This is a genomic window from Micromonospora sp. NPDC005298, assembly GCF_040607375.1.
GTDB lineage: Bacteria > Actinomycetota > Actinomycetes > Mycobacteriales > Micromonosporaceae > Micromonospora.
This window is the reverse complement of record NZ_JBEXGP010000002.1, coordinates 683,613-794,919: the sequence shown is the minus strand read 5'-3', so window position 1 is coordinate 794,919 and position 111,307 is coordinate 683,613. Positions and strand designations below refer to the sequence as shown.

General features: G+C 72.6%; 110 protein-coding genes and 2 riboswitches (2 of these 112 only partly in view). Of the genes, 58 read left to right on the top strand and 52 right to left on the bottom strand.

The features are described from left to right. On the top strand, positions 1-1,338 hold the 3' portion of the coding sequence (gene thrS, locus ABZS77_RS08420; RefSeq protein WP_354819216.1) for a threonine--tRNA ligase. Its footprint begins 672 nt before the window's first position; 1,338 of the gene's 2,010 nt are visible here — the last part of the coding sequence; the start codon falls outside the window, past its left edge; it ends in the stop codon at positions 1,336-1,338. A gap of 147 nt (positions 1,339-1,485) precedes the next feature. Here the strand turns inward: thrS and ABZS77_RS08415 are convergent, their stop codons facing one another. After that, positions 1,486-2,214 (bottom strand): D-Ala-D-Ala carboxypeptidase family metallohydrolase, encoded by a 729-nt coding sequence (locus ABZS77_RS08415; RefSeq protein WP_354819213.1) that lies wholly within the window; start codon positions 2,212-2,214, stop codon positions 1,486-1,488. A gap of 177 nt (positions 2,215-2,391) precedes the next feature. Between ABZS77_RS08415 and ABZS77_RS08410 the strand changes: the two genes are divergently transcribed. After that, positions 2,392-2,904 carry an HIT domain-containing protein gene (locus tag ABZS77_RS08410; RefSeq protein WP_354819590.1) on the top strand — a complete coding sequence of 171 codons (513 nt, stop codon included), beginning with the start codon at positions 2,392-2,394 and terminating at the stop codon, positions 2,902-2,904. Between the two features lie 40 nt (positions 2,905-2,944). Here the strand turns inward: ABZS77_RS08410 and ABZS77_RS08405 are convergent, their stop codons facing one another. Next, the gene (locus ABZS77_RS08405) at positions 2,945-3,427 is read right to left on the bottom strand and encodes a hypothetical protein (RefSeq protein ID WP_354819210.1); all 483 of its coding nucleotides are present in this window, start codon (positions 3,425-3,427) and stop codon (positions 2,945-2,947) included. A gap of 98 nt (positions 3,428-3,525) precedes the next feature. On the opposite strand from ABZS77_RS08405, the gene ABZS77_RS08400 reads away from it, so the two are divergent. Next, positions 3,526-4,584 (top strand): aldo/keto reductase, encoded by a 1,059-nt coding sequence (locus ABZS77_RS08400; RefSeq protein WP_354819207.1) that lies wholly within the window; start codon positions 3,526-3,528, stop codon positions 4,582-4,584. A gap of 82 nt (positions 4,585-4,666) precedes the next feature. Here ABZS77_RS08400 and ABZS77_RS08395 read toward each other — a convergent pair whose 3' ends face one another. Then, positions 4,667-6,823, bottom strand: a complete 2,157-nt coding sequence (locus ABZS77_RS08395; protein WP_354819204.1) for an elongation factor G-like protein EF-G2 — start codon at positions 6,821-6,823, stop codon at positions 4,667-4,669. A gap of 250 nt (positions 6,824-7,073) precedes the next feature. Between ABZS77_RS08395 and pgsA the strand changes: the two genes are divergently transcribed. The 6 genes from pgsA (at position 7,074) to pdxT (ending at position 12,225) form a co-directional block, all read left to right on the top strand. After that, a complete protein-coding gene (gene pgsA / locus ABZS77_RS08390; protein WP_354819202.1) occupies positions 7,074-7,703 on the top strand; it encodes a phosphatidylinositol phosphate synthase in 630 nt (209 codons plus the stop codon). A gap of 46 nt (positions 7,704-7,749) precedes the next feature. Further along, the gene (locus ABZS77_RS08385) at positions 7,750-8,685 is read left to right on the top strand and encodes a phosphatidylinositol mannoside acyltransferase (RefSeq protein WP_354819199.1); all 936 of its coding nucleotides are present in this window, start codon (positions 7,750-7,752) and stop codon (positions 8,683-8,685) included. A 55-nt stretch (positions 8,686-8,740) separates the two neighbouring features. After that, positions 8,741-9,901 carry a glycosyltransferase family 4 protein gene (locus ABZS77_RS08380; protein ID WP_354819196.1) on the top strand — a complete coding sequence of 387 codons (1,161 nt, stop codon included), beginning with the start codon at positions 8,741-8,743 and terminating at the stop codon, positions 9,899-9,901. A gap of 83 nt (positions 9,902-9,984) precedes the next feature. Beyond that, on the top strand, positions 9,985-10,488 hold the full coding sequence (locus ABZS77_RS08375) for a hypothetical protein (RefSeq protein WP_354819193.1): 504 nt from the start codon (positions 9,985-9,987) through the stop codon (positions 10,486-10,488). 126 nt (positions 10,489-10,614) lie between these two features. Beyond that, a complete protein-coding gene (gene pdxS, locus ABZS77_RS08370; RefSeq protein ID WP_354819190.1) occupies positions 10,615-11,532 on the top strand; it encodes a pyridoxal 5'-phosphate synthase lyase subunit PdxS in 918 nt (305 codons plus the stop codon). Between the two features lie 87 nt (positions 11,533-11,619). Beyond that, positions 11,620-12,225: a pyridoxal 5'-phosphate synthase glutaminase subunit PdxT gene (gene pdxT, locus ABZS77_RS08365; protein ID WP_354819187.1), complete on the top strand. Its 606-nt coding sequence runs from the start codon at positions 11,620-11,622 to the stop codon at positions 12,223-12,225. A gap of 17 nt (positions 12,226-12,242) precedes the next feature. Here pdxT and ABZS77_RS08360 read toward each other — a convergent pair whose 3' ends face one another. Then, positions 12,243-13,094 carry a helix-turn-helix transcriptional regulator gene (locus ABZS77_RS08360; protein WP_354819587.1) on the bottom strand — a complete coding sequence of 284 codons (852 nt, stop codon included), beginning with the start codon at positions 13,092-13,094 and terminating at the stop codon, positions 12,243-12,245. Positions 13,095-13,198: 104 nt separating this feature from the next. Here ABZS77_RS08360 and ABZS77_RS08355 point away from each other — a divergent pair, with 104 nt between their 5' ends. The 3 genes from ABZS77_RS08355 to ABZS77_RS08345 all read left to right on the top strand — a co-directional run bounded on the left by ABZS77_RS08355 (position 13,199) and on the right by ABZS77_RS08345 (position 15,447). Beyond that, entirely contained in the window at positions 13,199-13,837 is a 639-nt protein-coding gene (locus ABZS77_RS08355; RefSeq protein WP_354819184.1) for an NAD(P)H-dependent oxidoreductase, read from the top strand. Positions 13,838-14,068: 231 nt separating this feature from the next. Beyond that, positions 14,069-14,821, top strand: a complete 753-nt coding sequence (locus ABZS77_RS08350) for a YebC/PmpR family DNA-binding transcriptional regulator (protein WP_354819181.1) — start codon at positions 14,069-14,071, stop codon at positions 14,819-14,821. Between the two features lie 8 nt (positions 14,822-14,829). Continuing rightward, on the top strand, positions 14,830-15,447 hold the full coding sequence (locus tag ABZS77_RS08345) for a DUF402 domain-containing protein (RefSeq protein ID WP_354819178.1): 618 nt from the start codon (positions 14,830-14,832) through the stop codon (positions 15,445-15,447). Between the two features lie 8 nt (positions 15,448-15,455). Here the strand turns inward: ABZS77_RS08345 and ABZS77_RS08340 are convergent, their stop codons facing one another. The 6 genes from ABZS77_RS08340 to ABZS77_RS08315 form a co-directional block, all read right to left on the bottom strand. After that, positions 15,456-16,517 (bottom strand): ABC transporter permease, encoded by a 1,062-nt coding sequence (locus ABZS77_RS08340; protein ID WP_354819175.1) that lies wholly within the window; start codon positions 16,515-16,517, stop codon positions 15,456-15,458. Next, positions 16,514-17,407 (bottom strand): ATP-binding cassette domain-containing protein, encoded by an 894-nt coding sequence (locus ABZS77_RS08335; RefSeq protein WP_354819172.1) that lies wholly within the window; start codon positions 17,405-17,407, stop codon positions 16,514-16,516. The genes ABZS77_RS08340 and ABZS77_RS08335 overlap by 4 nt, the downstream gene beginning before the upstream one ends. Before the next feature lie 80 nt (positions 17,408-17,487). Continuing rightward, entirely contained in the window at positions 17,488-18,186 is a 699-nt protein-coding gene (locus ABZS77_RS08330) for a response regulator transcription factor (protein ID WP_354819169.1), read from the bottom strand. Beyond that, positions 18,183-19,511 carry a sensor histidine kinase gene (locus tag ABZS77_RS08325; RefSeq protein ID WP_354819166.1) on the bottom strand — a complete coding sequence of 443 codons (1,329 nt, stop codon included), beginning with the start codon at positions 19,509-19,511 and terminating at the stop codon, positions 18,183-18,185. Before ABZS77_RS08325 ends, ABZS77_RS08330 begins: the two co-directional genes overlap by 4 nt. Before the next feature lie 272 nt (positions 19,512-19,783). Continuing rightward, positions 19,784-20,806 (bottom strand): polysaccharide deacetylase family protein, encoded by a 1,023-nt coding sequence (locus ABZS77_RS08320; RefSeq protein WP_354819163.1) that lies wholly within the window; start codon positions 20,804-20,806, stop codon positions 19,784-19,786. A 399-nt stretch (positions 20,807-21,205) separates the two neighbouring features. Further along, on the bottom strand, positions 21,206-21,811 hold the full coding sequence (locus ABZS77_RS08315; protein ID WP_354819160.1) for a hypothetical protein: 606 nt from the start codon (positions 21,809-21,811) through the stop codon (positions 21,206-21,208). 242 nt (positions 21,812-22,053) lie between these two features. Between ABZS77_RS08315 and ABZS77_RS08310 the strand changes: the two genes are divergently transcribed. Beyond that, positions 22,054-27,642, top strand: a complete 5,589-nt coding sequence (locus ABZS77_RS08310) for a GH92 family glycosyl hydrolase (protein WP_354819157.1) — start codon at positions 22,054-22,056, stop codon at positions 27,640-27,642. 93 nt (positions 27,643-27,735) lie between these two features. Here ABZS77_RS08310 and ABZS77_RS08305 read toward each other — a convergent pair whose 3' ends face one another. From ABZS77_RS08305 to ABZS77_RS08295, 3 genes are read right to left on the bottom strand one after another with little or no spacing between them, the layout of a single operon-like run. Continuing rightward, on the bottom strand, positions 27,736-28,317 hold the full coding sequence (locus tag ABZS77_RS08305; protein WP_354819154.1) for a histidine phosphatase family protein: 582 nt from the start codon (positions 28,315-28,317) through the stop codon (positions 27,736-27,738). Continuing rightward, positions 28,314-29,081, bottom strand: a complete 768-nt coding sequence (locus tag ABZS77_RS08300; RefSeq protein ID WP_354819151.1) for a CbtA family protein — start codon at positions 29,079-29,081, stop codon at positions 28,314-28,316. The genes ABZS77_RS08305 and ABZS77_RS08300 overlap by 4 nt, the downstream gene beginning before the upstream one ends. Continuing rightward, positions 29,072-29,275 carry a CbtB domain-containing protein gene (locus tag ABZS77_RS08295; RefSeq protein WP_354819148.1) on the bottom strand — a complete coding sequence of 68 codons (204 nt, stop codon included), beginning with the start codon at positions 29,273-29,275 and terminating at the stop codon, positions 29,072-29,074. The genes ABZS77_RS08300 and ABZS77_RS08295 overlap by 10 nt, the downstream gene beginning before the upstream one ends. Positions 29,276-29,333: 58 nt before the next feature. Next, positions 29,334-29,413: riboswitch (cobalamin riboswitch) on the bottom strand. A 239-nt stretch (positions 29,414-29,652) separates the two neighbouring features. Here ABZS77_RS08295 and ABZS77_RS08290 point away from each other — a divergent pair. From ABZS77_RS08290 to ABZS77_RS08270, 5 genes are all read left to right on the top strand, one after another. Further along, positions 29,653-30,555, top strand: coding sequence for an amidohydrolase family protein (locus ABZS77_RS08290; RefSeq protein WP_354819145.1), 903 nt, complete (start codon positions 29,653-29,655; stop codon positions 30,553-30,555). A gap of 427 nt (positions 30,556-30,982) precedes the next feature. Then, complete coding sequence (locus ABZS77_RS08285) at positions 30,983-31,990, top strand: ABC transporter permease (RefSeq protein ID WP_354819142.1); 1,008 nt, start codon at positions 30,983-30,985, stop codon at positions 31,988-31,990. Positions 31,991-32,030: 40 nt separating this feature from the next. After that, complete coding sequence (locus ABZS77_RS08280; RefSeq protein WP_354819139.1) at positions 32,031-33,083, top strand: ABC transporter substrate-binding protein; 1,053 nt, start codon at positions 32,031-32,033, stop codon at positions 33,081-33,083. After that, a complete protein-coding gene (locus ABZS77_RS08275) occupies positions 33,083-33,901 on the top strand; it encodes an ATP-binding cassette domain-containing protein (protein ID WP_354819136.1) in 819 nt (272 codons plus the stop codon). The genes ABZS77_RS08280 and ABZS77_RS08275 overlap by 1 nt, the downstream gene beginning before the upstream one ends. Further along, positions 33,898-34,896: an aldo/keto reductase gene (locus ABZS77_RS08270; protein ID WP_354819133.1), complete on the top strand. Its 999-nt coding sequence runs from the start codon at positions 33,898-33,900 to the stop codon at positions 34,894-34,896. The genes ABZS77_RS08275 and ABZS77_RS08270 overlap by 4 nt, the downstream gene beginning before the upstream one ends. 4 nt (positions 34,897-34,900) lie before the next feature. Here ABZS77_RS08270 and ABZS77_RS08265 read toward each other — a convergent pair whose 3' ends face one another. From ABZS77_RS08265 to ABZS77_RS08255, 3 genes are all read right to left on the bottom strand, one after another. Continuing rightward, entirely contained in the window at positions 34,901-35,623 is a 723-nt protein-coding gene (locus ABZS77_RS08265; protein WP_354819130.1) for a FadR/GntR family transcriptional regulator, read from the bottom strand. A gap of 13 nt (positions 35,624-35,636) precedes the next feature. Continuing rightward, positions 35,637-37,031 (bottom strand): enolase C-terminal domain-like protein, encoded by a 1,395-nt coding sequence (locus ABZS77_RS08260; RefSeq protein ID WP_354819127.1) that lies wholly within the window; start codon positions 37,029-37,031, stop codon positions 35,637-35,639. A gap of 291 nt (positions 37,032-37,322) precedes the next feature. Further along, positions 37,323-38,423, bottom strand: coding sequence for an ROK family protein (locus ABZS77_RS08255; protein ID WP_354819124.1), 1,101 nt, complete (start codon positions 38,421-38,423; stop codon positions 37,323-37,325). A gap of 41 nt (positions 38,424-38,464) precedes the next feature. Here ABZS77_RS08255 and ABZS77_RS08250 point away from each other — a divergent pair, with 41 nt between their 5' ends. From ABZS77_RS08250 to ABZS77_RS08230, 5 genes are all read left to right on the top strand, one after another. Beyond that, on the top strand, positions 38,465-39,691 hold the full coding sequence (locus ABZS77_RS08250; RefSeq protein WP_354819121.1) for an MFS transporter: 1,227 nt from the start codon (positions 38,465-38,467) through the stop codon (positions 39,689-39,691). A gap of 73 nt (positions 39,692-39,764) precedes the next feature. Then, positions 39,765-39,982, top strand: a riboswitch (cobalamin riboswitch). A 193-nt stretch (positions 39,983-40,175) separates the two neighbouring features. Next, the gene (locus ABZS77_RS08245; RefSeq protein WP_354819584.1) at positions 40,176-42,512 is read left to right on the top strand and encodes a ribonucleoside-diphosphate reductase subunit alpha; all 2,337 of its coding nucleotides are present in this window, start codon (positions 40,176-40,178) and stop codon (positions 42,510-42,512) included. 53 nt (positions 42,513-42,565) lie between these two features. After that, the gene (locus tag ABZS77_RS08240) at positions 42,566-43,561 is read left to right on the top strand and encodes a ribonucleotide-diphosphate reductase subunit beta (RefSeq protein ID WP_354819581.1); all 996 of its coding nucleotides are present in this window, start codon (positions 42,566-42,568) and stop codon (positions 43,559-43,561) included. 502 nt (positions 43,562-44,063) lie between these two features. Then, the gene (locus ABZS77_RS08235) at positions 44,064-44,654 is read left to right on the top strand and encodes a DUF1345 domain-containing protein (RefSeq protein ID WP_354819118.1); all 591 of its coding nucleotides are present in this window, start codon (positions 44,064-44,066) and stop codon (positions 44,652-44,654) included. Positions 44,655-44,888: 234 nt separating this feature from the next. After that, positions 44,889-45,485, top strand: a complete 597-nt coding sequence (locus ABZS77_RS08230; protein ID WP_354819115.1) for a hypothetical protein — start codon at positions 44,889-44,891, stop codon at positions 45,483-45,485. A 53-nt stretch (positions 45,486-45,538) separates the two neighbouring features. On the opposite strand, the gene ABZS77_RS08225 is transcribed toward ABZS77_RS08230, so the two are convergent. The 5 genes from ABZS77_RS08225 to ABZS77_RS08205 all read right to left on the bottom strand — a co-directional run bounded on the left by ABZS77_RS08225 (position 45,539) and on the right by ABZS77_RS08205 (position 51,638). Further along, complete coding sequence (locus tag ABZS77_RS08225) at positions 45,539-46,237, bottom strand: cellulose binding domain-containing protein (protein WP_354819112.1); 699 nt, start codon at positions 46,235-46,237, stop codon at positions 45,539-45,541. Between the two features lie 89 nt (positions 46,238-46,326). Further along, positions 46,327-46,707, bottom strand: coding sequence for a DUF742 domain-containing protein (locus ABZS77_RS08220; RefSeq protein WP_354819109.1), 381 nt, complete (start codon positions 46,705-46,707; stop codon positions 46,327-46,329). After that, positions 46,685-47,794 carry a nitrate- and nitrite sensing domain-containing protein gene (locus tag ABZS77_RS08215; RefSeq protein ID WP_354819107.1) on the bottom strand — a complete coding sequence of 370 codons (1,110 nt, stop codon included), beginning with the start codon at positions 47,792-47,794 and terminating at the stop codon, positions 46,685-46,687. Before ABZS77_RS08215 ends, ABZS77_RS08220 begins: the two co-directional genes overlap by 23 nt. Beyond that, on the bottom strand, positions 47,791-50,364 hold the full coding sequence (locus ABZS77_RS08210; protein WP_354819104.1) for a LuxR C-terminal-related transcriptional regulator: 2,574 nt from the start codon (positions 50,362-50,364) through the stop codon (positions 47,791-47,793). Before ABZS77_RS08210 ends, ABZS77_RS08215 begins: the two co-directional genes overlap by 4 nt. A gap of 5 nt (positions 50,365-50,369) precedes the next feature. Then, a complete protein-coding gene (locus tag ABZS77_RS08205; protein ID WP_354819101.1) occupies positions 50,370-51,638 on the bottom strand; it encodes an Hsp70 family protein in 1,269 nt (422 codons plus the stop codon). 290 nt (positions 51,639-51,928) lie between these two features. Between ABZS77_RS08205 and ABZS77_RS08200 the strand changes: the two genes are divergently transcribed. From ABZS77_RS08200 to ABZS77_RS08170, 7 genes are all read left to right on the top strand, one after another. Next, on the top strand, positions 51,929-52,807 hold the full coding sequence (locus ABZS77_RS08200; protein WP_354819098.1) for an IniB N-terminal domain-containing protein: 879 nt from the start codon (positions 51,929-51,931) through the stop codon (positions 52,805-52,807). Between the two features lie 115 nt (positions 52,808-52,922). After that, positions 52,923-54,770 carry a dynamin family protein gene (locus ABZS77_RS08195; RefSeq protein ID WP_354819578.1) on the top strand — a complete coding sequence of 616 codons (1,848 nt, stop codon included), beginning with the start codon at positions 52,923-52,925 and terminating at the stop codon, positions 54,768-54,770. Then, entirely contained in the window at positions 54,767-56,227 is a 1,461-nt protein-coding gene (locus tag ABZS77_RS08190; protein WP_354819095.1) for a hypothetical protein, read from the top strand. Before ABZS77_RS08195 ends, ABZS77_RS08190 begins: the two co-directional genes overlap by 4 nt. A gap of 84 nt (positions 56,228-56,311) precedes the next feature. After that, positions 56,312-56,581, top strand: a complete 270-nt coding sequence (locus tag ABZS77_RS08185) for a metal-sensitive transcriptional regulator (protein WP_354819092.1) — start codon at positions 56,312-56,314, stop codon at positions 56,579-56,581. Positions 56,582-56,727: 146 nt separating this feature from the next. Continuing rightward, positions 56,728-58,128 (top strand): MBL fold metallo-hydrolase, encoded by a 1,401-nt coding sequence (locus tag ABZS77_RS08180; protein ID WP_354819089.1) that lies wholly within the window; start codon positions 56,728-56,730, stop codon positions 58,126-58,128. Between the two features lie 15 nt (positions 58,129-58,143). Next, the gene (locus ABZS77_RS08175; RefSeq protein ID WP_354819086.1) at positions 58,144-58,740 is read left to right on the top strand and encodes a rhodanese-like domain-containing protein; all 597 of its coding nucleotides are present in this window, start codon (positions 58,144-58,146) and stop codon (positions 58,738-58,740) included. After that, entirely contained in the window at positions 58,737-59,507 is a 771-nt protein-coding gene (locus tag ABZS77_RS08170; RefSeq protein WP_354819083.1) for a sulfite exporter TauE/SafE family protein, read from the top strand. Before ABZS77_RS08175 ends, ABZS77_RS08170 begins: the two co-directional genes overlap by 4 nt. A gap of 5 nt (positions 59,508-59,512) precedes the next feature. On the opposite strand, the gene ABZS77_RS08165 is transcribed toward ABZS77_RS08170, so the two are convergent. From ABZS77_RS08165 to ABZS77_RS08155, 3 genes are read right to left on the bottom strand one after another with little or no spacing between them, the layout of a single operon-like run. Further along, complete coding sequence (locus tag ABZS77_RS08165; RefSeq protein ID WP_354819080.1) at positions 59,513-60,106, bottom strand: STAS domain-containing protein; 594 nt, start codon at positions 60,104-60,106, stop codon at positions 59,513-59,515. Positions 60,107-60,120: 14 nt separating this feature from the next. Further along, the gene (locus tag ABZS77_RS08160; protein ID WP_354819077.1) at positions 60,121-60,411 is read right to left on the bottom strand and encodes a GlsB/YeaQ/YmgE family stress response membrane protein; all 291 of its coding nucleotides are present in this window, start codon (positions 60,409-60,411) and stop codon (positions 60,121-60,123) included. Next, complete coding sequence (locus ABZS77_RS08155) at positions 60,408-60,857, bottom strand: STAS domain-containing protein (RefSeq protein ID WP_354819074.1); 450 nt, start codon at positions 60,855-60,857, stop codon at positions 60,408-60,410. Before ABZS77_RS08155 ends, ABZS77_RS08160 begins: the two co-directional genes overlap by 4 nt. 156 nt (positions 60,858-61,013) lie before the next feature. Between ABZS77_RS08155 and ABZS77_RS08150 the strand changes: the two genes are divergently transcribed. The 3 genes from ABZS77_RS08150 to ABZS77_RS08140 are packed head-to-tail and all read left to right on the top strand — an operon-like array spanning position 61,014 to position 63,606. Beyond that, the gene (locus tag ABZS77_RS08150) at positions 61,014-61,694 is read left to right on the top strand and encodes a response regulator transcription factor (RefSeq protein ID WP_354819071.1); all 681 of its coding nucleotides are present in this window, start codon (positions 61,014-61,016) and stop codon (positions 61,692-61,694) included. Further along, a complete protein-coding gene (locus tag ABZS77_RS08145) occupies positions 61,691-63,046 on the top strand; it encodes a HAMP domain-containing sensor histidine kinase (RefSeq protein ID WP_354819068.1) in 1,356 nt (451 codons plus the stop codon). Before ABZS77_RS08150 ends, ABZS77_RS08145 begins: the two co-directional genes overlap by 4 nt. Continuing rightward, on the top strand, positions 63,034-63,606 hold the full coding sequence (locus tag ABZS77_RS08140) for a GerMN domain-containing protein (RefSeq protein WP_354819065.1): 573 nt from the start codon (positions 63,034-63,036) through the stop codon (positions 63,604-63,606). The genes ABZS77_RS08145 and ABZS77_RS08140 overlap by 13 nt, the downstream gene beginning before the upstream one ends. On the opposite strand, the gene ABZS77_RS08135 is transcribed toward ABZS77_RS08140, so the two are convergent. Genes ABZS77_RS08135 through ABZS77_RS08125 form a run of 3 tightly spaced genes read right to left on the bottom strand, consistent with a single transcriptional unit; the run spans position 63,603 to position 65,446 of the window. Continuing rightward, complete coding sequence (locus ABZS77_RS08135; RefSeq protein WP_354819062.1) at positions 63,603-64,004, bottom strand: arsenate reductase ArsC; 402 nt, start codon at positions 64,002-64,004, stop codon at positions 63,603-63,605. The genes ABZS77_RS08140 and ABZS77_RS08135 overlap by 4 nt on opposite strands. Before the next feature lie 15 nt (positions 64,005-64,019). After that, positions 64,020-65,102 (bottom strand): ACR3 family arsenite efflux transporter, encoded by a 1,083-nt coding sequence (gene arsB, locus ABZS77_RS08130; RefSeq protein ID WP_354819059.1) that lies wholly within the window; start codon positions 65,100-65,102, stop codon positions 64,020-64,022. After that, positions 65,099-65,446: a metalloregulator ArsR/SmtB family transcription factor gene (locus ABZS77_RS08125; protein WP_354819056.1), complete on the bottom strand. Its 348-nt coding sequence runs from the start codon at positions 65,444-65,446 to the stop codon at positions 65,099-65,101. Before ABZS77_RS08125 ends, arsB begins: the two co-directional genes overlap by 4 nt. A 98-nt stretch (positions 65,447-65,544) precedes the next feature. Between ABZS77_RS08125 and ABZS77_RS08120 the strand changes: the two genes are divergently transcribed. After that, a complete protein-coding gene (locus ABZS77_RS08120) occupies positions 65,545-66,039 on the top strand; it encodes an N-acetyltransferase family protein (protein ID WP_354819053.1) in 495 nt (164 codons plus the stop codon). Positions 66,040-66,053: 14 nt separating this feature from the next. Next, positions 66,054-67,451 (top strand): FAD-dependent oxidoreductase, encoded by a 1,398-nt coding sequence (locus tag ABZS77_RS08115; RefSeq protein WP_354819050.1) that lies wholly within the window; start codon positions 66,054-66,056, stop codon positions 67,449-67,451. A gap of 21 nt (positions 67,452-67,472) precedes the next feature. Here the strand turns inward: ABZS77_RS08115 and ABZS77_RS08110 are convergent, their stop codons facing one another. From ABZS77_RS08110 to ABZS77_RS08100, 3 genes are read right to left on the bottom strand one after another with little or no spacing between them, the layout of a single operon-like run. Continuing rightward, on the bottom strand, positions 67,473-67,826 hold the full coding sequence (locus ABZS77_RS08110) for a TraR/DksA C4-type zinc finger protein (RefSeq protein ID WP_354819047.1): 354 nt from the start codon (positions 67,824-67,826) through the stop codon (positions 67,473-67,475). A 37-nt stretch (positions 67,827-67,863) separates the two neighbouring features. Beyond that, positions 67,864-68,769 (bottom strand): ion transporter, encoded by a 906-nt coding sequence (locus tag ABZS77_RS08105; RefSeq protein ID WP_354819044.1) that lies wholly within the window; start codon positions 68,767-68,769, stop codon positions 67,864-67,866. A gap of 49 nt (positions 68,770-68,818) precedes the next feature. Further along, positions 68,819-69,658, bottom strand: coding sequence for an alpha/beta fold hydrolase (locus ABZS77_RS08100; RefSeq protein ID WP_354819041.1), 840 nt, complete (start codon positions 69,656-69,658; stop codon positions 68,819-68,821). Between the two features lie 59 nt (positions 69,659-69,717). Between ABZS77_RS08100 and ABZS77_RS08095 the strand changes: the two genes are divergently transcribed. Beyond that, positions 69,718-70,419, top strand: a complete 702-nt coding sequence (locus ABZS77_RS08095) for a TetR/AcrR family transcriptional regulator (RefSeq protein WP_354819038.1) — start codon at positions 69,718-69,720, stop codon at positions 70,417-70,419. Positions 70,420-70,515: 96 nt separating this feature from the next. On the opposite strand, the gene ABZS77_RS08090 is transcribed toward ABZS77_RS08095, so the two are convergent. After that, the gene (locus tag ABZS77_RS08090) at positions 70,516-71,463 is read right to left on the bottom strand and encodes a DMT family transporter (RefSeq protein WP_354819035.1); all 948 of its coding nucleotides are present in this window, start codon (positions 71,461-71,463) and stop codon (positions 70,516-70,518) included. Between ABZS77_RS08090 and ABZS77_RS08085 the strand changes: the two genes are divergently transcribed. Then, positions 71,462-72,862: a PLP-dependent aminotransferase family protein gene (locus ABZS77_RS08085; protein ID WP_354819032.1), complete on the top strand. Its 1,401-nt coding sequence runs from the start codon at positions 71,462-71,464 to the stop codon at positions 72,860-72,862. The two genes, ABZS77_RS08090 and ABZS77_RS08085, sit on opposite strands and share 2 nt — an antisense overlap. Here ABZS77_RS08085 and ABZS77_RS08080 read toward each other — a convergent pair. From ABZS77_RS08080 to ABZS77_RS08065, 4 genes are all read right to left on the bottom strand, one after another. Continuing rightward, positions 72,859-73,500 carry a DUF6624 domain-containing protein gene (locus ABZS77_RS08080; RefSeq protein ID WP_354819029.1) on the bottom strand — a complete coding sequence of 214 codons (642 nt, stop codon included), beginning with the start codon at positions 73,498-73,500 and terminating at the stop codon, positions 72,859-72,861. The two genes, ABZS77_RS08085 and ABZS77_RS08080, sit on opposite strands and share 4 nt — an antisense overlap. 48 nt (positions 73,501-73,548) lie before the next feature. Continuing rightward, positions 73,549-74,511: a helix-turn-helix transcriptional regulator gene (locus ABZS77_RS08075; RefSeq protein WP_354819026.1), complete on the bottom strand. Its 963-nt coding sequence runs from the start codon at positions 74,509-74,511 to the stop codon at positions 73,549-73,551. 487 nt (positions 74,512-74,998) lie between these two features. Next, a complete protein-coding gene (locus tag ABZS77_RS08070) occupies positions 74,999-75,724 on the bottom strand; it encodes a hypothetical protein (protein ID WP_354819023.1) in 726 nt (241 codons plus the stop codon). Positions 75,725-75,755: 31 nt separating this feature from the next. Next, positions 75,756-77,996, bottom strand: a complete 2,241-nt coding sequence (locus ABZS77_RS08065) for a fibronectin type III domain-containing protein (protein ID WP_354819020.1) — start codon at positions 77,994-77,996, stop codon at positions 75,756-75,758. Positions 77,997-78,559: 563 nt separating this feature from the next. Between ABZS77_RS08065 and ABZS77_RS08060 the strand changes: the two genes are divergently transcribed. The 3 genes from ABZS77_RS08060 to ABZS77_RS08050 all read left to right on the top strand — a co-directional run bounded on the left by ABZS77_RS08060 (position 78,560) and on the right by ABZS77_RS08050 (position 82,828). Continuing rightward, complete coding sequence (locus ABZS77_RS08060; protein WP_354819017.1) at positions 78,560-79,162, top strand: hypothetical protein; 603 nt, start codon at positions 78,560-78,562, stop codon at positions 79,160-79,162. 86 nt (positions 79,163-79,248) lie between these two features. Further along, positions 79,249-81,216 (top strand): Xaa-Pro dipeptidyl-peptidase, encoded by a 1,968-nt coding sequence (locus ABZS77_RS08055; RefSeq protein WP_354819014.1) that lies wholly within the window; start codon positions 79,249-79,251, stop codon positions 81,214-81,216. Between the two features lie 103 nt (positions 81,217-81,319). Further along, complete coding sequence (locus ABZS77_RS08050) at positions 81,320-82,828, top strand: phosphoesterase (RefSeq protein WP_354819011.1); 1,509 nt, start codon at positions 81,320-81,322, stop codon at positions 82,826-82,828. A 90-nt stretch (positions 82,829-82,918) separates the two neighbouring features. Here ABZS77_RS08050 and ABZS77_RS08045 read toward each other — a convergent pair whose 3' ends face one another. After that, positions 82,919-83,473, bottom strand: a complete 555-nt coding sequence (locus ABZS77_RS08045) for a MarR family winged helix-turn-helix transcriptional regulator (protein ID WP_354819008.1) — start codon at positions 83,471-83,473, stop codon at positions 82,919-82,921. Between the two features lie 102 nt (positions 83,474-83,575). Between ABZS77_RS08045 and ABZS77_RS08040 the strand changes: the two genes are divergently transcribed. From ABZS77_RS08040 to ABZS77_RS08030, 3 genes are read left to right on the top strand one after another with little or no spacing between them, the layout of a single operon-like run. Next, a complete protein-coding gene (locus ABZS77_RS08040) occupies positions 83,576-85,141 on the top strand; it encodes an LLM class flavin-dependent oxidoreductase (protein WP_354819005.1) in 1,566 nt (521 codons plus the stop codon). 51 nt (positions 85,142-85,192) lie between these two features. Continuing rightward, on the top strand, positions 85,193-85,789 hold the full coding sequence (locus tag ABZS77_RS08035; RefSeq protein ID WP_354819002.1) for a helix-turn-helix domain-containing protein: 597 nt from the start codon (positions 85,193-85,195) through the stop codon (positions 85,787-85,789). Further along, on the top strand, positions 85,786-87,045 hold the full coding sequence (locus ABZS77_RS08030; RefSeq protein WP_354819000.1) for an MFS transporter: 1,260 nt from the start codon (positions 85,786-85,788) through the stop codon (positions 87,043-87,045). The genes ABZS77_RS08035 and ABZS77_RS08030 overlap by 4 nt, the downstream gene beginning before the upstream one ends. A gap of 7 nt (positions 87,046-87,052) precedes the next feature. Here ABZS77_RS08030 and ABZS77_RS08025 read toward each other — a convergent pair whose 3' ends face one another. From ABZS77_RS08025 to ABZS77_RS08010, 4 genes are all read right to left on the bottom strand, one after another. Continuing rightward, positions 87,053-87,748, bottom strand: coding sequence for an alpha/beta hydrolase (locus tag ABZS77_RS08025; protein ID WP_354818997.1), 696 nt, complete (start codon positions 87,746-87,748; stop codon positions 87,053-87,055). Between the two features lie 39 nt (positions 87,749-87,787). Next, on the bottom strand, positions 87,788-88,168 hold the full coding sequence (locus ABZS77_RS08020) for a VOC family protein (RefSeq protein WP_354818994.1): 381 nt from the start codon (positions 88,166-88,168) through the stop codon (positions 87,788-87,790). Between the two features lie 38 nt (positions 88,169-88,206). After that, positions 88,207-89,244 carry an L-dopachrome tautomerase-related protein gene (locus tag ABZS77_RS08015; protein WP_354818991.1) on the bottom strand — a complete coding sequence of 346 codons (1,038 nt, stop codon included), beginning with the start codon at positions 89,242-89,244 and terminating at the stop codon, positions 88,207-88,209. 112 nt (positions 89,245-89,356) lie between these two features. Further along, a complete protein-coding gene (locus ABZS77_RS08010) occupies positions 89,357-89,767 on the bottom strand; it encodes an MmcQ/YjbR family DNA-binding protein (protein ID WP_354818988.1) in 411 nt (136 codons plus the stop codon). A 141-nt stretch (positions 89,768-89,908) separates the two neighbouring features. Between ABZS77_RS08010 and ABZS77_RS08005 the strand changes: the two genes are divergently transcribed. Continuing rightward, positions 89,909-91,705, top strand: coding sequence for an acyl-CoA dehydrogenase (locus ABZS77_RS08005; RefSeq protein WP_354818985.1), 1,797 nt, complete (start codon positions 89,909-89,911; stop codon positions 91,703-91,705). A 13-nt stretch (positions 91,706-91,718) separates the two neighbouring features. Here ABZS77_RS08005 and ABZS77_RS08000 read toward each other — a convergent pair whose 3' ends face one another. Both ABZS77_RS08000 and ABZS77_RS07995 read right to left on the bottom strand, forming a co-directional pair. Beyond that, the gene (locus ABZS77_RS08000) at positions 91,719-91,895 is read right to left on the bottom strand and encodes a hypothetical protein (protein ID WP_354818982.1); all 177 of its coding nucleotides are present in this window, start codon (positions 91,893-91,895) and stop codon (positions 91,719-91,721) included. 179 nt (positions 91,896-92,074) lie between these two features. Continuing rightward, complete coding sequence (locus ABZS77_RS07995; protein ID WP_354818979.1) at positions 92,075-92,788, bottom strand: spermidine synthase; 714 nt, start codon at positions 92,786-92,788, stop codon at positions 92,075-92,077. 127 nt (positions 92,789-92,915) lie between these two features. Here ABZS77_RS07995 and eccB point away from each other — a divergent pair, with 127 nt between their 5' ends. Further along, the gene (eccB, locus tag ABZS77_RS07990; protein WP_354818976.1) at positions 92,916-94,301 is read left to right on the top strand and encodes a type VII secretion protein EccB; all 1,386 of its coding nucleotides are present in this window, start codon (positions 92,916-92,918) and stop codon (positions 94,299-94,301) included. A 12-nt stretch (positions 94,302-94,313) separates the two neighbouring features. On the opposite strand, the gene ABZS77_RS07985 is transcribed toward eccB, so the two are convergent. The 4 genes from ABZS77_RS07985 to ABZS77_RS07970 form a co-directional block, all read right to left on the bottom strand. Then, positions 94,314-94,919, bottom strand: coding sequence for a class I SAM-dependent methyltransferase (locus ABZS77_RS07985; RefSeq protein WP_354818973.1), 606 nt, complete (start codon positions 94,917-94,919; stop codon positions 94,314-94,316). Between the two features lie 73 nt (positions 94,920-94,992). After that, positions 94,993-95,859 (bottom strand): carbohydrate ABC transporter permease, encoded by an 867-nt coding sequence (locus tag ABZS77_RS07980; RefSeq protein WP_354818970.1) that lies wholly within the window; start codon positions 95,857-95,859, stop codon positions 94,993-94,995. Continuing rightward, positions 95,859-96,815 (bottom strand): sugar ABC transporter permease, encoded by a 957-nt coding sequence (locus ABZS77_RS07975; protein WP_354818967.1) that lies wholly within the window; start codon positions 96,813-96,815, stop codon positions 95,859-95,861. Before ABZS77_RS07975 ends, ABZS77_RS07980 begins: the two co-directional genes overlap by 1 nt. After that, the gene (locus ABZS77_RS07970; protein WP_354818964.1) at positions 96,812-98,206 is read right to left on the bottom strand and encodes an extracellular solute-binding protein; all 1,395 of its coding nucleotides are present in this window, start codon (positions 98,204-98,206) and stop codon (positions 96,812-96,814) included. The genes ABZS77_RS07975 and ABZS77_RS07970 overlap by 4 nt, the downstream gene beginning before the upstream one ends. Positions 98,207-98,321: 115 nt before the next feature. Between ABZS77_RS07970 and ABZS77_RS07965 the strand changes: the two genes are divergently transcribed. The 5 genes from ABZS77_RS07965 (at position 98,322) to ABZS77_RS07945 (ending at position 102,477) form a co-directional block, all read left to right on the top strand. Beyond that, a complete protein-coding gene (locus ABZS77_RS07965; protein WP_354818961.1) occupies positions 98,322-99,359 on the top strand; it encodes a zinc-binding alcohol dehydrogenase in 1,038 nt (345 codons plus the stop codon). Next, on the top strand, positions 99,360-100,181 hold the full coding sequence (locus tag ABZS77_RS07960; protein WP_354818958.1) for a sugar phosphate isomerase/epimerase family protein: 822 nt from the start codon (positions 99,360-99,362) through the stop codon (positions 100,179-100,181). Then, positions 100,178-101,554: a hypothetical protein gene (locus ABZS77_RS07955; RefSeq protein ID WP_354818955.1), complete on the top strand. Its 1,377-nt coding sequence runs from the start codon at positions 100,178-100,180 to the stop codon at positions 101,552-101,554. The genes ABZS77_RS07960 and ABZS77_RS07955 overlap by 4 nt, the downstream gene beginning before the upstream one ends. Positions 101,555-101,609: 55 nt before the next feature. Next, a complete protein-coding gene (locus ABZS77_RS07950) occupies positions 101,610-102,008 on the top strand; it encodes an NUDIX domain-containing protein (protein WP_354818952.1) in 399 nt (132 codons plus the stop codon). 61 nt (positions 102,009-102,069) lie between these two features. After that, the gene (locus ABZS77_RS07945; protein ID WP_354818949.1) at positions 102,070-102,477 is read left to right on the top strand and encodes a DUF2267 domain-containing protein; all 408 of its coding nucleotides are present in this window, start codon (positions 102,070-102,072) and stop codon (positions 102,475-102,477) included. Positions 102,478-102,513: 36 nt separating this feature from the next. Here the strand turns inward: ABZS77_RS07945 and ABZS77_RS07940 are convergent, their stop codons facing one another. Then, positions 102,514-102,759 (bottom strand): flavin reductase, encoded by a 246-nt coding sequence (locus tag ABZS77_RS07940; protein ID WP_354818946.1) that lies wholly within the window; start codon positions 102,757-102,759, stop codon positions 102,514-102,516. Next, the gene (locus ABZS77_RS07935) at positions 102,756-103,088 is read right to left on the bottom strand and encodes a hypothetical protein (RefSeq protein ID WP_354818943.1); all 333 of its coding nucleotides are present in this window, start codon (positions 103,086-103,088) and stop codon (positions 102,756-102,758) included. The genes ABZS77_RS07940 and ABZS77_RS07935 overlap by 4 nt, the downstream gene beginning before the upstream one ends. Before the next feature lie 212 nt (positions 103,089-103,300). Here ABZS77_RS07935 and ABZS77_RS07930 point away from each other — a divergent pair, with 212 nt between their 5' ends. Genes ABZS77_RS07930 through ABZS77_RS07920 form a run of 3 tightly spaced genes read left to right on the top strand, consistent with a single transcriptional unit; the run spans position 103,301 to position 104,687 of the window. Continuing rightward, positions 103,301-104,068 (top strand): DUF5753 domain-containing protein, encoded by a 768-nt coding sequence (locus ABZS77_RS07930; protein WP_354818941.1) that lies wholly within the window; start codon positions 103,301-103,303, stop codon positions 104,066-104,068. Continuing rightward, a complete protein-coding gene (locus ABZS77_RS07925) occupies positions 104,059-104,250 on the top strand; it encodes a DUF397 domain-containing protein (RefSeq protein ID WP_354818938.1) in 192 nt (63 codons plus the stop codon). The genes ABZS77_RS07930 and ABZS77_RS07925 overlap by 10 nt, the downstream gene beginning before the upstream one ends. A 20-nt stretch (positions 104,251-104,270) precedes the next feature. Beyond that, the gene (locus tag ABZS77_RS07920; protein WP_354818935.1) at positions 104,271-104,687 is read left to right on the top strand and encodes an NUDIX domain-containing protein; all 417 of its coding nucleotides are present in this window, start codon (positions 104,271-104,273) and stop codon (positions 104,685-104,687) included. A gap of 64 nt (positions 104,688-104,751) precedes the next feature. On the opposite strand, the gene ABZS77_RS07915 is transcribed toward ABZS77_RS07920, so the two are convergent. Together ABZS77_RS07915 and ABZS77_RS07910 are read right to left on the bottom strand one after the other, a co-directional pair. After that, positions 104,752-105,990, bottom strand: a complete 1,239-nt coding sequence (locus ABZS77_RS07915; protein WP_354818932.1) for a hypothetical protein — start codon at positions 105,988-105,990, stop codon at positions 104,752-104,754. Positions 105,991-106,016: 26 nt separating this feature from the next. Next, on the bottom strand, positions 106,017-106,532 hold the full coding sequence (locus ABZS77_RS07910) for an NUDIX domain-containing protein (protein ID WP_354818929.1): 516 nt from the start codon (positions 106,530-106,532) through the stop codon (positions 106,017-106,019). A gap of 63 nt (positions 106,533-106,595) precedes the next feature. On the opposite strand from ABZS77_RS07910, the gene ABZS77_RS07905 reads away from it, so the two are divergent. Next, entirely contained in the window at positions 106,596-107,087 is a 492-nt protein-coding gene (locus tag ABZS77_RS07905; protein ID WP_354818926.1) for a type II toxin-antitoxin system PemK/MazF family toxin, read from the top strand. A 7-nt stretch (positions 107,088-107,094) separates the two neighbouring features. On the opposite strand, the gene ABZS77_RS07900 is transcribed toward ABZS77_RS07905, so the two are convergent. After that, the gene (locus ABZS77_RS07900) at positions 107,095-107,745 is read right to left on the bottom strand and encodes an NAD(P)H-dependent oxidoreductase (RefSeq protein ID WP_354818923.1); all 651 of its coding nucleotides are present in this window, start codon (positions 107,743-107,745) and stop codon (positions 107,095-107,097) included. A gap of 196 nt (positions 107,746-107,941) precedes the next feature. Between ABZS77_RS07900 and ABZS77_RS07895 the strand changes: the two genes are divergently transcribed. Next, on the top strand, positions 107,942-108,931 hold the full coding sequence (locus ABZS77_RS07895) for a phosphotransferase (RefSeq protein ID WP_354818920.1): 990 nt from the start codon (positions 107,942-107,944) through the stop codon (positions 108,929-108,931). Positions 108,932-108,949: 18 nt separating this feature from the next. Here the strand turns inward: ABZS77_RS07895 and ABZS77_RS07890 are convergent, their stop codons facing one another. Then, the gene (locus tag ABZS77_RS07890) at positions 108,950-109,600 is read right to left on the bottom strand and encodes a GGDEF domain-containing protein (RefSeq protein ID WP_354818917.1); all 651 of its coding nucleotides are present in this window, start codon (positions 109,598-109,600) and stop codon (positions 108,950-108,952) included. 264 nt (positions 109,601-109,864) lie between these two features. Between ABZS77_RS07890 and ABZS77_RS07885 the strand changes: the two genes are divergently transcribed. The 3 genes from ABZS77_RS07885 to ABZS77_RS07875 all read left to right on the top strand — a co-directional run. After that, the gene (locus tag ABZS77_RS07885; protein WP_139584525.1) at positions 109,865-110,104 is read left to right on the top strand and encodes a DUF397 domain-containing protein; all 240 of its coding nucleotides are present in this window, start codon (positions 109,865-109,867) and stop codon (positions 110,102-110,104) included. A 125-nt stretch (positions 110,105-110,229) separates the two neighbouring features. After that, complete coding sequence (locus ABZS77_RS07880) at positions 110,230-111,117, top strand: helix-turn-helix transcriptional regulator (protein ID WP_354818914.1); 888 nt, start codon at positions 110,230-110,232, stop codon at positions 111,115-111,117. A 129-nt stretch (positions 111,118-111,246) separates the two neighbouring features. Continuing rightward, positions 111,247-111,307: the beginning of a substrate-binding domain-containing protein gene (locus ABZS77_RS07875; protein ID WP_354818911.1), read on the top strand. It continues 983 nt past the right edge of the window; only the first 61 of its 1,044 coding nucleotides appear in the window; it begins with the start codon at positions 111,247-111,249; the stop codon falls past the right edge of the window.

Sequence of the window (111,307 nt, the reverse complement as noted above, 5' to 3'; positions counted from 1 at the left end):
TACTGGCGGGGGTCGGAGAAGAACCCCCAACTGCAGCGGGTGTACGGCACCGCGTGGCCGACCCGCGACGAGCTCAAGGCGTACCTGAAGCTGTTGGAGGAGGCCGCCCGGCGCGACCACCGCAAGCTCGGCGCGGACCTGGACCTGTTCAGCTTCCCCGACGAGATCGGCTCGGGCCTCGCGGTCTTCCACCCCAAGGGCGGCATCATCCGCCGCGAGATGGAGCACTACTCGCGGCGCCGGCACGAGGAGGCGGGGTACGAGTTCGTCAACACTCCGCACATCTCCAAGGCGCAGCTGTTCCACACCTCCGGGCACCTGCCGTACTACGCGGACACCATGTTCCCGCCCATGCAGCTGGAGGGCGCGGACTACTACCTCAAGGCCATGAACTGCCCCATGCACAACCTGATCTTCAGGTCGCGTGGGCGGTCCTACCGTGAGCTGCCGCTGCGCATGTTCGAGTTCGGCACGGTCTACCGGTACGAGAAGTCCGGCGTCGTGCACGGCCTGACCCGGGTGCGTGGCCTCACCCAGGACGACTCGCACATCTACTGCACCCGCGAGCAGATGGTCGGCGAACTGTCCACGCTGCTCAGCTTCGTGCTCGACCTGCTGCGCGACTACGGCCTGGACGACTTCTACCTGGAGCTGTCCACCCGGGACGACTCGCCCAAGTTCATCGGCGCGGCCGAGGACTGGGCGGAGGCGACCGAGGCGCTGCGGACCGCCGCCGAGACCTCCGGCCTGGAGCTGGTGCCCGACCCGGGCGGCGCGGCGTTCTACGGGCCGAAGATCTCCGTGCAGGCGCGGGACGCGATCGGCCGGACGTGGCAGATGTCCACCATCCAGGTCGACTTCAACCAGCCGGAGCGGTTCGGGTTGGAGTACCAGGCCGCCGACGGCAGCCGGCAGCGGCCCGTGATGATCCACCGTGCGTTGTTCGGGTCGATCGAGCGGTTCTTCGGGGTGCTCACCGAGCACTACGCGGGCGCGTTCCCGGCCTGGCTGGCGCCGGTGCAGGTGGTGGGCATCCCGATCCGCGAGGACCACACCGACTACCTGCACGGTTTCGTCGCGGCGCTGCGCGCCGAGGGCATCCGGGCGCAGGTGGACGCGGGTGACGACCGGATGCAGAAGAAGATCCGTACGGCCCAGCAGCAGAAGATCCCGTTCATGGTGATCGCCGGTGACGACGACGTGGCCGCCGGCACGGTCTCCTTCCGCTACCGGGACGGCTCGCAGCGCAACGGGGTGCCGGTCGCCGAGGCGGTCACCCACGTCCTGGACGTGGTCAGCTCGCGTACCAACGTCGGCCCCTCGGCCGCCGCGGAGTAGCGCCGCACGCGCCCCGCGCGGCCCACCTGCGGCACGATCGCGCTCGATCCAGGAAGTAGTGGCCTCCCCACGCCGGGGAGGCCACTACTTCCGTGTTCGGGCGTGATCACCGCCCGGGGGTGTCGACGCCAGGGGTCGGCGTCGGGGTCAGATGCCGCAGTTGGGTGCCGACCAGCCGCCGACCGCCGCCACGTGCGTGTGGTCGTTGTGGTCCGGGTAGCCGGGGCCGAGGATCTGCCCGAAACCGTGGTTACGGGCCTGCTGGGCCAGCCGGCAGAACGACGGGGACCCGACCAGGTCGACGCCGTCGCCGTAGAGGTGTCGACTGTTCGACGCCCCGCCGACGGCGCTGTTGCAGGCGTAGCTGCGGAAGCTGCTGCTGATCGCGATGGAGACGTCGCCGAGGGCGTGCCGCATGGCCTGGAGCTTCCACATCGAGACCAGCGCGTTGAACCGCGCGGTGCTCGCGGAGACCGCGCCACCGGACCAGTCGCTGTTGCAGTTGTTCAACTCGGCGTAGCTGAAGTTGGCAGGTGTGCAGTCGTCGTCCTGGAGGGCGTAGAGCCGGTTGAAGGTCTGCGGGCCGGCGACGCCGTCCGCGGACAGCCCGTACGCCTGCTGGAACCGGATCACCGCCGAGCGGGTGGCCGGCCCGTACGAGCCGTCGAGGGTGAGCGCGGCACCGTAGCCGGGGTAGCCGGCGACCCGGATCTGGAGTTGCCGGACGTCCTCGCCGGTCATCCCCTGGGAGAGGGCGCGACCCCAGGTGTAGCAGCCGTCCGCCTGTGCGGCGCTGGCGGTGAGGGTGACGCCGGTCACTGTGGTGGCGGCAGTCAGGGCGAGTGCCGCGAGGAGCCGGCCGAGCCGTCGGATCATGAAGCCCTCCATCAATCCATGGAAATTCTTGGATGCATGGAATCTTCAGGTTTCGGCATTGATCCGTCAAGAACTTGCAGCGTCGAGTTTTCCCGACGGTGGGAGTCGCCGCCCGCCCGGGCGGCTCCGTAGGATCGGCTCGTGACTGGGGCACAAGAAGACACGGACAGCGGAGGCATGGCCGACGGGCTGGAGCGGCTCTGGACGCCGCACCGGATGACCTACATCTCCGGGGAGGACCGGCCCGAGGGCGGCTACGAGAAACCCGCAGGCTGCCCCTTCTGTCTCGCTCCGGGCCTGCCCACCGAGGAGAGCCTCGTGGTGGCCCGCGGCGAGCACGTGTTCGTGGTCCTCAACCTCTACCCGTACAACCCGGGCCACCTGCTGGTCTGCCCGTACCGCCACGTGGCCGACTACACCGACCTGGACGTGCCGGAGACCACCGAGCTGGCCTCGTACACCCAGACCGCCATGCGGGTGATCCGCAAGGTGAGCAACGCGCACGGCTTCAACCTGGGCATGAACCAGGGCGGGGTCGCCGGCGCCGGCATCGCCGCGCACCTGCACCAGCACGTCGTGCCCCGCTGGGGCGGCGACGCGAACTTCATGCCGGTGATCGGACGTACCAAGGTCCTGCCGCAGGTGCTGCACGACACCCGCGACCTGCTCGCCCGCGCCTGGCCGTCCTGACCCGCGAGGTCCGACCGCGCGGCGTCCGCGCCGGTCGGCGTCAGACGGCGCGCAGCAGCGCGGTCAGCTCCGGCCAGCTCTCCACCCGGTGTACGCGCGGCAGCAGCGCGGCGTTCGCGGCGACCTCTGCCGGGCGCGGTCGGAACAGGTAGCGGTGCGGCACCGCGTCGAGGTAGCCGAGCACCTCCAGTCTGTCGTCCACGAAGTGGGTCAACCCGAGCCGCTCGGCGATCGGCGCCTTGTCCGGTCGGTTCCGGCAGAAGTGCACCCGCTCGAACGGGATGCCGGTGCGCGCCGGGAAGTCGTGGTGGGTGAGCCACTCCCTGGTCCGCCGTTCGGTGGACTCCCCACACTTGGACACCAGGTGCACCTCGTCGAACGCCGGGCCGAGCGTGGCGAGGGCGTCGAACGCCCCGTCCACCGCTGGCGTGCGCAGATAGTGCGCGCCGAAGAAGGACGTGTCCGCGTCGTCGTCGGCCGGCTCGATGATCACGCCGCCGATGTCCACCCCCAGTCGTCGCATGGCGACGATCATGCCGCATCGTGACCGTCGGCGCGCACCTCGTGTCCGCGCCCCGGGAGTTGCTACGCGCCGCCCGACCCAGGTGGCACGATCGGCCGATGGCAGTGACGACACGGACGTTGGGACGCAGCGGCATCGAGGTCAGCGCCCTCGGCATGGGGTGCTGGGCGATCGGTGGCCCCTGGGCGGAGGGAATCCAGCCGCTGGGCTGGGGCGCGGTCGACGACGACGAGTCGGTCCGGGCCGTACGCCGCGCGCTCGAGGAGGGCGTGACCCTGTTCGACACCGCCGACACGTACGGGGCCGGGCACAGCGAACGGGTGCTCGGTCGTGCGCTCGCCGGCCACCGCGACGAGGCGGTGATCGCCACCAAGTGGGGCTACACGTTCGACGAGGCGAGCCGGCAGGCGACCGGTGAGGACGCGTCACCGGCGTACCTGCGTCGTGCGGTCACCGCCTCGCTGCGCCGGCTGGACACCGGCCACATCGACCTCTACCAGCTGCACCTGGCCGACCTGTCGGTGCCCCGGGCGGAGGCGCTCATCGGCACCTGCGAGGACCTGGTGGCCGAGGGACTGATCCGGGCGTACGGGTGGAGCACCGACCGCCCCGACCGGGCCGCCGCGTTCGGCCACGCGGCAGCGGGCGCCACCGCCGTGCAGCACGCCCTGTCGGTGCTGCGCGACGCCCCCGAACTGCTGGCGGTCTGCGACAAGTACGACCTGGCCAGCATCAACCAGGGGCCGCTCGGGATGGGCCTGCTCACCGGCAAGTACACGGCCGCGTCGACGCTGCCCCGCGACGACGTGCGGGGGCTCGCGCCGGGCTGGCTGGAGTGGTTCCGTGGTGGCCGGCCGGCGCCCGAGTGGCTGCGCCGCGTCGGCGCGGTCCGTGCCGCGCTCACCGCCGACGGGCGCACCCTCGCCCAGGGCGCGCTGGGCTGGATCTGGGCCCGCAGCGGGCGCACCATCCCGATCCCGGGCTGCCGTACGGTCGCCCAGGTCGAGGAGAACGCCGCCGCGCTGCGCCGGGGCCCGCTGCCGGCGGACCAGTTCGTCGAGGTGGAACGGCAGCTCGCCGCCCTGCGCACCGCCGCCCTGCGCGACGCCGACCGCCCCCACTGGCCCCGCCCCACCCACCCCACAGTCCACCCGTAACCCGACCCCTGGCCGATCCTGCACACCTGTCCCCGCGACAGCCACATAAGGACGACAGAAAGTGCAAGATCGGCGGGCCGGGTCAGGGGGTTTGTTCTTTGCGGGTCTGGTCGGCCAGGTGCGGGGGCATGGGGTCGTGGCGGACGAAGTGGCGGCGGAACGTGCCGGTGCCGGCCGTCATCGAGCGCAGCTCCACCGCGTACCGGAGAAGTTCGGTGGCCGGCACCTCGGCGCGGACGAGGGTGCGGCCCTCGGTGTCCGGGTCCGGTTCGGTGCCGAGCACCCGGCCGCGCCGGCCGGACAGGTCACCCATCACGGTGCCGACCGAGCCGTCCGGGATGCGGATGGTGACCTCGTCGATGGGCTCCAGCAGCGCCGGCTGGCCGCGTTCGGCGGCGTCCCGCAGGGCCAGCGCGCCGGCGGTCTGGAAGGCCGCGTCGGAGGAGTCGACGCTGTGCGCCTTGCCGTCGACGAGGGTGACCCGCAGGTCCACCACCGGGTGGCCGGCGACCAGGCCCCGGTCGAGTTGGGCGCGGACGCCCTTCTCCACGGACGGGATGTAGTTGTGCGGAACGGCACCGCCGACGATCCGGTCGACGAACTCGAAGCCGCTGCCCCGGGGCAGCGGCTCGACCTCGATGTCGCAGACCGCGTACTGGCCGTGGCCGCCGGACTGCTTGACGTGCCGGCCGTGCCCGGTGCTGGGCACGGTGAGGGTTTCGCGCAGCGACACCCTGACCGGTTCGGTGTCCAGTTCGACGCCGCCGGCGCGGAGCCGGTCGAGCACCACGTCGGCGTGGGCCTCGCCCATGCACCAGAGCACCAGCTGGTGGGTCTCCGGGTTGCGTTCGAGTCGCAGGGTGGGATCGCCGGCGACGAGTCGGGCCAGGTTGCGGGCGAGGGCGTCCTCGTCGGCGCGGCTGCGGGCGACGATGGCCACCGGCAGCAGCGGCTCGGGCATCTCCCAGGGTGCGATCAGCAGCGGGTCGTCCTTGGCCGAGATGGTGTCGCCGGTCTCGGCGCTGCCCGACTTGGTGATCGCGCAGATGTCGCCGGCCACGCAGTGCGACACCTCCCGCAGGGTCGCCCCCAGCGGGGTGTAGATGTGCCCGACGCGCTCGTCGGCGTCGTGGTCGGGGTGCCCGCGTTCGGCCATGCCGTGCCCGGAGACGTGCATGCTCTGGTCGGGGCGCAGCGTGCCGGAGAAGACCCGGACCAGTGAGACCCGGCCGACGTGCCGGTCGACGGTGGTCTTGACCACCTCGGCGACGAGCGGCCCGTCCGGGTCGCAGGTCAGCGGCGGACGGGGGGAGCCGTCCACGCCGGCGACCGCCGGCAGTTCGTGTTCCAGGGGCGACGGGAACGCGGCGGTGAGGACCTCCAGCAGCGCGTCCAGGCCGACGCCGGTCTCGGCGCAGACCGGCACCACCGGGTAGAAGTGGCCCCGGGCGACCGCCTTCTCCAGGTCGTCGATGAGCACGTCGTCGCCGATCTCCTCGCCGTCGAGGTAGCGGTCCATGAGGGTCTCGTCCTCGCTCTCGGCGATGATCCCCTCGATCAGCTCGTCGCGGGACTCGTCGATGGCCCGCTGGTGCTCCGGGTCGGGATCGCGGACGTCGGCGGGAAGCCCGGCGGAGTAGTCGAAGACCCGGCGGGTGATCAGGCCGAGCAGACCCTCGGTGGACACGCCGTCGTCGCCGAGCATCGGCAGGTACAGCGGCATCACGTTGTCGCCGAAGAGGCGCTGGCAGAGCGCCACCGTCTCGTCGACGTCGGCGCGCGGCTGGTCCAGTCGGGCCACCGCGACCGCGCGGGGCATGTCGACGGCCGCGCACTCCTCCCACAGCGCGACGGTGGCGGCGTCCATGCCACCGGCAGCGGAGACGACGAAGAGCGCGGCGTCGGCGGCCCGCAGACCGGCGCGCAGCTCACCGACGAAGTCCGCGTACCCGGGCGTGTCCAGCAGGTTGACCTTGATGCCGTTGTGCAGCAGCGGCGCGCAGGACAGGCTCACCGAGCGCTGCTGGCGTACGGCCGCCGGGTCGTGGTCGCCGACGGTGGTGCCGTCGACGACGCTGCCGGCCCGCCCGATGGTGCCGGTGGCGGCGAGCAGCGCCTCGACCAGGGTGGTCTTGCCCGCGCCGGAGTGCCCGACGAGCACCACGTTGCGAACCCGGTCGGGCTCGGTCACCACCGGCGTGCCGCCGGTGGACCCCTTCTCGTGACTTCTCTGCGCCATGGGGCGCACCTCCCTCAGCCGGTGGTGGGTGGCGACCGCCGCGCGACGGGAAGCGGCCCGGGGCGAGTGCGCGGCGATATCCTCCGGTGGTCTGCTGCACAGCGGGAACGGGACGGGTGGACGGGTGAGCTGGCTCACCTCCCGGCTCGATCTCACACCCCCCGGTCGGGTGGGCACAAGCCTGCCCCGGCGGGTCGGCGGGACCGGCCGTATCGGCGGAGCTGGGGGGACCGTTATCGTGGGGACCGCCATGGCGAAGATCTTCCAAGTGTCGGCCCGCGCGGGGATGACCCGCGTCGTCGAGCCGATTGCCCGTGCCCTCCTGCGCGCGGGCGTCACCCCCAATGCCGTCACCGTCGCGGGCACCGTTGGTGTGCTCGTCGGCGCGCTCGGCCTCGGTGCCCGCGGCCATCTGGTCGCGGGCGCGTTGATCGTCACCCTGTTCGCGCTCACCGACCTGCTCGACGGGACGATGGCCCGGATGAGCGGTGGCTCCACCCGGTTCGGCGCGTTCCTCGACTCGAGCATGGACCGGGTCGCCGACAGCGCCGTCTTCGGCGCCGTCGCGTACTGGCTGGCCACCCAGGGCAACCACTCCGGGGTGGCCGCCGCGCTGGTCTGCCTGGCCGCCGGCGGCCTGGTCTCCTACGTGAAGGCGCGCGCCGAAGGGCTCGGCATGACCTGCAACGTGGGCATCGCCGAGCGCACCGAGCGGCTGCTGATCGTCGGGGTCGGCGGCATCCTCACCGGCGTCGGCGTGAAGCCGGCCCTGGAGATCGCGCTGTGGCTCCTCGCCGCGGTGTCGATCTTCACGGTGGGGCAGCGGATGGCGCACGTCTACCGGCAGGCCCAGCAGCTCCAACCGGACGGCCAGGCGTGAGCGCCGCGCCGCCCACCCCGCGCCGGACGACCGGCGGCCGGGCCGCGTGAACCTCACCGAGCTGGGCTACGTCGCCGGCTGGCGGGTCGTCCGCGCGCTACCCCGGCCGTTGGTCGCGGCGGCGTTCCGGGCGGGCGCGGACCGCGCCCACCGCCGCTCGGGCGGGAGTACGGAGCGACTGCGCGCGAACCTGCGCCGGGTGGTCGGCCCCGAGCTGCCCGAGGCCGAGCTGGACGATCTGGTCAGGCGCGGGTTGCGCTCGTACGCCCGGTACTGGATGGAGGCGTTCCGGCTGCCCGCTTTGAGCCGGTCGCAGATCCTGTCCGGTTTCCGGCTCGACGGCGCCGAGCTGCTCGCCGCCGACGTGGCCGCCGGCCGGGGCGCGGTGGTGGCGCTGCCGCACGCCGGCAACTGGGACGCCGCCGGCGCCTGGGTGGCGGCCACCGGTTGGCCGATCACCACGGTCATGGAACGGCTCAAACCGGAGGGCGTGTACCGGCGTTTCACGGCCGTCCGGGAGGGTCTGGGGATGGAGATCCTGCCGACCCACGGCGGGCCGCGTCCGGCGTTCGACGTGTTGCTGGACCGGCTCCGCGCCGGTGCGGTGGTGCCGCTGCTGGCCGACCGTGACCTCTCCGCCCGGGGGGTGGAGGTGGACTTCTTCGGCGCGAAGACCCGGATGCCCGCCGGGCCGGCCCTGCTGGCGCTGCACACCGGCGCGCCGCTCTACGTGGCCTCGATGTGGTACGAGGCGGACGCCGCCTGTGCGTCGCTCGTCGGCCCGCTGCCGGTGCCGGGGCCCGAGGTGGGGCCTCTGGACCAGCGTGTCCGGTCCGTGACGCAGCTGATCGCCGACCGTCTGGCGGCGGGTATCGCCCGGCATCCGGAAGACTGGCACATGTTGCAGCGGATGTGGCTGGACCAGCGGGGGTCGGGGGGCAGCACCGCGCCGCCGCCGTCGTCGTCCGCCGGTCGGTCCTGAGGGGGTGGGCACGGTGGGGTGGTGTCCCGTGGTCGCGGACGGGGGGCGCTGACACATGCGGATCGGCATCGTGTGCCCGTACTCCTTCGACGTGCCCGGCGGGGTGCAGAACCACGTGATGGACCTCGCCGAGGCGCTGATCGCGCTGGGCCACGAGGTGAGCGTGCTGGCCCCGGCCGACGAGGATTCCCCGCTGCCGGCGTACGTGGTGTCGGCCGGCCGGGCGGTGCCGCTGCCGTACAACGGGTCGGTGGCCCGGATCGCGTTCGGGCCGGTGTCGACCGCCCGGGTACGGCGGTGGATCACCAACGGCGACTTCGACGTGCTGCACGTGCACGAGCCGCTGACGTTGAGCCTGTCGCTGCTGGCCGTGCTCTCCGCGCGGGGGCCGGTGGTGGCCACGTTCCACACCGCGATGACCCGGTCGCGGGTGCTGGCGGCCGCCCAGGGCGTGCTCCAGATCGTGCTGGAGCGGATCACCGCCCGCATCGCGGTGAGCGCGCTGGCCCGCAAGGTGCAGGTCGAGCACATGGACGGCGGCGCCGTGGAGATCCCCAACGGGGTGGCGGTGGCGAAGTTCGCCGACGCGGAGCCGTTGCCGGACTGGCCGGGGGAGTGCCGCACGGGCGCCGGCGGCACGCTCGGCTTCCTGGGTCGGTTCACCGAGGCGCGCAAGGGTTTCCCGGTGCTGCGGGACGCCTTTGTGGCGCTTGCCGACACCCGACCCGGGCTGCGGCTGCTGGTCGCCGGCCCGGGTGACGCCGACGACCTGTACGACCAGTTCCCGCGCGAGCTGCACGAGCGGGTGACCTTCCTCGGTCTGGTCACCGAACCGGACAAGGCGCGGATGCTGCGCAGCGTGCACCTCTACGTGGCGCCGAACACCGGCGGCGAGTCGTTCGGCATGATCCTCACCGAGGCGTTGGCGGCCGGTACGACCGTGGTCGCCAGCGACCTGGACGCGTTCCGGCGGGTGCTCGACGGCGGGCGGGCCGGGCGGCTCTTCCCGACCGGTGACCCGGTGGGGCTGCGCACCGCGGTGGCCGAGTTGTTGGACGATCCGGCCGGCCGGGCGGCCCTGAGTGCCTGCGGCGATCAGGTGGTGGCGAATTTCGACTGGCCGGTGGTTGCCCGCCGTGTTCTGGAGGTATACGCAGCGGCGATCGAGGCGACCGACGGGCGGGTCATCGACCAGGAGTGGGTGGGGCTGGGCTGAGCCGATGTGACGGATGGTGCGATCGTGACCGGTGCGAACCGGGGTGAGCGCGCCCAATCGGAGGCGAACGGAGCAGCACTACGATGCCGCACATGTGGTGGGTGGTGGCCGGGAGCGTGGTCGTGGGGCTGGTCGCGGCGTACCTCATCTGGACCGCCGGTCGGGTCGAACGACTGCAGGGCCGCGCGGAGCTGGCGGCCCGGGCTCTCGACGCCCACCTGTTGCGCCGCGCGGCGGCGGCGGCCGTGCTGGCGGAGCGCCGCTTCGGCGTCGAGTTGTACGCGGCGGCGCGGATCGCGCTCGACGCGCAGCCCGAGGAGCGGGAGGCGGCGGAGAACGACCTGACCCGGCAGTTGCGGTCGGTGCGGTTGGACCCGGCCGATCCGGACTGCGGCTCGGTCATCGCCGCGAGTCGCCGGCTGGCGCTGTCCCGGCAGGTGCACACCGACCTGGTGCGGGACGCCCGTTCGGCGCGGAGCCGTCCGCTGGTGCGGTTGTTGCGGATGGGGCGGGGTCGGGAGTGGCCGCGGTACTTCGACATCGACGACCCGACCCTGACGGTCCCGGCGGACGTCCCCGCGAGCTGACCCGGGTGCGGTGAGCGGTGCCACACCGCAGGCCACCGGGGGGTTGATTGGCTGTCGGTGTGGCGTTGGGCCGTCCGTAGCATTTTCTCCGCCACCCCCACCGCGCGTCCCGAGGAGCGATGAGCCGTGTCTGACACCACTGCCCCGACCACCGGCACCACCCCCGTCGTCGGCACCGCTCGCGTGAAGCGGGGCATGGCCGAGATGCTCAAGGGTGGCGTGATCATGGATGTGGTCAACGCCGAGCAGGCCAAGATCGCCGAGGACGCTGGAGCGGTGGCGGTGATGGCCCTGGAGCGCGTGCCCGCCGACATCCGCGCGCAGGGCGGGGTGTCCCGGATGAGCGACCCGGACATGATCGACGGGATCATCGCGGCGGTCTCCATCCCGGTGATGGCCAAGGCCCGCATCGGGCACTTCGTGGAGGCGCGGATCCTCCAGTCGCTCGGCGTGGACTACGTGGACGAGTCCGAGGTGCTGACTCCGGCCGACTACGCCAACCACATCGACAAGTGGGCCTTCACGGTCCCGTTCGTCTGCGGTGCGACCAACCTGGGCGAGGCGCTGCGCCGGATCACCGAGGGCGCGGCCATGATCCGCTCCAAGGGTGAGGCCGGCACCGGCGACGTCTCCAACGCCACCACCCACATGCGCAGGATCCGCCAGGAGATCGCCCGGCTGTCCTCGCTGCCGGCCGACGAGCTGTACGTCGCGGCCAAGGAGCTCCAGGCCCCGTACGAGCTGGTCAAGGAGGTCGCCGAGAGCGGCAAGCTGCCGGTGGTGCTGTTCACCGCCGGCGGCATCGCCACCCCGGCGGACGCGGCGATGATGATGCAGCTCGGCGCGGAGGGCGTCTTCGTCGGCTCGGGCATCTTCAAGGCCGGCAACCCGGCCCAGCGGGCCGCCGCGATCGTCAAGGCCACCACCTTCCACGACGACCCGGACGTGCTGGCGAAGGTGTCCCGGGGCCTCGGCGAGGCGATGGTCGGCATCAACGTGGACGAGATCCCGCAGCCGCACCGCCTGGCCGACCGCGGCTGGTGAGTAAGGAAGGGCACCTTGTTAACGCCTGGTGTATAGGAAGGGCACCTTCCTTACAACTCGAACGGCAACGAGAGGAACGGTGCGACGGTGGCCGTACCCGTGATCGGTGTGCTCGCACTCCAGGGGGACGTCCGCGAGCATGTCGCGGCTCTGACGGCGACCGGCGCGGACGCCCGCCCGGTCCGCCGTCCGACGGAGTTGGACGCGGTCGACGGGCTGGTCATCCCCGGGGGTGAGTCCACCACCATCAGCAAGCTCGTCGACATCTTCGAGATGCGCGAGCCGATCGACAAGCGGATCGCCGACGGCATGCCGGTGTACGGATCCTGCGCGGGCATGATCATGCTGGCGGCTGTGGTGCTGGACGGCCGAGCGGACCAGCGGGGCTTCGCCGGCATCGACATGACCGTGCGGCGCAACGCGTTCGGCCGGCAGGTCGACTCGTTCGAGGCACCGGTGGAGATCACCGGGGTGCCGGGGGAGCCGTTCCACGCGGTGTTCATCCGGGCGCCCTGGGTCGAGCGGGTCGGTGCCGGCGTCCAGGTGATCGGGTCGGTGACCGACGGCCCGGCCGCCGACCGGATCGTGGCGGTCCGGCAGGGCAACCTGTTGGCCACGTCGTTCCACCCGGAGTTGACCGGTGACCTGCGCGTGCACGCGTACTTCGTGGACCTGGTGCGCGCCGTCGCCTGACGGCGCGACCCGTTCGTTCAGCCGGCGACCGCGCGCAGGTGACCCGGTCGGCGGCCGGCCAGTTGGTCGAGCGCGACGGCCGTGGCGGCGTCGGCGGGCAACTGCACCACCAGGCGCTGCGGGTCGGCCTCGGCCAGCTCCAGGGTCTCGACGTTGAGGCGCAACAGCCCGGCCGCCGGGTGGCGCACCGTCAGCGGGCCGGTACGCGCGCCGACGACCGGTCGCCGCCGCCAACGGTCGACGAACGGCGCGCCCACCGTACGGGCCAGCTGCTCGGCGAAGGCGTCGCTGGCCGGGTCGCCTCGGCGCAGCAGGTGCAGCTCAGCGACCTGCTGGTCGGCCAGCGCCGACCACTGCGGATAGTGCGTACGGGACCGCTCGTCGGCCAGTACGAACCAGACCAGGTTCGGTCGGGACCCGTCCAGCAGGCCGAGCGGGCGGGCGAGCACGTCGAACGGCTCGTTCCAGGCCAGTACGTCGCCGAGCCGGTTGAGCACGTACGCCGGGGTGTCGCGCAGCGCGTCGAGCATCGCGCGGACGGTGGGCCGGACGGTGCGGGACACCGTCGGCCGGTCGCCTGAGCAGAGCTGTCGGGCGTGCTGGGCCGAGGCGAGGTGCCGCAGGTGTTCCCGGTCGGCGCTGTCCAGGCGTAGCGCGTCGGCGAGCGCGGCGAGGATCTCCGGTGACGGTCGGGTGTCGCGGCCCTGTTCCAGTCGGGTCAGGTATTCCACGCTGACCTGCGCCAACGTCGCCAGCTCGGCTCGGCGCAGCCCGGGGGTGCGCCGGCGGGGGCCCTCGGGGAGGCCGACCTCGGCCGGCCGCCGTGCCTCGCGGCGACTGCGCAGGAAGGCGCCCAGCTCTCCGTCCATCACCGGGCCAGTCTGGCAGTCGGCGTGGGCCGGTGGGTGGCCCTGGCGGGGCCATCCTCGCGGCGGTCTCCCCCCACCACCGGGTGGCTCGCAGGGTCGGTGGCATGAGAAACGCACAGAGCACAGGACCGCTGCGGATCGGTGTGATCGTGGGCAGCACCCGTCCGGGCCGGCGCGGCGCGGCGGTCGCCCGGTGGGTCATGGAGGTGGCCGAGCGGCACGAGGCGGTACGCGCCGGGGACGCCGTCTTCGCGCTGGTGGACCTCGTCGAGCAGGCGTTACCACTGTTGGACGAGCCGGTGCCGGCGCTGTTCGGCGACTACCGGCATCCGCACACCCGGCGGTGGGCGGGGGTGGTGGACGGCTGCGACGCCTTCGTGTTCGTCACACCGGACTACAACCGTTCGATACCGGCGGCGCTCAAGAACGGCATCGACTTCCTGTACGCGGAGTGGGCCGGCAAGGTGGCCGGGGTGCTGAGCTACGGCGTGCAGGGTGGCACCCGGGCCGCCGATCACCTGCGGGCGATCCTGACCGAGGTGCGGACGGTGGTGGTGCCGACCGGAGTGGCGCTGTCGATCTTCACGGACTTCGACTTCACCGGGGCCGACCCTGCTGACCGGACCGCCGGCCGCTTCGCGCCGGGTGATGGCCGGGAGGCGGAGCTGTCCACGATGCTCGCCGAGGTCGCGACCTGGTCGCGGGTGCTTCGTCCGGCGGATCGGACATTGTTGGGGTCGTAACCCATCGCGGATTTCGTCCCGTCTGCCCCGGTACGGGCGGGCGGGGCGGGGTCGGCGCGCGCGGTGCATGACAGCGACCCGGGGGACGTCGGTAGGATTGCGGAGATTCGGCAGGGCCATCTGCCCGCCACGGCTTCCGCCAGAGCTGACCGGCACCTCCGCGTGCGCCGGCGGGAGTGGGGCGTGAGCGGTGCGGTCGATGCAGACGGCGGGTAGCAACGGAGGTAGAAGATGTCCGGCCACTCAAAGTGGGCGACGACCAAGCACAAGAAGGCCGTCATCGACGCCAAGCGCGGCAAGATGTTCGCCAAGCTGATCAAGAACGTCGAGGTGGCCGCGCGGATCGGCGGCGGCGACCCCACCGGCAACCCGACGCTCTACGACGCCATCCAGAAGGCGAAGAAGAGCTCGGTGCCGAACGACAACATCGACCGCGCCGTGAAGCGCGGCTCCGGCCTGGAGGCCGGCGGCGCCGACTGGCAGACGATCATGTACGAGGGCTACGGCCCGAACGGCGTGGCCATGCTCATCGAGTGCCTCACCGACAACCGCAACCGCGCGGCGACCGAGGTGCGCACGGCGCTCACCCGCAACGGCGGGTCCCTGGCCGACGCCGGCTCGGTGTCGTACATGTTCTCCCGCAAGGGCGTGGTGATCGTCCCCAAGGAGGGCACCACCGAGGACGACGTGATGATGGCCGTCCTGGACGCCGGCGCCGAGGAGGTCAACGACCTCGGTGAGGCGTACGAGGTGGTCTCCGAGCCGACCGACCTGATCGGCGTGCGGACCGCGTTGCAGGACGCCGGCATCGAGTACGAGTCGGCCGAGTCCTCCCTCATCCCCAGCATGAACGTGCCGCTGGACGAGGAGGGCGCCCGCAAGATCTTCAAGCTGATCGACGTCCTGGAGGACTGCGACGACGTGCAGAACGTCTACGCGAACTTCGACGTCAGCGACGACGTGATGGCGGCGGTGGACGCCTGAGGATGGGCGTGGAGGGACGGTTCGCGCCGGGCGACGTGGTCGTCCGGCGCGAGATTCTGCGGGGCGAGGTGTGGTTCGGCTGCCCGACGATCTGCGTCGAGGACTCGGCCGACCTGCTGGCCCTCTACCTTCCGCCGGGCGCCGAGTTCGGTTTCCCGCGGGCCGGTGTCTTTCCGTGTGGGCGGCACCCGTGGGAGACCGCGGGGCACCGGGAGTGGTCGGGGCACGGCAAGCTGATGCTGCACCGCCCCGGTGAGGCGCACTCGGTCGACGTGTTCTGGACAGGGCCCGAGCGCGACTTCGCCGGCTGGTACTTCAATCTCCAGGACCCGCTGCGGCGTACGCCGATAGGGGTGGACACCCTCGACCACGAGCTGGACCTGTGGTGGGCCGCGGACGCCGACGGGTACGTCTGGAAGGACGTGGAGATGTTCGCCCAGCGTCTCGTCGAGGGGCGTTACCCGGGCATGGCGGACGCCATCCGGGCCGAGGGGGACCGGGTCGCCGCACTGCTCGACGCCGGTGAGCGCTGGTGGGACCCGGCGTGGGCGCGGTGGCGGCCCGACCCGGCCTGGACGGCGCCCTCGCTGCCCGCCGGCTGGGACACGGTGCCACCGGCCCGCTGACCGTCGGCTCAGCCGATGGTCTCCCGCTCCCGCCACGCCGTCCGCAGCGACGTGCGGCCGTTGGTCCGCAGCAGCGACCCCTCGTAGATCCGCGCGCCACCCACGAGGAACGCTCCGGCGGCGACCAGCAGAACGGCGAGCGAGACGAACGGCTCCCAGCCCGCCGCGTCCCCGTTGAACAGCCGCAGCGGCATCGCCGTGGGTGACGAGAACGGCAGGTAGGACAGCAACCGCATGGCCCCGGCGTTGTCGTTCAGGAAGATCACCGCGAAGAACGGCAGCATCACCGCGAGCTGCACGGGGGTGGACACCGCGGCGATGTCCTCCTGCCGGTTGATCAGTGCCCCGGCGGCCGCCCACATCGCGGCCAGGAGCACGAAGCCGAGCAGGAAGAACGGCACGAACCAGCCGATCGCCGGGGCGAGCAGGGTGAGCAGCCCGCCGCTGTCGCCGATCTGCATGCCGAGCACCGTGACCACCGCGATGAGCGCGATCTGTCCCAGCGCCAGCAGCGCCCCCGCCACCACCTTGCCGGCCAGCAGCGCCCGCACGGGCACGGCCGCCACCAGGATCTCCACGATCCGGGTCTGCTTCTCCTCGGTGACGCTCTGCGCGATCTGCATGCCGAACGTCTGCGAGGTGATGAAGAAGACGAACGCGAAGATGAACGGCACCAGGAACGCCACCACCGGCTCGACCGCGCCGGGGTCGAGCAGTTGCACCGGCGGCGCGCTGCTCAACGCCCGGACCACGTCGTTCGGGGTCTCGTCCATGGCGAGCACCTTCGGGCCGGACACCACCGCGGCGTCCACGTCACCGTCACGGACGGCCTGTTCGGCGGCCCGGTCGTCGGCCACCACGCGGACGTCGAGGCCAGCGTCCCGCAGCGGGCCGGCGGCCTCCTGGGTGACCGCCACGCTCTCCGGTCCACCGGAGAGCAGCGGCGGCAGGACCGTGCCCGCCGCGGCGATCAGCAGGAAGAAGAGTGTGCCGAACAGGAAGGTCCGGTCGCGCAGCTTGACCCGGATCTCGCGTTCGGCGACCAGCCGGGTGGCCTGGGTGACGTTCACTGGGTGACCTCTCGGAAGATCTCGGTGAGCGAGGGGCTGACCGGGCGGAAGGCGCGGACCGGGCCGCGGGCCAGGGCGGCGTGCAGCACGGACTGTTCGTCGGCGCCGGCCGGCAGGTCGAACACCGCCCGCGCACCGTCCAGCTCGACCAGGGTCACGCCGGGCTCGTCGCGGACCCAGCCGGCGTCGGTCGCCACGACCAGCTCGAAGCGGGGCACGGTGTACGTGTCGCGTAGCCGCTGCCGGCTGCCGGCGGCCCGGATCACCCCGTCCGCGATGATGACCAGGTCGTCGCAGATCCGCTCGACGACGTCGAGTTGGTGGCTGGAGAAGAGCACCGGCGCGCCGGCGGCGGCGCGTTCCCGCAGGACGGCGACGACCGTGTCGACGGCCAGTGGGTCCAGCCCGGAGAACGGCTCGTCGAGCACCAGCACCTCCGGATCGTGCACCAGGGCGGCGGCGATCTGGGCGCGCTGCTGGTTGCCGAGCGACAGCGTCTCCAGCAGGTCGTCGCCCCGCTCGGCGAGACCGACCCGTTCCAGCAGGGCGTCCGTGGCACGTCGCGCGGCGGCGGCGTCCAGTCCGTGCAGCCGACCCAGGTAGGCCACCTGCTCCCGTGGGGTCATCTTGGGGTAGAGGCCCCGCTCCTCCGGCATGTAGCCGAAGCGCCGCCGGTCCTGCCGGGTCAGCTTCGTGCCGCCCCAGCTCACCTCGCCGGTGTCCGGGGCGAGCACGCCCAGGATGATGCGCATGGTGGTGGTCTTGCCGGCGCCGTTGGCGCCGACGAAGCCGGTCATCCGGCCGGCGGCCACCTCGAAGGACACGTTCCTGAGTACCTGCCGGTCGCCGAAGCTGCGGTCGACGCCGTCCAGGCGCAGCGTGCTGGTCACGCGTCCACGCTAGGTCGGGTACGTCCGCGCGCCGTCCGCCCGGCGACTGAGTCGCGGGTCCGTCCCGCGACGGATGCCGGTCAGCCGCCGGGGCGTACGACACCGTTCTCGTACGCGAAGACCACCGCCTGTACCCGGTCGCGCAGGCCGAGTTTGGTCAGCACCCGGCTCACGTGGGTCTTGACCGTCGCCTCACCCAGGTGCATCTCGACGGCGATCTCCGCGTTGCTCGCCCCGGCGGCGAGCAGCACCAGCACCTCGGACTCGCGCGGGGTCAGCTCGCGCAGCGCGGCGTCGGCGTCCGGCCCCCGGTGGGCGGTGCCGGTCGGGTCGCCGGGGCGGGCGAAGGCGGAGATGACGCGGCGGGTGATCTCCGGGGCGAGCAGTCCGTCGCCCCGGGCGAGCACCTGGATCGCCTCGACCAGTTCCTCAGGTGTGCCGTTCTTGAGCAGGAAGCCACTGGCCCCGGCGCGCAGGGCGGCGAACAGGTAGTCGTCCCGGTCGAACGTGGTGAGGATCAGCACCGCGGGGGCGCCGGGCCCGTCGTCGGTGATCAGCCGGGTGGCCTCCAGCCCGTTCATCCCGGGCATCTCGACGTCCATCAGCACCACGTCCGGTCGGGTGGCGCGGGCCATGGTGACGGCACGCTCGCCGTCGGCGGCCTCGCCGACCACCTCGATGTCGTCCTCCACCTCGAGGATGACCCGGAAGCCGGTGCGTACCAGGTGCTGGTCGTCGACGAGCAGCACCCGGATCGGCGTACCCGGTGCGGCGCTCACGCCGACCGCCCCGCGGCGGACGTCGCGGACCGCTCGTCGCCGCCCTCGGGTTGCCCGCCCGTCGGCCGGTCCGCGAGCGGGAAGCGGGCGCGGACCCGCCAACCGCCGCCGGCGCGGGGGCCTGCCTCGAGCTCGCCGTCGTGCGCGGTGACCCGCTCGCGCATGCCGATCAGACCGAGCCCGGCGGCGTCGGGCCGCCCGGCCCGCCCGTCGTCGGTCACGTCGACCTCCACCTGGCGGGCGAGGTACCGGACCCGTACGTCCAGCAGGTCGGCGTCCGCGTGTTTGAGGGTGTTGGTGACCGCCTCCTGCGTCACGCGGTAGGCCGCCTGCGACACCGACCCGGGCAGCGCGACGGGGGTGCCGTACACCCCGAGGGTGGCCGTCAGGCCCGCAGCCCGGGCCCGCTCGACCAGCTCGCCGATCCGTTCCACGTCGCCGGCGGTGGGCCGTTCGACGTCGGCGCCGCCGGAGGCGCGCAGCACGCCCAGCATCCGGCGCAGCTCGTCGACGGCCGTGCGGGCGCTCTGCTCGATGGCGGTCAACGCGGTGCGGGCCTTGCCCGGGTCACGGTCGAACACCCGCCGGCAGGCGGACGCCTGCACCCCCATCACCGACACGTGGTGGGCGACCACGTCGTGCAGCTCCCGGGCGATCCGGACCCGTTCGCCGAGCACGGCCCGTTCCCGGGCCTCGCCCTGGGAGCGGCGCAGCTCGTCGGCCTGCTCGCGCAGTTCGTGCTCGCGTCGCGCGGCCACCCAGGCGGTTTCGCCGAAGAAGTACGCGAACCCGAAGACCAGCACGTTGGCCAGGGCGCCGGTGACCATCGCGGCGAGCACCGGCGGCACCGGCCCGACCGCGTCGGCGAACGCGTCGGGCGGGATGTGGTCGATCGTCACCGCGTAGTAGATCCCCAGCCAGGCGAACATCGTGGCGATCACGCCGATCCGCAGTCGGCGGGCCACCTGATGGTCCGGCCCCCAGGCGCCGAGTGTGTAGAGGGCGCAGAACAGCGCCCAGGACGAGAACTGGGTCTCCGGGGCCGACCGTGCCTGCGCGGCGATGAACGCCACCGAGACGACGAGCAGGGTGGCGGCCGGCCACCGGCGCCGCCAGATGAGCGGCAGGGTCACCGCGACGGTCCAGAACAGCTGCTCGGGCCCGGACGGGGGCGGACCCAGCAGGAACGCCCCGGTGCTGCGGGCCAGGGTGAGGCTGACCAGCGCCAGCCCGGTCACCGCCAGCCCGAGCCACAGGTCGTTGCGGCGCTGCTGGGGCGTCGGCCCGGGGCGGCGCCATTCCTCTCGCGGTGCGACGATCCCCATCCCGGAACGATGCCACGTCACCCGCCGTATTGGCAGACCGGAGGGGCCGGTGCGGCCCGGGTCACGTCCACGGCCGGGGGGGGGGGGGGCGGGGGGGCCGCGCGCGCCGCGGGGGGGGGGGGGGGGGCGGGCGCTCTTTGTGGGGTGGGTGCGCTCCCCCCGCCGGGCGTGCGGCCCCCCCCGCGGCGGGGCGGTGGGGGGGGTGTGGGGGGGGGGGGCGGCGGGCCGGCCACCCCGGCCCCCCCCCCCACGGCCGTTGGAGCCGTCGGCGTTCAGCCGGCGGTACAGGAACGGATCTGCGGTCGGGCGCCGCTGTTGCCGTTGAACATCGTGGTGAAGCCGAAGGTGTTGCCGCTGCCGTTGGACCGCATGGTCATGTTGCCGCTGCCGTCCCAGGAGGCGGTGCCGTTCCAGGTGGTGGAGACCTGCTGGGGTGCGGGGATCGCCACGACCACGGTCCAGGTGCCGGCGCCGCTGACAGTCACCGAGGTGTTGTACCGGTCACCCCAGACGTTCGTGGTCGTCGCCGTCGCGGTGCAGCTGCCGCTCGGGGGTGGGGTGGTGGGGCCGCCGGTCGGCGGGGTGGTGCCGTCGGGCGCGACGGCGCGTCCGGTGGACGGGGAGATCATCCCGGGGCACAGGTTGCGGCTGGTGAGGTTGGCCATGATCTGCCCAATGGCGTCCCGGGTGTTCTGGATCCCGTCGTGCATGAGGATGACCTGACCGCTCTGCAGCCGGCCGGCGTTCGACACGATCTGGCTGACGCTGGCGCCGTTCCAGTCCTGGGAGTCCACGTCCCAGATCACCTGACGCATCCCGAGTGACGAGGCGACGGACTGCAGGGTGCCGTTGGTCTCCCCGTACGGCGGGCGGAACAACTGCGGCCGGCTGCCGGTGGCCGACTGGATCGCCGAGCTCGTCTGGGACAGGTCGGACTGCATCTGCGACTGGCTCATCGAGGTCATGTGCGAGTGGTTCCAGCTGTGGTTGCCGACCCACATGCCGGCGGCGACCTGCGCCTGCGCCGCCGACCTGTTGTTCTGCACGTTCTGCCCGACGTTGAACATCGTGGCCCGGACGCCGTTGGCGCGCAGCACGTTCAGCAGCGCGCTGGTGCTGCCGGTCGGCCCGTCGTCGAAGGTCAGGCCGACGTACCCGTTGCAGGTGGCGGCGCTCGACGGGGTGGCGGTGGCGGCGATGACGACGCCGCAGGTCGCGACGGCGGTGGCGAGGACGGCGAGCGCCGTGCGAAGCCGCTTCGGTCCTCCGACCGTGCCGGCGGAGACTCTGCTCATCTGGTGTCCCTTCGGCCATGCCCGGGCGTGCCTGGACGTGCGGCGGCGCGCGGCGGACAGGTGGGTATGGGTGGGACGGTCGACCGACACCCGACGAGGCCCATCGCATCGACCTGAATGAATCGGAGTATTGCAGCGGGATTTCCGGCGCGTCAACAATTTCCGGAAGTGCTCCGGAAGCGTCTGTGTGGGTGCCGGGATCGATCGACCGGGCGTTCCGCAGTGGTCAGATCATGCTGTGCGGACCAGAGGATCATGCACTGACGCACTCATTCGTCAGATGATCCGGAACGCTGTCGAAACTTTCGACGGCTCCCGCAAGCGCGAGTGGCGCGATGGCCGTCGGCCATCGCGCCACAGTGTGTTCCGGGTCCGTCGGGACCGTCCCGACCCGGTCGGTCACCTGAGCCAGGGCAGGCGCCGCACGATGGGGAGTCGGGCCCACACCGTGCCGAGGCCGAGGGTGTCGCCGGCGCCGGTCAGGGCGAGGACGGCGAGGACGGCGGCGTAGATCAGGTGGTCGTCCATGAAGGGGTTGTTCTCCGGAGGCAGCACGGCGGTGAACATGAGGACCAGCAGCAGTCCGCCGGCGACGGCGGCGATCCGCATGCCGATGCCGAGGATCAGAGCCGTGCCGATCGCGGCGAGGCCGGTCATGAAGAGCCAGTCCGCCCAGGCGGCGCCCGCGAAGCTCCGGTAGACGTCGGCGAACGGGCCGGCGACGGCGTTGCCGAGGAAGCCCTTGGTGGGGCTGCCGCCGTCGATCCAGCCGTTCCCGGCCTTGGTGGCGAGGCCGAGCCCGAAGACCTTGTCGATGAACGCCCAGAGGAAGATCCAGCCCAGCGCGATCCGCAGGCCGGCGAGGGTGTACCGGGCAGCCGTGCGGGCCGGGGTCTCGGTGGTGGCGAGGACGCTCGCGGGTGCGTCCACCGGGGTCCCGTTGCGTCCGGTGGTGGTGTGTCGCTGCGCGGTCCGGGGGAGCTGGGTGGCGGTCATGGCGTCCACGTCCTTTCTCGTTCGTCGATGTCGTCCTCATTCCACAGTCCACGGGGGCCGGCGAGCAGTGCCGCCGTACCCGGAGTCGGGGGGACCTTCGGCCCCTGTCCATCGTCGAGATGTTTCGCGGCGGTCACCCCGTTGACACCGCCGTGCTCCGCCCGGAAGCATCAGCGGCAGTCCACCGCCCCCGCCCCTCATCGTCACCCGTTCCATGACAACGATGTCAGGCCAACTCCAAAGGAGAGCGCATGCCCCCTGCGCCCCGACTGGTCGCCGCGACAACCGCGCTCCTGCTGCCCGTGGGAGTCCTCGTCGCCGCGCCGATGGCCAGTGCCGCACCCCCTCCGCCCGGCGCCTTCAGCTCCTCGTTCGAGTCGACCGACCCGCGCCCCGCCGCGAGCACGGTGGAGGTCGGCCGGAACGGAAAACCCGTCCAGGGCAACCTGAGTGGCACCCCCACCACCCTGCCCGGCAGCCTGCTCGACCAGGTCAGCGTGGTGACCGCCAGTGGCGAGAACGCGCCGAACGAGGTCGCCGCCAACCTCGCCGACGACGACTCGTCGACCAAGTGGCTGGTGTTCGACGAGACCGGCTGGGTGACCTACCGGCTGGCGACGCCGGCGACGGTGCTGCGGTACTCGCTGACCTCCGCGAACGACGCCCCCGGCCGGGACCCCCGCGACTTCGTCGTACAGGGGTCGAACGACGGCAGCACCTGGACCGACCTGGACCGGCGTACCGGCCAGACGTTCGGCGGACGCTTCGCCACCAGGGTCTACAGCTTCACCAACCCCACCGCGTACGGCTTCTACCGCCTGAACGTCACCGCGAACTCCGGTGACACGCTCGTGCAGCTCGCCGACTGGAACATCAGCGACGGCTCGGACGTCCGGCCGCCGGCCACCCCGATGGTCACCGAGGTCGGTGCCGGCCCGGAGGGCGGCTACACCACCAGGCCGGGCGTCGGGTTCACCGGCCTGGCCGCGCTGCGCTACGCCGGCGGCGCGGAGGGCGACGGCCGCTCGTACGCCACCAACCAGCTGTTCGACGTGGACATCCCGGTCGGCCCGAAGACCCGACTGTCGTACAAGATCTTCCCCGAGTTCACCAACGGCGACGCCCGGTACCCGTCCACGTACGCCGCCCTCGACCTGCGCTTCACCGACGGCAGCTACCTGAGCCAGCTCGCGGCCGTCGACCAGCACGGCTACCCGCTGACCGCCACCGGGCAGGGCGCCTCGAAGGTGCTCTACGCCGACCAGTGGAACGCGGTGCAGGCCGACCTGGGCGCGGTCGCGCGCGGCAGGACGATCGACCGCATCCTGCTCGCGTACGACAACCCGCAGGCCGCCGGGGTCACCCGCTTCCAGGGGTGGCTCGACGACATCGCGGTGACCCCCTCGCCGGCGCCCATCGACGGCTCGCGGCTGACCAACTACGTCGACACCCGGCGCGGCACCAACTCCACAGGCGGGTTCTCGCGCGGCAACAACCTGCCGATCACCGCGGTGCCCAACGGCTTCAACTTCCTCACCCCGGTCACCGACGCCACCTCCGACTCGTGGGAGTACGAGTACCACCGGATCAACAACGCGGAGAACCTGCCCATGTTGCAGGGCCTCGCGATCTCCCACGAGCCCAGCCCGTGGATGGGTGACCGGAACCAGATGTCGGTGATGCCCGTCGCCGGCGACCGCCCGCTCACCGGTGCGCCGTCCAGCCGGGCCGTCGCCTTCAGCCACGACGACGAGACGGCGCGGCCCGACCTGTACCGGGTCGCGCTGCGCAACGGCCTGACCGCCGAGATGGTCCCCACCGACCACGCCGGCATCATGCGGTTCACGTTCCCGTCCGGGCAGCAGACCGGCAGCCTGGTCTTCCACAACGGGACGTTCACCATCGGCGCGGACGGCACGGTCACCGGCTGGGTCGACAACGGCAGCGGCCTGTCCGCCGGTCGCAGTCGCATGTTCGTGTCCGGCGCGTTCGACCGGGCGCTGACGGCGACGTCCGCGACGTCCGCCACCTTCGACGTCACCACCGAGCGTCAGGTGACGATGCGGATCGCCACGTCGTTCCTCTCCGTCGACCAGGCGCACCGCAACCGCGACCTGGAGGTCACCGGTCGCGGCTTCGAGCAGGTCCAGGCCGCCGCCACGGCGGCGTGGAAGGACCGGCTCGGCCGGGTCGAGGTACGCGGCGCCACCGAGACGCAGCTGGTCACGATGTACTCCAACCTGTACCGGCTGAACCTGTACCCGAACTCGCAGTCGGAGAACACCGGCACCGCCGCCGCGCCCCGCTGGCAGTACGCGAGCCCGGTGTCGGCGCCGACCGGCACGTCCACCGCCACCCGGACCGGCGCGAAGATCGTCGATGGGCAGATCTACGTCAACAACGGTTTCTGGGACACCTACCGGACCGTGTGGCCCGCGTACGCGCTGCTCTATCCGGACGTGGCGGCCCGGATCGCCGACGGGTTCGTCCAGCACTACCGCGACGGCGGCTGGATCGCCAGGTGGTCGTCCCCCGGCTACGCCGACCTGATGACCGGCACCAGCGCGAACGTGGCGCTCGCCCAGGCGTACCTCACCGGGGTCAAGCTGCCCGACCCGCTCGCGGCGTACGACGCGGCGGTGAAGGACGCGACGGTCGCGTCCGGACGCTCCGCGGTCGGCCGTAAGGGCATCGAGACGTCGCTGTTCCTCGGCTACACGCCGACCTCCACCGGAGAGTCGGTGTCGTGGGCGCTGGAGGGCTACATCAACGACTACGGAATCGGCAACATGGCCGCCGCGCTGGCCAAGGACCCGGCCACGCCGAAGTCGGAACGGCGGCGGCTCACCGAGGAGTCCCGGTACTTCCTGGAGCGGGCCCGCAACTACGTGCACCTGTTCGACCCGAAGACGAAGCTCTTCCAGGGCCGCGACGCCGCCGGCACGTTCCTCGCCGGTGACCCGCTGGACTGGGGTGGCGTCTACACCGAGACCAACGGGTGGAACTTCGCCTTCACCGCCCAGCAGGACCCCCGGGGTCTGGCAAACCTGTACGGCGGTCAGAAGGCGCTGCGGGCCAAGCTCGACACGTTCTTCGCCACGCCCGAGAACGCCGACCGCCCCGGCGGGTACGGCGGGATCATCCACGAGATGCTCGAGGCGCGGGCCGTACGGATGGGTCAGCTCGGTATGAGCAACCAGCCGTCGCACCACATCCCGTACATGTACGACGTCGCCGGCGCCCCGGCGAAGACCCAGTCGATCGTGCGGGAGCTGCTGCGCCGCCTCTACGTGGGCAGCGAGATCGGCCAGGGCTACCTGGGCGACGAGGACAACGGCGAGATGTCGGCGTGGTACGTCCTGAGCTCGTTGGGCATCTACCCGTTGCAGGCCGGGTCGTCGCAGTGGGCCATCGGCTCGCCGCAGTTCACCAGGATGACAGTCCACCGCGCGGCCGGTGACATCGTGGTCAACGCGCCGAACAACAGCACCAGGAACGTGTACGTGCAGGGCGTGAGCGTCAACGGCAAGAAGCAGCGCGGCGTGTCGGTGGACGTGTCCACCCTCGCCCGGGGCGGCACCATCGACTTCCAGATGGGCCCCAACCCGTCGTCCTGGGGCAGCGGCAGGAACGACGCCCCTCCCTCGCTGACCAGGGGCGACGACGCGCCGAAGCCGTTGCAGGACACCACCGGCCCGGGTCTCGGCACCGCGACCGCGACCGGTGGGCAGGACGCCGCGACGCTGTTCGACGACTCGTCGACCACGCAGCTGACCTTCGCCTCCGCGACCCCGCAGATCGGCTGGACCTTCCGGGGCGGCAGGCAGCGGCCGAGCTACTACACCGTCACCTCCGGTGCGGCCGCGGGCGATCCGTCGGACTGGCGGTTGCAGGGTTCCAACGACGGCATCACCTGGACCACCGTCGACTCCCGCAAGGACCAGGTGTTCCGCTGGCGCAACCAGACCCGTCCGTTCACCATCGACAGGCCGGGGCGGTTCGCGCAGTTCCGGCTCGCCGTGACGAAGACCGTCGGCGGCGCGCAGACGAACCTCGCCGAGATCGAACTGCTCGCCGGGGGAGACCTCGACCTGTCCGGCGGCGATGTCACGGTCACCGCCGCGGACGCGGTGCGCGCGACGTCCGGCGTACCCGTCTCGGCGCCGCTGGCGACCGTCACCGGCGGCACCGCCAGCGGCTACCGGGCCACCATCGACTGGGGTGACGGCACGCCGGTCACCGAGGGCACGGTGACGCCCAGCTCGCGGGCCGTCTACCGGATCGGCGGTTCGCACACCTACGCCACGCCGGGCTACCACCAGGCGAGCGTCACGGTGACCGACGGCACCAGTCAGAGTTCCGCGACGGTCGGCGTCGACGTGGCGTACGTCCCGAGTTCCGGTCTGGCCGCCGCGTTCGACAACGTCTGCGTCGGCGACGAGGGGGTCCTCGCGGCGGACTGCGACGCCAAGTCGTGGGCGTACTCGCGGGCCGCCCTGGCCGCGGCCGGCGTGACCCAGGGTGAGCGGCGGCAGGTGCCGGGTACGGCGCTGGGGTTCGCGCTGCCGGTGATCCCGCCGGGGCAGCCCGACAACGCCACCGGCAACGGCGCGACGATCGCCCTCGACCTGCCGGCCGACGCCCGGAACATCTCGTTCATCGGCGCCGGCACGCAGGGCAACCAGAGCACCACGGGCACGGCGACGTTCAGCGACGGCAGCACCGCCAGCATTCCGATCCAGATGAGCGACTGGACGTTGGGTGGCAACCCCAACGGCACCCCGTCGTACGGCAACATCGTCGTGGCCAGGTCGGCGTACCGGCTCAGCGGCACGAGTCGGGACGGTGCCCAGCCGTTCCTGTTCGCCACCGCGCCGTACCAGATCCCGCAGGGCAGGACGCTGGTCTCGGTGACCCTGCCGACGCAGACCGGCGACCCGCGCTCGGCGGGCCGGATCCACGTGTTCGCCGTCGCCGACGACGGCACGCCGGCCGCCGCCCTGGCGACCGTCGCGCCGAACGACCAGAGCGCCACCGCCGGGCAGGCCTTCGCGGCGAAGCTCGGTTCGGTGACCGGCGGCGTTCCCGGCGCCACCGGCTACCGGGCCCGGGTCCAGTGGGGTGACGGCACGGTTCCGGACGACGTGACGGTCGGGGCGTCCGGTGCGATGACCGGTCAGCACACCTACGGGCGCGAGGGCACCTACACGGTGCGCGTCACGGCGTGGGACACGCGGTCGAGCAGCACCGGCAGCTTCACGGTGACCGTGACACGGGGCGGGGTCCGGCCGGCGATCGCGCTGGCGGCGTCCGCGACCGTCGGCACCGGGGACGCGATCACCGTCGACGGCAGCGGATTCGCCGCCGGCGAGCGGGTGACCGTCGACGTCGGGACCGACCCGGGGCGGAGCACGACCGTCGCGGCCTCCGCGAAGGGGACGGTGCGGGTCTCGGTGCCGACGTCGGGTGACGCCGCGCCGGGTCGCTACGCGGTGACGGCCACCGGCGCGTCCTCGCGGACACCGGCGACGGCGACCGTCCAGGTCACCGGGGACGAGCAGGCGCCGACCCACCGGCCGCGGGTCGCGTTGCTGAGCACGTCCGGCCCGCGTGGCGCGTCGATCACCCTCGACGGTTCCGGGTTCGCGCCGAACGAGGCGGTCACCGTCACGTTCGGCGACGGCCTCGCGGTCAGCACCGTACGCGCCAACGCCGACGGTGTGCTCGCCGGTGCGGCGTTCAGCGTCCCGGGTGCCGCGACGGCGGGCGCGACAGGTGTGACGCTCACCGGTGCCACGTCGGCGACGACGGTGACCCGACCGTTCACGGTCACTCGGTGAGCCGGAGGTAGTGCAGCCGCGTCGGGCGGGCCGTGACCACGGCCCGCCCGACGCGTTCGTGCCGCCAACCCCCGTCGGATCGGGCGGCCAGGGTCAGGCGGAGCCCGCGGCCAGTCTCAGGTGCCAGCGGGAGCCGTGGTCGGTGAGCCGGACGATCGCCAACGGCTCGACGTCCACCTGCCGGTACGTCGCCAACGGCAGTCCCAGGGCGTGCACGACCGCGACCCGGATGACGAGCGGGTGGGTGACGGCGGTGATCCGCCGTCCGCGTCCGCGCTGGCCGTCCAGCCAGTGGCCGACCCGGCTCCGCAGCGCGGCGACGGACTCGCCACCGTGGGGTGCCGCGTCCGGCGCCGACAGCCACTCGCGCAGTGCCCGGGGCTCCTCGGCGGCGATCTCGTCGAGGGACCGCCCGGTCCAGTGGCCGTGGTCGCAGTCGGAGAGCGCGACCTCGACGGTGGGCGCCAGGCCGAGCGCCTCGGCGGTCTGGAGGGCCGCGAGGGCCGGACTGGACACGCAGACCCGGGTGCGCCCCCGTCGGCCCTCGGCTGGGGCCTGGGCGAGGGCGGCCCGCAGGCCACCCTCGTCCAGGCCGTCGTCCGTGCCGCCGAAGCGGGCCCGCCGCTGGGCGGCGGTGTGACCGTGTGCGACCAGCCGCAGGCTGGTGGCGGTCACCCGGCCGGCGCCGCGGCCGTGGCCCGGCGGTGGCGGTGCTGCATCAGGGCCGCGAACAGCAGGCCGGTCCCGGTCCAGAGCACCACCTGGGTGCCGAGCGAGGCCAGCCGGAAGTCCCACAGCAGGGTCGCGGGGAAGTCGGCCGGCACCTCCTGGAAGGACGGCATGACCACATAGGACACCACAGTCACCAGCAGGAACCCGCCGACTGCCGCCGCGGCGCGCAGCCCCGACGGCGCCCCGGCGTCCACCGCCCGGTAGCCCAGCGAGCCCGCCCAGACCGCCACCAGGCCGAGCACCACCATCAGCAGGTAGGTGACCGTGCGCTGGTTGATGGTCGCCGGGTCGCCGACCGCGGGCGGGTTCGCCGGATACTTGAGGAACGGCACGACGACCGCGCCGAGCAGCGCCGCGCCGGCCAGCGGCAGCCCCGAGCGGCCGTCGTCGTAGGCGCGTCGCCGGCGGGCCAGCAGGACGTACGCGGTGGCCAGCAGGCCACCCATCGCGGCGCCGAACAGGCCGGTGGCGAGGAACAGGCCGCCGCGTTGGACGTCCCGGCCGACCAGGGCGTCCTCGTGGTCGTGCCCGCCGGCCGCCGGCTCGGCGTGCGCCGTCTCCTCGATCGCGATGGCCGCCTCGACGTGGGGTTCGCCGACGGCGTACGCGAACACTCCCGCGAGCAGGCCGGCCACCAGCCCGGCGAGCAGGCCGCGGACGAGGACGGTGACGAAGGCGGGAGCGGTGGGGGTGGCGGTCAGTGGCACGGAACGCCCAGCAGGTGCCGGCCGTCGTGCATGAGTTCGTGCAGGTACATGCCGCTGCGCGAGACCGCGCCCTGGTCGAAGGCGACGAGGTAGGCCAGCAGGGTGAGCGCGGCGACGGTCACCAGGACCATCCACAGCAGACGCGCGGTGCCAGCGGGAGAGACCAACGGCTGGCTGGACGTGGAACTGGACATGAATACACGAACCTCCCCGGGGATGACGCGTCCCCATCGCAAGGCTGCGGACGACCGAGCGTCCTGGCTCGCGGCCTCCGGATGAAGCTGGAGGACCGCTCACAGTGGCGCGACCGCGCCGGATTCACACCGGCTTCCCTCGCGTCGCCGCAGATAGTGGGTCGACGGTAGCGGTGCCGCCCCGGACGGTCAACCCGACCTGGATCGGTGTCCCGTCGACGCCGATGATCGGACGATATTCGTCCTACCAACAGCCGGGACCGCACGGTGTCAGGTGGACGGTCAGGCCCGTCTATGGGGCGTAAAGATATGATGCTTGCCGGGCGTCTGCCACTGGTGACAGGGGCCAAACCGAGCGAGCGAGGTCTGGGTTGAACGTGAGCGCGCCAGGGCGGGAGCCGACGACGCCGGACGAGCCGGCCGAGCGGCCGGGCATCGTCGACGCGCACCACCACCTCTGGGTCCGGGCGCGGCACCCGCAGCCCTGGATCGACCCGGACACCATGGCCGCGATCGACGCCGACTTCACCCCGGTGGACCTCGCCCCGGTCGCGCGCGCCGCCGGAGTCACCCAGACCATCGTCGTGCAGTCCGTCGCCACCCGGACCGAGACGCCCGAGTTGCTGGGGATCGCGGCCGACGATCCCCTCATCACCGGGGTCGTCGGCTGGATCGACCTCACCGCCGTCGACGTCGCGGACCGTCTCGACCGGCTCCGGGCGGGCCGTGGCGGGGAACGCCTCGTCGGGATCCGCCACCTCGTGCAGTCCGAACCCGACCCGGCGTACCTCGACCGTCCGGACGTCCGGGGGGGCGTCGCGGCCGTGGGCGCCGCCGGCCTCACCTTCGACCTGCTGGTACGCGACCACCAGCTGCCGGCGGCCACCCGACTCGTACGGGACCTGCCCGGGACGCGGTTCGTCCTGGACCATCTCGGCAAGCCCACGCTGGGGCGGGCCGATCTGGGCGACTGGCCCCGCGACCTGCGCGCGCTCGCCGCTGAGCCGAACACGACGGCGAAGCTCTCCGGCCTGGTGACCGAGGTGGACGGGCCGACGTGGACGACTGCCGACCTGCGACCCGCCGTCGAGCACGCGCTCGACGTGTTCGGGCCGGACCGGCTGATGTTCGGCTCGGACTGGCCGGTGTGCCTGCTCGCCTCCTCGTACCAGCGCTGGGTCGACGCCCTCGCCGACCTGCTGGCGCCGCTCGGCGACGACGAGCGTGCGGCGATCTGGCGGAGGACCGCCCGCCGCGCGTACCGGCTGCCGGTGTCGTGACACGGCGGATCTCGCGGACGACGGCGAGATGCGCCGACCCTTCGGCGGTCGCGTCACGCTGACGCGCGTCAGGCGATCCCGGCCGTCCACGCCGCGCCGACGCATAGCGATTTGTCGATAGCATGCTCTGGCAGGCGGTGGTCCCGTCGTGGACCTCGGCCGTCGCGGCATGCGCCGGTTTGATCGGACGTATGCGGCTCGTGGCTCGGGTAACGATGCCAAAACATGGCGGCAAGACCTTGGCAACATACGTGAATGCATGGCATGGTAACGCCTGATCGATGGAAACATCCGACCTATCTCGACGGTGATCGGGCTGCCGGTCATGGTCCCCGTGCGGGGTGGCTCGGTTTCTGACAAGCGCCCCGCTCACCGGCGGTGATCCGTCGGGGTGCCGGCGCCACGCTTGGGGAGGTCGGATCCGACGATGAGTACCGTCGAGGCAACCGCCGGCAGGCAGCGTGGCGAGCTCAGCGACTGGTTCCGGGAACGGATCTCGCACGCCGTCTCCGAGTTCACCGCCGCCACCGCGCTCGTCGTCCTGTTCATCGCGCTGAGCTTCGCCAGCCCGTACTTCCTGACCGCCGACAACCTGTTCAACATCGGGGCGCAGACGGCGGTGATCGCCATCATCGCCGCGGCGCAGACGATGGTCATCATCACCAAGGGCATCGACCTGTCCGTGGGGTCGGTCGCCGCGCTCGCCGGCGTCGTCGGGGCGATGGTCGTGCGTGACCTCGGCTTCCCACTCTGGGCGGCGACGGCGGTCGCGCTCGGCGTCGGCGCGCTGGCCGGGTTGGTGAACGGACTGCTGATCACCGTGGCCCGGATCCCGCCGTTCATCGCGACGCTCGGCTCGATGTCGGTCGGTCGCGGCCTGGTCTTCATCATCACCGGCGCGGTCGGCGTGTACGGGCTGCCCCGATCCTTCCAGCTGCTCGGCAACGGCGAGATCATCGGCATCCCGTTCGCCGTGGTGATCACCGCCCTCGTGGCGGTCGGGGTCGCCTTCCTGCTCTCCCAGACCCGCTTCGGCCAGTACACGTACGCGATGGGTTCCAACCTGGAGGCGGCCCGCCGCTCGGGCATCCGGGTGGGCCGGCACCTGACCGGGGTGTACGTGCTGGCGGGCGTGCTGGTCGGGCTCGGCGGCATGATCGCCGCCTCCCGCGTCAACTCCGGTCAGCCCAACTACGGCATCTCCCTGGAACTCGACGTCATCGCCGCAGCCGTCATCGGAGGCGCCAGCCTGTTCGGCGGGCAGGGCCGGATCGTCGGGACGATCATCGGCGCGTTCCTCATCGCCCTGGTCCGCAACGGCGCCGTCCTGCTCGACATCAGCATCCACTACCAGCAGGTGATCGTCGGCCTGATCATCTGGGCCGCCGTCTACTTCGACCAGTACCGCCGCCGGCGGCTGGAATCACGGGGTTGACATGCCATTTCGAGAGTCCGATCGAGGAAGGACACACACCATGGCGCACACCACCACCAGCCGGCGTACCCGAGGTCGCCTCCTGCGTACCCGGGCCGTGCTGGCCGCCGTCGCCGCGACCGCCCTGCTCAGCGCCTGCGGCGGTGTCGAGGTCCGCGACGGGGGCGACGGCGCGACCAAGGACGCGAGTGGGCCACTGAAGCTCGCCGTGGTGCCCAAGGCCGTCGGGGCCGACTACTGGAACACCGTCAAGGCGGGCGCCGAGTGCGCCGCCCAGCGTGCCGGCGACGTCACCGTCCAGTGGGACGGGGTGACCACCGAGACCGACGTCGAGGGGCAGGTCAACCTGATCCAGAACTTCGTCACCAAGAAGGTCGACGGGATCGTCTACGCGGCCACCGACTCCCGCGCGTTGGCGCCGGCCACCGACCAGGCGCTCGGCGCCGACATCCCGGTCGCGATGATCGACTCCGGCACCAGCCCGCAACCGGCGAACGTGCCGCTCTTCGCCACCGACAACAAGGCGTCGGCCGTCGAGGCCGCGAAGTTGCTCGCCACCGAACTCGGCCCCGGCAACCACGACGTGGCGCTTGTCGAGTTCCAGCCCGGGTCACAGACCAACACCGAGCGGGTCGACGGCTTCAAGGCCGGCCTGGCCCAGTACCCCAACCTGAAGCTGGTCGGCCAGCAGCCCAGCCGCAGCGACGTCAACGAGGCGCGGCGCGTCACCGAGAACATCCTCACCGCCAACCCCAAACTCGCCGGCATCTTCGCCGCCAACGAGCCGAGTGTGCTCGGCGCGGCGCAGGCGATCCAGGCCGCGGGCAAGTCCGGCAAGGTCGTCATCATCGGGTGGGACGCCGCTCCCGACGAGATCGCCGGAGTGCGCAACGGCCAGATCTCGGCGCTGGTCGTGCAGAACCCGTTCAAGATGGGCTACTTCGGCGTCGACAAGATGGTCAAGCACCTGCGGGACAAGGCGCCGCTGGCGTCGGCCGACACCGGCGTCACGTTCGTCACCAAGAAGAACATCGACTCGGCGGAGATCAAGGCGGTGCTCGAGCCCAGCTGCGCGAACCCCCCGGTGCAGTGATGGCCACGACTCCCACGGCCAGCGCCGACGTCGACGCGCGGCCACCGGCCGGTGAGCCGCCGGTCCTCGAGGCCCGCGGCATCGTCAAACGGTTCGGGCACGTCGAGGCGCTGCGCGGCGCCGACTTCACAGTCCACCGGGGCGAGGTCGTCGCGCTGATCGGTGACAACGGCGCCGGCAAGAGCACCCTGATCAAGACGCTGTCCGGCGTGCACCCACCCGACGAGGGCGAGATCCGGGTTGGTGGCCGTCAGGTGCGGTTCTCGACCCCCGTCGACGCCAGGCGCGCGGGGGTGGAGACCGTCTACCAGGATCTCGCCGTCGCCGACGACCTGAGCGTCGCCGCCAACCTCTACCTGGGACGGGAGATCCTGCGCTCCGGGCCACTCGGGCGGCTCGGTCTGCTCGACAAGCGGGCCATGCGGCAGGGCGCCGCGGCGGCCCTGGACGAATTGGGCGTACGGATTCCCCGGGTCACCACACCGATCGCCATGCTGTCCGGCGGGCAGCGGCAGTGTGTGGCGGTGGCCCGGGCGATCATCTGGGCGACGAACGTGGTCATCCTCGACGAGCCCACCGCGGCGCTCGGAGTCGTCCAGACCGCACGGGTGCTCGACGTCGTCCGGCGGGCCCGCGACGCCGGCATGTCGGTCGTCCTGGTGAGCCACAACATGCCGCAGGTGCTGGAGATCGCCGACCGGATCGAGGTGCTGCGGTTGGGCCGGCGGGCCGCCCGCCTGCGTGCCGGCGAGGTCACCACCGACGACCTGGTCGCGGCGATGACCGGGAGCACCGGCCCGGAACGGGAGGATCGGTGACGGCGGTCGTGGACGACGGCGGGTCCGGGTCGGCGACGGGGCGTACGCCGCACCTCACCGCCCTGGGGTTCGGCGCCGCGCAGGGGGGCAACCTCTACCGGGCGACGTCCGAGGAGGACTTCGCCGCAGCGGTGGACACCGCGTGGGACGGCGGCATCCGGTACTTCGACACGGCGCCGCACTACGGCCTCGGTCTGTCCGAGCGACGCCTGGGCGCGGCTCTGCGCTCCCGGCCGCGCGACGAGTACGTGGTGTCGACGAAGGTCGGCCGGCTGCTGGTGCCCTCGCCGGAGACCGCGCACCTGCCGGATCCGGAGGGGTTCGCGGTCCCGGCCGACCATCGGCGGGTCTGGGACTTCAGCCGCGACGGCGTACACCGGTCGTTGGAGGCGAGCCTTCGGCGTACCGGCCTGGATCGGATCGACATCGTGTATCTGCACGACCCGGACGAGCACTGGGAGCAGGCCGCGTACGAGGCGGTGCCGGCGCTGGTGGAGCTGCGGGAACAGGGGGTGGTCGGTGCGATCGGCGCCGGGATGAACCAGTCCGCCATGCTGGCCCGGTTCGTGACGGAGACCGACGTCGACGTGGTCATGTGCGCCGGCCGGTTCACCCTGCTGGAGCAGGGCGCGCTTGTCGACCTGCTCCCCGCCGCGCGGGCCCGCCGGGTCGGCGTGGTGATCGCCGGGGTCTACAACTCCGGACTGCTGGCCCAGGAGACCCCGCCGGCGGACGCGGTCTACAACTACCAGCAGGCCCCGGCGGAGGTCATCGAGCAGGCCCGGCGGACGGCGCGGGTGTGTCAGCGGTACGGCGTCACCCTGCCCCAGGCGGCGTTGGCGTTCGTCCGCCGTCATCCGGCCGTGGTCTCGACCGTGGTCGGCATGCGCGACGAGGCGCAGGTGACCGAGACGCTGCGCCGCTCGGCAGCCGAGGTGCCCGATCAGCTCTGGGCGGCGCTGTACGAGGAGGGGCTGCTCGACGCGGGGGCGTGAGCGGTCACGCCCCGCCGTTCTCGCCGTTGGTGTCGGTGTCGTCGGGCAGCTCCTGCAACGACTCCTCCACCCCGATCAGGTGGTTGGCCATCCGGGTGCGGGCCCGCTCGGGATCGCGCGCCACGAGGGCCCTGAGGATCGCGACGTGCTCGTCGTGGGTACGCCGGTCGGCGCCCTCCTCGTGCAGGCTCCGCCACAGCCGCCCGCGCAGGGTGCGCCCGGCGAACGCCTCGATCAGGCCGACGAGCACCGGATTGTCGGCGTGCACCGCGATGATCCGGTGGAAGGCGATGTCGATTTCCATGATGCGTTCGTGGTCCTGCGGTGACCGGCCCGCGATCCGGGCCGCCTCGTCGAGCAGGTCGCCGGCCTGGGCGAGGGCCTCGTCGGTGATCCTGGTCGCCGCCAGCCGGGCGGCCTCGCACTCCAGCAGGCGCCGGACGGTGTGGATGTGCCGGGCGTCGCCCTGGCCCTGGAAGTCCACGACGAAGCCCATCGGCGCCAGCAACTGCGGCGCGTCCAGGTTGGTGATGTAGGTGCCGTCACCCTGGCGGATGTTGACGATGCCGAGGATCGACAGGGCCGACATCCCCTCGCGCAAGGAGCCCCGCGAGACGCCGAGCGACTCGGCGAGGTCCTTCTCGATGGGCAGCCGGTCCCCGGGCTTGAACGTCCCCTCGAGGATCATCCGCTTGATGCCGTTCACCACTTCGTCGGTGCGGGACACGACGCGACTCCCCCTAGCGGCCGGCGGGGGTGGCCGTCCCACCCGCGATGACGTACGGCTGCGGAGATGCCACGGTAGCCGGGTCCGCCGCCGCCCAGTAGTGGCCGTCGGGGAACCGGTACAGCCCGATCGACTCCTGACGCATCCGGGTGGAGTAGCCGGGCTGCTCGGGCAGGACGTAGCCGCTGCCCGAACCGGTGTCCCGTACGACGCAGGGGTCGGTGAAGTGCTCGTGCAGGTGGTCGACGAACTCGGTGACGCGGCCGGTGAGGTCCCCGGAGACCGCGACGTAGTCGAGCACCGAGATGTGCTGGACCATCTCGCACAGCCCGACGCCGCCGGCGTGCGGACACACGGGGACGTCGAACTTCGCGGCGAGCAGCAGCACGGCGACGATCTCGTTGACGCTGGCGAGCCGGCCGGTGTCCAGTTGGCAGAAGTCGATGGCCCCGGCCTGGAACAGCTGCTTGAACATCACCCGGTTGTGGCAGTGCTCGCCCGTGGCGACCCCGATGGGCGCCACGGCGCGACGGACGGCCGCGTGGCCGAGGATGTCGTCGGGGCTGGTCGGCTCCTCGATCCACAGTGGTGTGAACCGGGCGAGGGCGCTGACCCACTCGATGGCCTGACCGACGTCCCACACCTGGTTCGCGTCGATCATCAGGTGGCGGTGCGGGCCGAGGATCTCCCTGGCGATGGTGCACCGCCGGATGTCGTCGTCGAGGTTGGCGCCCACCTTGAGCTTGACGTACCCGTAGCCGGTGTCCACGGCCTCCTGGCACAGCCGGCGCAGCTTGTCGTCGTCGTAGCCGAGCCAGCCGGCCGAGGTGGTGTAGGCGGGGTAGCCGGTGCGGTGCAGCTCGGCGAGGCGGTCGGCCTTGGTGCTCTCCCTGGCGCGCAGGATCGCGAGCGCCTCGTCGCGGGTCAGCGCGTCGGACAGGTAGCGCAGGTCGGCGATGTCGACGAGCTGCTCGGGGGACATGTCGACGAGCAGCCGCCACAGCGGTTTGGCGGCGAGCCGGGCCACCAGGTCCCACGAGGCGTTCAACACGGCCGCCAGGGAGAGGTGGACGACGCCCTTCTCCGGGCCGAGCCACCGCAGCTGCGAGTCGGAGGTGAGCAGGCGGTAGACCGCCCCCATGTCCGCCGCCATCGTCGCCACGTCCAGGCCGACCAGGCGGTGTGCCTGGTGGACCGCCGCGGCGACGACGATGTCGTTGCCGCGCCCGATGGTGAAGGTCAGGCCGTGACCGGCGAGCGGCGCTCCCGCGCTGTCCACGCCGTCGGTGTGCAGGACGACGTAGGCCGCCGAGTAGTCACCGTCCTTGTTCATGGCGTCCGAGCCGTCAGCGGTGAGGGAGGTGGGGAAGCGGACGTCCTCGACGGTGACGGCAGTGATCTGCGGCATGCGCTCCTCGCCCGGCTCGGGGAAAGATCAGATGATGACTGGGAGTGTACGGATGGTCGATCGAGGCCGTCAACGACGTCGATCGACGTCCGGACCCATACATCCGATGTTTCCGGTCGTCACCAGAGGCCGGCGGCGCGGCTCCGTCGCACGTCGGGGAGCTGCGCCGACCGCCCGACGTCGGTCTTCTGTCAGCAGGAAGATTGGATGTTCGCACCGGACGGTCGTGGAGGTGGCCTCGCCTGCGCGGCACCTGCCGCATCCTTCGACCTGATACATCGAATCTATTTGTCAGCTCCGGCCTGGGGCGAGGCCCGGGACGCCGTACTGCCGGTCCAGGACCTGCATGGCGGCGCCCGCCGCGATCACGTCCGCGCCGAGGCTGGACAGGGCGACGTCGGTGACCAGCCAGTCCGCCCGCGGCACCTCGGTGTGCACGGCCTCCCGGACCGCCGCGAGGTAGGCCCGCCGATGCCGCAGCAGGTCGGCGCCCGCCAGCACGACGTGGGCGAGGTCGAGGGTCTGGAGCAGGTTGACCACGCCGACGGCCAGGACCCGGGCGGCCCGTGCGACGTCGCCGGCCTCGACCGCCCGGTTGTGCACGATCTCCAGGCATCCGTTGCGTCCACACACGCAGCGCGGGCCGTCGAGGTCCACGACGGTGTGGCCGAACTCGCCGGCGTTCGTGTGCGCGCCCCGGTGGGCCGCGCCACCCAGCCAGAAGCCGCCGCCGATGCCGGACTCGACCATGATCAGGGCCGCGTCGCCGAAGGTCCCGCCGTGCCGCCACGCCTCGGCCGTGACCCCCGCGGTGACGTCCTTGTCCAGGTGGACCGGCAGGCCCAGGTGCGCCTCGGCGAGCTCGCGCAGCGGTACGTCGTGCCAGTGCCGCAGACCGTGGGCGTCCCGGACCAGGCCGTTCTCGTGATCCAGCGGGCCGATCATGCCGATACCGACCCCGGTGAGCCGACCCCGCAGCTCGTGGCCTGCGGTGATCGCGTCGACGCCGGTGCGCAGGGCGTGCAGCAGATGGTCCGGGGTGAAGTCGCGGGGGAGCGGGCTGACCGCCGAGTGGTGCACCGCGCCGGCCAGGTCGACGAGCACCAGCCGCAGTGTGCGCCGGGCGACGTGCGCGCCGACGGCGTACCGGCTGTCGGGGACCAACTCGTAGATGACGGCGGGTTTGCCGATCCCCGGACGGCGGACGCCGGCGGACCGGATCAGGCCGTCGGCGGTCAGCCGGGCGATGACCTTGGAGACCGCCTGCGGGGTCAGGCCGGTCGCGGTGACGACGGTGGACCGCTCGAACGTCGGCAGGGTACGCCCCACCGCCATCACCAGCGCCTGGTTGTAGCCGCGCAGGAACGTCACGTCGGCTGTGGTGCGCGTCATCTCGACACCCTATTACGCAACGCTGTTGCTAAATTCTTCCGGTGGATGGACTGAGCAGAAATCGACGCCTCGCGGCGGTGGCCGCCCTGGCCCTGGGCGGGGTGGCGGTCGGCCTGACCGAGTTCGTGGCGATGGGCCTGCTGCCCGACATGGCGCGAGGCCTGCTCCCGCGGGAGTACGCGCTGTCGCCGTCCGACGCGGTCGCCCGGGCCGGCTGGATGATCACCGCGTACGCGCTCGGCGTGGTCGTGGGCGCTCCGCTGATCGCCGCGCTGAGCGCACGACTGCCCCGCAAGAAGCTGGTGCTCGGGCTGCTCGTCCTGTTCGCCGTCGGCACCGTCGCGTCGGCGACCGCTCCGACGTTCGACCTGGTGCTTGTCGCGCGGTTCGTCGCCGCGCTGCCGCACGGCGCGTACTTCGGGGCGGCGGGTCTGCTCGCGGCGGCCCTGCTGGGCCCCGGCAACGAGGCCCGTGGCTTCGCCGCCGTGCTCAGCGGGCTGACCGTGAGCAACGTGGTCGGCGTACCCCTGATCACCCGGCTCGGGCAGTCGGTCGGCTGGCGTACCGCGTACCTGGTCATCGCGGGGGTCTTCCTGCTCACCCTGCTCGCGGTCCTGGCGGTCGTCCCGGAGGTCGCCGCGGCCGTGGAGAGCTCGCCGGCCGCCGAGCTGCGGGCCCTGCGGACCCGGCAGGTGTGGCTCGTCGCGGCGACCGGGGCGGTCGGGTTCGCCGGCTTCTTCGCGGTCAACACGTACATCGCTCCGGTCACCACCGACGTCGCCGGCCTCGCCGCCGCGACGGTGCCGTGGGCGCTCGTCGCGGTGGGCCTGGGCATGACCGTCGGCAACGCGCTCGGCGGCTGGCTCGCGGACCGGGACCTGCGCCGCAGCATGATCGTCGGCTTCGTCGCGATGATCGTGAGCATCACCGTCTTCGGTCTCGTCGCGGCGAACCCCGTCGGCCTGTTCGTGGGGGCGTTCCTGGTCGGCGCGACGAGCCTGTACCTCGGGCCGGTCCTTCAGGCACGCCTCATCACCGTCGCCCCGGGCGCCCAGCTCATGGGCGCCGCCATGAACCAGTCGGCGATGAACATCGCGAACAGTCTCGGCGCGGCCCTGGGCAGTGTCGCCATCGCCGCCGGCTTCGGCTACCTCGCGCCGGCCTGGGTCGGTGTGCTCCTGGCCGTGCTCGGGTTGGGCCTGGCCGGTGTCAGCTTCACCGTCGAGCGCCGCTCGCGCACCCCCGAGCCGGTCCCCGTCGCAGGCTGAACCGCCCGTGACGGCCGTCACCGACACGCCCGACACCGAGATGTGGGGTGTGACAACTCTGCTGTCCCTATATATGGTGTCGAGCGCAGCTGGTTCGGCCGCTCATCCACAGTGGTCGAGGCAAGAGGGAACCCGGTGGGAATCCGGGACTGTCCCGCAGCGGTGAGTGGGAACGACCGCCGTCATCAGCACTGGGCCGCGACGCGGCCTGGGAAGCGACGGCCAGTAGGGGACCGGCGAGACCGGTCACGCCCGCGAGTCCGAAGACCTGCCAGCGCGCCGTACGCCCGCACCCGGGCGCACGGCGGTCCGAGGCCGCGTGGGACGGCCGACGCCACCTGACCCGCGCCGTGCCGGCGTGGTGTCCGCCGGTGTCTGCCCCCTCGCGTCCGGACCAACAGGTCTCGAACTCTCCGAGGAGCGAGTGGTGACAGTCACCGAGGTAGTCCCGTCCGCCGGCGACACGGCACCGCGCCGGACGCAGATGCGGGTCCGCAAGCGCGACGGCGCCACCGAACCGGTGGACGTCAACAGGATCGTCCGGGCGGTCGAGCGCTGGTCCGACGACCTCACCGACGTCGACCCGCTGCGGGTCGCGACCCGCACGATCAGCGGCCTGTACGACGGCGCGACCACCGCCGAACTGGACCGGCTGTCCATCCAGACCGCCGCCGAGATGATCGGCGAGGAGCCGCAGTACTCGCGCCTGGCCGCCCGACTGCTGTCCGGGTACGTCGACAAGGAGGTCCGCCGGCAGGGCGTCACCTCGTTCAGCGCGGCCATCCGCACCGGTCACGCCGAAGGACTGATCGGTGACGACACCGCCGCGTTCGTGGCCGCGCACGCAGCGACGCTCGACGCCGCCGTCGACCCGGACGGCGACCGGCGGTTCGAGTACTTCGGCCTGCGCACGGTGTACGACAGGTACCTGCTGCGGCACCCCAGCACCCGGCTGGTGCTGGAGACCCCGCAGTTCTGGCTGCTGCGGGTGGCCTGCGGCCTGTCCAGCACACCCGACGAGGCCGTCGACTTCTACCGGCTGATGTCCAGCCTGGCCTACCTGCCCAGCTCGCCGACGCTGTTCAACTCCGGCACCCGGCACACCCAGATGTCCTCCTGCTACCTGGTCGACTCGCCGCGCGACGAGTTGGACTCGATCTACCAGCGGTACGCCCAGGTCGCCAACCTGTCCAAGTTCGCCGGCGGCATCGGCATCGCGTACTCCCGGGTCCGGTCCCGGGGCGCGCTGATCCGCGGCACCAACGGCCAGTCCAACGGGATCGTGCCGTGGCTGCGGACCCTCGACGCGAGCGTCGCCGCCGTCAACCAGGGCGGCCGGCGCAAGGGCGCGGCCTGCGTCTACCTGGAGCCGTGGCACCCGGACATCGAGGAGTTCCTGCACCTGCGGGACAACACCGGCGAGGACGCCCGGCGCACCCACAACCTCAACCTGGCCAACTGGATCCCGGACGAGTTCATGCGCCGGGTCGAGGCCGACGGGATGTGGTCGCTCTTCGACCCGCACGAGGTGCCGGAGCTGCCCGACCTGTGGGGCGAGCGGTTCGACGCCGCGTACCGGGCCGCCGAGGCGCAGGGCCGCTTCGTGCGGCAGGTCCCGGCGCGGGAGCTGTACGCGACGATGATGCGCACCCTCGCCCAGACCGGCAACGGGTGGATGACCTTCAAGGACGCCGCGAACCGGCTGTGCAACCAGACCGCCGACGACGGCAACGTGGTGCACCTGTCCAACCTGTGCACCGAGATCATCGAGGTGTCCAGCGACGCCGAGACCGCCGTGTGCAACCTCGGCTCGGTCAACCTCGCCGCCCACCTCGCCGACGGTGACCTGGACTGGGAACGGCTGCGCGCCACCGTACGCACCGCCGTGACGTTCCTCGACCGGGTCATCGACATCAACTACTACCCGACCCCGCAGGCGGCGGCGAGCAACCCGCGCTGGCGCCCCGTCGGGCTCGGGCTGATGGGCCTTCAGGACGTGTTCTTCGCGCTGCGGCTGCCGTTCGACTCCCCGGCCGCGCGGGAACTGTCCACCCGGATCAGCGAAGAGCTGTACCTGACCGCGCTGGAGACCTCCGCCGACCTGGCCCGCCAGTTCGGCGCGCACCCGGCGTACGCGCAGACCCGCGCCGCGCGCGGCCAGCTCCAACCCGACCTGTGGGGCGTCGAGGGTACGCAGACCGCCCGCTGGGCGGCGCTGCGCGAGCGGGTCGAGGCGTACGGGCTGCGCAACTCGCTGCTGGTGGCGGTCGCCCCGACGGCGACAATCGCGTCGATCGCCGGCTGCTACGAGTGCGTCGAGCCGCAGGTGTCCAACCTGTTCAAGCGCGAGACCCTGTCCGGGGAGTTCCTCCAGGTCAACACCGCCCTGGTCCGCGAGTTGAAGGCCCGTGGCCTGTGGACCGAACCGATCCGCTCGGCGATCAAGCGCGCCGAGGGCTCGGTGCAGGACATCGCGCAACTGCCGGCCGGCGTCCGGGAGCTGTTCCGCACCGCCTGGGAGCTGCCGCAGCGGGCGTTGATCGACCTGGCCGCCGGCCGCGCGCCGTTCATCGACCAGTCCCAGTCGCTGAACCTGTTCCTGGCCTCACCCACCATCGGCAAGCTCTCCTCGATGTACCTGTACGCCTGGAAGGCCGGCCTGAAGACCACGTACTACCTGCGGTCGCGCCCCGCGACCCGCATCCAGCAGGCGACCGTGGCCGTCGTCGCGCCCGTCGCGTCCCTGGCCGTCGGCACGGCCGACGCCGAGGCGCTGGCCTGCTCGCTGGAGAACCCCGAGTCGTGCGAGGCCTGCCAGTGACCGCCACCGACGCCACCACCGACCCCGGCACCAGAGACACGAGGACCACGCACATGCTGCTCGACCCCGGGATGGACCTCACCCTGCGCCCGATGCGCTACCCGCACTTCTTCGACCGGTTCCGCGACGCCATCCGCAACACCTGGACCGTCGAGGAGGTCGACCTGCACGCCGACCTCGCCGACCTGGACAAGCTGTCACCGGCCGAACGGCACCTGGTGAGCCGTCTGGTGGCGTTCTTCGCCACCGGCGACACGATCGTCGCCAACAACCTGGTGCTCAACCTCTACCAGCACGTCAACAGCCCCGAGGGTCGCCTCTACCTGTCCCGGCAACTGTTCGAGGAGGCCGTGCACGTCCAGTTCTACCTCAACCTGCTGGACACGTACGTGCCCGACGAGACCGAGCGGTTCGCGGCCTTCGCGGCCATCGAGAACATCCCCTCCATCCGCCGCAAGGCCGAGTTCTGCTTCCGCTGGATCGACTCCCTGAACGATCTGCGGGAGCTGCGGACCCGCGAGGACCGGCGGACGTTCCTGCTCAACCTGATCTGCTTCGCCGCCTGCATCGAGGGGCTGTTCTTCTACGGCGCGTTCGCGTACGTCTACTTCCTGCGCTCCCGGGGCCTCCTGCACGGGCTGGCGTCCGGCACCAACTGGGTGTTCCGCGACGAGTCCATGCACATGGCGTTCGCGTTCGACGTCGTCGACACGGTACGCGCCGAGGAACCCGACCTGTTCGACGACGACCTCGCCCACCAGGTCCGCCTGATGCTCACCGAGGCCGTCGAGTGCGAGGTCCAGTTCGCCGAGGACCTGGTCGGCCAGGGCGTACCCGGTCTGACCCTCACCGACATGCGGGAGTACCTCCAGCACGTCGCCGACCGGCGCCTCGCCCAGCTCGGCATCGACGCGCACTACGGGTCGGCGAACCCGTTCGCCTTCATGGAGTTGCAGGACGTGCAGGAGCTGTCGAACTTCTTCGAGCGGCGGGTGTCCGCGTACCAGGTGGGGGTGAGCGGCACGGTCGCGTTCGACGACGACTTCTGACAGCCGCCGGTCCTTGATCACTTGACGCTGAGCAGTCGTCGACGAGCTGATCTGACTACCGAGCATCAAGTGATCGAGGAGCCGGCATGAGCACGGGCGGCAGGTCCCGGCGAAAGCCGGTGGCCGCGATCTGCCGCGGCCCTGCCCCAGCGACCTTCCGGCCTTCCGCGCCACGATGGTCGAGGAGTTCGCCGAGGGTGAACACGTCCGCCGGAGGGCGACCGCCTGACCGGATGGGGCTCAGGGCCGGGAGGATCAGCCCAGCCCTGAGGGGCCACGGCCGAGCATCGGTCGTCGGCGACTTGTCGCCTCGACGCAGCCCGATCTGGTGATTGCCCGGGGTTTACCCCGCGTGACCCGGTCGAGCCGGACCGCATGACGGGTGGAGCAGCGATCGGGACGACCGGCGCGGGGACGGGTGCTGTCCGTCAGGCGTGCCCTGTGGTCGCTGGCCGTCGGTGTCGTCGCCGGGACGGTCAGCGCGCTGATCGGGGCACCGGAGTTGACGCCGCTGGTGATCTGGACGATCGCGGCGGGCACGATCCTCGTCTGGGTGTGGCGGGCCTGCTGGTCGGCGAGCCCGGGGCGTACCGAGCAGCTTGCCGAGGCGGAGCAGCACTCCCGTTCCACCGATGCGGCGATCCTGATCGCGTCCGTCATCAGCCTCGTCGCCGTGGCCGAGGCGCTCATCCGCGCCTCGAACAAGCAGGACATGGTGGCTGTCACGCTGGTGATCCTCGGCGTCGTCGCGGTGGTCCTGTCGTGGGCGCTGGTGAACACGGTATTCGGGCTGAAGTATGCCCGGCTGTACTACCTCGACGATGGCGGCATCGACTTCAAGCGGGATGATCCACCGGCGTACGCCGACTTCGCGTACGCCGCCTTCACAATCGGCATGTCCTACGCCCCGAGCGAGAACGAACCGAGCAGCACTCGCGTGCGCCGGGTCGCGCTCGGGCACGCGCTGCTCTCGTACACCTTCGGAACCGGCATTCCACCCGCGCCTGCGGGCCGCGATGCACGCCTGTCTGGGGCTGGGGGTCGGCGTCGGCTGGCTCGTCAGGGACGTCTTCCCGCCCCACTCCACGGGTGACACCGTGCTCGGCGCCGTGGTCAGGGGCGTGCTGGCGGCCGGTCTCGTCACCGCACTGCTTGTCGCCTTCCGGTACGTGCGACCCGTCCGCGACGAGGCCGCCCGCTAAGGGGCGACGGCCGTCGCGGGCGGCATTCAGGGGTGGCTCGGTGGAAGACCTGACACCAGGATCAGGGGTCGGACCGGGGCATCGCCGGAGGTCTGGTGGCCGCCGGTGGCCAGATGATGGCGGGCATGAGACACGCTGCGCTCTCCGTGGTCGCCGGGCCGGCCGGCATCATCGCCTATGGGCTCATCCGCCTGTGGGGGCGGTCCGACGACGTGTACGGCCCCGGGCTCGACTGGCAGGCCGCGCACCTGGCCGGCCTCGCCGGCATGGTGTTCTTCGTGCCGGCCGTCCTCGCGCTGTCCCGCCTGCTGCCCCGCAGCCGGTGGCGCAGCGCCGTGGTGGGGCTGACGCTGGTCGGGCTCGGTGCCACGATGGTGCAGTTCGGGGCCGACATCGTGGAAGGGCTGCTGGCCGAGGACCGGGCGGAGATGTCGGCGCTGAGCAGGGACTTCAAGGACATCCCCGGAGTCGGGATCGCCTTCTACGACGTCGTACCCCAGATGTTCTTCCTCGGGCTGCTCGTCCTGACCGGCATGCTGGCGGCCCGGCGGCTGGTGCCGTGGTGGAGCGTCCCGCTGCTGCTGGCGGGCATCGTGCTGCCCGTGGTCACCCTCGACCTGCTGCCGGTCGGCGGCCTGCTCATGCTGGCGGCGTTCGCGCCGGCGCTGCCGGCCCTGCGACGCGCGGCGGCACACCAGGAGCCGTCCCCGACCGTCCGCTGAGGACCACCGGGTCCAGCCTGCCGGTCGGCGGGGTGGTCGAGCGGGCATCGCTCTCAGTCCGGCATGCCGGCGCACGTCGTCCCGTCGATGGTGCAGGCCGTGGGGGAGGCGCCGACCGTGGCGCCGTTCACCCGGAACGTCACCCGCACCGACGCGCCGGCGGGCACCTGCCCGGCGTCGTCGTCCGGCACGAACGTCCACACCGCACCGTCCTGCACGGCCCGCGCACCCTCGACCTGACTGACCCGCAGCGACTCCCGGGGCAGGGTGACCGCCAGCGTCCAGCGCGGCACCGGAACCCGGCCCGGGTTGCTGATCGTCACGCTGGCGCCGTAGCTGAGCAGCGCCGTGTCCGCGATGGCGAACTCCGCGCCCAGCGCCGCTGGTACAGGAGCCGTCGTCGAGGCGGACGGGGTCGGGCCGCCGGTGGACGGACCGGCGGTCGGCGGCGCGGTGGGTGTGCCCGACGGTGCCGGAGGCGCGGTGGTGACCGCCGGGATGGCGTGCGCCCGGGGCGTGCCGGCCGGCGGCGTCCCGACCTGGTCGACCGGCGGCGGCGGGTTGAGGGTCACCGGCGCCAGCTTCTCCGGCGTCCGCAGCACCACGATCACCGAGACCGTCGTCGCGACCAGCACCCCGAGTGCCGAGACCACCGCGACCCAGGTGGCCCGCGAGACGTCGCTGCGACCGGTGAGCACCCGCCGTGTGGCCGATGCGACGGCCACGACCCGGTCCAGCACAATGATCGCCACGGTACGACGTGGCTGCGGCGGTGGTGCCGGCACTGCCCTTCTCCCCCTCACATCGTCACCGGGCGCGCGGACGCGGTCCGCCCGGTCGCTCACAGAGCGCGGAGCCCGACGAGTATCGACTCGAGCAGCTCCGCGGACGGCAGCTCCGACAGCGTCGGCGGCTCGTGCGTCTCGATCAGGCCCGCCGCGAGCAGGTCACCGAGGAGCACCCGGACGGTCCCCAACGGCAGGTCCAGTTCGGCGGCGACCTCGGCCACCGACACTGGATGGTGGCACAACCCGACGATCCTCGCCTGTTCGGGGAAGAGGGGTGTCCGCCCGGTGGCCGCCCGCCGGGCGACGACAAGCGAGATGAGGTCGAACTGGCCGCGATCGGGCGCCGTACGCCCGCCGGTCATCGTGTACGGCCGCGCCACCGGCCCGGCGTCGTCGTCGTACCACGCCTCGTCAGCGGAGCCGTTGGTGGACACCAGCGTCCCCGCTCCGCACCGAGGAGGCCGGTTCCAGGCTGATCGGCAGGTGCCGTTCGGCCTGCCCGACGAAGAGCGCCACCTCGTACGCCATGTCGCCGACCTCGGCGTCGTCCCCGGCGATCCGCACGGTGAGGATGGTCCCGTTGCGGATGGTGGCGACGAACAGGAACGCCCGCGACATCTGCACCACGATCTGACGCAGCTGGCCCGCGTCGCAGGTGCGGGTGGCGGCCAGCCCCAACGCCAGCAGACCGGCGACGACACCGGAGATCTGCTCGGCCAGCTTCGCGCCGACGTGGCGGGAACCGCCCAGGGGCAGGCCGTCGGCGGTGTCCGCCTGCGACAGCGCCACCTCCAGGGCGAGCAGGTCCGTGAAGGCGGGGCCGGCCGCCAGCCGCTGCTGCCCGACCGGCAGGGCCGCGACCGCCTCGCCGAGCGCGTACCGCCGGTTGATCACCAGCGCGAGCAGTCGACGCCGCTCGTCGCGGTCGAACCGCGCGCCGGCGAGCGCCGCGCTGACCAGCGTGTCCTCCCTGGCGAGCAGTTCGCGGGCGCGGGCCAGCGCGATCACCGTACGGGTGTCGGCGGCCAGGTCGCTCTCGTACGCGCCCCACTCGGGGCCGTACACCGCGAAGGCGGCGTCGACGAGCTGGTCGTACCCGTCGACGACTCCGGCACGGTCGAGCCGCCCGGCGTCCACCTGGGAACGGACGGTGCCCAGGCCGTTCAGCCGCCGGACCAGCTCGTCGGCCCGGTCCCGGACGGCGCCTGCGGTGAGCAGTCGGAGGTCGTGGCCCACGGTGAAGGCGCGGACCTCGGCCGCCGCCCGGTCGGTCCCCCCGCGTGCCGCCGTCAGCGCGGGATCCGCCGACCCGGGCCGGGCGATCGTCTCGACGGTCAACCGGCGTTCGGTCTGCACACTCAGGACCAGCCGGTCGATGGGCTGGCCGAGCGTTTCGGCCAGGGCCCGCACCCGCAGCAGGTCGGCCGCGTCCTGACCGGTCAGGTAGGCCGCGTACGACCAGAGCGTGAGCAGCACGGCGGCCAACGCGACGAGTCTGGCCCGGATCCCTGGTCGGGTCATCGGGTCGACCGGCGTGGCCACGGCTGCCCGGCCGTGTGGCTGGCCCGGTCGGCGACGACGGTCCGCAGCAGCGCGAGCAGTTCCGCGCGGTTGGCGCAGTTGAGCCGGCTGCGCATCCGGGCCACGTGGTGCTCGACCGTCTTGGCCGAGATGAAGAGCCGGTCGCCGATCTCCCGGTAGGTCAGGCCGGCCAGGACCAGTTCGGCGACCTCGTACTCGCGGTCGCTGAGTCCCGGTCGGGTCGGCCCGGCGATGGCGTCGGCGACGTGCGCGGCGCCCTCGCCGGCTGCCGGCCGCTGCCCGGCGTCGACGCCGGCCGGGCGGCCCTGCAACGCCCGCGCGCATTCCAGCAGCGTGGTCATGGCCCTGCGGTCGGCGGTACGGATCGCGGCCTGCCCGGCGAGTCGGGCGCCGTCCCACCACAGGCCGGTGTCGTGCAGCCCGCGGGCGGCGGCCTCCACCCGCACCGGGTCGACCGCGCCGCGCAGCACGTCGACCCAGCTCTCGGCCGCCGCCGCGACGACGGCGGCGTACCGGCTGTGGCCGGCGGCGGCGAGCAGCGCGGCGACCCGGTCGTCGGCGACGGCCGGCTCGTCGGCCAGGATCGCCGCGTGCAGGTCGCTCCAGTGCAGCGGCACACTCCACAGTGGCGGGTCGCCCAGCCGGTCGAGCAGGGAGCGGCCCTCGCGCAGGTACGGCTCCAGGCGGGCCAGGTCACCGAGCCGCGCACCGGCGATGGCGAGTTCACCAAGTGGCAGCAGCGTGAACAGGTCCACCGGGTGCCGCACCACCGCCTCCAGGGCCTGCCCCCAGCCGCTCTTGAGCGCGCCGAGGTCGCTGTTGCGCCGGGCGATGCCCATCCGCAGCGCGGCGGCGAAGAGCAGATCGCGGGACTCCAGCGCCCGCCCGTCGGCCGTGGTGGCGGCGAGACGGTCCGCGGCGGCGGCCGTCTGACCTCGGACCATCAGGATCCACGCCTGCAACAGGCGGTGCCGGCGGGTCATCAACGGGCCGCCGACACCGGCCGCCAGCGCCCGGTGCAGGACCCGTTCGGCGATCTCCAACTCACCGCAGTGCACCGCGGTCAGGGCAGCCAGCGCCGCCGGGCTGTCCGGCAGGAGCGCCGCCCGGCCGTCCGGCTCCAGCAGGGCGGCGGCCTGCACGAGCGCGGAGAGCGCGGCGGTCGGGGGGCCGGTGACGCTCTCGCGTACCCCGTCGGCCATCAGCCGGGCCGCGCTGGCCCGCAGGGTGGGGGGTTCGCCGGCCGGGTCGTCGGCCGGCGCCTCGCCGGCGGCGGCCAGGTCACCACCGGCCAGCCCGCCGACGGTGGCGAACGCGACCGACGAGGCGTCGCCCGACCACCGGTACAGCTCCACGCTGCGACCGACGTGCCCCCGGTGCGCCAGCGCCGTCGCGGCCACCACGGCCGCCTCGGCGCGTTCGGCCGGCGGGGCGGTGGCCAGCAGCCGGTCGGCCAGGCGCAGCGCGTCGTCGAGGTTCCCGGCGAGGGCCGTGGCGAGCGCCTGCCGGGCGCTCGCCGGCGCGCCGGCCGCCGTGGCCGCCGCGAACAGCTCGGCGGCGAACGCCGGCTCGTCGGCCAGCGCCTCCGTGGCGGCGGCCGTCAGGGTCGTGGCCGGACAGTCGGCGAGCGCGCCGACCGCCCGCAGGGAACGGACCAGCGGCAGGACGGCGCCGCCGCGGGCGAGTTGCAACTCGGTGAGCCGGCGCCACACGGCGGCGCGGTCGGTGGCCGGGCTGAGCGCCGTGACGACCCGCCGGACGAGCGGCGCGAGTCGGCCGTCGGCACCGATCAGCCCCGCCGCGCGGGTGGCGGCGATCAGCTCGTCCACGGCCTCCGGTTCCTGGTCGAGCAGGGGGCCGAGCATGCTCACCGGCAGGGGGACGCCCGCCGCGACCGCGAGCAGCAGGCGCCGCACGGCGGTGGGCTGGGCGTCCAGGTCCGGACCGAACTCCAGCAGGACCGGCCGGGGTGGCTCCACCGGAGTGCTGGTCGGGGCGTCCCCGCCGGCCAGCCCACGGGCCAGCCGCTCCACGTCCCGGGGCACCCCGGCGGTCTGCGTGTGCACGAAGTCCACCAGGTCGCCGCGGCCACCCAGCTCCGGCACCGTGGCGAGGTAGGCCGCGGTCAGCTCCCGGGTGAACGGGCCGAGCAGCACCGCCTGCCCGTCCCGACGCAGGACGTCGGCCAGGTCGGTGAGCGCCGCCGAGCGGGGCCACGGACGGTACGCCACCACGAGCCGGTGCCGGCGGCCGGTCACCAGGCGCAGCAGCGCGTCCAGGCGTGCGTCGTCGAGCAGGTGCGCGTCGTCGATGAGCAGCAGCGCGTCCGGATCGACGGTCTCACCCGGCGCGGGGGCGCTGGTGCGGACGGTCACCCCGGCCCGCTGGTGCGCGCGGGCCACCTCGGCCAGCAGCGCGGTCTTGCCGTGCCCGCCCGGCCCGGTCACCCCGACGGCGAGCGGACCCCGGGGGTCCCGCCCGACGAGGTCCAGGAGGGAGCCGGCGCCCCCGCCGAGCAGTCGGGACTCGGCGACGTCGTTCATGATCATTGCGGTCATCCTTCGCGTCCCCGGCTGAGGCTCAACGCCAGACGAGACGCCTTCGGCAGGTCCAGTGGGAGGATCCGGACCGGCGGACGGGGAGGCGGGTCGGCCGGGACCGGGGTGTCGTGGTGCGCGCGGCGTGGCACCGGGAGGGTGGCCCGCGCGGAAGCCGCCTGCCCGCGTACCGGAGCCGGGCCGCCCACCGGAGCGGGCCGGCGCGGCGACACCACCTGGCAGGCGGCCATCGCCGCCCCGGTCGCGGCGGTCACCTGCGAATCCGGCTGCACCTCCACGGGCACCGACAGGGCCGCCCCGATCAGCTCCGCGACGAGCGGGATACGGGCGGAGCCGCCGGCCAGCAGGACGGCGTCGAGCTGCGCCGGCCGCCGGTCGGCGCCGTGCACCGTCCGGAGCAGGAGGTCGACGGTGGCCTGCACGGTCGGTCGGATCATCTCCTCGAACTGTGCCCGGGTCACCGGAATCCGCGCGGGGCCGCCCGGCAGGCTCACCACCACGTCCGCCGACAGGTCGACGGTCAGCTCGCGCTTGACCCTGGCGCACTCCGTCCGCAGGGCGCGCAGGGCGGCCTGGGTGCCCCGGCGCGCGCCGGCCGCCAACTCCCGGGCCAGCACGGTACGCACGTGCGTGGCCAGCGCCTCGTCGAAGTCCGCGCCGCCGATCGGGTCGAGACCCTGCGGGGTGCCGAAGCCCTCGTACGTGCCGCGCGAGGTCCGGCGCACCAGCGCCGCCTCGAAGCTGTTGCCGCCCAGGGCGTAGACCGCCGCCGTCGTACCGGCGAACCCACGGGCCGCGTGGCTCTCGGCGACCGTCACCGTGCGGGGCAGGAGCGTCACGTGCCGCAGGCCGAGGTCGGACAACGCCCGGTGCAGCAGATCCCGCCGGTACGGGCGCCAGGCGGCCGGGTGACTGAGAACGATCGCCTCGGCCGGCGCCCCCTCCAGGGCGTGGACCCGGTCCACCACCCACCCCGCCAGCTCGGCGGTGAGTGTCTGCGGCGCACACGCCTCACCGCCGAGCAGCAGGGGCACGTCGTCGCCGACCCGCCGGACGAAGTCCCGGGTGGTGCGGCTGCCGTCGTCGGTCGGCGGCTCCCCGACCCGCAGCGAGCCGTCCTCCGACAGGTACAGCACCGACGGTACGAGGTGCGAGTCGGCGCCCAGCCCGACGGGCTCCGGACGCGTCCAGGTCGTGCCGTTACGCCGTGCGACGGCGGCAGCCGTGTTGGTGCTTCCGATGTCGATCCCCAGGACGTACCGCATCCGTCTCTTCTCTCCCCGTGAGGTGGCCGGTCGGTGGGCGCTGGCGCCGACGACCACCCCCGGCGAACCCCCGTGGGCTCCTACGTTCGTACCAGAGATCGCGCCCTGGTCGGGACCCTAATCTGGCCGGGACGGCTTCCCCCTGTCCCCCTAACGTACGAAGCGGTGAAGCCCCTAGTTCAGCCCGACCGGATGCGGGCCGAGCCCCGATGTCCGGGGATGCCCCCGGCCGTAGCGTTCCTGTCGACGCAAGACGGACGCCGACGCCACATCCGAGGAGAACCGCCACAATGGACTCGCAACAGACCCTCCACGACTTCGTGCTCGACCTGCTGACCAACCCCGACGCGCGGTCGGCGTTCGACCTCGATCCGGAGGGTGCGTTGCACTCCGCGGGGCTCACCGACATCACCGCCGCCGACGTGCAGGACGTCGTCCCGCTGGTGGTCGACTACGCGCCGGGGCAGGGTCTCGCGCCGCTCGCCCCGGTCGTCGGTCAGCTGGGCCTGGACCCGCTGGTGACCGACACCACCGACGTCGTCGGTCAGTTGCAGAGCGTGGCCCAGCAGATCAGCGTCACCAGCTCGCCCAGCGGCCTGGACGTCAAGGCGGGCGTGCTGGGCGCCATCGCGGTCGACCCGAGCGCCGTCGCGGCCGGCGTCACCGTCCTGCCGGGGATCGGCCTGGGCGTCGGCCCGAGCGGCCTGGACACCGACCTGACCGGCGTGAACGACGTGGCGCACACCCTCGACGCCGACGTGGTGCAGCCGGTGGACGGCATCGCCGACCCGGTGCTCGGCGACGTCACCGGCACCGTCGGCGACACGGGTGGTCTGCTGGACACCAGCGATCACGGCCTGCTCGGCGGCGACCTGGCCGGTACGCAGGGTCACCTCGGCGGTGTCGTCGGCTCGCTCGGCGTCGGCGACACGCTCGGCGGGTTGGGCCTGACCGACGGTGGCGGCGTCGGCGGCGTCCTCCCGCCGCTCGACGTACCGTCCACTGTGGGCGGTGTGACGCACCAGGTGGAGGGTCTCCTGCCCGGGGTCACCGGCACGGTCGGTGACGTGACCGGCGGGGTGACCCACGGTGTGCTCGGCGACACGCACGACGAGGGGCCCGCCTCGTCGGATCACGGTCTGCTGGGCATCACCGGGGGCCTGCTCTGACGGGGTCTCCCACCTGGAGCGGGAGGCCGGACCGTCTCGGGCGGTCCGGCCTTCTCCGGTTCCCCAACCGGTCCCTCTTGATAATTGAGCCGAAATCCGCACACTTGGTGCGGTGATGGCGGGGATCTGGTTGGACGTTCTGGACGAGATCGCCCGTACGTGCAGCGCGCACGGGCGAGACGACCTGCTCCAGACGGTGCGGCAGAAGCGTGCACAACTGCTCGACCCGAAGCTGCGCGTCCTGGTCATCGGCGAGCCCAACCAGGGCAAGAGCCAGCTGATCAACGCGATCATCAACGCGCCCGCCTGCCCGGTCGGCGACGGACGCACCACGGTCCTACCGACCGTGGTGCAGCACGCCGACGCCGCGTACGCCGCGGTGGCCCAGACGCCGGCGCCGGGTCGAGGCGGCGGCACGGCCGTGGCCGCCGTCGAGCGGACCCCGGTGGCGCTCGACCAGGTGGCGGCGGGCGTCGCGGGCACCGTCGGGCGGCGGTCCGGCGGCGGTCCGGCGTACGTCGAGATCGGGGTGCCCCGCGCGCTGCTCGGCGCGGGGATGGTGCTGGTGGACACTCCCGGCACCGACGAGGTCGCCGCCGTCGGCGGCGCGGGTCCGGTGGCCTCGCCCGGTCGCGCGGACACGGTGCTGCTGGTCTCCGACTCCACCCGGGAGCTGTCGGTCACCGAACTGGACATGCTGCTGCACGTCATGCGCTCGCACCCGAACGTGGTGGTGGTGCAGAGCAAGACCGATCTCGTGGCGGACTGGCGCGCGGTGGCCGAACGCAACAGGCAGCACCTGGCCGACGCCGGCATCCCCGCGCCGGTGATCCCGGTCTCGGCGACGCTGCGGCTGCGCGCGGCCACCGCCGACGACCGGGACCTCAACGCCGAGTCCGGCTTCCCCCCGCTGATCGCCCGGCTGCGGCGGGACATGTCCGGCAAGGCCGACAAGCTGGCCCGGGGCGCGGTGCAGGCGGTGGCCCGGACGGTGGTGGAGCAGTTGGCGGCGCCGCTGCGGGCCGAGCTGGCGACGCGGGAGGCCGAGGAGCAGTCCGGGCCGATCTCCCGTCTGCACGCGGCGCAGCGCGAGGTCGACGAGTTGCGCCGCTGCTCCACCCGGTGGCAGAACGCGCTGAACGACGAGGTGGCGGACCTGCTCTCCGACATCGAGTACGACCTGCGGGACCGGACCCGGCAGATCCTTCGCGCGGTGGACGACGCGTTTGACACGGCCGACCCGTTGGTCGCCTGGGACACCTTCCAGGAATGGCTGGAGCGCAGCCTGGTGGAGGCGGCGGAGGCGAACCGCGAGTGGTTGATCCAGCGCTGCGACTGGATCGCCCGTCGGGTGGCCGCCAACTTCGCCAGGTACGGCTACGACGTGCTGCCCCCGTGGTCGATGACGATGCCCGACGACATCGGCGAGCGGTTGCCGGAGATGGAGCGGCCCAGGATCGACCGGTTCACCACCGGGCAGAAGCTCTTCACCGGCATGAAGGGGTCGTACGGCGGGATGCTGATGTTCGGTCTGGCGACGACGCTCGCCGGCATGCCGATGATCAACCCGGTCTCGGTCGGCATCGGTGCGCTCTTCGGCGGCAAGAGCATCCGCGACGAGAGCAGGCAGCTGCTGCGTCGTCGCCAGGCGACCGTGAAGGCGGCCATCCAGCGGCACGTGGACGACTTCTTCGTCCGGGTCGTCAGGGACTGCCGCGATGCCGCCCGGCAGGTGCAGCGGATGCTGCGGGATCACTTCACGGGGCTCACCGAGGAGCTTCAGGAGGCCATCGTGCAGTCGTTCCGTAGCGCGAAGCAGGAGGCCGACACCGATGCGGCCCAGCGTGAGCAGCGCCAACGTGAGATCCGGTTGAAGATGACCCGGCTGGCCGCCGTCTACGAGCAGGCCCAGCAGCTCAGCGGCACCAGTGCCACCCCGGGCCTGTTGGAGCACCGGGCGTGACCGTCGGCGTGCGTCTGGACGAGGCGGCGTGGGGGTTGCTGCACCAGGCGCTCGACCTCTACCGGGCCAATTCGCGGGCCGTCGGGCAGTTGCGGCACCAGGTGGCCCGGCTGGAGGAGCCGCTGCGGATCGCGGTCGCCGGTCCCTGGCGCTCGGGCAAGTCGACGGTGCTGAACGCGCTGATGGGTGAGGAGGTCGCGCCGGTGCAGGGGGCCGACGGCGCCTTCACCTGGTACGAGGACGGCGCCGCGCCGGGCGCCACCGCCTACCCGGCCGGCCAGCCGGCGCAGGAGTTGACGGTGGTCAAGTCGGCGACCGGGATGCGTGTGGATCTGGGCTGGGGCGCGGGGGAGGTGCGTGACGTCGTGGTGCGGTGGCCGACGCGGGCACTGCGACAGGTCACGTTGATCGACACCCCGGCGGTGAGCGGCGCCGGTGAGCGGGGTCGTGTGTCCGTCATGGATCGGGTGCTGCGCGACGCGGACGCGGTGCTGTTCCTGACCCGCGACGGACGCGACAGTGATCTGCGGGTGCTGGAGTCCGGCCGGGAGAGTGCCGTCGGTCAGGCCGCCCCGGTGAACGTGATCATGGTGTTGTCCCGCGCGGACGAGACCGGCGGGGGCCGGATCGACGGGTTGCTCACCGCCCGCCAGCTGGCCCGACGGCACTACCGCGATCCCCGGGTCGGCGCGCTGGCCGTGAACGTGGTGGCGTGCAGTGGGTCGATCGGACTGGCCGGTCGGATGCTCGGCGAGTCGGACTTCGCGGCGCTCGCCAAGCTGGCCGGGGTCGCCCGGGTGGAGTTGGAGCCCCACCTGCTCTCCGCCGACCGGTTCCGCCGTGGTGACCTGCCGGTACCGATGGACCCGGAGTCGCGCGCCGCCCTGCTGGACCGGTTCGGTCTCTTCGGGATCCGCTTGGCGACCACGCTGGTCCGTTCCGGCTTCGACAACCGGGTGAAGCTGTCCGCCGAACTCATCCGCCGTAGCGGCCTCACCGAGCTGCGCGAGGCGGTGACGCGCTGCTTCATCGACCGCCGCGACGCGCTCAAGGCGCGGTCGGCGCTGGCCGCCGTGGAGGCTCTGCTGCGGGCCGAACCCGTCCGGGGGTCCGCCGAGCTGGTCGCCACGATCGAGCAGATCCTCGCCGGCGCCCACGAGTTCCGGGAGCTGCGCCTGCTGGTGGCGCTGCGCCACGCCCGGCCCGGGTTCGACGCCGAGCTGGCCGCCGAGGCGCAGCGGTTGATCGGCGGCGACGGGGTGGGGCTCGCCGCCCGGCTCGGTGTGGAGCACGGGGCGACCGTGCAGCGGCTCTGGGAGGTCGCCGCCGACGCGCAGTGGCGGTGGCGGGACCGGGCGGAGGATCCGGCGCTGCCGCTGGCCCAGCGCCGCGGCGCTGAGGTGGTCGTGCGCAGCTGCGAGGGGATGCTCGCGGAGCTGGCCGCGGGTGGGCGCTGAGGTGCGCCGACGGGTGGAATCCGTCACTGTGGGTGGCCGCGCTTATACCCCCGGGGGTATCGTTCGATGCAGGAGGTGGCGAGCATGAAGCTTCGACCCGAGATGACCGGCGAGGCGCTGACCCGGCTCAAGCGGGCCCGTGGGCAGCTGAACGCGGTGATCGAGATGATGGAGGAGGGTCAGGACTGCCGGGAGGCGCTGACCCAGCTCGCCGCCGTGTCGAAGGCCATCGACCGGGCCGGCTACAAGATCATCGCTTCGGGGATGCGGCACTGCGCCAACGCGCGCGATCGGGGCGATCAGCCCGAGATGACCGAAGAGGAGTTGGAGAAGCTGTTCCTCGCCCTGGCCTGAGAGGTCGGGCCTGAGGAGCCTTCTGGCGGGTGACCGCCTGCCCGCGTCGCGTGATCCCGGTGTGGGCGGGTAGGCGTCGTGCACTCGCGGACGTCTGCCTTCCCTATACCCCCGGGGGTATTCGAGCCTGAAGAAGGAGTACACACATGACAGTCCAGGTGTCAGTCATCGCGACCTCGTCACTGGGCGACCGCAGCTACCTGGCCACCGACGGCCAGCGGGCCGTGGTCGTCGACCCGCAGCGCGACGTCGACCGGGTGCTGGCGCTGGCCGGCAAGCTCGGGGTACGCGTCACGCACGTGCTCGAGACGCACCTGCACAACGACTACGTCTCCGGCGGGCTGGACCTCGCCCGGCTCACCGGCGCCGAGTACCTGGTGTGCGCCGACGACGAGCTGGCCTTCGACCGTCGACCGGTGGCCGACGGGGACGTCGTCACCGTGTCCGAGACACTGCGGATCCGCGTCGCCGCCACACCCGGACACACCTTCCACCACCTGTCGTACGTCCTCGACGACGCCACCGACGGCGATTGGGCACCGGTCGGCGTGTTCACCGGCGGGTCGCTGCTGTTCGGCACCACCGGCCGCACCGACCTGCTCGGCCAGCAGCACGCCCACACCCTCGCCCACCAGCAGTACGCCTCCGCCCGGCGGCTCGCCGACCTGCTGCCCGACGGCGCGCAGGTCTGGCCCACCCACGGCTTCGGCAGCTTCTGCTCCGCCAGCCAGGCCGATGCCCCCGAGTCGACCATCGGTCGGGAGAAGCAGGCCAACCCGGTCCTGCGGCTGGCCGCCGACGAATTCGTCACCGACACCCTCGCCGGACTCGACGCCTACCCCGCCTACTACGCCCACATGGGTGTCGCCAACGCGGCCGGCCCGGCGCCTGTCGACCTCAACCCCGTGGCGCGGGCCGACGCCGCCGAACTGCGGCACCGGATGGACGCGGGGGAGTGGGTGGTCGACCTGCGGCACCGCAGGGCGTACGCCGCCTCGCACCTCGCCGGGACGGTCAGCCTGGGCCTCGACGGACCGATGTCGACCTGGCTGGGCTGGCTGATCGACTGGGGCGTCCCGGTCACCCTCCTCGCCGAGACACCCGAGCAGGTGGCCGACGCCCAACGCGAGCTCGTCCGGATCGGCATCGACCGGCCCGCCGCGCGCGCCACAGGCGCACCGCAGGAGTGGGCCACCAGCCGGGACGACCTGCGCGAGCTGACAGTCGCCGACTTCGACGCGCTGGCCGCCGCGCAGGTCGGGAACACCCCGGCCGGGCTGCCCGACCCGCAGGTCGTCCTCGACGTGCGGATGACCAACGAGTGGCGGGCCGGGCATGTGGCCCACGCCGTCCACGTCCCGCTGCCCGACCTGCCCGGACGCCTGGCGGAGGTGCCCGCCGGAACGGTCTGGGTGCACTGCGGCTCCGGATACCGGGCAGCGGCCGCCGCGTCCCTGCTGGCCAACGCCGGACGCGACGTCGTCCTGATCGACGACATGTTCGGCCGGGCCGAAGAGGCCGGCGTCGAGATGACCACGAATTCCTGAACCGAACGAGGAGACATGAACCCTTCCCACCCGAACAGCCTGGACGCGACCACCCTGCGCGACCTTCTCGACTCGGGCGATGCGCCCCGGGTGCTGGACGTGCGTACGCCTGCCGAGTTCGAGTCCGCGCACATCCCCGGCTCCTACAACGTCCCCCTCGACCTGCTCCGGGAGCACCGTGACGAGCTGCGCCGGCACCTCGACGAGGACGTGGTGCTGGTGTGCCGCTCCGGGGCCCGGGCCGCGCAGGCCGGACAGGCCCTCGCCAGGGCCGGCCTGCCGAACCTGAAGGTCCTCACCGGCGGCATCCTGGCCTGGCAGGCCACGAACGCGCCGGTCAACCAGGGCCGGGCCCGCTGGGACCTGGAACGTCAGGTACGCCTCGTCGCCGGCTCCATCGTGCTGCTCAGCGTCCTCGCGTCGGTGGTGCTGCCGGGTGCCAAGTGGGTCGCCGCGTTCATCGGCGCCGGCCTGACCTTCGCCGCGATCAGTAACACCTGCGCGATGGGCATGCTGCTGAGCAAGCTCCCCTACAACCGGGGTGCGCGCTGCGACCTGGACACCGTTGTCGATCACCTGCGCGACCGGAGCCCGGCCGCGAGCAGGTCGTGACCTCTCTGGTCCTGACCCTCGCGCTCGCCGTGGTCATCGGCGTCAGCCTCGGCCTGCTCGGCGGCGGCGGATCCATCCTCGCCGTGCCGCTGCTGATCTACGTCACCGGCCTGCCGGTCGACGAGGCCATCGCCACCTCGCTGTTCGTCGTCGGCGTCACCAGCGCGGTGGTCCTCGTGCCGTACGCGTGGGCCCGCCGGGTCCGTTGGCGTACCGGCCTGCTCCTCGGCCTGGCGGGGATGGCCGGCGCGTACGGGGGCGGGCGCCTCGCGGCTGTCGTTCCGGGCACGGTGCTGGTGATCATGTTCGCGCTGATGATGCTCGCCACCGCCGTCGGCATGATCCGTGGTCGCCGCGCCGGTGCCGCCGAACCCGGCGATGCCGGACGGGGGCTGGCGCCGGCGCGGGCCGTCGCCGTCGGCGCGATGGTCGGCGTCGTCGCCGGTCTCGTCGGCGCCGGCGGCGGGTTCCTCGTCGTGCCCGCGCTGACTCTGCTCGGCGGTCTGCCGATGGCCGTGGCCGTCGGCACCTCCCTGGCGGTCATCGCGATGCAGAGCCTCGCCGGGTTCGCCGGTCACCTCGCCGCCGTCGCGGTCGACTGGACGCTCACCGCCGCGCTCACCGGCGCCGCGGTCGCCGGCAGCCTCGTGGGGAGCCGGCTCTCCCGCCGCGTTCCGGAGCGTCGCCTGCGTCCGGCGTTCGGCTGGTTCGTCCTGGCGGTGGGCACTCTCGTCCTGGGCCAGCAGGTGACGGCCCTGGCGGCGTAGGACGCTCAGGATCGCGCGAGCGTTCTGCTCTCCCGGTGGGTCACGTGGGCGACGGCGTCGTCGCGGCTGTCGAAGACCGGAAAGAGGCCGTCCAGGCGCATGGTGTGCAGGACGGTCCGGATGAACCGCGACGGCGCGGCGAGGCAGAGCGTGGCTCCACGGTCGCGGGCGTCGCGGTGGGCGCGGACGAGCAGACCGAGACCTGTCGAGTCGATGACGTGGACCTGACTCAGGTCGACGACCACGTGCCCGCCCATCTCCGCCGCGTGCCGGAGCGCGGCACGGAGGGTGTCACCGGTGTCGAGGTCCAGGTCGCCGGCGGCGGCGACGACCGTCACGTCGTCGAGGTGGTCGATGCCGAGGATGCCGCCGGGACCGTGCTCGTCGCAGGGCGCGTGCCCGCCACCGACCGGCGGAAGCAGGCTGCAGTGGGGGCACCGGTGCGGTCCGGTGGCGAACGCCGAGCCGCTCCAGCCCTGCTCCGACACGAGCGTCCAGACGACCTCGGCGTCGGGCAGCACACACGCGGTGGCCGTGACGCTGTCGCCGCAGCTGTCGCAGATCAGTGTCATCAGGTGGTCGTCCGGGACGACGGTCATCCTGCTGGTCCTTCCTACCTTCGGGTCCGGGCGGGCGGTGTGACGGATCGGTGCCGGCCCGACGTCACCACGACGAGCACCACGGCGACGCCGGACGCGCAGACCTGGACGAGCGTCTCGCGGAAGTCCAGAGGGCCGGCGTCACCCGCGAGCCGGACGGTGAGGCTGCCGAGCAGCGCGGCCACGACGCCGACGGCAGCGGTGACCCAGCGCGGGACGGTCTGCCGGCCCGGAACCACCAGCCGGCCGAGCGCACCCACGGCGAGACCGACGGCCAGCGCGCTGAGCAGAGCGCCGACGGTCACGGCTCGTCCCGGTCGACGGTGTCCGCCGTACGCCGCGGGCCGACGGTCACTGACGCCCGGCCGTACGCGCCTCCCGGCCGGGTCGGGACCGGCGCTGGTCCGGGCGTGCCCACCGCCGGTCGGGGCGGCGGTCGGTCCGTGACGATCGACAGCACCCGGTCCAGGTGGGTGATCTTCAGGATGCGCCGGATGCGGGGATTCGGGTTGGCGAGGGTGAGGACGGCGTCGGCACGGCTCAACCGCCGGTGCAGGTCGAGGAGCAGCCCGACGGCGGCGGCGTCGATGTGCCGGCACGCGGACAGGTCGAGCACGACCTGCCGGGGTTGCAGGGCCAGCAGTCGGTCGAAGACCGTACCGGCCTCCGGGAGGCAGGCCAGGTCGAGCTCGCTGACGGAGACCTTGACCAGCGGCAGGGTGCACCGCACGGGTGTCAGTGGCCCGGTCATCTGTCGTACCCCCTGCCTCGCGCACGTCGGGTGAGCCACCACCGTGCCGCGCGGGCTTGGCGGTCTCCGCGCGGATCTATGACAGTTGCGTGACAAATCCGCGGTCTGACGGTCACGGTTGGCCGCTCGACGGCCGGCCCGGTCATGATTCCGGGCATGACGGCCGTACTGGTGATCGAGGACGACGACCGCATCCGCCGGGCGCTGCTGCTCGCTCTCGAGGACGAGGGGTACGACGTCCTCGGCGCCGCCACCGCCGAGGAGGGCCTGCGCGTCCAGCGCCGTGAGCCCGCCGACTACGTGCTGGTGGACCTGATGCTGCCCGGCCTCGACGGCTTCGAGTGCATCCGGCAGGTGCGCCGCGACGACGACGTGCCGATCGTGGTGGTCAGTGCCCGCGACGACACCCACGACATCGTGGCCGCCCTGGAGGCGGGCGCGGACGACTACGTCGTCAAGCCGGTGGCGATCAAGGAGCTGACGGCCCGGCTGCGGGCGCTTCGCCGCCGGGCCCGTTCCGTCGCCGCTCCGGACGTCGTCGCCGTGTTCGCCTTCGGCGATCTGGAGATCAGCCCCGACGCGGGGGAGGTACGCCGGGTCGGCCAGCCGGTGCCGGTCACCCGTACCGAGTTCCGGCTGCTGTGCGAGCTGGCCGAACACGCCGGTCGGGTGCTGTCCCGCCAGCAGTTGCTGCAACGGGTCTGGGGCTACGACAGCGGCGACGAGCGCCTCGTCGACGTGCACGTCGGGCGGCTGCGGCAGAAGATCGAACCGGATCCGGCGAACCCGCGGCACCTGGTGACCCTGCGGGGCCTGGGCTACAAGTTGCAGCGATGAGACGCCTCGGACTGCGGACCCGGGTCACCGCCGCGTTCGCCGTCGGCGCGCTCCTGCTCGCGGCGTCGATGGCCCTGGTCTCCTACGAGCTGACCCGCCGGAGCCTGATCGACGAGCGGGAACGCACCGCGCTGCGCGCCGCCTACTTCGACGCCGCCGTCGTGCGGGCCGGGCTCGACACGGACACTCCCGACGTGGTGGAGGTGCTCCGTTCGCTGGACACCGGCGGCAGCCGGCGGCCGGTGCTGCACCTCAACGGCCAGTGGTACGCGCGCGCCGCCGACCCGGGCACCACCGCCGCGATACCCGCCGGCCTGCGCCGGGTCGTCACCGGCGGTGCTCCGGCGGTGCAGCGCGTCCGCATCGACGGCCACCCGGCCCTGGTGGTGGGGGTGCCGCTGTCCGCCTCGGCGACCTACTTCGAGGTCAACTCGCTGCGGGAGCTGGAGCAGACGTTCCAGGTCCTCGCGCTCGCGCTGACCACCGTCGCGATCATGGTCGCCGGGTCCGGGGCGGCGCTGGGCTGGTACGCCACCCGGCACGGGCTGCGCCCGCTGACGGCCGTCGCCGACGCCGCCGAGAAGATCGCCGCCGGTGACTTCACCGCCCGCCTCGACCCCGCCACCGACCCCGACCTGACCCGCCTCTCCTCGTCGTTCAACCAGATGGTCGACCAGTTGGCCCACCGCATCGAGCGGGACCGGCGCTTCGCCGCCGACGTCAGTCACGAACTGCGGTCGCCCCTGCAGACCCTCGCGGCGGCGGCCAGCGTCCTGGCCCGCCGGCGGGAGCACCAGGACGAGCGCACGGCCACGGCGGCGGGGCTGGTCGCCGACGAGATCGACCGGTTCCAACGGCTCGTCAACGATCTGATCGACCTGGCCCGCAGCGACCAGCCCGCGCACCGCGCCCCGGTCGACGTGGCGGCGGTGGCCCGGGACGCCTGCCAGGCCCACGACCTGCCGGTCAACCTCTTACGACTCGCGCCGGAGACGGTCGAGGTGTGGCACGTGGAGCGTCGCCGTATCGCGCAGATCCTCGCCAACCTGCTGGACAACGCCGTCAGCCACGGCGGTGGCGCCGTCGCCGTGCGTCTGGGCCGGGACGGCGACGCCGGGGTGATCGAGGTCGACGACGACGGCCCCGGCGTACCGGTCGAGGACCGCGAGGCGATCTTCGGGCGCTTCGTACGGGGACGTGCCGCCCACACGCGTGGCGCCGGTGACGGCACCGGCCTCGGTCTCGCGCTCGTCGCCCAACACGCGGCGGCGCACGGCGGGCGGGTCGGCGTCACCGACCGTCCCGGCGGAGGGGCTCGCTTCCGCGTCACGCTGCCGGGATGCCTGCCGTGAACGGCCGCCGGCTCGCCGCGTTCGCCCTGGTCGCGCTGCTGTCGGGCTGCGGCGTGCCCACCGAGGGCGCGCCACGGACGGTCGAGCCACCGTCGGGGCCGTTCCCCGCTGCGGTCCCCACCGACGCCACCGCCCCGGCGGGGCGGTTCGACGAGACGCTCTGCCTCGTGCGCGACAACCACATCGTCCCGGTCCTGCGACGGGTCGACCGCCCGTCCGGGGCCGACGAGCACCTGCGGCACCTGCTGGCCGGGCCCACCGCGGGCGAACGCGACGACGACCTGGCCAGCGCCCTGCCGGGTGCCGTCAACGCCGCCGGGGTGACCGTGACCGGTACGCAGGCCCACGTCGTCGTCGACGTGCCGGGCGCCGACGCCGGACGCAGTGACGAGGTCCTCGCCTTCGGGCAGATCGTCTGCACCCTGACCGGCCGCGACGACGTCACCACGGTGGTGTTCCTGCGCGACGGCCGGCCGCTCGGTGTGCCCCGGGCCGACGGTTTCCTGTCGACCAGGCCGCTCACCCGCGCCGACTACGCGCCGCTGATCAGCGCGTCCTAGCGGCGCAACTCGGCGAGCAGCTTCTCCACCCGGGTGCGGATCTCGTCGCGGATCGGGCGTACCGACTCCACGCCCCTACCGGCGGGGTCGTCGAGCTTCCAGTCCTCGTAGCGCTTGCCGGGGAAGATCGGGCATGCGTCGCCGCAGCCCATCGTCACGATGACGTCGGAGGACTCCGCGGTGGCGTACTCCAGGAGCCTCGGGGTCTGATCGGTGATGTCGATGCCGACCTCCCGCATGGCCTGCACGGCGGCGGGGTTGACGGTGTCGGCCGGCGCGGAGCCGGCCGAGCGGACCTCGACCGTGTCGCCGGCGAGGTGCCGCAGCCAGCCGGCGGCCATCTGGGAACGGCCGGCGTTGTGGACGCAGACGAACAGGACGCTGGGCTTGTCGCTCATGGTGGTGTCTCTCGATCAGGGGGTCGTGAAGAAACGGCGGCGCGCCCAGAGCGAGACGTAGACGAGTCCGACCAGGACGGGCACCTCGATCAGCGGGCCGACGACCCCGGCGAGGGCCTGACCGGAGGCGACGCCGAAGGTGCCGATCGCGACCGCGATGGCGAGTTCGAAGTTGTTGCCGGCCGCCGTGAAGGCCAGGGTGGTGGTGCGTTCGTAGCCGAGGCCGATGGCCCGGCCGAGGGCGTATGCGCCGGCAAAGAGCAGCGCGAAGTACACAAGCAGCGGTACGGCGATGCGGGCGACGTCCAGGGGCCGGCTGGTGACGGCGTCGCCCTGGAGGGCGAACAGGATCACGATGGTGAACAGCAGTCCGTACAGGGCGGCGGGGCCGATCCTGGGCAGGAAGCGCGTCTCGTACCAGGTGCGGCCCTTGGCCCGTTCGCCGAGGCGGCGGGTGAGGTAGCCGGCCAGCAGCGGGATGCCGAGGAAGATGAGCACGTTGCCGGCGATGTCGCCCGCCGAGATGGTCAGCTCGGCGCCGGGCAGCCCCAGCCAGCCGGGCAGGACGGACAGGTAGAACCAGCCGAGCAGGCCGAAGGCGAGGACCTGGAACACCGAGTTGAGCGCGACCAGGACGGCGGCGGCCTCCCGGTCGCCGCAGGCGAGGTCGTTCCAGATGATGACCATGGCGATGCAGCGGGCCAGACCGACGATGATCAGGCCGGTCCGGTACGCGGGCTGGTCGGCCAGGAAGATCCAGGCCAGGGCGAACATCACGGCGGGACCGACGAGCCAGTTGAGGACGAGCGAGGAGATCAACAGTCGTCGGTCGCCGGTGACGGTGTCGAGTCGGTCGTAGCGGACCTTCGCCAGCACCGGGTACATCATGATCAGCAGGCCGACCGCGATCGGCAGCGAGATGCCGCCGATCGTCACCGAGTCGAGCGCGCGGTCGAGGCCCGGAACGAGGCGACCGAGGAGCAGCCCGCCGACCATGGCCAGGCCGATCCAGACCGGCAGCAGCCGGTCGAGTCGGGAGAGGCGCCCGACCACCGTGCTGTCGGCGCTGGCCCTCCGGGGGACCGCCGCGGTGCTCACCGGCCCTCCGGGACCGTGAGCAGGGCGGCGAGCTGGCGCAGCATCGTCGGGCGGGCACGGTAGTAGACCCAGGTGCCCCGTCGCTCGGCGTCGACGAGCCCCGCCGCGCGCAGCGTCCGGAGGTGGTGCGAGATGGTCGGGCCGGTGAGGTCGAAGGCGGGGGTCAGGTCGCAGACGCAGATCTCCCCGCCCTCGGCGGAGGCGATCATCGACATCAGCTGAAGGCGGACCGGGTCCCCGAGTGCCTTGAACGCGGGGGAGAGCGCGGCGGCGGCCTCGGTCGGTAGGTGCCGTTCGGCCAGGGACGGGCAGCAGGACACGTCCGTGGCCGCTTGTTTCGACATGTGTCTAGGTTGACAGCTATCTAATCAGCGTGCAACTGTCTGATTCGACAGGCGTCGAGACAGCGCCCCGGAAACGCCCACCCGGAACGGAGCCCGCGATGGCCGACCTCACCGTACGTCCGATGGACGTCCGCGACGCCGACCGCGTCCTGGCGGTCTACCAGGCCGGCCTCGACGGTGGTGACGCCAGCTTCGAGGTCGTCGCGCCGACCTGGGCGGCGTTCGACGCCGGTCGCCTGCCCGCGCACCGATTCGTGGCCCTGGACGGCGACACCATCCTCGGCTGGGTCGCCGTCTCGCCGACGTCGACCCGGCAGGTCTACGCCGGAGTGGTCGAGCACTCCGTCTACGTCGACCCCGCAGCCCAGGGGCGCGGAGTCGGCCGGCTGTTGCTCGACACCCTGATCGCCTCGACCGAAGCCGCGGGCATCTGGACGATCCAGTCCGGGATCTTCCCGGAGAACGCCGCCAGCCTCGCCCTGCACCAACGGGCCGGGTTCCGCGTGATCGGCGTCCGCGAGCGGATCGGCCGCCACCACGACCGCTGGCGCGACGTCGTCCTGCTGGAGCGACGCAGTCCCACCATCACCTGACGAGGAGTCACCCGATGCACGCCCTGGACACCCTGCCCGTCGTCGTGATCGGCGCCGGCCCGACCGGTCTGGCCGCCGCCGCCCACCTGCACGAACGCGGTCTGCCCCTCGTCGTCCTGGAGGCCGGCGACACCCCCGGCGCCGCCGTACGGCAGTGGGGGCACGTGCGGGTCTTCTCGCCCTGGCGTCACAACGTCGACCCGGCCGCCCGCCGGCTCCTCGACGAGGCCGGTTGGGTCGCCCCCGACCCGCAGGCCCTGCCCACCGGCGCGGAGCTGGTCGGCGACTACCTCCAACCGCTCGCGGAGCTGCCCCAGCTCAAGCCGCACGTACGCTACGGCGCCCGGGTCGGGGCGATCAGCCGCCTCGGCCTGGACCGGCTGCGCAGCGCCGGACGCGACAGCACCCCGTTCCTGGTCCGCCTGACCGACGGCACCGAGCTGCTGGCCCGTGCCGTCATCGACGCCTCCGGCACCTGGGACACCCCCAACGTCCTCGGCGCGTCCGGCCTGCCCGCCCGGGGTGAGGCCGACGTCGCCGCGTACCTCGAACACGCGCTGCCGGACGTCCTCGGCGCCGGCCGGGACCGCTTCGCCGGCCGGCACACCCTCGTCGTCGGCGCCGGTCACTCCGCGGCGAACACCCTGCTGTCGCTGGCGCAGCTCGCCGCCGCCGAGCCCGGCACCGAGGTGACCTGGGCGATCCGCGCCACCTCGCCAGCGCGGACGTACGGCGGCGGTGACGCCGACGCCCTGCCGGCGCGCGGTGCCCTCGGGTCGCGGTTGCGCGAACATGTCGACGCCGGCCGGGTCCGCCTGCTCACCGGTTTCTCGGTGCACGCCCTCGCGCCGGTCGACGGCCGGGTGGCCGTGGTGGTGCGGCACGCCGACGGTGGTGAGGAGTCGGTCGTCGTGGACCGTGTCGTCGCCGCCACCGGCTTTCGTCCCGACCACTCCATCGCCTCCGAGCTGCGCCTGGACCTCGACCCGGTCATGGGCGCCACCCGCGCCCTCGCCCCGCTGATCGACCCGAACGAGCATTCCTGCGGCACGGTTCCTCCGCACGGCGTGGACGAACTCGCCCACCCGGAGCGGGACTACTACGCGGTCGGCATGAAGTCCTACGGCCGTGCGCCGACGTTCCTCATGGCCACCGGCTACGAGCAGGTCCGATCGGTCGTCGCGGCCCTCGCCGGGGACTGGACCGCCGCCCGCGACGTCCAACTCGACCTGCCCGAGACCGGCGTGTGCAACAGCAACGCCGCCGACGCGACGACCGGCGACGGCTGCTGCGGGCCGGCGGCGACGCCCGAGCCGGTCGGCCGTGGCCTGGCCACCGGTGTCTCCGGTGGGCTGCTCAGTCTCGTCGCCGTGAACGCCGAGGACCAGGCCGGCGGCTGCTGCGCCAGCTGACCTCCGCCCCGGGCGGCGCGGTCACCGTCGGCCGGCGCACGCCACGCAGGTCCGTGCCGACGGGCGGGCGGCGAGCCGTTCGGCGGGAATGGGCCGGGAACACCGTTCGCACACGCCGTAGCTGCCCGCGTCGACCCGGCTCAGCGCCACGTCCAACTCCGCAAGGCGGCGACGCGTCGCGTCGAGGACGGCGCTGAGCTGGGCCCGTTCGAACGCGATCGTGCTGCCCTCGGGATCGTGCTCGTCGTCGGCGTTGGACGACCGGGACGCCTCGAAGAGGCTCCGCAGGTCGCCCTCCAGCGCAGCGGCCTGGGCCGCCGTCTCGTCGCGCCGCCGGAGCAGACCCGCCCGGATCGCGCTGGATTCGCTGTCCATGGCGCTCCACGGTACGCCGGGCAGGCCGGCCCCCGCGTCAGCGTCGGACGCGGGAGTCCTCGCGGTGTGGTCGGCCGTGCCCGTCCTCACGGTCGATCCGCAGTTCCCGTTCCAACTCGGCGATGACCGCCCGCAGGTCGTCCAGCCGTTGGGTGAGCGCGATGCGGTCCACCTCGTCGGGGACGCCGTCGCCGTCCTCGTCGTAGCCGGGGGCCAGCCGTTCGGTCATCTCCAGCCGGCGTGCCTCCTCCATCGAGTTGACGATGACCGCGATGAGGATGTTGAGCAGCAGGTTGACCGTGATGATCACGTAGCTGACGTAGTAGAGCAGCGTCCACGGCGACATGGCCAGGCCCTGCTCGATGAGGTCGGGCAGGGTCTCCAGCGACAGCAGAACGAACAGCGTCAGCAGGGAACGGCCGATGTCGCCGTACTCGTCGGGATAGCGGTCGCCGAAGATCAGCCAGCCGGCCATCCCGTACACGTAGAGCGTCACCACGGCCAGGGCGAGGAATCCGGCGACGCCCGGCAGGCTGCGCCACAGGGCGGACACGATGGTCCGCAGGCCCGGCGAGAACCGCACCAGCCGCACCATCCGGGCGACCCGGACCACGCGCAGCAGCGCCGAGTCGCCGTGCAGGCCCGGAACGAAGATGGCCGCGATCACGAGGAAATCGAAGACGTTCCAGCCGTGCTTGAAGAAGTCCTGCGGACGGCGACCGTAGGCCGCCAGCCGGATGGCGATCTCCAGGACGAAGACCGCGCGGAAGAGCCATTCCAGCCCGTGCAGGGCCGCGTTCGCGGGGATCAGGCCGTCGTACGTCTCCAGGCCGAGAACGACGCCGTTGGCGAGGATGGCGACGACGATGACGATCTCGAAGGGGCGCGACCGGGCGAGCCGCGCGCAGGCGTCGGCCAGCGCGGGCCGGCGGTGCGGGGGCATGGCGAGCAGCCTATCCAAGATCAAGCTCGCCCGGCGACCGCGCGACCGATCAGGAACGGCCCGCCTGGTCCGGCGTCACGGGTGCGGCGAAGAAGTCGACCAGCGGATCGACGATCCTCGGATGTGCACGGTTGATGGCGTCGTGGCCGCTGCGGGGGATCGTCAGCGCCCGCGCGCGCGGCAGTGCGCGGGCCAACGCCTCGTTCGTGTCGACGTAGTAGGGCGGGCCGTCGGCGCCGCAGGCCAGCAGCACCTCCGCGGTCACCCCGGCCCACTGTGTGGCGGGGCCGTCGTGCGCCAGGATCAGGGCCGTCTCGTCCAACGTCATCGGCAGCAGATCGCCCATCATGCGGCCGATCGGGGTCCGCAGGAACGCACGGATGATCGCCACCCGGACGGCGAGCGGAAGCCTCGCCGCCGCCATCTGCGGGTTGATTCCGGCAGTCGTGATGGCGAGACCCCTGGCGATGTCGCCATCGCGTGCCGCCGCGTGGGCCCCTTCGAGCCACGCGAAGGGCATGCCGCCGTCGACGGAGATGGCGGCGTCGTAGAGGGCGAGTCGGTCGATCGGCAGGTGACGTGCGCCCTCGAGTGCGATGAACCCGCCGGCACTGTGGCCGATGACGTTGGTGGCTCCGGTGTGCTCCAGCACCGTGGCGAGGTCGTCGATCTCCTGCTCGACGGTGTAGGGCTCGGATCTGGGGGGCGCGTCGGCCCGTCCCCGCCGGTTGTACAGGTGCACGGTGAACTCGTCGGCGAGGGCGGCGGTCAGTCGGCGGTAGACGTCGATGGTGACGCCGCCGCCGTGTACGACGACGATCCCCGGGCCGTTGCCCGTGGAGTGCAACGCCACGGTCTGCCCGTCGCGTGCCCTGATCCGCTCCGTCATCGGTCCGCCCCTCCGTGTCAACCAAACTGCGAACGACGTTTGCAGTTTACAGTGGATCGGTGACCGACGCACCCAGGAAAACCGGCGATCCAGCCCCCGACGGTCGGCAGTCGATCTGGGCGCGTCCCGAGAGGGGCAGCCGTGGACCGGCGCCGGCCCACAGCCGGGACGCCATCGTCGTGGCGGCCATCGCCCTGGCCGACGCGGAAGGGCTCGCCGCGGTGTCGATGCGTGCCGTCGCCACCGCACTAGGCACCGGTGCGGGATCGCTCTACCGCTACCTGTCGTCCCGCGACGATCTGCTGGACCTGATGACCGACCGCGTCGTGGGGGAGATGCGACCGTACCCGCGGGATCGGGACGACTGGCTGGACACGATGATGCTGCTGGCCCGTCGGCAGTTGGCGCTGCACCGCGCCCACCCGTGGCTGCTGGACGTGATCCATCGCGGCTCCGGTGTCGGCCCTGAGGGCCTGGCCTGGTTCGACAACTGCATCCGGATCCTGGAGCCGGTGCCCTGTGCCGTCTCGGCCAAGTTCGAAGCCATCGCGATGATGACCGGCGTGGTGACCCTGTTCGCCCGTAGCGAGGCCGCCTCCGGGGCGGTCGGTTTCGCGGGCATCGACCTCGCGGCGTACCCGCATCTGGTCGCGGCGCTCCGCCAACCTCCCGCGCCGCCGCCCTCGGGCGACCTCTTCGAGCGGACGCTTCGCAGCGTGCTGAGCGGCCTGCTCACCGACCCGGCAGGCGAGGTGGCATGACGTGGGCCGGCGCCCGCTGACACCCACCGCCACCAACCTGCCCGGGTCTCGTGCGGCAATGCGCAGCCGTGGACCTGCTGGACGCCCGTGAGCGGCCTAACGCGTGCCAGCCCTGTCCCGTCGCACCACCGGTGCCGAGCGCCGGGTGCGCTGGATCAGCACGACGCACGCCAGCACCACCACGGCCGCCACGATCGAGGCCGGGGTGACGGTCTCGCCGAGCAGCAGCGCCGACCAGCCGAGGGTGAGCACCGGCTGCGCGAGCTGGACCTGACCGACCTGCGCGATGCCGCCCCGGGCCAGGCCGGCGTACCAGGCGAAGAAGCCCAGGAACATCGAGACGACGGTGAGGTAGCCGAACGCCGACCAGCCGAGGGCGTCGGCGCTTGGCCGGTCGGCGACCGCGGCGACGACCGTGACGGGCACGGTGACCGGCAACGACAGCAGCAGCGCCCAGCAGATCGTCCGGGCGCCGCCCAGCTCGCGGGCGAGCGCGCCGCCCTCGGCGTACCCGAGGCCGCAGAGCACGATCGCCGCGAGCAGGAACACGTCGGGCACGGTGATGGTGCCGCGTACCGCGCCGCTGGCGGCGAGGAAGGCCAGCACCGCGAGCAGGCCGCCGGCGCTCGCCACCCAGAACAGCGGCGGCGGGCGTTCACCCGCGCGCAGCACCGCGAACACGGCGGTCATCGCGGGCAGCGCGGCGATGACGACCGCGCCGTGCGCGGAGGTCTGGGTGAGCAGGGCCAGCGAGGTGAACAGCGGGAAGCCGACGACGACGCCCAGGGCGACGACCGAGAGCCGTCGCCACTGGCCGCGCGAGGGCCGGGGTGCGCCGGTGAGCCGCAGGTACGCCCAGGCCAGCAGTCCCGCGCCGACCGCCCGTCCGAACGCGACGAACCACGGATCGAGTTGCTGGACAGCCAGCCGGGTCGCGGGGAGCGAGAAGCTGAACGCGAGCACCCCCAGCGCGCCGAGGGCGAGGCCACCGGCCCGGATCGTTGTTACCGTGCTGGCAGCGGTAGCGCTACTATCGGCCTTCATGGAGAACGGTAACGCAGCGGACCGTGTTATCCAAGATCTCCGCGCGCTGGTCGCCGCCGCCGGTCCCGGCGCCCGGCTGCCGTCGGTCCGGGAGCTGACCGCCCGGCACCAGGCCTCACCGGTCACCGTCGCCGAGGCCGTCCGGCGGTTGGTGGCCGAGGGGCTGATCGAGGCGCGGCCCGGCCGGGGCACCTTCGTGGCCGCCGCGCCGGACGAGCGACGCGTACCCGACCTGTCCTGGCAGACCGTCGCCCTGGGCCCCCGCCCGTCCGGCGAGAGCGAGATGCAGGCGCTGCTGGCGCTGCCGCAGGCCGGCGCGATCGCGCTGTCCGGCGGCTACCTGGACGCGGACCTCCAGCCGGCCACCGCCCTGGGCGCCGCACTGGGCCGCGCCGCCCGCCAACCCGCGACCTGGCAGTGGGGCCCGGTCGAGGGGCGCGAGGACCTGCGCGCCTGGTTCGCCCGCGAGGCCGGGTCCGGGCTGCGGCCCGAGGACATGGTGATCTGCCCCGGCGGGCAGGCCGCGCTGTCCTGCGCGGTGCGGGCCCTCGCCGCTCCCGGTGACGCCCTGCTCGTCGAGTCCCCGACCTACCTGGGCGCGCTGGCCGTGGCCCGGGCCGCCGGGCTCCGGGTGGTGCCGGTGCCGGCGGACGCCGACGGGGTACGCCCCGACCACCTCGCCGCCGCGTTCGCCCGTACCGGCGCGCGGCTGTTCTACTGCCAGCCCCTGCACGCCAACCCGCACGGCGCGACGTTGGCCGCCCACCGCCGGGCGCAGGTCGCCGAGGCGGTACGCGACGCCGGGGCGTTCCTGATCGAGGACGACTACGCCCGCGACCTCACCATCGACGGTTCGGCCCCACCGCCGCTGGCCGCCGACGATCCCCACGGGCACGTCGTGTACCTGCGCTCGTTGACCAAGTCGACCGCGCCCGGGCTGCGTGTCGCGGCGATCGGGGCACGCGGACCGGTCGGCGCCCGGTTGCGCGCGGCACGGCTGCTCGACGACTTCTTCGTGGCCGGCCCACTCCAGCAGGCGGCGCTGGAGTTCCTCACCTCCCCGGCCTGGTCGCGGCACCGTCGGGCCCTCACCACGGCACTGCGGACACGCCGCGAGGCGTTGGTTGCCGCGCTGCGGCGACACCTGCCCGACCTCTGTCCACAGTCGATCCCGCGCGGCGGTCTGCACCTGTGGGTCCGCCTGCCCGACGGCGCCGACGACGTGGCGCTGGCCGCCGCCGCTGCCGCCGAGGGCGTCGTCGTCTTTCCTGGTCGCCCCTGGTACGCGGCCGAACCCCCGGCGCCGCACCTGCGCCTCACCTACGCCGCCGCCGCGCCCGACCTCATGGACGAGGCCGTCCGCCGCCTCGCCCGCGCTCTGCGCGCGGAACGGGTCTAGTTGGCGTCCTGGGCGCAGATCGTGGTCATCTCAGCGAGGTAGCTGGCGAGCGTGGGCAGGCCAGCCTCGGCGCGGCGTCGTTCGACATCCGCCTCGTCCCTGATCGGGGTGGCCGGGACGGGGCCGTCGGGTCCACAGCGGATCTGCGTCCCGTACACCTGGGGCTCGCCCTTGCCGGTGGCGACCCGGTCCTGGAGGTAGGCGAGGTTGCCCGGCGAGGCCTGGCGGGCGGCGACGGCCGCGCGCAGCAGGCCCAGCGCCTCCTGCTGGAAGTCGGGATCCAGGTCGGAGTGCTGGGCGATGGCCCAGGCGGCGTTGCCGCCGTCCTCGCCGACCAGGTCGAAGGTGGGCCAGCCGTGGGCCCGGACGATGTCCTTCAGCCGGGCGGTGCGGGCCTGGTCGGACTCGGTCTGCGGGCTGCCCTCGCGGTCGGCCTGGTCGCGGGCAAGCATCGCGATCAACTCGTCGTGCAGGGCCTTGTCGTAGGCGGCGGGGGAGGTGGACACACTCGATCGGACCGTGGGTGTCGTCGGTGCGCCGCTGGCAGTGGGCGTGCCGGCGGGCTCGGACGCGGTGTCGCACGCGGCGAGGATCAGCAGGCTCACCAGGGCCGACGTGACCCGCGTGGAGAGCTTCACCCGGCCGATTGTCGTCGCTGCGGGGGCCGCGTCACAAGGCTCGTCGCCTCAGGCGTGCAGTGTCTCGCGGGGCGGTACGCCGTAGCTGGCGTGGTAGCGCGCGGTGAACCTGCTGTGGCTGGCGAAGCCCCACCGACTGGCGATGGCCGACACGGTCTCCTGCCGAGGGTCGGCCCGGATGAGGTCGTGGTGGGCGCGGTCGAGGCGGATCCGACGCAGGTACGCCATCGGGGTGGTGCCGAGGTGGCGGCGGAAGGCGAGTTGCACCGCACGCAGGGAGACGGTGGCGGCGCGGGCGATGTCGGCGGCGCTGATGTCCCGGTCGGCGTTCTCCTCGATGAAGGTGATGGCGCGGCGCAGGGTGGCGGGGCTGGCGTCGCGGCGGTCCGCGCTCGTCTCGTCGGTGAACGCCGTGTTCGGGAAGATCGCCAGCGCCGCGGCGGCGAGCATCCGCGCGGCGTTGCCGACCACCAGGGGTTGGGTCCGGGTGCTCGGGTTGCTCAGCACGACGTCACTGATGTAGCTGGTGGTCTTTCGCCACTGCCCGGCGAGCCGGGCGTCGGTGGCGCCCAGGTCGGTGAACCGGATCCGACCGGGCCGACGGGCCGGCGCGGCGGTCGCCACCTGCGTCAGCACCGTGAGGTCCAGGACGCAGAATTCCACCAGGCCCGGTGCCCAGCGCAGGTTGAACGGTCGGCCCGGCCTCGTGGTGAGGTAGACGTCGCCGGGACCGAACCGGTGCGTCGACCCCTCGCAGGTGCGCTTGACATGCGCGGTGCGGCTGCGGCTGACGACCAGCCCGTCCATCTCGCCCACCTCGATGTCGAGATGCGCGGTCTGGCCGGTGGCGGTGAGGGCGAACGGCCCGGCGTCGATGCGCTGGTGGACGAAGTGGTACCCCGTCTCCTCGGCGCGGATGCGCAGATCCGTCCCGTACGTGCGGGCCAGGAAGCGATGGATGGCCGCCGGGTCTCGGCTGTCGAATTCTCGGCTCTGCACTGATGGCGTCATCCGCTGTCTCCGTCCGGTGAGGATCCCGCCGGATGGTGGGTCAGACCCGGCGGTGTTGTCGGGACGTGTCGGGGCGCACGGGACGGTGGTGCGCAGCCCTGGTGCTGACCGGCGGCGGCGGCGGTCGAGAGCTGTCGGATCGGATGTGAACTTTAAGGAATCCCAGACGTTCGTATATCCGTCGATGGGAATTTCACCCTACGGCAACCGGCGGCACCGCGGCTGCGTCTTCGCACCGCTCGTGAGTCCGGCGCTGCCGGCGTTGGGGGCGTACCCGCTTCCCTCGACACGAGGTGGTGCGGTGATGGCGGACCCGGAGCGGGTCGAGGATCGCGGCTCGGCTGGGGCCACCGGTGACGGGCAGGTCACCAGCCGGTGCGGGCAGCGTGGACAGTCAGCAACCCGCGCACGCCGTCCGCTTCGGGGATGCGGGAGCGGACGGGCCGGGATCGACGGCCGACACCGGCACTGCGCTCAGGCCTCGTGACTACAGGCCGAGGGATGCGCGGACGGCGTCGACGTCGTCCTCCAGTTCCTGCTGGCATTCGGGACCGCGATCGACGCAGTCCAGGTCGACACCGCATTCGCGCTGTCGTTCCCGCATCGTCGGGGCGGGTATGTCGATCGGGAACGCCAGGGGATCGAGCTCGGGGGCTCGCTGCCGTAGCACCTCGAAGGGCTGGGCGGTTTCGCTGGGCTCGCCGACCCTGAGCCGCTTGTCCAGCTCGCGGTGGTAGACGACGCCGCTGGCGATGCCCTTGGTCCACTCGGTGACCAGGGCGGCGAGGCTGGGAGCGGCACGGACCGGGTCGTACAGGTCCGGGCTGATCAGGTAACGCCAGATCTCGCCCTCGTGATCGCCTTCGACCACAAACGTGAACACAAGGCGGGCGAAGCGGAACAGCGGGATCTGGTGCCGCCAGTGGAACGGCGTGCCCACCGCGAAGGAGAGCAGGTCGAGCGATTCGCCCGCAGTGACGTCGGTCGGCCACCGGAGGAGCCAGCCGGCTTCGGGGCCGGGCTGTTGGGGATCCCACCCCTCAGATGCCAGCCAGGTCAGCTGTTCGGGGACGTGGTCGACGTCGAACAGGCGGTGGACCAGATCCAGGTCGGGAGCCTGCGCGCCCTGCGTGGCGGTCCGCTCCGGCCAGACCAGACCGGCGGCCGTGACCGCCGTCCGGTACGCCAGGGCGGCATCACGCAGGACGCGCATCTCATCGAGCATCAGTGGTTTCCCAACGTCGTCACGTGGGTGGCAGGCACAGGCTGGTGCCGCCCTGATTCACCTCGAAGCCGAAGCTTGGTCCTTCCGCCTCGACCCATGATTTCACCGGGAGCACGACGAAGCGCTTGCCGCTTGTGTTGTCCAGGCACTGATCATAGAACCTGGCGAGGTCGCTTCCCTGCGCAGGCCCTTCGGCACCCGGCACCAGTTTCACGCTCGCCACCAGCGACTCGTCGGGAAGTGTGAGGTTGACCGCCTGGTTCGTGCTGAAGAACGGGAACTCGTCGCACGTCAACCCGTCGCCCACCACGCCCGTGTCACAGGCGTTCGGCCTGAAGCGTGCCAGGTCGTACCAGGTGTGCGGGAAGCCCTTGCCCGTGGCGGCCGCGCCGTTCTTGCTGTAGGCGGGGTAGAACCACGCGGAGCGCGTCGAGGGGTTCGGGATTCCGTTGCCCAGGGCGTCCGCGATGTGCGTACCGGTCTCCTTCATGCCACGGCCCTTGTAGTTCTTGCCGCCGGGCACGTACACGACCAGGTTCTCGGGGCACACGTTCCCGACGTTGGGCGGCCTCCCGGCCACGGCGCCGCAGGCCAGGTCGATGGCCGTCTTGAGGTCATGGTCGTTCTTGTTGTCCCAGGCGAACGGGAGGTTCTTCTGACCGGCCAACAGCTTCGTGGTCTTGATCACCTGGGCGTACGTCTTGAGGCTGTTGATCCACCGGCCCTTGCTGAGGCCCCAGTTGTCGAAGGTGTCGAAGTCGGTGTCGGGGTGGATCGGGTACTCGATCAGACCCGCGATGCCGATCGGGCTGGGAAAGAGAATCTCGTAGAGGGCGAGCAGGGTGATGCCGAGCAGGAGACCCCCGCCGATCACGAGAAGCCAGGAGATGCCGGCCGCGGCCGATGCTGACGCCGCGGACATCGCCGCCACCTCCACCGCCCCCTCGATGACCACCGTGCAGAGAAGGTCCTCGTGACACCAGGTGACCGTCTCCACCAGCAGATCCGTGGGATCGACCGCGAGAGGCGTCGTCGACGCGCCGATGCCGTCCATCGACGAGATGACCGGTCCGTGGCCCGCGGGGGCCACCGAGAACACCAGTCTGGTCACGTCGTCGGAGCAGTCGACCTTCTTGTCTCCTGAGACCGGCAGGTATTTGTCGATGCAGCTGTGGTCCGGCACGAGATAGCAACCGGTGAACAGTTCGGTGCTGCCGGCCGGTATCGGCACCCGACCTCGCTGGCTCGGCGAGACGTAGACGCTGCCGCCTCTTGCGGCGCACTGCGAGCTCTCACTGCCGATCAGCGCAACGGTCGCCTCCGGGACCAGCGGCGGGTTGGTCAGGGTCGTGAACGTGCCTGACAGCTCCCGCGACAACGTCCCGTCGGCGCCGAACGCCTCTATCCGAAGCGCGTACGGGTCGCCCTCGGCGAGGTCGTTGATCTCGTACTTGACCACGCTCTGCGCGGTGCACGGACTGGCCGGGTTGCCGTTGGCATCCTGGCAGTACCGGGCCAGGGGGAACTCGGCCCAGGGCGCGGAGTCGAGGAACGCCTTGTACGTCACGTCCGTGGCAGGGTCGGGATGCCAGCTGACGGTGGCGTAGCCGTCCTGCGCGTCGATAGACAGGCCGGTGGCCGTGTCCGGTGGCGGCGGAGGCGCGAGGGTCGTGAACGACACCGTGGCGGGCGTCGTCGACCTGTTCCCGGCCAGGTCGATGGCCACCACGGAGACGCTGTGGTCGGTGGACGGCGACAGGCCGGTGATGGAGTACGAGCGGGCGCCGACCAGGGTCCGGACGGGACTCCCGCCGTCGACAGTGACCTCGTACCCGGCGAGACCGTAGTTGTCGGTGGCCGCGCCCCAGGTCACCTTGGCCGAGTTCGACGTGCGGGCCGTGACCGCCAGGCCGGGCACCGCGCTCGGCGGGATCAGGTCGACCACGGTGACCGTACGCAGAATCTTCGCGTACCGGCGCGGCTCCCGCTCGGCCCGGACGCACACCTGGCTCGAGCCCAGGTGCGGCGGGCGCACGGTCGTGGTCCACGACGCCGCCCAGTTGGTCACGCCCTCCGGCGGCGGACCGAAGGTGAACTGCGCGGTCGTCAGGGACTCGATTGAGACATCCACCATGGACGCCTCCTTGTGCAGCGCGCCGCTGAGCGCTATTTTCCCGTTCTCGTCCACGGGCAGCCGCGTGCCGTTCGGTGGCCCGTCGAGCCGGATGGAGGCGTGGTTGACGTCCTCCGGCGCGAGCACGCATGGATTGTCCGACGGTAGTTCGGCCTTCGCGTCCGGCGGCCTCACCGCCACGGCGCCGGCCAGTACGACGGAGATGACGACGCTGTTAACCAGCCAGGTCCGGCCCTGCCTTCGTTGCCGCATGTGCCTTGCCCCCGATCGACACGCTTGCATGTTTGGATTTTGAGGCTAGTTGTAGCAGCGCGATTACGATCCGGGCTAGGCCGCAGACCTGACAGTTGAGTGACAGTTCAGGGGCAGGGGCAGGGGCAGGGGCAGGGGATCGGACCGGGCGTGGCGCAGCGGATACGTTGCCGGTGGACGCGGGCGGAAGGGCTTGGACTTGGCGCGGCGTGGCCCGTTGACGGACCCACTTCGCTTTCCGGCTATCGTGCCGCGCGATCCTGCGCCTGCTGCCCTAGTCGCCCCGCCCCCCGCAGCGACATCTTGTGCATGACCTACCGGACGCGCCGGAGTCCGGGAACGCTGCCGGGAATCCGGCCAACGGATGGGGGTAGACGTTGGACATTCATGATCCAGACCGTGTCGTCCGACTTGCGGTTGCCGAGGCGCTGGCGCGGGTGGTGAACGAGGACAGCCTGGGACTGGGCGAGGGCGACGCGATGGCGAACCTGGGGGCCGGGCTGCGTGAGGTGCTTCGCCGCGCCCTGGACGACCGGGTGCCACTGACCACCCCAGAGTTCGTGGACCTCTGCCGCGACCTGCGGCTCAACCGTGACTCCCTCGACCTGCTGGGGCACTACCTGCTCACCGCGTTGCTGGCCCACCAGGTGGGACCGGACGCTCTGATCCGCGTCGGAGTCCTGCTGGGCACCGTCCGGCGTTACCTGCCCGCCCCCCGGCCGTCCGCGCGCCGCAACGCCGGCCCCGAGCCTCGGCGACGGGACGTGCGCGTGGACAACAGCGTCGTGGGTCGCTACCGGCGTAAGAGGCTGCCCGAGCACCTGCCCAACCCTCCGACGTGGACCTGCACGGGATGCGGTCGGGAGTGGCCGTGCGCGACAAAGCAGAGCCAGTTGCTCGCCGAGTTCGGCGGGGCGCGCGCGTCCCTCGCCGTCTACCTCGGCTCCTGCCTCGTCGCCGCCACCCAGGATCTGCCGTCGCTGCCGCTGCCCCGAGCGCGGCACCGATTCCTGGGCTGGCTGCCCCGCGCCCGGATCTGACCGCGACGCGCCGCGGTGGGCACTAGGCAGGAGAGACATCGATGCGGTGGAATGTCATACACGCGTCGTTCCCCGGGAGGACATCGATGTCGACCGCACGTACCCGCGCCCGGATCGCCACCATCCTGGCCGGCCTGCTGGTCGCGGCCCTGTACGCCGCTCCCACCGCCGCTCCCGCGACCGCCGACCCGACCACCCGGCACCGACCGTCCCCGCCGCACGTGGTCGGCACCGCGACGGTCCCCGTCTACTCCTACGCCGACGCCGTCCGGGAGAGCGTCTGGGTCGAGACCCGGGCCGACAGCGACGGCGACGGCGTACGGGACCGGGTGGCCGTGGACGTCGTCCGACCCCGCGAGGCAGCCGCCGCCGGGGTCCGCGTGCCGGTCATCATGGACGCGTCGCCCTACTACCTCTGCTGCGGCCGGGGCAACGAGAGCGAACGCAAGACGTACGACGCGGCCGGCGTGATCGCCAAGGCGCCGCTGTTCTACGACAACTACTTCGTCCCGCGCGGGTACGCGTTCGTCGCCGTCGACCTCGCCGGCACCGCCCGCTCCACCGGCTGCCAGGACGTCGGCGGCCCGGCCGAGGTGGGCAGCGCTACGGCTGTGGTGGACTGGCTCAACGGGCGGGCCCGCGCGTACGACGCCGACGGGCGGCCGGTCGGCGCCGGCTGGAGCACCGGGCGGGTCGGCATGATCGGCAAGTCGTGGGACGGCTCGGTCGCCAACGGGGCCGCCGCCACCGGCGTGCCGGGGCTGGCCACGATCGTGCCCATCTCGGCGATCTCCAGCTGGTACGACTACATGCGCTACAACGGGGTCCTGCGCGCCGCCGACTACCCCGGCTACCTGCACTCGTACGTCAACGGGCGCGGCGAAGAGGCGTGCGCCGACGTCCTGGCCCGACTGCGTAGCGACAGCGCGGAGGAGACCGGCGACCGCAACGCGTTCTGGGCGCAACGCGACTACCGGCCCTCGGCCGGGCGGGTCCGGGCCAGCGTGTTCGTGGCGCACGGTGTCAACGACCTGAACGTCACGACGACCCAGTTCGCCCGCTGGTGGCAGGAACTCGCCGAGCAGGGTGTGCCCCGCAAGCTCTGGCTCTACCAGGCCGGCCACGAGGACCCGTTCGACGTCCGGCGCGGCGCGTGGGTGGACACCCTGCACCGCTGGTTCGACTACTGGTTGCAGGGGCTGCGCAACGGCGTGATGGACGAGCCCCGGGTCGACCTGGAGACCGCCCCGGGCACCTGGACGACCCAGCGGGACTGGCCCGCCCCCGGCACCCGGGACGTGCGGGTCGCCCTCGGCGCCGGCGACGGCGTGACCGGGACGCTCGGCGGGCGCGGCGCACGGCCGGGCCGGGAACGGGAGTACGTCGACGAGTCGCTGTCCGAGGACGCCCTGGTGACCGAGCCGAACACGGCAGCCTCCGGCCGGCTGGTGTTCCTCTCCGGCGCGCTCACCGCGCCCCTGCGGATCTCCGGCAGCCCGTCGGTGCGGCTGCGGATCCGGGTGGACCGCCCGACCACCGAGCTGACCGCCCGGCTCGTCGACTACGGCACCGCCGAGCGGATCCGCTACGACAGTTCCGAGGGTGTGCGGACGCTGGCCACCGAGTCCTGCTGGGGAGCGTCGACGGCCGTCGACGACGCCTGCTACCGGGACACCGAGGAGATCACCGCGGTCACCGACCACGCCGTGCTGACCCGGGGATGGCTCGACGCCGCGCACCACCGCTCGCTGCGGTTCCGCACCCCGCTGCGGCCGGACCGGTGGTACACGGTGACGGTGCCGTTGAACGCGTACGACGCGGTGGTGCCGGCCGGGCACGTGCTCGGCTTGGTGCTCGGGCAGAGCGACCCGGACTTCACCGAGACCGACGACCGGGACGCCACCGTCCGGGTCGACCTGGGCCGCAGCGAACTGGTCCTTCCGGTCACCGGCCGGGCCGTGCTGCCCGGCGTCACCGTCGCGCCGTCGGTGGTCACCGCGCCGGCCGGGCCGTCGTCGGCGCGGACGGCACCGGACACCCGGCAGGTGCCCTGAATCAGTTCATCGTGACCCCGTGCCACGTACAACGCCCGTTCACCGCGTTCTCCGAGGCTTCTTGATCGAAAGAGCATCCGCTTGATCGAGGAGAGGCTCTCACGTGAGAGACAAGCAATCCGAACAGGCCGAAAACGCACAGCTGTCGCGGCGCAAGCTGGTCAAGTACGCGGGCGTCGGCGCCACGCTCGCCGCGGCCAGCCCTCTGGTGGGCTCCGGCGCGGCGTGGGCGGACGAGGAGCGCCGGCCCGGCGACGACCGGGGCGACCGGGGCGGCACGAAGAACCGGGCGTGGCGTGCGGGCGACCACCACGTCCACTCCGAGTACAGCGGCGAGTTCGACACGACGAAGAGCCCGATCGTCTTCCACAAGGGGGCCGACGCCGTCTACCCGATCGTCACCAACGCCATCATGGCCAAGAACTTCGGCCTGACCTGGGCGATGTGCACCGACCACGGTGGGCCGACGCACTCCAAGGTGAACATCGAGCAGGCATACCCCGACCTGCTGCGCTCACGCAAGCTGGTCCCCGAGGTGCTCCAGTTCTGGGGCATGGAGTTCGACGCGCCGTCGCTCGACCACCACACGCTGATGATCCCGCGTCACGACGACGAGGCGAAGCAGCTCTTCGAGTTGGAGAGCCGGTTCGCCAAGTACGACGCGTTCCCCACCGACCCGGCCCGCGACACCGAGGCGAGGATGGTGGAGTTCCTCAAGGTCGCCCGGGGCATGCCGCACAAGCCGCTGGTGATCGCTCACCACGCGTCCCGCTCCGCGCCCGGCCTGGGCGTCTACGGCCAGGACACGCCTCGCGAGTTCCGCAACGGCAACAACGCCGCGCCGGACGTCTACATCGGCTTCGAGGGGGCGCCCGGGCACCAGGCGGGTCCGCTCAACGGCGGCAGGCGCGGCGGGTACGGCAACCACCCCACCTACGGTGGCTTCGACCAGATGACCGCGCGGGTCGGCGGGCTGTGGGACTCGCTGCTGGGCGAGGGCCGGCGCTGGTGGATCACCGCGACCTCCGACTCGCACGTGCACTGGACGCGCGGCGGTTCGGACTTCTGGCCGGGGGAGTACAGCAAGACCTACGTGCACGCCCGCCAGGACTACGGCGACATCATGGACGGCCTGCGCAACGGCCGGATCTGGGTGACCACCGGTGACCTGGTCCGCGGCCTCGACGTGACCGCCAGGTCGCAGGGGAGGACGGCCGAGGTGGGCGAGACGATCACCCTGAGCCGCCGCAGCCGGACCGACGTGGAGATCGAGATCCGGTTCCGTCCGCTGGGCGGCGTGAACGCCAACGGGGACCGCCCCGAGGTCCGCCGGGTCGACCTGATCGTCGGTCAGATCACCGGCCCGAGCGCCAACCTGGACGCCGACACCAACCCCACCACGAGCGTGGTGGCCCGGTTCGGCCCGCGCGACTGGCGTCGACAGGGCGACGAGTACGTCATCCGGCACACCCTGCGCGGCGTCGAGGCCGACACGTACGCGCGGGTGCGCGGCACCAGCACGGACGAGGCCGAGCCGCTCGCCGACGGGCTGGAGAGCCCGTGGGACGACCTGTGGTTCTACTCGAACCCGGTGTTCGTGCACGTGCGCTGACCGGGCGGGCACAGCGGGTCCGCCGGGGCCTCTCGACGTACCAGGTCGGGCGGCGCCGGCGGGCCCGTACCGTGTCCGCCTCCGCCGCGATCAGGCGGCGCCGGGGCGACGCCCGGTCCCGCGCCTGCCGGTCGTGTCCGGCTCGGGCCGCACCTGCGCGACCACCTCGCAGAGGTCCCGTAGCGGGTCGGTCGCCTGGGTCGAGCAGGCGACCCGTTGCAACAGGGCCCGCAGCGTCGCCGACTCGGCCGGGGTGAGCGCCCCCAGCAGGTGGGACTCGACCTGTCGCAGTGCCTTCCGCCGCTGCTCCCAGGCGTCCCGGCCGAGGTCGGTGACGTCCACCAGCCGGCTGCGCCGGTCGGCCGGGTCCGCCCGCCGGGCGACGAACCCGGGGCGTTCCAGATCGTCGATCAGGTACGTGAGCACCGTGCGGTCGAGGCCGAGTTCCTCGGCGATCGCGCCCTGGTTGCGGGTGGGGCCGTTGACCGCGGCGGTGAGCACCTGGTAGCCGCGTGGACCGCCGGGGAAGTCGGCCAGGGCGTGCTCGGCGGCCCTGACGTGGCCCCGGAAGACGATCCCGAGCATCCAGCCCAGGTCGTCGTCGAGCGGATCGGGCCGGTCCGGCCGGTCGGTGACACCCGTCATGTGACGACAATAGCGCAGCACGGCATACCTTGTTGGCAGCAGATGTTCTGTCTGACATAAGATCGAGCGCATGACGTATTGCGCGGAGCGGGAGGCTCGCAGATGAGCGACTACGGCCACGACCTGGTCTTCGGCTCCTTCACCACGCCCGGCAACGACGACCCGGACCGCACCGTCGGTCTCGCCGTCCTGGCCGAGCAGGTCGGGCTCGACCTGGTGACCTTCCAGGACCACCCGTACCAGCCCCGTTTCCTCGACACCTGGACACTGCTGAGCTTCGTGGCGGCCCGCACCAACCGGGTGCACCTGTCGGCGAACGTCACGAACCTGCCACTGCGCCCACCGGCGGTGCTCGCCCGCGCCGTCGCCAGCCTGGACCTGCTCACCGGCGGCCGGGTCGCCCTGGGCCTGGGGGCGGGCGCGTTCTGGGACGCCATCGAGGCCATGGGCGGCCGACGGCTGACCGCCGGGGAGGGCGTCCGCGCGCTGGAGGAGGCCATCGAGGTCATCCGGCAGATCTGGGACGCCGAGGCGCGCGGCGGCGTCCGCGTCGACGGTGAGTTCCACCGGGTGGTCGGCGCCAAGCGCGGCCCGGCCCCCGCCCACGCGGTGCCGATCTGGCTGGGCGCGTACAAGCCGCGCATGCTGGCGCTCACCGGTCGCCGGGCCGACGGGTGGCTGCCCAGCCTGGGCTACCTCCAGGACGGTGACCTCGCCAGGGGCAACGCCATCATCGACGACGCCGCGCGGTCGGCCGGCCGCTCGCCCCGGGACGTGCGCCGGCTGCTCAACATCTCCGGCACGTTCTCGACTGTCGGACGCGGCCAGCTGAACGGCCCCACCGAGCAGTGGGCGCGCGAGTTGGCCGAGCTGGCGTTGGGCGACGGCATCGGCACGTTCATCCTCGCCAGCGACGACCCCGACGACCTGCGCCGGTTCGCCGGCGAGGTGGCGCCCGCCGTCCGCGAGCTGGTGGCCGCCGAGCGCGAGCGGGGCGCCGCGCCGGCCGCGGTGCCACCGGTGGCCGTCGCGCCCGCCGCGCCCACGACCCGGGCGAGGGTGACCGCCGGCGCGTTCGCCGTGGTGCCGACCCCCGACGACGGACGGCGGCTCAGTGACCGCCAGGTGTGGGACGAGTCGGCACGTCCGACCGGACCGGCACCCGATCCGACGCGCACCTACACCGCCCACGAGCAGGCGAACGGCCAGCACCTGGTGCAGGTGCACGACGGGCTGCGGGGCGAGTTGGCCCAGATCCACGATCTCATCGAGCAGGTCGCGGCCGGTGAGATCGACGCCGGCACCGCCCGATCCCACATCAACACCATGACCATGCGGCAGAACCGGTGGACGCTCGGCGCGTACTGCGAGTCGTACTGCCGCATCGTCACCACCCACCACACGATCGAGGATCAGGCGCTCTTCCCGCGCCTGCGGCGGGCCGACCCCCGGCTGCGCCCGGTCATCGACCGGCTGGAGCAGGAGCACCACGTCATCCACGACGTGCTGGAGGGGGTCGATCGCGCCCTGGTGGCGTACGTCGGAGCGCCGGACGGCCTGGCCGAGCTGCGCGCCGCGGTGAACCTGCTGACCGACACCCTGCTGTCGCACCTCAGCTACGAGGAGCGCGAGCTGGTCGAGCCGTTGGCCCGGTTGGGGGTGAGCTGACCCCGCGTCAGGGGGTTGCCCCCGCACGACTTGAGAGACTACTTTCGAAACATGTCTCTCAAGAATCCGTACGGGGATTTCGAGATCACCGAACCGCAGGCGCTGCGGGCGCTGGCCCATCCGGTCCGGCTCGCCATCCTCGACCGACTCCAGCGGTACGGTCCGGCCACCGCCACCGGGCTCTCGCCGCACGTCGGCGCCACCCCCTCGGTGGTGAGCTGGCACCTGCGGCACCTCGCCACCTTCGGCCTGGTCACCGACGCCGAAGGCACCGCCAGCAAGCGGGAACGCTGGTGGCAGGCAGCCGCCCGGGGCTTCCGCTTCAGCCTGCCCGACGACGCCGAGGGGCAGGCCGCCGGCCGGCAGCTGCGCGGCGAGATGTTCGCCAGGTACGCGGACACGCCGCAACAGTGGCTGCTGCACGAGGAACCCCGGCTGGACGCCGAGTGGCGCGGGCTGGCCGGGGTCGCCGACACCCGGTTCGTCGCCACCCCCGACGAGCTGCGGGAGCTGGAGAGCGCCATCGAGGAGCTGCTCGCCCCGTACGTGCGGCGCAAGGACGACGAGACACCACCGGACGGTGCGCGGATCGTGCGCATGCTGCGCTACCTGCTGCCCGAATCCGTCGACGACACCCCCACGTCATGACCACCGTCGACACCGCGCCCCCGCCGGCCCTGCACCGCGACCGCCGGTTCCGCACCTTCTGGATCGGCGAGACGGTCTCGCAGTTCGGCGACCGGATCAGCGAACTCGCGCTGCCGCTGATCGCGGTCTCCCTGCTCGCCGCGACACCCATGCAGGTGAGCGTCCTCACCGCGCTGATCTGGCTGCCCAACCTGCTGGGCCTGTTCCTCGGCGCCTGGGTGGACCAGCGCACCCACAAACGGCGACTCCTGATCATCGCGGACCTGATCCGCGCGGCAGTGCTGTTCAGCCTGCCGGCGGCGTACCTGTTCGGCGCGGTCACCCTCACCCAGCTCTACCTGGTGGCGCTGCTCACCGGCGTCGGGGCGGTGCTGTTCGCCCTGGGGCACCAGGCGTTCTTCGTCGCCCTGGTGCCCCGGTCGGCGTACCTGGACGCGAACAGCAAGCTCAGCATGAGCCGGTCGCTGTCGTTCATCGCCGGCCCGGCGGTCGGCGGTGGGCTCGTGCAGGCGCTCAGCGCGCCGGTGGCGATCGTCGTCGACGCGGTGTCCTTCCTCGCCTCCGCGCTGCTGCTGCGCCGCATCCAGGTCACCGAGTCGCCCCCGCCGCCGCGCCGGACGTCCACCCTCGGCATGGTCCGCGAAGGGCTCGTGATGGTGCTGCGCCACCCGGTGCTGCGCGCCGCGCTCGGCTGCACCAGCACCGTCAACTTCTTCACCTTCATCGCCTCCGCCCTGCTGGTGCTGTACGCCAGCCGCGACCTCGACCTGTCGGCCGGTGCCATCGGCCTGGCCCTCGGCTGCGGGGCGCTCGGCGGGCTGGCGGGCGCCGCGCTGACCCCCCGCATCGCACGGACCATCGGGCTGGGCCGCACCACGATGATCGGCGTGGTGCTGTTCTCCGCGCCGCTGGCGCTGACCGCGCTCATCACCGGCCCCACCTGGGCGAAGATCGCCATGCTGGCGGCCATCGAGCTGGTCTCCAGCTTCGGGGTGATGCTGATGGACATCAACCTCAACGCCCTGCTGACCGCGGTCACACCCGACGACGCCCGCGGCCGCCGGGCCGGTGCGTACAGCGCCGTCAACTACGGCATCCGGCCACTGGGCGCGCTGGTCGGCGGCGCGCTGGGCACCGCCGTCGGGCTGCGGCCGGCCCTGGTCGTCGCCGGGCTGGGCGGCACACTCGCCGTGCTCTGGCTGCTCGCCTCGCCGATACGCCGCATCGCCAGCCTCGACGAGGCGACGGCGGGATGACCGCCGGTCAGCCGGCCGCCTCCAGCAGCACCCGCGCCAGCTCCGTCGGCTGGGAGAACATCGGCCAGTGGCCGGTGTCCATCGTGACTAGCCGCCAGTGCTCGCTTGCCAACAGGCCGGCGACGGTGTCGTTGGGCTCCGGACCGTCGAGCAGACACTTGACGTACGTCGCCGGCACCTCGCCCAGCGGGCGGTCGAGCACGGCCGGCTCGGTCAACGTCGCCCCCGGGTGCGGTGTGGCGCCATCGCGGAGCCGGGCGATCTGGTCGGCGGTGAGCCCCTGACCGTCGAACTCGGATGCGGCCGGCGGCGGCCAGACGCCGCCGTTGTCGGCGATCAGCGCCTCGAACACCGACTGGCCCTGCCACCAGCCGGACGCGAACGAGCCGCCGTCGACCGGCACCTCCGCGTCGACGAAGACCACCCGGGTCAGCCGGTCGCCGATCCGCTCGGCGGCCTGCCCCACCGGGATGCCCGAGTAGCTGTGCCCGACGAGCACCACGTCGCGCAGGTCACGCCGCTCGATCTCACCCACGATGTCCCGCACGTGGGTCTGCTGCCCGGCGGGGATGTCCCGCTTGTCGGCCAGGCCGGAGAGGGTCAGCGGATGGACCCCGTGCCCGGCAGCGCGCAACGGCGGCACCACCTCGCTCCACGCCGCCGACCCCAACCACGCCCCCGCCACCAGCACGAAATCAGCCATGGCCGGGACCCTAGCGCCGTCGTGTGACAACCCGCCGGCTCAGGACCAGGTGCGCGCCTGCGCCTCGAAGACCTCCGGCGGGCTCTCCACGGGCAGCACGCAGAGCAGGTGCCCGCCGGGCGCCCGCAGGATGCGGCACTCCAGCCACCGCGTCACCTCGGTCGCGCCCAGGCCGATCAGCCGGGCGGTCTCCGCCGCCACGTCGTCGGTCTCGATGTCGAGGTGGTAGCGGGGCGCGTCGTCGACCGCCTGCACGGCCGTGACCAGCCCCGGCAGCGCCTCGTGCAGGCCCACGAACTGCGGCTCCTCAGGATGGGTGCGGGTGGGCGCACCCAGGGCGGCCGACCAGAACTCCGCCGCCCGGGCCGCCTCCGCCTCCGGCGCGTCGATCAGCAACGCGTACACACGGCTTCGATGCATGCGAGGCAGGATATCGACGACCGCGCCGCCCCGCCCGCTCAGCCGTGGTCCAGCGGGGATGGACCGGCGTCGACCGGCATCCGGTAGATCCGGACCGGATAGTCCACTGCCGAATGCCCACCGTTCAGCCCGGCGGTCAGGTGCAGCTGTGCCGCCGGCATCCACAGGTGCCGGTCGGCGTCCAGCCACATCGCGTCCACCCAGGACAGACGGGGGTCGGCGACGAGCGTGCGGACGTCGCCGTCGGGCGCCAGGGCGAGGACCCGCCGCCGCTCCACGTCGCTGAGGTAGATGGTGCCGTCGGCGTCGATCGCCGTACCGCCGGTGCTGGGCGTGTCGCACCACGGCTCCACCCGGCGGGCCACCTCGTCGGCGGACACCGTGGGATCGTCCAGCCAGCGGGTGCCGATCCGGGACATGCCGCCGGAGGCCGGTTGGAAGTACAGCCAGCGCCCGTCCGGCGACACCTCCAGCTGGTCGGCGTGCACGTGCACCTCGGCGCCGGTCGGATCCCGCAGCGCCCGGCCGTCGGCGACCAGAGGGCCGCCCACCGTGCTCGGATGCCCGTCCAACACCCGCCGGCACCGACCCGAGTCGAGGTCCAGCACGATGAGGGCGGGCGCGCCGGCGTCGGTGAGGTACGCGGTGCCGCCGTGGAACCGGACGTCGTCGACGTAGCTGTCCGGGCGTACCGCCTCGTCGAGAGGCAGGATCCGCCGCACCCGGTCGGTGTCCACGTCCACCACGATCAGCCGCGCGCTGCCGGGCACCTGCCGGCCGCCAAGCCGCGGCGCCCCCGAGTCGACGATCCACAGCCGGCCGTCCGGCCCGGCACGCAGCCCGTTGACGTGGACGAACGCGCCGCCCGGCGACTGGCCCACCCGGTTCCACGCGGCGTCCGGGTACGGCCGGCGACCACCGTCCGGCAGCGCCTCCGCCACCTGCACACCCGGTCCGTCCGCCGACGGGTAGCTCAGGAACACCCGGCCCCGCACGGTGGTCACCCCCGTGCACACCCGATCCTCGGTGCGCACCGACGTCACCCGGGGATCCTGCTCGGTGCCAGGCATGGACATCGGCCCGCTCCCCACGCGCCCGGCGGCGTCTCGGCTCCCGTCGGTGGCCGAGGAGACCGGCCACCACCGGCGCGGTATCCCCGGGCCGAGCCCGGCGAAACGCCAGCGGCTCTCACGCCGGGCGGTCGACCAGGGCGGCGAGTCGCTTGGGCGCCAGCACGCAGTAGCTCTCGGTCAGCAGCTCGCCGACCTCGTCCCAGTCGGTGTCGCCGGACAGGACCATGCCCATCACGTTCGGACCCCAGTCCGGCTTGTAGAAGGGGTACCCACACCCCAGGAGACCGGCGATCTCGTCCAGCGGCGAGCGGAAGACCAGCAGGCACGACGGACGGTCGAGCGCGGCGGCGCGCGCGTGCACCGCCTGCCGGGCCGGGTCGACGGTGAGCACGTGGGCGAAGGTCCGTCCGCGGATCCGCCAACGCACGCCCACCCAGGCCGGCTCCTCGTACGTCTCCGGCAACCCACCGCAGATCGGACGCAGTCGGTCGAGGATCTCGGGTTCGACGTCTCCGGGCGCGCTCACGGGCAGGGACGTTAGCGACCGGGTACGACACGTCCACCGGCCGCCGGCGGTGGTGTGCGCCCGGTGGATCCGCCACTATGGGCCGGGGCGACGTCGGGCCGCCGCCCGCGCCGACCCACCCCGTGCCCGCTGAGGAGAACCGTGTCGTCCACCCTGCTCTCCCGCCGTGACCTGGACTTCCTGCTGTACGACTGGCTGCGGGTGTCCCACCTCGTCGAGCGTCCCCGCTACGCCGAGCACTCCCGGGAGACCTTCGACGACGCGCTCGACCTCGCCGAGCGGGTGGCCACCGAACAGTTCGCCCCGCACAACCGGGCCGCCGACCTCACCGAGCCCACCTTCGACGGGCAGCGGGTGCGGCTGATCCCGCAGATCCGGGCGGCCCTGGACAGTTTCGCCGACACCGGTCTACTCACGGCCGGGCTGGACGAGTCCGTCGGCGGCCTCCAGTTGCCACACGCCGTCGCGGCCGCCTGCTTCGCCTGGTTCCAGGCAGCCAACGTGGCCACCTCCGCCTACCCGATGCTCACCCTGGGCAACGCCAACCTGCTGCTGACGTACGGCAGTGCCGACCAGGTGGACACGTACGTCCGGCCGATGCTGGACGGCCGGTTCTTCGGCACCATGTGCCTGTCCGAGCCGCACGCGGGCAGTTCCCTGGCCGACATCACCACCCGCGCCGAGCCGCAGGAGGACGGCACGTACCGGCTCTTCGGCACCAAGATGTGGATCTCCGGCGGTGACCACGAGCTGGCCGAGAACATCGTCCACCTGGTGCTGGCCCGGATCCCCGGCGGGCCGCCCGGGGTCAGGGGGATCTCGCTGTTCATCGTGCCGAAGGTGCTCGTCGGCGCGGACGGGTCGCTCGGCGAGCGCAACGACGTGGTGCTGGCCGGGCTCAACCACAAGATGGGCTTCCGGGGCACCACCAACACCCTGCTCAGCTTCGGCGACGGCAGGCACACCCCGGACGGCCGTCCCGGGGCGGTGGGCCACCTGGTCGGCGCCGCCCACCAGGGGCTGGCCCAGATGTTCCACATGATGAACGAGGCCCGGATCGGTGTGGGGGCCGGCGCGACCGCGCTGGGCTACACCGGCTACCTCAAGAGCCTCGCGTACGCCCGGGAGCGGCCGCAGGGCCGGCTCGTCGGCGCCAAGGACCCGGCCGCGCCGCAGGTGCCGATCATCGACCATCCCGACGTACGACGGATGCTGCTGGCGCAGAAGAGCTACGTGGAGGGAGCGCTCGCGCTGGTGCTCTACTGCGCGCGCCTGCTCGACGAGGAGAGGACCGCCCCGGCGGACGCCGACCGGGAGCGGGCGCACCTGCTGCTGGAGGTGCTCACCCCGATCGCCAAGAGTTGGCCGTCGCAGTGGTGTCTGGTCGCCAACGACCTGGCGATCCAGGTGCTCGGCGGTGCCGGCTACACCCGTGACCACGACGTGGAGCAGCACTACCGGGACAACCGGCTCAACCCGATCCACGAGGGCACTCACGGCATCCAGGCCCTGGACCTGCTCGGCCGCAAGATGACCATGCGTGACGGCGCGGGTCTGTCGCTGCTGACCGAGAGGATCGGGGACACCGTGGCCCGGGGCCGCAAGGCCGGAGGGGAGGCCGCCGAGCTGGCCGACCGGCTCGCCGACGGGGTGGACCGGGTGGTCGCGGTGACGCGTCGACTCTGGGCGGACGGCGACCCGGTGCTCGCGCTGGCCAACGCCAGCGTCTACCTGGAGGCCGTCGGGCACGTGGTGGTGGCGTGGATGTGGGTGGAGCAGGTGCTGGCGCTACCGGACGACGGGGACGCGTTCCACGCTGGCAAGCGGCAGGCCGCCCGCTACTTCCTCACCGTCGAGCTGCCCCGCACCGGCCCGCAGTTCGACCTGCTGGACAGGCGGGACCGGACGGTCCTGGACATGCGTACGGAATGGTTCTGAGCCGACCCGCGCCTCAGCGCTGTCGCATCTGGTGATTGATCGCCTGCCGTCCCTTGACGACAGCGAGCACGATCACCGCGACGAGCGCGATCAGCCCGATGATGGCCAGCCAGCGAACCGCTTCGAGGACCAGCCCGAGCAGGATCAGCACTCCGGCTACGACGCCGACGACCCAGAGCAATGCACGCATCTCGACCTCCCGTGACGGGCCGCCGCGCGACGTGACGACCCCGGGCCCAACCTTCCCGCCCTCGCCATCGCCAAACCCGGCCCGCCCCCACCTCGCGATCTTGCGTCCTCCGCGGCGACGAACAGGACCTACGCCCGCACCGCGACAACAGAACCTGCAAGATCGGCGGGCGGGGCGGGTCAGGGTTGGGCTACGTAGATGGTGTTGGCGGACTGGCCGCCGGTGAGCGGGTTGGCGAACGGTACGACGTGCGCCTGCGTGGTGCCGAACACCTCGCCGAGGGTCGCGGTGAACGCGGCGTCCGGCGGGTCGTCCGACCACAGCGCGAAGACCCCCTCCGGGCGCAGGAGCGCGGCCAGCCGGCGGAGCCCCTGCGGGGTGTAGAAGGGGGCGTGGCTGGGGTGCAGCACGTTGCGCGGGGAGTGGTCGACGTCGAGCAGGACGGCGTCGAACCGTCGTCCGGGCTCGTCGGCGTCGAAGCCGGTGTCTCCGGCGACCGCCGCGAAGAAGTCGGCCTGGGCGAACCGGGTCCGCGGATCCTCGGCCAGCCCCGCGGTGAACGGCAGCAGCCCGCGCCGGTGCCAGTCGATGACGTCCTCGATCGCCTCGACCACCAGTAGCGACCGGACTCTCGGGTCGTCCAGCGCGGCCTTGGCCGTGTAGCCGAGGCCGAGGCCGCCGACCACGACGTCCAGCGCGTCGCCGGTCAGCGCGGCGAGGCCCAGCCGGGCCAGCTCGATCTCCGCGACGGGGAAGAGGCTGGACATCAGGTACTCGTCGTCGAGCTTGACCTCGTACACCTCGACCTGGAGTGCCGGGTCGAGACGCCGACGCAGGCTGATCTCGCCGATCGGGGTCTCCCGCCAGGCCAGCTCTTCGAAACGCGCGCCCACGGTGCCCTCTCGCCGCCGGATTCGTCCCCGGATGGTACCGGTCGGGGCCGCGACGGCCACGCAGGGTCCACGGGACATCGACGCACCGCATATCCTGTGCCCGGCCGATCCGATGGGAAGGGACCTCATGCCGTCGCGGCAGGACCAGCTGCACTCCTACCAGTTCAGCGTCCAGCGGGCGGTCGCCGCCCTGGTCATGCGGGAGACCGATCCCGCGCAGTCGCCGTTTCGACGGTTGGCGGGTGCCGGCCTGGCCAGTGTCCTCGTCGCGGTGATCGGCCTGGGCGGCTCGGCGCTGTACGGCCTGTTCGCCGGTGGCGGCAAGGGGTGGCGTGACCCGGGCGCGGTCATCGTCGAGAAGGAGTCCGGCGCCCGGTTCGTCTACCGCGAGCAGAAGCTGCACCCCGTCCTCAACTACGCCTCGGCGCTGCTGATCGTCGGCGCGGACACCTCGAAGACCGTGCTGGTCTCCCGGCGGTCGATCGACGGCGTGCCGCGCGGGCTGCCGTTGGGCATCGCCGACGCACCGGACTCCCTGCCCGCAGCGGGCCGGCTGGCGGCCACGGGGTGGACGGTCTGCTCGGCCGTCCCGGGTGGTCCGGACGGCGAGGCGCCCCGTTCCGCGCTGCTGATCGGCACCGAGCCCGGCGGCGGACGGCCGCTGGGCGACGACGCGCTGCTGCTGCGCCATCTCGACGGTGGGCTGCACCTGGTCTGGCACCAGCGGCGCTACCTGGTCCGCGACGCGAACCGGGTGCTGGCGGCCCTGGCCACCACCCGTACGCGCGCGGTGCCGGTGGCGCCCGCCCTGCTCAACGCGCTGCCCGCCGGCGTCGACCTGGGGCCGCTCGACCTGCCCGATCTGGGCCGGCCCAGCACCGGCGTGCCGGGTGCCACCGTCGGTCAGGTCTACCTGGTGCGCAATTCCGGCGGCGGTCGGCAGTACGCGGTGGCGCTCGACGCCGGGTTGGCGGGGATCACCGAGTTGCAGGCCGGGCTGCTGCTGGCCAGCACCGCGCAGGGCGAGCCGACGTCCATGACTCTCGGTCAGTTCGCCGCGCTGCCCACGGTGCCCGATCTGACGCCGAGCGGCCCGACGGCCCCACCGCCGGTTCCGCCCCGGCTCGCGGCCGCCGACGGCGCGGGCCTCTGCACCCGCGTCGGCGACGACGGCGGGGTGGGCGAGGTGCGCTGGGGCGTACCGCTGCCGGACCTGGCGGCCGTGCCGCGGACCGCGCCGGCCGGCGGCGTGGTCCTGGCCGACCACGTGGTGGTGGAGCCGGGTCGCGGCGCGGTGGTGGAGGCCGCGCCGGCGCCGGGCGCGTCCGGGGGCACGGTGTCCGTGGTCACCGACCTGGGCCGGCGGTACGTGGTGGCCGACCGGGCCGTCCTCGCGATGCTCGGCTACCGCGACGTGCGCCCGGTGCGGCTGCCGGCTGGCCTGGTGAGCCTGGTGCCGGCCGGCGCGACCCTGGATCCGGCTGCCGCGCGGGCCGTCGCCGCCCCCGGTTGAGCAGGGGCCGGGTCAGTCGGCCGGGCGGCGCAGGACGCTGACCGCGAAGTCCGCGTCGTCGCGCCACGGCCGCAGGTCCCAGGTGGCGAAGCGGTGTTCCAGGCGCAGGCCGGCGGCGACCGCGTCGGCGTCGAACGCGGTCAGCGGGTAGCCGCGTTCGGTGCCGAAGCCGACCGCCAGGACGCCGTCCGGGCGCAGGTGCCCGGCGAGTCGGCGCAGCACCTCCGGCTCGGTGCCGACGGCGACGAACGCGAGGACGTTGCCGGCGAGTACGGCGGCGTCGAATGGTTCCGCCTCGCCCAGCGCCGGCAGGTCCAGCTCGGCCAGGTCGGCGACGAGCCAGCGCGGGCCGGGGTGGTCGGCGCGGGCGGCCTGCACCAGCGCGGGGTCGGCGTCGACGCCGACGACGGTGTGCCCGCGCTGGGCCAGTGCGGCGCCGACCCGGCCGGTGCCGCTGCCGGCGTCGAGGATGCGCGACCCGGGTACGACGAGCGCGTCCACCAGTCGGGCCTCGCCGGCCAGGTCCGCGCCCTCGGCGGCGAGTTTGCGGAACCGGTCGATGTACCACTGCGAGTGTTCGGGTCCGGTGTCGGTCGCCCAGCGGGTCGGGTTGGCCATACGGTCACGGTAGCCGGGCCGGCGGGGCCGCGACGGGCGGCCCGGGGAGCCGGCCCGGCTACCGGTGGATCGCTCAGCCCTTCTCCGCGCCGCTGGTCAGCCCCTCGGTGAGCAGCCGTTCGCTGGCGAAGAAGAGGATCACGATGGGCAGGGTGAGGACGACCGATCCGGCCATCAGCACCGTCTTGGGCACCTCCACGCCGTCGGCGAGCAGCGAGAGCCCCAGGGACACCGTCCACCTGTCGGGTTTGTCGACCAGGAACAGCAGGGCGAAGAGGAACTCGTTCCAGGCGATCATGAAGTCGTAGAGCGCGACCGCCATGATCGACGGCATGGCCAGGGGCAGGCTGACCCGGCGGATGATGCCGAGCCGGCCGGCGCCGTCGATGGCGGCGGACTCCTCCAGGCTGACCGGGATGGTCTCGAAGTAGTTCTTCAGCATGTAGACCGAGACCGGCAGGGTCTGCGAGATGTAGACCAGCACCAGCCCGAACAGCGAACCGCGCAGCCCGGCCCGGGTGAAGACCACGAACAGCGGGATCGCGATGACGATCGACGGGAACAGGTAGACCGCCAGGAACAGGAAGTCCACCTGCCGCCGGCCGAAGAAGCGCAGCCGGGCCACCGCGTACGCCCCGGGGATCGCCACCACCAGGGTGAGCGCCGTCGCCGCGACCGCCACCAGGCCGCTGTTGCGGATGAAGGTGAGGAACCCCTGGCCGCCGTCGGCGGTGGCCTTGAGCACCTCGGCGTACGTGGCGACGGTCAGCTCACCGAAGCCGACCACGAGTGCGCCGGGGTCGAGCAGCAGCCGCTCGATGGGGCGTACCGACAGCACCAGCATGTAGTAGAAGGGGAAGACGGTGACCACCAGGAACGCGGCGATCACCAGGCGGCGCAGCCAGCGCAGGCTCACCGTCTCGATCACGTCCCGGTCCATCAGCTCACCCTCCGTCCGAAGAAGCGCAGGTAGATCAGCACGAACACGATGAGCACCACGGCCAGCACGACCGCCTGCGCGGCCGCGGCCCCGATGTCGGTACGCGCGGTGAGGAACTCGTAGACCCGGACGCTGACCACCTCGGTGCCCGCCGCACCACCGGTGAGCAGGTAGACGTCGTCGAACTTGTTGAACGTCATGATGAAGCGCAGCACGCCCAGCAGGGCGATCACCGGCAGCAGTTGCGGCAGCAGGATGTGCCGGAACCGCTGGGTGGGGGTCGCGCCGTCGACCCGGGCGGCCTCCTCCAGCTCGCCGGGCACCGCCTGGAGGCGGGCCAACAGGAAGAGGAACGCGAACGGGAAGTACCGCCACGCCTCGAAGACGATCACCGTGGCCAGGGCCGTCGACTCCTGGGTGAGGAACGGCACCGGGGCGTCCCAGCCGAGCAGCCGTTGACCCCAGTGGTTGACGATCCCGAGCTGCGGGTCGAGCATCACCTGCCAGACGAACGTGACCGCGACCACCGGCGCCACGTACGGCAGTAGCATGGATGCCCGGACCAGGGTGCGGCCCCGGAACGGCCGGCGGACGACCAGGGCGGCGAGGAGGCCGAGCAGGATCGACCCGACGGTGCCGCCGATGCTGTAGAGCAGCGTGACCCACAGCGTGTCGGCGAAGCCGGGGGTGTGCAGCACCCGGTCGATGTTGTCCATGGTGAACTCGCCGAACAGGCCGGTCTTGCGCAGCGTGGCGAGCCGGACGCGTTGGAAGGCGAGCACCACGGTCCACACGATCGGGATGCCGATGACCGCGATGGTGACGAGCAGGGTGGGTGCGACGAGCGCGAGCCCGGCACGGGATTCGCGGCGACGCAGGGTCAGTGGTCGGCGCCGTGGGGGCTCCGGCCGCTCCCGGGTGGGGGAGCGGCCGGGGCCGGGCGCGGTGGTGGTCAATTGACGCCCGACTTGATGGCGTCGACGTCCTTCTTGGCCCGTCCGGCGGTGGCCGCCGGGTCGGACTTGCCGGCGATGAGGTCGCCCAGCACCTTGGGTACCGGTAGTTCGCCGAGCATGGCGCCGACCAGCTTGCCCTGGCCCTGGGTGAGCCCCCACCGGCCGAAGGTGTCCGGGCTGCGGCGCAGGGTGGCCAGCACCTCGTCGCCGTACACGTCGGCGAGGGGCTTCTTGGCGTCCACGCCGGCCTGGCTGGTGTTCCAGGCGGTCAGGTACGCCTCCGGGTCGGCCGGGGTGCCCTTGCGCACCGGGAAGCGGCCCTCCGGGGACATGCCGAACCAGCGCGGGTAGCCGTCGCCGAGCATGTACTCCACGAAGGACTTCGCCGGGTCGGCTGCCGCGCCGTCCAGCACGGACCACGAGCTGATCTCGCCGTACTGGGCTGGTTCGGTGCCGTTGGGGCCCTTGATCGCCGTGACGAACCCGCTGTTCTTCGCGAGGAACGCCGGGTCGGCCTGGCACTGGGGGCAGGTCGGCTTGGCGTCGTTACGCAGCCCGGCCAACTCGTCGAGGATGAACGGCGACCAGATCACCATCGCCGCCTTGCCGGCGAAGTAGGTGGCCCGGGTGGTGTCCACGTCCTGTGCGCCCTTGATCGAACTGGTGCGGATCAGGTCGCCGTAGAAGCGGAACGCCTCGACGCACTGGGGTGAGTCCAGGGTGACCTTTCCGGAGTCGTCGGTGAGTTGGCAGCCGTTGGCAAGCGCCAGGTGCTCGAACGTCTGCTGGGTGAACACGTCACTGGGGGCGGTGGCCGCGGTGATCCCGGCGACGCCGCCGGTGTTCAGTTTCGCGGCGGCGTCGGTGATCCGTTCGTACGTGTCGGGGGCGGGCAGGCCGGCGGCGGCGAACAGGTCCTTGCGGTAGACGAGCAGCTGCCCCCATCCGTCGCTGGGGACGGCGAGTTGTTTGCCGTCGTCGGCGGTCAGCTCCAGCGCACGCGGCGAGAACGTCTGCCTGCCCAGCTTGTCGACGACCTCCGCGTTCGCCGAGGCGTGCAGGAGCTCGTTGCCGGCGAGCGTACGGATGCCGGCCAGGGAGACCGAGCCGACCACGTCGGGCAGGTCGCCGGCGGCGGCGTTTGCCGCGATCAGGGAGGGGAACTGGTCCTCGTTGACGGTGACCAGGTCGACCTGGATGCCGGTCTTGGCGGTGAAGTCGGCGACGATCGCCTTGGTGGCGGTGACGCGGTCGGCGACGTCTTCCAGGCTCCAGACGGTGATCTTTTTGCTGTTGCTGTCGAATTCGTCGTCTCCGCAGGCCAGCAGGGTGGATGCGGTCAGTGCCATGATCAGGGTGGTGGCGAGTATCCGCCTCGGAGGTGCTGACATCGGTGGCACTCCTCTCGAAGGGTACATACAGGATCCAACACCTTCGATAGATCAATGACAAGACATATAGCGATTTTTTGCTATCCTGGAGCCCAGTGCTACCGGGATGTGACACATGGGCAACTGGGTGGTCTCTCTCTCCGGGCCTCGACGGATCAGCCTCGAGCCCTGCCCCCCGGATCCGCTCGGCCCCGGCCAGGTCCGGATCCGCACCTGCTACTCGGGCATCTCCGCCGGCACCGAGCTGACCCTCTACCGGGGCAGCAATCCCCGGCTCAGCAAGGACTGGGACGACGCCGCCCGGATGTTCGTCCCCCGACAGACCCCGGTGCCCTACCCGCTGATCGGCTTCGGCTACGAGGAGGTCGGCGAGGTCGTCGAGGTCGCGCCGGAGGTCACCGACCGGCACCCGGGGCAGCTCGTCTGGGGCATCTGGGGGCACCGGGCCGAGGCGGTGCTGGCCGCCGACGCGGTCCGTCCACTCCCCGCCGGGCTGGACCCGCTGGCCGCCGTCTTCGCCCGCCCCGGCGCCATCGCGCTGACCGCCGTCCTCGCCGCCGACCTGCACCTGGGCGACTGGGTCGGTGTCTTCGGCCAGGGCGTCATCGGGCTGCTCGCCACCCGACTCGCCGTGCTCTCCGGCGCCCGGGTGGTGGCCGTCGACCGAATGCCCGGCCGGTTGGAGCACGCCGCCCGCTACGGCGCGCGGAGCGTCGTGGACGCCGGCGCCGAGTCCGCCGCCGCCGTGCTGCGTCGCGCCACCGACGGTCGGGGGGCGGACGTCTGCCTGGAGTTGTCCGGGGCGTACCCGGCGTTGCACGAGGCCATCCGCTCGACCACCCACGCCGGCCGGGTGGTGGCCGCCGGTTTCTACCAGGGCCAGGCCGACGCGCTCGGCCTCGGCGAGGAGTTCCACCACAACCGCATCCAGTTGGTGGCCGCCCAGGTCTCCGGCCCCACCCCCGCGCCGAGCATGGCCGGCCGGTGGACCGGAGACCGGGTGGCGCAGACCTTCATGGACCTGGTGGCTGAGCGCAGCGTCGACCCGTTGCCGCTGGTCAGCCACATCGTCGACGCCAGCGCGGTCGCCGACGCCCTCGCGCTGCTCGACCGCGGCGCCGGTGACGTCCTCCAAGTGGTGTTGAGGTTCTAGATGACCACCATCGCGCTGGCCTGCCAGGAACACCTCCTGCCGGGCACCAACCTGATCCAGAAGTACGCCCTCGCGGCCGCCCTCGGCTACCAGGGCATCGAGCTACGCGGCGGGGGCGACCTCGCGTTCGCCCGCCGGCTGCCCGAGCTGCGCCGCGCCCGCGCCGCCGGGGTGGTGATGCCCACCGTCTGCGTCGACATGGACCACTTCATCGGCGACTTCGACCCGGCCCGCTCCGCCGACGCGGTCCGCAACCTGCGCTCGCAGCTCTCGGTGATCGCCGAGCTGGGAGGTGTCGGGGTGATGACACCGGCCGCCTGGGGGATGTTCTCCCGGCGACTGCCGCCGTTCGAGCCGCCCCGCCCGCCCGCCGGCGACCGACAGGTCCTGCTCGACGCCCTCGGCGAGCTGGGCGAACACGCCCGGGCCGAGGGGGTCACCCTCTTCCTGGAACCCCTCAACCGGTACGAGGACCACATGGTCAACCGGCTCGACGAGGCGGTCGCCCTGTGCGCTGCGCTCGCGCTGCCCTCGGTGCGGGTGGTCGCCGACACCTTCCACATGAACATCGAGGAGGACGACGTGCACCGGGCGCTGCGCGCCGCCGCGCCGTACCTCGGGCACGTGCAGGTCAGCGACTCCAACCGTTTCCAGCCCGGCGCCGGGCACCTGGACTGGCCGGCGCTGATGCGGACCCTGCTGGAGCTGGACTACCGGGGCTGGCTGGCCCTGGAGTGCCGGTTGCGCGGTGACCCGGTCCGCGCCCTGCAACAGGCCGCCACGGTCCTGCGGCACGCGCTGCCCCGGCGGGCCGCCGCATGAGCGCCGAGGTCGGGCCGGCACGCGTCGGCGGGACCGCCGTGGCCCGTACCGGTGGTCCCGCCGACCCGGCCGGGCTGCGCCGGCTCGCCATCGACACGCTCGACGCCAACTGGGAACACGGCCACACCGTGCCGTCGCGCACCCTCTACCCGCACCAGTGGAGCTGGGACTCCGCGTTCATCGCGGTCGGCCTGGCCCAGGTCCGCCCCGAGCGGGCCTGGACGGAGCTGGACAGCCTGTTCCGGGCGCAGTGGGCCGACGGGCGGGTGCCGCACATCGTGTTCAACCCGGCGCTGCGCGTCGGCGCGTACTTCCCCGGGCCGGAGCTGTGGCGTTCGGCGGACGTCGAGGGCGCGCCGCCCGTGCACACCTCTGGTCTGGTCCAGCCGCCGGTGCACGCGCTCGCCGCGTTGCTGGCGTACCGGCGGGCGCCCGGGCAGGCCAGCCTGGCCGCGTTGCGCCGGCTCTACCCGGCGCTCGTCGCCCAGCAGCGCTACCTGGCCGGACGGCGGGACGTGGTGGGCGACGGGCTGGTCTGCGTCGTGCACCCCTGGGAGTCCGGACTGGACAACAGCCCGGCCTGGGACGAGCCGATGGCCGCGATCGACGCCGAGGCGGTCGTCATGCGGGCGTACCGTCGGCACGACACCGCGCACGCCGACGCCGCGCACCGCCCCACGGACCTGGACTACGCGCGGTACCTGGCGATCGTCGCCGCCTACCGGGACCACGGCTACACCGACCGGAGCCTCGCCGAGCGCCACCCGTTCCTGGTGGAGTGCCCGCTGTTCAACGCGGCGTTCGGCGCGGCGGAACACGCGCTCGCCGAGATCGCCGCGCTGGTCGGCACCGACCCCGGGCCGCACCGGGTCCGCGCGGCCCGGATCACCGAGGCGTTGGTACGCCGGCTGTACGACCCGGACACCGGTACGTTCCAGCCCCGCGACCTGCGCACCGACCGGCTGCTCGGCGCGCGGACCGTGCTGGGGCTGACGCCGCTGATCCTGCCCGACCTGCCCGCCCGGCAGGTCGACGCGCTCGTCGTCGAGGCGACGTCGGCGCGCTTCGGGGTCGCCCGGCGGATGGACCGGCCGCTGCCCAGCCACGACCGCACCGCGCCGGACTTCGAGCCGCTGCGCTACTGGCGTGGGCCGAGCTGGCTGAACGTCGGCTGGCTGGTACGTCGGGGGCTCGCCGCGCACGGGCGTCCGGACCTGGCGGCCGGGCTGCGCGAGTCGATGATCGGCCTCGTGGTCGGTGCCGGATGCCACGAGTACTTCCACCCGGACACCGGCGTCGGGCTGGGCTCACCGGCGTTCGGATGGACCGCCGCGCTGCTGCTCGACCTGCTCGCCGACGAGCCGACGCGCTGAGCGGCCCCGCCGCCCGTGGTAGCGTCCCCGCCCCAACGGTCGGGGGAGACACGGCGTGGCGGAGATCGACAAGGTGGCCTGGATTCTCGTCCAGGACGGGCTGGTGCTCAGCACCCGCTCCCGGGGCAAGGACGCCTGGTACCTGCCCGGCGGCAAGCGCGAGCCGGGGGAGACCGATCTGGAGACCCTGCGCCGGGAGATCGACGAGGAGTTGAGCGTCGCCGTGGACGTGCGCGACGCGGTGCACCTGGGCACGTTCACCGCCCAGGCGCACGGGCACGCGGCCGGCACCACCGTCCGGATGACCTGCTACCGCGCCGGGTACGAGGGGCGCCTGCGGCCGGCCGCCGAGATTGCCGAGATGGCCTGGCTGGGGTACGCGGACCGGCACCTGACCTCCCCGGTCGACCAGATCATCTTCGATCACCTGCGGTCGGTGGGTCTGCTGCGCTGAGAGCCGTTTGCCGAGGGCCTGCCCGGGTAAGCGCGGGACCCGTGGCGGACAGGAGGACGGCGTGCGGTTCCCCCGCTTCATCGACGCGGTGTCCCGGCGCTCCGGGCTGCCGACCGAGCAGGCTGCCGTGGTGGCGCGTGCCGTCCTGCAGACGATGGCCGAACGGGTCACCGGCGGCGGGAACCACGACCCCGCCGGTCAGCTCCCTGACGAACTCCACCCCTACCTGCGCGGCCCGGACCGCGCGCCGGCCGTGTCGGCCGCCACCGCCGGGCCGGCGGAGTTCCTGCGGCGGGTCGCCGATCGGGCGGGTGTCGACGAGGCGGCCGCCCGGGCCGGCACCGGGGCGGTGTTCGCGACCTTGCGCGAGGCCGTCACGGTGCGCGAGTTCCGGCAGATGGTGGACGCCGTAGCCCGTGATCAGGAAGGCGGCGTGACTCCCGCCGTCCCGCCGTCCGTCGGGGAGTGACCGCGCCACCCCTCGGCCCGGACGACGAGCAGGACGTCACCCCTGCCGGTGGGCAGTGGCCCAGCCCGTGAAGCGTTCGACCAGCTCAGCCGACGACCCCGACCCGCCAAGGTGGACGGCTGCCTCCTCGCGCAGCGTCGCGAGGCGCACCAGCAGCGCGGGGTGATCGTCGCGGTACTCGGCGAGCAGGCGCAGCTTCGCGGGCGAGCAGGGCCAGGCGATCCCGCACGCCCGGCAACGCCAGGTGGGCCGCGCGGGCAGGTGGTCCGGGCGGCGGCTCACACCGCCACCCGTCGGGGTACGGCTGGGCGGCGGCGCGGCGGCGCGGGCGGGCCCGGCAACAGGTGCGCGCCGGCGGGCATCAGGAACAGCTCCCGGCGGGCCACCGCGTCCCCGTCGCGCCCCAACTCGTAGCACTCGATCCAGACCCAGCCGTGGTACGTGTGCCACTCGGTCAGTACCCGGATCACGCGTACCGTGATCGGCCTGACGAACTGCGGGCTCGCGTCCCGGGTCAGGCGCAGCACGTCGCCGGATCGGATCGTCCGCGCCCGCACCTGCACGTCAGGTCCCGCCGCTCCCGGGGCGGGCCTCGTGCGTTCGTCCGACATGGATTCCCCTCGCGTCCGGTGTTGGAAGGGGGCCCGGCCTCGGTGCTCGCGTCGGGTCGACCGGGCCCCCGCTACGAACGCGCTCGGCGGGCTTCGTACGCCTCCACCGCTCGCGCCGTCTCACCGACTAGCCTTCCGAGGGTTGTCGAACAATCACACAGCGTTAGATGATTTCTTCGGAACGCTCCATTTGCTCCCGAAGGGACGCGGGTATGAACCATGCATTCGTCGCGGCACTCGCCGAAGCCTCCGAGACGGCCGAGAGCCTCGCCTGTCGCATGGGGATCCACCCGAAGACGGTGGCCCGCTGGGCAAACCCGGGACGTGTCCCGCAGACCCGACATCGTGCCGAGGTGGCGAAGATCCTCCGCAAGGACGTGGTCGACCTGTGGCCGGACGTCTTCAACCGCCGGGAGCCGGTCTGGTTCCGGCCGTGGGTCGACATCGAACGCGAGGCGGTCGCCCTGCGCGCGTTCCAACTCGCCTGGGTGCCGGGCCTGCTCCAGACCGAGGCCTACGCCCGCGCCACGTTCCGCGGCCAGCCACTGGCACCGGACCAGGTGGACGAGCTGGTGGCGGCCCGCATCGATCGGCAGGCCATCCTGACTGGTGATCGAGGGCTGCTCTTCGTCGCGGTGCTGGACGAAGGGATCATTCGCCGGCCAGCCGCCGGAGACCGCGCTCTCATGGCCGAGCAACTGGCCCACCTCGTGGCCTGTGCCGATCTACCGAACGTCCAACTGCATCTCGTGCCGCACGACACCCCGACCTATCCAGGACTCGACGGGCCGTTCACGCTCGCGGAGTTGCCGGACGGAACGCGGGTGGCGCATGTGGACAGTCAGGCGCGCGCACAGATCCTCGACCAGCCATCTGACATTGCTACCCTTGAGCGGCGCTGGGAGCGCATCCGGGGCGAGGCCCTTCCCCGAGGTCGATCCTTGGAACTTCTCGAAGAGGCGGCGAGATCATGGACGTGACCGGCGCACGGTGGCGCAAGAGCACCAAGAGTGGCGGCAACGGCGGTGACTGCGTCGAGGTTGCCGACAGTCTGCCCGGCGTCGTCCTGGTCCGTGACACGAAGAACCGTGACGGCGGCACTCTCGCGTTCGCCCCGACAGCGTGGCGGACGTTCGTCACCCAGATCGCCGCGCGCTCCTAGAGCGTCTGTGACCTAGCGCGGTGGCCACCTACGAGGTCGCGCTCGTGTTGCTCGCCGATCCGTCGGGCGCGGTGCTGATGCAGCACCGCGACGAGAACGCACCGGTCTCGCCGAACCAGTGGAGCCTGCCGGGCGGCCACCTTGAACCCGGTGAGACGCCCGAGGAGGCAGCCCGTCGCGAACTGTGGGAAGAGACCGGGCTGACGGCGGACGAGCTGCACCCGCTCTGGAGTGGTCCGCGTCCGTACGAGGCCGGCTTCCCGCACACGGTGACGGTGCACGTGTTCCAGGGCGCCACGACGGCGCGCCAGGAGGACGTGGTCCTCGGCGAGGGCCAGGCTGTGGTGTTCGTCCCTCGGGACGAGGTACTTGACCGTGAGTTGGCGGTTTCCTCCGCGTTGGTGCTGGCGTCCTACCTCGGGGACACGGCCGGATGATCGACGCGGTATCGCCGATGTTGAACTGATCATGCGCCGTGCCGCGCCATGCCGCGCGCGGCGGTCAGGCGTCGGCGTCGGGCAGTTCGTCGGGCTCGGCGACCCAGGCGGAGAAGACAGGCACACCGTGCCATGGCCCGGTGGACCCGTCGGGCCGGCGGTCCGTGGCGACGGCGACCACCGCGTACGGGTGGCCGAAGCGCAGTTCGGCGGTGCGGCGGACGCCCTCCGGGGGCAGGCTCGTCAGCCCGAACATGCCGGTGACGGCCGCCGCCTCGAAGCCGTACCGCCCGAATGTCGCCATCGCCACCTGCCGCGCCTCGAAGGTCTGTACAGGCAGGGCCAGCGACCTTCCCAGGATCGCGGACGCGGCGGCGAAGCCGAGCGCCGGCCCGGTCAGGTCGTGCTCGCTGCGCGCCGACCAGCAGGGCAGCACCGCCGTGTGCCGTTCCTCGCGGCCGTCGCGCGCGTTGGTTCGTACCCTCTCCTCGCGGACCGTCCAGAGGGGAGCGTCGCCGAGCGGCAGGTCGAACAGCGATCGGTGATCGGCGGGCTGCGCGCAGTCGGCCGCGCCCGCACTGATCCGGTACGCGGCGGCCAGCACATCGGTCGGCGGCACCTGCGGCGCGGCGGCCACCGAGAGGACGACCAGGCCGGCGCCGTCGTCCACCTGGGCCGACGCGGCGTGCGTGATCACCTCACCGGCCTCCGGGGTTGTCGCGATGGCGCATCGGTGACCGTGGTCCGGGGTGCGCAGCGCGCGGCGCAGCCGGCGTGCCCAGGGGCTGTTGGCTCCGAACGCGTGGGCGTCGGCGACGTCGAACGGCTCGGCCCAGGAGATGCGGGTGGCCAGGGCGCTCGCGAGGGCCAGCACCACGTCCGGCCCGACGTTCAGCGGGAACCGCTCGATCAGGCCGAGCGTGTGCTCGCGCGCCCAGGCGTCCAAGCCGGCCTGGTCGGGCAGCACGCCCACCTCGGTCGTCGCGGGCAGGGCGGCCCGCCAGTCGGCCGGTCCGCCGTCACCCTCACCGGGCCGGTGCCAGAGCGCGGTGGCGGACGCGACAAGCGGGTGCGGCGCGTCCAGCAGTGCGCGGGCGATCGTGGCGGCGGTGTCCAGGTCGGTGCCCAGGGCGTCGGTGAGCGCCTCGGCCAGCGGGCCCTCGGCCCGGCCGGGTGCGGTCGCGGCGGCCAGCGCGAGCAGCAGCCAGGCTCCGAGCGGCGAGGCGACGTGGTGCCGGTCGCCGATCGTGGTGTGCAGCCGCGCGGCGTACGCGGCAAGCGGCCCGTGCAGGTCGGTCGTCATGCCCCCACTCTGCCCGCCGGGCCGCCTCACGACCACAGCTCGAAGGGCTCGTCGATCTCCTCGCCGGCCAGGAAGCCGCTGATCAGCCGGGGGAGTTGGCCGGGGTAGAAGCGGGCCGAGCTGGCCACCACCTCCGGCAGCGGCCACCAGCGGAAGCCGAAGTAGTCCTCCAGCTCGTAGTCGAGCCGGTGCGTCTCGTCCACGTCCGGGCCGGGGCCGGTCAGCCGTACCGTGACGACCACCTCGTCCTGCACGTGCCGCACCTGCCGGTGCAGGAAGCTGGCCCGCCGACGCCAGGTCGGCTCGCCGATCCGGTCGGCGGACACGACGAGGCCGGTCTCCTCGCGCAGTTCCCGCACCGCCGTGTCGCGGTACGTCTCCCCGTCGTCCATGCCGCCGCCCGGCAGCTCCCACCAGGTGCCCAGTCGGGGATGGTCCGGGTCCCGGGTGTGGAACAGCAGCACCCGGTCGGCGCCGTCGAGGACCACCACCCGCACGGCACGCCGTTCGAGGATCGGCAGGTCGTCGGGTACCTCGCTCATCGGGCCAGTCTGCCGCAGCACCGCCCGCGCGGTTGGCCCGTCCGGGCCGGTAGGCTGCCCGCCGTGGCTGGACTGTTGAGGAACGTGGCGGCGCGCATCTCCCGGGTCGGAGCGGCGATCCCGTCGCCCCGCCGTACCGGGCCGGGTCCGGCGCAGGTGGCCCGCCGTCGCCAGGTGAGCGCGTTGCAGCGGCGCGAGCTGACCTACGCCCCGGAGCGGGACGGCCAGGCCGACCCGGGCGAGATCGTCTGGACCTGGGTGCCGTACGAGGACGATCCCCGGCAGGGCAAGGACCGGCCGGTGCTGGTGGTCGGTCGGCACAGCCGGACGCTGTTCGGGTTGATGCTGTCCAGTCAGAGCGAACGGGACGGGCAGCGGCACTGGTTGGCGCTCGGCCCGGGCGAGTGGGACCGGGACAACCGGCCGAGCTGGGTACGGCTCGACCGGGTGCTCACCATGCGCGAGGACAGCATCCGCCGCGAGGGCGCGATCCTGGACCGGCCCCGGTTCGAGCGGGTCGGGCAGGCGCTGCGCGCCGGCTACGGCTGGCGCTGATCCGTCGTCAGGCCGGCTCGCGGCTCGGGCCGACGGCGGCGCCGCGCGCGTCCGGCGGCGGGTACGGCTGTTCGGTGAGCAGCCGCGCGAGGTGCGCGCTGGCCAGGGCGAGGGCCTTGGTCGTACGGCCGGTGGTGTCGTCCTTCGGGCCGGCGTCGCGGTAGTCCACCTTGTGCAGTGCCTCGCCGACCCAGTAGGTCGCTCCGGCGGCGGGGCAGGTGAAGCCCACCTCGTTGAGCGCCTGCTGCACCTGACCGATGGTGTGGTGGGCGCCGTCCTCGTTGCCCACCACGGCGACGCCCGCCACCTTGCCGTAGGTGAGGAGTCGACCCTCGGCGTCGGTCTCGGAGAGTTCGGCGTCGAGGCGTTCGAGGACCATCTTGCAGACGCTGGACGGCTGACCGAGCCAGATCGGCGTGGCGATGACGAGGATCTGCGCGGCCAGCAGTTTGGCGCGGATCGTGGGCCAGCCGTCGCCCTGCCCCTCGTCGGTCGACACCCCGAAGCGGACATCGTGGTCGACGACCCGGACCAGCTCGCCGTCCACGCCCTGCGCGGCCAGCTCGGTCAGGACCTCCCGGCCGAGCTGCTCGGCGCTCGACGGGGCCGGTGACGGTTTGAGGGTGCAGTTGAGTACGAGGGCGCGGATGCTCGTCACGTCTGTTCCTCTCGGCCGTCGGGCGGGCTGACCGTCACCTCATACCCGGGCGCGGGCCCGAATCACGCGGGCCGGACCAACGGGCACCGTACGCAACAGGAGAAAAGCGGCAAACGAGCCGCTTGCGCCGCTGTCATCCCGCGCCGGGGAGGGTTATTCGGTGGGGCGGCGATCCGCCCGGTGGCAGGGTGTGCCCATGTCTCCTGAGGTGGCCGGCTGGGTCCGCGCCGACTTCGGCCTCGACGTGGCCACACTGGACGAGGTGACCCACGGCGCCGACCAGGACGCCCGGCTGTGGCGGGCGCTCGCCGGCGACGGTACGCGGTACGCCGTCAAGCTCAGCGGAGGCGGCACCCCGGCCGGGCTGACCGTGACCGCGTACCTCGCCGAGCGGAGGGTGCCGGGGATAACCGCTCCGCTGCGTACCCGGGACGGGCGGTTGTGGGCCGACCGGGACGGTCGCCGCCTCACGGTGGTGCCGTGGGTCTCCGACAACCGGGCGCTCGGTGGTCCGATGACCGGGGCGCACTGGCGCTCGTACGGCGAGGTGCTGGCCGCCGTGCACTCCGTACCGGTCACCGGGGAGTTGGCGGGGCTGCTGCCGCGCGGCGGGTCCGCGTACCCCCGGATCGTGGCCGCGACCCGGGAGATGGCGCGACGGCTGCGCGACCCGGGGCCGGATCCGGTGGTCGCCGAGCTGGCGGCGATCTGGTCGGCGGCGGCCGACCGGGTGTCCCTGCTGACCCGCGCGGTCGAACGCCTCGCCGTCGACCAGCCGCCGGGGACGCCCGTGGTCTGCCACGGCGATCCGCACCTGGGCAACCTGCTGCTCGGCCCGGACGGTCGGGTCTGGTTGATCGACTGGGACGACGCGGTGCTCGCCCCGCCGGAGTGCGATCTGATGTTCGTCGTCGGCGGGGTGCTCGCCTTCGCGCCGGTCACCGCCGAGCAGCAGGAGGCGGTGCTCGCGGGCTACGGCACGTCCGACGTGGATCCGACCCGGCTGGCCTGGTTCCTCGCGGTCCGCGCGCTCGACGACCTCAGTGACTGGACCCGTCAGGCCCTGGACCGGGGCGCCGGCGACGCCGAACGTGCCGTCGCGGGCCGGATCGTGCGAGGGCTGGTGTCGGCGGACGGCCTGGTCACCCTCGCCGACGCGGCGTTGCGCGACCTCGACCGGCGGTGACCGTGACGGTGCGGTGGCTCAGTGCTCGGCCAGCGGGACGCTGTCGACGAGTTGCCGGGGCGACCGGGTGCCGCCGAGGCTCTTCGCCTGGTACATGGCGGCGTCGGCGCGACTGAGCGCGTCGGTGAGCTGGGTCGGGCAGGTCACCGGTGCGATCCCGACCGAGGCGGTCACCCGCACGTGGCATCCGGCCAGCCGGATCGGCGCGGCGAGGGTCTCGCTGAGCCGGCGGGTGGCGTGCTCGATCCACCGCCGGTCGATGGTGGGGCTCGCGAGCAGCCCGGCGAACTCGTCCCCGCCCAGGCGGGCGACGAGGTTGTCCCCGGCGAACCCGGCCAGCCGCTCGGCCACGCTGATCAGCACCTGGTCGCCGGCGGCGTGCCCGTACCGGTCGTTGATCTGCTTGAAGTCGTCCAGGTCGAGCACGACGGCGATCAGTGGTTCCCCGGCCGCGTCGGTGAGCAGGGCGGCCGCGAGGCGGTAGAAGGCCCGCCGGTTGGGCAGCCCGGTGAGCGGGTCGTGGCTGGCCGCGTGCCGCTCGGCGGCCAGCTCGGCCTGGAGGTGCCCGATCTCGGCCTCGGCGCGTACCGCCCTGCGGCGCAACTGCCAGGAGGAGAGCAGCGCGCCCGCCGCGCAGATGCCGGAGGCGACACTCATCGGATCCGGCACGAGCCCTCCCATCAGCGCGACCGCCTCCAGTCTCCGGCCGACGTGGTGCACACCGTGTCAGGCCCGTTTCCCCTGGTGGTTGCCCAGCCGGGGGTTACGCAAAGTGAACGGATGTGCACCATTCACGTGCGTTATCATGCTCGCCGTCCGGTGCAGATGCAATAGCAGATGCACGTGCATAACGTCCGATGTCGCTACCGCACCCCTCGCCGTCACCGCTCCTCCCACGGGCACCGGCGGGCTCGTGAGCAGAAAGACTTCCTCATGCAGCAGCCACCCAATGGTGTGCCGATCCACCAGTTGCCCCCGTTGACCTGGCAGAAGAGTCGCCGCAGCAACCCCAGCGGCAACTGCGTCGAACTCGCCGAACTGCCCGGGGGAGCGGGCATCGCGGTCCGCAACTCCCGACATCCGGAGGGACCGGCACTGATCTACACAGTGGACGAGATCGCCGCGTTCGTCCTCGGCGCGCGGGACGGAGACTTCGACCATCTGATCAACTGACCGTCCCGGGCGACTGATCCGAATCACCGGTCCGGAGGAGTTCACCTCACTGTCGGTCCATGGCATGCTTACTCGTCGGTCGGGCCGGGTTCCCGTCCGCGAGGTCGGTATCCGGAGGTCCGCACGTGACGATGGTTCCCGCCGAGGGCGGCCCGACAACCGGGCCGACGGTGCTGCGCATGCTGCTCGGCGCCCAACTGCGTCGGCTGCGGGAGTCCAGCGGGGTGACCCGGGAAGGCGCCGGCTGGGAGATCAGGTCCTCCGAATCCAAGATCAGTCGGATGGAGCTGGGCCGCGTCGGCTTCAAGGAACGCGACGTGGCCGACCTGCTCACCCTCTACGGCGTCACCGACGAGGGTGAGCGCGACGCGCTGCTCAAACTCGCGCGCGACGCCAACAGCCCCGGCTGGTGGCACCGCTACGGCGACGTGCTGCCCAGTTGGTTCCAGTCGTACCTGGGCTTGGAGGCGGCGGCCGCGCTGATCCGCAGCTACGAGGTGCAGTTCGTCCCCGGCTTGTTGCAGACCCGGGAGTACGCTCGCGCCGTCGTCCTGCTCGGGCACGGCGCCGCCGGCGCCGCCGAGATCGACAGGCGGGTCTCACTGCGGATGCAGCGCCAGCAGTTGCTGCACCGCGACAAGCCGCCACAGCTCTGGGCCGTGGTCGACGAGGCGGCCCTGCGCCGTCCGATCGGTGGCGCCGACGTCATGCGCGGTCAGCTCACCGCGCTCATCGAGGCGACCAAGTCGCCGCACATCCGCCTCCAGGTCATCCCGTTCGCCGCCGGCGGGCACGCCGCGGCCGGCGGCGCCTTCACCATCCTGCGCTTCGGTGACCAGGAGCTGCCCGACATCGTCTACATCGAACAGTTGACGAGCGCGATCTACCTGGACAAGCGCGACGACCTGGAGTATTACGCGATCGCCATGGAGCGGCTCTGCGTCGAGGCCGAGCCGCCGGAGCGTACGCCGGAGATCCTCGGGCGGCTGCTGGAGGAGCACTACCAGGCGTGATGCCCGCCCGCGACAACCTCGCGTTCGCGCGCCTTCGTATTGACCGTCGCCGACTCGTCGGGCTAGTCTCTGTATCGATACAGTCTGGATCGATACAGAGGGGTGCCGGTGAAGCCAACACTGCAAGCCGTGGCGGACGCCGTCGGCGTCTCCCGCAGCACCGTGTCCAACGCGTACAGCCGCCCCGACC

What these genes read in the sequence shown, in the direction of transcription:
- ABZS77_RS08275 (WP_354819136.1), top strand. Translation starts at nt 33,083, where the DNA reads ATGGCCACGACTCCCACGGCCAGCGCCGACGTCGACGCGCGGCCACCG.
- ABZS77_RS08020 (WP_354818994.1), bottom strand. Translation starts at nt 88,168, where the DNA reads ATGCATCGAAGCCGTGTGTACGCGTTGCTGATCGACGCGCCGGAGGCG.
- ABZS77_RS08280 (WP_354819139.1), top strand. Translation starts at nt 32,031, where the DNA reads ATGGCGCACACCACCACCAGCCGGCGTACCCGAGGTCGCCTCCTGCGT.
- ABZS77_RS07970 (WP_354818964.1), bottom strand. Translation starts at nt 98,206, where the DNA reads ATGTCAGCACCTCCGAGGCGGATACTCGCCACCACCCTGATCATGGCA.
- eccB (WP_354818976.1), top strand. Translation starts at nt 92,916, where the DNA reads ATGCCGTCGCGGCAGGACCAGCTGCACTCCTACCAGTTCAGCGTCCAG.
- ABZS77_RS08150 (WP_354819071.1), top strand. Translation starts at nt 61,014, where the DNA reads ATGACGGCCGTACTGGTGATCGAGGACGACGACCGCATCCGCCGGGCG.
- ABZS77_RS08015 (WP_354818991.1), bottom strand. Translation starts at nt 89,244, where the DNA reads ATGTCCATGCCTGGCACCGAGCAGGATCCCCGGGTGACGTCGGTGCGC.
- ABZS77_RS07885 (WP_139584525.1), top strand. Translation starts at nt 109,865, where the DNA reads ATGCAGCAGCCACCCAATGGTGTGCCGATCCACCAGTTGCCCCCGTTG.
- ABZS77_RS07985 (WP_354818973.1), bottom strand. Translation starts at nt 94,919, where the DNA reads ATGGCCAACCCGACCCGCTGGGCGACCGACACCGGACCCGAACACTCG.
- ABZS77_RS08055 (WP_354819014.1), top strand. Translation starts at nt 79,249, where the DNA reads ATGTCGACCGCACGTACCCGCGCCCGGATCGCCACCATCCTGGCCGGC.
- ABZS77_RS07915 (WP_354818932.1), bottom strand. Translation starts at nt 105,990, where the DNA reads ATGACGACCGACCTGCACGGGCCGCTTGCCGCGTACGCCGCGCGGCTG.
- ABZS77_RS08320 (WP_354819163.1), bottom strand. Translation starts at nt 20,806, where the DNA reads ATGAGCAGAGTCTCCGCCGGCACGGTCGGAGGACCGAAGCGGCTTCGC.
- ABZS77_RS08040 (WP_354819005.1), top strand. Translation starts at nt 83,576, where the DNA reads ATGAGCGACTACGGCCACGACCTGGTCTTCGGCTCCTTCACCACGCCC.
- ABZS77_RS08285 (WP_354819142.1), top strand. Translation starts at nt 30,983, where the DNA reads ATGAGTACCGTCGAGGCAACCGCCGGCAGGCAGCGTGGCGAGCTCAGC.
- ABZS77_RS08085 (WP_354819032.1), top strand. Translation starts at nt 71,462, where the DNA reads ATGGAGAACGGTAACGCAGCGGACCGTGTTATCCAAGATCTCCGCGCG.
- ABZS77_RS08295 (WP_354819148.1), bottom strand. Translation starts at nt 29,275, where the DNA reads ATGTCCAGTTCCACGTCCAGCCAGCCGTTGGTCTCTCCCGCTGGCACC.
- ABZS77_RS08000 (WP_354818982.1), bottom strand. Translation starts at nt 91,895, where the DNA reads ATGCGTGCATTGCTCTGGGTCGTCGGCGTCGTAGCCGGAGTGCTGATC.
- ABZS77_RS07930 (WP_354818941.1), top strand. Translation starts at nt 103,301, where the DNA reads ATGAACCATGCATTCGTCGCGGCACTCGCCGAAGCCTCCGAGACGGCC.
- ABZS77_RS08115 (WP_354819050.1), top strand. Translation starts at nt 66,054, where the DNA reads ATGCACGCCCTGGACACCCTGCCCGTCGTCGTGATCGGCGCCGGCCCG.
- ABZS77_RS08215 (WP_354819107.1), bottom strand. Translation starts at nt 47,794, where the DNA reads ATGACCCGACCAGGGATCCGGGCCAGACTCGTCGCGTTGGCCGCCGTG.
- ABZS77_RS08395 (WP_354819204.1), bottom strand. Translation starts at nt 6,823, where the DNA reads ATGGCGCAGAGAAGTCACGAGAAGGGGTCCACCGGCGGCACGCCGGTG.
- ABZS77_RS08180 (WP_354819089.1), top strand. Translation starts at nt 56,728, where the DNA reads ATGACAGTCCAGGTGTCAGTCATCGCGACCTCGTCACTGGGCGACCGC.
- ABZS77_RS08255 (WP_354819124.1), bottom strand. Translation starts at nt 38,423, where the DNA reads ATGACGCGCACCACAGCCGACGTGACGTTCCTGCGCGGCTACAACCAG.
- ABZS77_RS08100 (WP_354819041.1), bottom strand. Translation starts at nt 69,658, where the DNA reads ATGACGGAGCGGATCAGGGCACGCGACGGGCAGACCGTGGCGTTGCAC.
- ABZS77_RS08245 (WP_354819584.1), top strand. Translation starts at nt 40,176, where the DNA reads ATGCGGGTCCGCAAGCGCGACGGCGCCACCGAACCGGTGGACGTCAAC.
- ABZS77_RS08185 (WP_354819092.1), top strand. Translation starts at nt 56,312, where the DNA reads ATGAAGCTTCGACCCGAGATGACCGGCGAGGCGCTGACCCGGCTCAAG.
- ABZS77_RS07955 (WP_354818955.1), top strand. Translation starts at nt 100,178, where the DNA reads ATGAGCGCCGAGGTCGGGCCGGCACGCGTCGGCGGGACCGCCGTGGCC.
- ABZS77_RS08140 (WP_354819065.1), top strand. Translation starts at nt 63,034, where the DNA reads ATGCCTGCCGTGAACGGCCGCCGGCTCGCCGCGTTCGCCCTGGTCGCG.
- ABZS77_RS08135 (WP_354819062.1), bottom strand. Translation starts at nt 64,004, where the DNA reads ATGAGCGACAAGCCCAGCGTCCTGTTCGTCTGCGTCCACAACGCCGGC.
- ABZS77_RS08175 (WP_354819086.1), top strand. Translation starts at nt 58,144, where the DNA reads ATGAACCCTTCCCACCCGAACAGCCTGGACGCGACCACCCTGCGCGAC.
- ABZS77_RS07960 (WP_354818958.1), top strand. Translation starts at nt 99,360, where the DNA reads ATGACCACCATCGCGCTGGCCTGCCAGGAACACCTCCTGCCGGGCACC.
- ABZS77_RS08025 (WP_354818997.1), bottom strand. Translation starts at nt 87,748, where the DNA reads ATGGCTGATTTCGTGCTGGTGGCGGGGGCGTGGTTGGGGTCGGCGGCG.
- ABZS77_RS08325 (WP_354819166.1), bottom strand. Translation starts at nt 19,511, where the DNA reads ATGGGGATCGTCGCACCGCGAGAGGAATGGCGCCGCCCCGGGCCGACG.
- ABZS77_RS08260 (WP_354819127.1), bottom strand. Translation starts at nt 37,031, where the DNA reads ATGCCGCAGATCACTGCCGTCACCGTCGAGGACGTCCGCTTCCCCACC.
- ABZS77_RS07925 (WP_354818938.1), top strand. Translation starts at nt 104,059, where the DNA reads ATGGACGTGACCGGCGCACGGTGGCGCAAGAGCACCAAGAGTGGCGGC.
- ABZS77_RS08205 (WP_354819101.1), bottom strand. Translation starts at nt 51,638, where the DNA reads ATGCGGTACGTCCTGGGGATCGACATCGGAAGCACCAACACGGCTGCC.
- ABZS77_RS08380 (WP_354819196.1), top strand. Translation starts at nt 8,741, where the DNA reads ATGCGGATCGGCATCGTGTGCCCGTACTCCTTCGACGTGCCCGGCGGG.
- pgsA (WP_354819202.1), top strand. Translation starts at nt 7,074, where the DNA reads ATGGCGAAGATCTTCCAAGTGTCGGCCCGCGCGGGGATGACCCGCGTC.
- ABZS77_RS08310 (WP_354819157.1), top strand. Translation starts at nt 22,054, where the DNA reads ATGCCCCCTGCGCCCCGACTGGTCGCCGCGACAACCGCGCTCCTGCTG.
- ABZS77_RS08075 (WP_354819026.1), bottom strand. Translation starts at nt 74,511, where the DNA reads ATGACGCCATCAGTGCAGAGCCGAGAATTCGACAGCCGAGACCCGGCG.
- ABZS77_RS07935 (WP_354818943.1), bottom strand. Translation starts at nt 103,088, where the DNA reads ATGTCGGACGAACGCACGAGGCCCGCCCCGGGAGCGGCGGGACCTGAC.
- ABZS77_RS08405 (WP_354819210.1), bottom strand. Translation starts at nt 3,427, where the DNA reads ATGCGACGACTGGGGGTGGACATCGGCGGCGTGATCATCGAGCCGGCC.
- ABZS77_RS08045 (WP_354819008.1), bottom strand. Translation starts at nt 83,473, where the DNA reads ATGACGGGTGTCACCGACCGGCCGGACCGGCCCGATCCGCTCGACGAC.
- ABZS77_RS08105 (WP_354819044.1), bottom strand. Translation starts at nt 68,769, where the DNA reads ATGCCCCCGCACCGCCGGCCCGCGCTGGCCGACGCCTGCGCGCGGCTC.
- ABZS77_RS08360 (WP_354819587.1), bottom strand. Translation starts at nt 13,094, where the DNA reads ATGGACGGAGAGCTGGGCGCCTTCCTGCGCAGTCGCCGCGAGGCACGG.
- ABZS77_RS08400 (WP_354819207.1), top strand. Translation starts at nt 3,526, where the DNA reads ATGGCAGTGACGACACGGACGTTGGGACGCAGCGGCATCGAGGTCAGC.
- ABZS77_RS07980 (WP_354818970.1), bottom strand. Translation starts at nt 95,859, where the DNA reads ATGGACCGGGACGTGATCGAGACGGTGAGCCTGCGCTGGCTGCGCCGC.
- ABZS77_RS08090 (WP_354819035.1), bottom strand. Translation starts at nt 71,463, where the DNA reads ATGAAGGCCGATAGTAGCGCTACCGCTGCCAGCACGGTAACAACGATC.
- ABZS77_RS07910 (WP_354818929.1), bottom strand. Translation starts at nt 106,532, where the DNA reads ATGAGCGAGGTACCCGACGACCTGCCGATCCTCGAACGGCGTGCCGTG.
- ABZS77_RS08240 (WP_354819581.1), top strand. Translation starts at nt 42,566, where the DNA reads ATGCTGCTCGACCCCGGGATGGACCTCACCCTGCGCCCGATGCGCTAC.
- ABZS77_RS07965 (WP_354818961.1), top strand. Translation starts at nt 98,322, where the DNA reads ATGGGCAACTGGGTGGTCTCTCTCTCCGGGCCTCGACGGATCAGCCTC.
- ABZS77_RS08195 (WP_354819578.1), top strand. Translation starts at nt 52,923, where the DNA reads ATGGCGGGGATCTGGTTGGACGTTCTGGACGAGATCGCCCGTACGTGC.
- ABZS77_RS07895 (WP_354818920.1), top strand. Translation starts at nt 107,942, where the DNA reads ATGTCTCCTGAGGTGGCCGGCTGGGTCCGCGCCGACTTCGGCCTCGAC.
- ABZS77_RS08410 (WP_354819590.1), top strand. Translation starts at nt 2,392, where the DNA reads ATGGCCGACGGGCTGGAGCGGCTCTGGACGCCGCACCGGATGACCTAC.
- ABZS77_RS08200 (WP_354819098.1), top strand. Translation starts at nt 51,929, where the DNA reads ATGGACTCGCAACAGACCCTCCACGACTTCGTGCTCGACCTGCTGACC.
- ABZS77_RS08230 (WP_354819115.1), top strand. Translation starts at nt 44,889, where the DNA reads ATGAGACACGCTGCGCTCTCCGTGGTCGCCGGGCCGGCCGGCATCATC.
- ABZS77_RS08030 (WP_354819000.1), top strand. Translation starts at nt 85,786, where the DNA reads ATGACCACCGTCGACACCGCGCCCCCGCCGGCCCTGCACCGCGACCGC.
- ABZS77_RS08145 (WP_354819068.1), top strand. Translation starts at nt 61,691, where the DNA reads ATGAGACGCCTCGGACTGCGGACCCGGGTCACCGCCGCGTTCGCCGTC.
- ABZS77_RS08120 (WP_354819053.1), top strand. Translation starts at nt 65,545, where the DNA reads ATGGCCGACCTCACCGTACGTCCGATGGACGTCCGCGACGCCGACCGC.
- ABZS77_RS08415 (WP_354819213.1), bottom strand. Translation starts at nt 2,214, where the DNA reads ATGATCCGACGGCTCGGCCGGCTCCTCGCGGCACTCGCCCTGACTGCC.
- ABZS77_RS08125 (WP_354819056.1), bottom strand. Translation starts at nt 65,446, where the DNA reads ATGTCGAAACAAGCGGCCACGGACGTGTCCTGCTGCCCGTCCCTGGCC.
- ABZS77_RS08375 (WP_354819193.1), top strand. Translation starts at nt 9,985, where the DNA reads ATGCCGCACATGTGGTGGGTGGTGGCCGGGAGCGTGGTCGTGGGGCTG.
- ABZS77_RS08110 (WP_354819047.1), bottom strand. Translation starts at nt 67,826, where the DNA reads ATGGACAGCGAATCCAGCGCGATCCGGGCGGGTCTGCTCCGGCGGCGC.
- ABZS77_RS08210 (WP_354819104.1), bottom strand. Translation starts at nt 50,364, where the DNA reads ATGATCATGAACGACGTCGCCGAGTCCCGACTGCTCGGCGGGGGCGCC.
- ABZS77_RS08165 (WP_354819080.1), bottom strand. Translation starts at nt 60,106, where the DNA reads ATGACCGTCGTCCCGGACGACCACCTGATGACACTGATCTGCGACAGC.
- ABZS77_RS08355 (WP_354819184.1), top strand. Translation starts at nt 13,199, where the DNA reads ATGAGAAACGCACAGAGCACAGGACCGCTGCGGATCGGTGTGATCGTG.
- ABZS77_RS08350 (WP_354819181.1), top strand. Translation starts at nt 14,069, where the DNA reads ATGTCCGGCCACTCAAAGTGGGCGACGACCAAGCACAAGAAGGCCGTC.
- ABZS77_RS08155 (WP_354819074.1), bottom strand. Translation starts at nt 60,857, where the DNA reads ATGACCGGGCCACTGACACCCGTGCGGTGCACCCTGCCGCTGGTCAAG.
- ABZS77_RS08035 (WP_354819002.1), top strand. Translation starts at nt 85,193, where the DNA reads ATGTCTCTCAAGAATCCGTACGGGGATTTCGAGATCACCGAACCGCAG.
- ABZS77_RS08070 (WP_354819023.1), bottom strand. Translation starts at nt 75,724, where the DNA reads ATGCGCGTCCTGCGTGATGCCGCCCTGGCGTACCGGACGGCGGTCACG.